The organism is Natronocalculus amylovorans (assembly GCF_023638035.1).
GTDB classification, from domain to species: Archaea; Halobacteriota; Halobacteria; order Halobacteriales; family Haloferacaceae; genus Natronocalculus; species Natronocalculus amylovorans.
The window spans coordinates 616783-701287 of sequence record NZ_JAKRVX010000002.1 but is presented as its reverse complement, the minus strand read 5'-3'; the positions used below and the strand labels follow the sequence as shown (position 1 = coordinate 701287).

Here is an 84505-nt window from a genome sequence, read left to right as displayed (position 1 = left end):
GAGTGGGAGACCCTCTGGGAGTCGTTCACCGCCGCCTCCATTCATACCACTTTCAGCCCTCGAAGAGAGATTTCTCTCTTTGGGGTTTTTTGCATTTCATTCGAAGAGAGACATCTGAGACCGCTAGCCTTAAGAACGTCACCGGAATAGTTCCAGATGCGCTAAGGTGGCAGAGTCCGGCCGAACGCGGCGGCCTGCAGAGCCGCATATCGCCGGTTCAAATCCGGCCCTTAGCTTTTATATATTTTTATTTACTGAGAATTATCTATTCCGTTTAAGTAACCGTTTTGTTACTAGCAGCATCTCACATAGTATGGGTGTATTCTCGAGATTTCATACCGGGCTTAAATTAACAAGTGAGAGTGTCAAACTGCTCCATCAACACCCTCGCTTACTTATCTTCCCATTCTGTGCTGCAAGTAGTTCGATCGCACTTTCTGTAACTGTATTTTTCTTAATGGCAACTGCGTCACTGTTTGGTGGGGTCCGCGGATGGGTCGCACTGTTTTTTGTCTATCTGAGTGTTGCAGCGAGCGTTTCATTCTTTACAGCAGCGCTGGTGCACGCAACTGCTGCTCGGCTTCGTGGAGAAGTACCACCGCTCCGTCAGAGCATTATGGCTGCGTGGAAAAAACGATCGCCGGTATTTTTGTGGGCAGCCATTGCAGCGAGTGTTGGCTTAGTGCTTCGGTGGTTCACGCAATCAGACTCCGCACTCACGCGTGTTGTGGGGTCAGCGTTTATGCTTGGCTGGATTGCGATGACGTTCTTTGTACTCCCAGTCATTGTCTTTGAAAAAAGGCCTACACGTCAACTTTTTGCACGAAGTCTCTCGCTATTTCGTAATACCTGGGGTGAAGTAACAAGCGTGGGGCTCGGTATTAGCTTAGTTCACGTACTCTTTGCTACTGGGCTCGTCTCCAGTATTGTTCTTTTGACCGCGGCACTGACAACAGTTGTAACCCTACCAAGCGGTGTCTATGTCTGGGGCATTGTTGGTGCAATCTTATTGAGCTATTTGTTTGGCAAAACGGTGACCGCAATTACAAAAACCGTGGTGTATCTTCATGTACATGCTGAACTCACACCAACACAGTTTCCTGCTGCTACTGCGCTAGTGACAGACACACATAAATCGACAGAAACGCGCCACTAATATATACCACTCTCCGGACGGGTTAGTAACCGTTATACCCCGGGTGGCCCATGCTAAAATCATGCAACGACGCGCTGTAGCAGTGTCCGTCGCGCTCTTTCTTTTGGTTAGCGTCGCATCATACTCGTTGATCGCGACGGCCGAAGCGCCGACGATCTCGTTTGAGAATCCAGAGCACGAACTATCAGAAGAGGATACGTTCGAACTCGATGGGGTAACGTATACAGTAACAGCCCTCTCTGCTGAGGAAGATGAAGATGGTGTTATAGAGTATTCGGGTACGATCGAGTGGACTGACCCAGAGTCCGAGCAGTCTGAAACGTGGGATAACGAAAGCACGATCGAGTACCTAGACGGTGAGTGGATTGTCCTTGTTGACAGTGAGGAAGAACCAACCAGCTTTACACTTGAGGAAGCTATCGATCGACAAGCAATCCTTGAGGATGATCCAGACGCACGAAATGAGACTGTCGAGAATGAAGATGGAACAGAATCTGTCGTCATAACCGACGAGGATGGAAGCGAAACGCTTGTTCCAGCAGATGAATATTTCCCGGCACCACAGACTGAACAGTATGCAGAGGGAGATTCATTTGAGTACGCAAACAACACCGTGACTGTAGAGACAGTTGAGACAACCAGCGTCACTGTTGTGTGGACTGGTGAAGAAACCTTCTCGGAAGACTTCGAACAGGAAGATGAGATTACACTTGGTGATCAAGAGTTCTTGACCTTCTTTACAAGCAGTGATACAGTCATTCTCACACAAGACTTTGAATCATACGAGGCACAACTTGGAGAAATGAATACGTACCAGGATCGTGTCTCTGGTTTCTGGTATATTATCATTACAAGTATGACAATCGCACTGCTTCTTGTGATGGTTGCGTTCTTGCCGTCACGATACTAACCCAACTAGTCGCAGTTCGATTGTCGCTACATTTTTTTAGAAATACAGCAGTGACGACAGCGGGGTGTGAATCCTGATCGTTCGAACCGATACATGAATACCAGAGAATCTCGTGTACTGTCGTATGAGCACTGACGCAATGGGGTCGATCAAACAGCTACTCCCACATTGGATAGCGATGTTTCTTCTGATGATGCTAATATTGCAGTTTGTTGAACTCACAATCGGAGACATTAGCTTTTGGCCGTCTCTGGGGCTTGTCTTTGCGGTTGCGCTTGTCTATCCAACGTTTGTTCGAGCACTTGGTGTTGCACCTGAAACGTGGAAGCGGTAGGTGGCATGACACTCAACTAGGTCTCGAGCCTCTATCGATCGATTCCGTAGCCGCTGTCTGAAAGCACGTTGGCAACCTCAGCACGAGAGATCACTGCGACATCACCATGTAACGTCCGCTTGAGGGCTGCAGCAGCGGAACCAACAGCGAGTGACTGCTCAAGCGGCGATCCTGTAAGCTCTTCGGCAAGGAACCCACCGACAAATGCGTCTCCGGTACCGATCGGATCAACTGTTTCGGTCTCAAATATCGGTTGTGTAACAGTCGAGTCGTCTCTCAATGCGAGTGCCCCATCTTCTCCCCGGGTTATGACAACTGTTTCAATGTTGTATGTTTCACTGAGTGTTGCAGCAATCTCGGATGCCGAACCACTCATTCCAAGCACGTGGTGTGCATCACGCTCTGGAATAAAGAGGAGATCAAGCAGTTCAAATAGTGATTCATACGTCTCCCGTGCGTCTGCTGGCTCCCAGAGCTTTGCCCGATAGTTGAGATCAAACGCGGTTCGTGTATCGGCTGCGGATGCAACCTCAAGCAGCTTGTGAGTTGTCTCGGTTGTTGTAGCAGATAGCGCTGGTGTGATCCCGGTTGTAAAAAACAACGATGCGGACTCAATTGTAGTCGTATCTAGCTCAGAAGGGGTTACGGTCGTAATTGCAGCATCACGTCGATCGTAAAGTACAGTTGTTGGGCGTGGCTCTGCCCCATGTTCTAAATAGTATACTCCTTGTCTCGTTTCTGTGGATGCATCCCATGCAACAGCAGGTGTGACACCGTGCTGCCGGATTGACGATTCGACGCGTTTACCAAGTGGTGACTTCGGAAGCTTTGACAGCCAGGTTGTGTTGGCTCCAAGCCGTGCTGCGGCAACTGCAACGTTGCTTTCTGCCCCACCGGCTTGGACAGTAAACTCTGAAGACGTCTCAAGGAGCTCCCCACGGGGTGGAGAGAACCTGAGCATTGTCTCACCAAACGTTACAAGATCGGAAGTAGTCACGGTATTTCACCTACCAGGTCAAACTCGTTATTCATATACTATACTCGCAGAGTAACCGTGATAATTGGTGCGTTGTCAATCTCACGTCTCCCTTACACATCCTTATATACCCTTATCTGACTATGTGTAACCCTTTTATTCAAAGTCAACAACGATATCAATATGCGTCTTTCTCACACACAAACATTCGTTCCAAAGGCATGCGCCTACATTACACGTGGAGAGAACGAACTGTTAGTTTTTGAGGGCCCTGAGTATGATGGCTACCAGATCCCAAAAGGAACTGTTGAAGGTGATGAATCCCCCCGTGAGGCAGTATTCCGTGAGATTGCTGAAGAGAGCGGGCTTGGAGCAATTGCGACACCGAGACATCTTGTAAGCGATATTTGGAAGCGCCGTGAGAAGCGATGGTATACACGCCACTTTTTTCATACAACGGTGCATGAACCGCGTGACGAGTGGACCCACACGGTCACTGGAACTGGAGATGAAGTCGGTATCGAGTACGATTTTTCGTGGATAACACTCCCAACAAGAACTAAATTTGCGCTTGATCTCGATTCATACCTAAACCTTCTCACACAGTCTAAAGATGCGCCAATCAAGTGCTCGGTCACACAGTAGCGCATAACTGTACAATCGATCGAAAATGTAGCGAGTGAGATACAAAGCTACAACAGTCGATCGTGTTATGAATTCTTGGTACAGATCTTTTCTTTATTATAGACTGCGTCGGGATACACACAGAATACAACGAGGACCGAATAGCGTTTTTTGACTATGGTGCTTCGCCAGTTTCGACCGAGAAGTCCGCAATTGGGTACGCAACACAAGTGAGGGTGTATCCATCGTCCAACTCGCCGTCATCAAGCATCTGCTGATTGTCGTGGACAACGTAGTCTTCGGAGTTCCCACCGTTTGTAATGTGACCTGCACAGGAGACACACTGTCCCTGTCGGCACGCGTATGGAAGGTCCATCCCGGATTCCTCACCGCCATCGAGGACAGTCATGTTGTTCGCAACCTCAATTGTTTCGCCCTGCTTGACGTATTCGATCTCGAAGTATTCGACCTCGTCCTCTGGGATGTCCGCTGGACTCATCGAATCTTCATCTTCGCCTTCAAGTTCGCCTGCTTCCTCTCCGTCTGCGCCACCAACTGCAGCGACGGCACCGCCGCCACCACCGATCGATCGGTTCATTGGCTCAGGAAAGTCAGTTTCTACGACTGTTGCTGCTCGGCGCTCAAGCACTTCCTGTGAAATATCTTGGGAGGATTCCCATCCAGTCCCCCGTGCGTAGTGCAGGGCGACGATTGAGAGTACAATGGATGCACCCAACCCAAACGCCACTAGGTCAACCATACTGGAGGCTACGGAATCGGGGTTTAACAGCGTTTTGTTTATCGCCGTCAACAAAATATCCTGACAGCGAGTCCCAGCTCTCGATTATTTGTCGGTTCGAGCGACTTCGTGACGGCCAAATCCATACCGGAGTCGGTTTGCAAGTCGCCGGGAGAATCGCCCCTCATTCCGGCTATCAAAGCGTTCTGCAAGCGCTTGGTAGATGAGCGGAACCGGAACTTCCTGTTCAAGAGCCTCTTCGACGGTCCACGTTCCAGTTGAGCCGCCTGCAATGTGGTCTGCAACATCACCGAGATCGTTTCCTTCATTTTCAAACGCCTCTTGACAGAGCTCAAGCAGCCACGATCGGATCACAGCACCATTGTTCCACGTCCGAGCTACTGCTTCCAGGTCAAGATCATATCGGCCATCTGCAAGCAGTTCGAACCCTTCACCATATGCCTGCATAAGTGCGTACTCAACACCGTTGTGGACCATCTTGACGTAGTGTCCTGATCCTTCTGGCCCCATCCGATCGTGTCCATCTGGCCCTGTTGCAACTGCATCGAACACCGGAACCAGTTCGTCATAGGCCCACTGTGGGCCACCAATCATCAGCGAAAACCCTTCTTTTGCGCTCGCTGGGCCGCCACTTGTTCCACAGTCAAGGTATGCGGCAGGGCAAGCTTCCGCACGTGCAAGTGACTTTTCAAAGTGTGAGTTTCCACCATCCACAACAACATCATCGCTCGTAAGGAGTGGGTCAAGCGTTTCGAGCGTTGAGTCAACCGGGTCTCCCGCGGGGACCATTAGCCAGATTCGCTTGTTCTCCCCAAGTTTGTCACAGAGATCCTCGATCGACGCTGCTGGTGTTGCCCCGTTTGCTTTCGCAGTTGCAACTGCGTCATCAGAGAGATCGAATGCAACAATATCGTGGCCTGCATCCAGACTTCGGTTGACAACGATCTGTCCCATACGCCCAAGACCGATCACACCAAGTTCCATGCTCGTCGTTCATATCGCAACTGGTGTAGCCGTTCCGGTTCGCTGCTCCTCGTCGGAGTTTTAGCTCCGCCACGTCATCACATCGTATGGACCAACGGGTTATCGAACATGCAGACGTACTGGTCGATTGGAGCGCACAGGTTGAACGCGGCGACAACGTCATTGTAAGCGTTGCAGAAGGTACACATGATCTTGCAGTTGCGGTTGCAGAGAAACTGGGCGACCGAGGCGCAAACATGATCACGCTCTACGACAGCGATGAACTCTCGAGCGCATATCTCTCCGCACATGACGGCACTTTCGATCATGCCGGCGCACATGAACAACGACTGCTCGAAAAAGCGGACGTCTATCTTCGATTGGGTGGTGGTCGAAACACTGCAGAAACGTCGGATATTCCACAATCAGTGCGGCAAGCATACAACAAATCACGCACAGACGCACGCGAAGCACGAATGAACACCGACTGGGTTTCAACACTGCATCCAACACGGAGTCTTGCACAGCAAGCAGGGATGTCTTACAGCGCATACAAAACGTTTGTCTACAATGCTATCCTCCGAGACTGGGAGTCACTTGCCGAAGAGATGGCAGAGATGAAAACGCTGCTTGATGCAGGCAGTGAGGTCCACATCACAACCGATCGCACTGATCTGACAATGTCGATCGCGGATCGAACTGCAGTTAACAGCTGTGCATCTGTTGCATATGATTCACACAACCTTCCATCCGGTGAGGTGTTCACTGCACCGTATGCGACTACTGGCACTGCATTCTTCGATGTCCCAATGACGATCGACGGAACACGTGTTCAAGATGTTGAACTTGTGTTTGCGGATGGAACGGTTGTCGACTACAGTGCTGTGCAAGGAGAAGAAACACTGTCGGGTGTGCTTGAAACCGACGATGGGGCACGACGACTCGGTGAACTTGGAATTGGGATGAACCGCGGCATCGATCGGTTCACTGATAACATCCTCTTTGATGAGAAGATGGGAGATACTGTCCACCTCGCAGTTGGGCGTGCGTATGATGCATGTCTTCCTACCGGTGAAACCGGGAACAAATCAGCGGTTCACGTTGATATGATTATGGATATGAGCAGTAACTCGACGCTATCGATCGATGGTGAGGTTATCCAGCGAGACGGGACCTTCCGTTGGGAGGACGGATTCGAAGCATAGCTGCGTCACTCACACGTCGTGTGTTTCACCGCAGTGTGGACACTCGACTTCTTCGGCTCGAAGCCGGGCGCTTTCTTCGCGGACCTCACGCATTACTGTCGAGATTCGATCTTCTGCATCGAGTTCTTCTGCAACCGCAAGATCGACACCTTCGACCTCAAGTAAGAACTTTGCAACTTCAGTTACCTCATACATCAACTCATCCAACTCTTCGGCGGTGAAGAATCCGCTCATCGCTCCGTAGAGGAATGTGGCACCAGCTTTGTTCACTTTCCCTTCAAATGACGATCGTGCCTGGTTGACCGCTTGTGGTGTGTAGGTGTCGGTCATAAACGGGACCAATTCCGGCAGGTTTTCGCCAATCTTCGTCATCTCAACACCAGTTTCGGTTCTGAAATCAGCACAGAGCCGTGCAATCGCCCACTCGCGCGCAGTAATATATGTCCGATCGCGAAGAAACCCATTGACCCGATCGTAGGTTGCGCCATCCATCTTTTTGAAGCGCTCATACTTTTGAACGTCTGTTGGAACTGTCGATTCAGTTTCGTCTACCACTTCTGTATCCGTTGGGTCTTGTTCTACAGGTGTCTCTGTATTTTTTTCTCTGCCTTTCGCTCTCTCCTCCTCCGAAGATCCGTGTGGTGTCTCTGTTGGGGACTGCTCATCGCTCATGCACGGGCATCTGTTTGCTCATTGGAAAAGCGTTGCCGTGCACGAGCACCAATCTCACGGACGGGACAGCTTTTTTGCACCCGGCGGTGACAGTTGCGGTATGAAAGTACTTCTTGGGATTGGTGGCGCAGATGATTCAATTAAAGCGCTCGAAAAGACGATCGACCGGGCAACGGCTACCAATGATGAACTCACCGTTGCGATTGTCGAGAACCCGAACGCAGATCGAACACCGAACGAAGTTGAGGATGCGGTGCAAAAGTACTTAGATGAAGCCAAACTTTCGGCAACGATTCGCCATGTCGAAGGCGATCCTGGGAGCCGACTTGTTGATATTGCTGAAACGGAAGGCTATGAAGAAATTGTTCTCGGTGGGGGACAGACAAGCCCGATGGGAAAGATACAGATCGGACAGATTGCAGAGTTTGTCCTGCTCAACTCACACAAAACGGTGACGCTAGTCCGATGAGCCGAGATCGACGCTACCCAGAAGAGGTCTCGGGGCCGTTTGAGTCACCACCACTTTCGTTTATTGATCGAACCGATCGTGAGATGAAACTCACACCGTACGATGGCTCCAAAGAGGACAAAGAGGCCTTAGTACAGATGTATCTTGATTTTGATCCATCTGATCGTGCTCAAGGTATCCCTCCTGGACAAGAATCCCGTATCCGAACGTGGCTGGATACAATTCTCTCTGATGAGTGTCTCAATGTAATTGCATGGGACGACCAAACTGTTGCTGGACATGCGACGCTCGTTCCGGATGGCGATGCATACGAACTTGCAATCTTTGTACTGCAGGCGTACCAAGAGGCAGGTATTGGAACGTATCTCATCAAATCACTGCTTGGATATGGGGCGGCAAATGATGTGAGAAAAGTCTGGTTGACTGTCGAACGATGGAACCGTCCTGCAGTTGGACTTTATAAAAAGGTCGGCTTCGAAACAAGCAACGCCGAAAGCTTCGAACTTGAGATGGCGATCAGGCTACACAAAGACCCTACGTGAACGACCCTAGACAGAGAGAACTGGCTGGCTTGCGTATAACAGGACATACTCTGCTGCTTTTTCAAGCACATCGCTTGGATCGTCCGCCATTGGCTCTCGCGGGACAACGATGAAATCAGAATCCAGCTCCTCCGCGGTATCCAGCACAACGCTTCCGGGATGAACTGTCTTCACTTTTTGTGAGAATCCGTATGCAATCGAACTTGTGAGTGGGACCTCTGTGTCTGCTGCGATCGTTGCGATTTCAGTCGTAAACGATCGTGTATCGTCTGCGATATCCGTTTCATCGACTGCGCCGGTCTCAATTCCGCGGACAATTTCTTCACCAAGGACATAGACCGCGTGTACTGACGCGTCGTATTTGTCTGCGATCGCAAGCGCGAATTCAACCGCTTCACGCGACTCATCGCTCCCATCAACGGGCACTAACACGAGATTGATATCAAGATCGGCCATACGGCGAGGTGGGGCCGCAAACATGAAAAACACTCCCCCTGTAGGTCGCCATTTATGTGGCTGTTGGTACCGTCTGTCACGATCGAGTGTTGAGGATTTATACGATATCGCGCTAAATCGGGTCTATGATCGAACGGATCGTCATTGCAACGGATGGTTCCGAAAGCGTCAAGCGAGCAGTACGTGTGGCCGTCGATATCGCTGACAAATTTGAGGCAGAAGTCCATGCGCTTTCAATCGTTGATGCTGGTGAAGTCGAATCCGCTCCGCAACAGGTTCGAGACGACCTTCGTGAAGCACTTACGACACAGGCTGAAGAAGCACTTGTTGAGATTGAATCGATGACACAGGGGTCCGTTGTCACTGCGGTTCGTGAGGGTCGACCTGCAGCAGAGATCGGTACCTATGCTCGTGAAAATGAGATTGATGTCGTCGCAACCGGAACTCGTGGTCGACACGGCGAAAATCGGTTTTTGATCGGTAGTGTTGCAGAGCGAGTTGTCAGAACCTGTCCCGTCCCCGTTCTTACGGTTCGACAGCTCTCCGAAGACGAATTATAACAACCGCCGATCCACGAGAGTTTTCACACCGCTTCCCAACCATCCTATATGGACGATGAGTTTCTTGATACTAGTCGACTACCGATCGATCGCCGATCGCGTATCCCCGGTGCTGGATTCTTTTACCCCGATACGGTTGATGAAGAGCTGAAAGAACAACAAGCAAAGGCGGCCATTGAGGGCTCTGAAGCCGTTGTTGTTACGGACTCCGATGCAGATGGACTTGGTTGTATTGCACTCATTCGAGAGGCATATGATGCAGCGATCGAGCCTGAGCCGTTTCTTACAACGCTTGAAGCACGGCTCTCCGAAGACGATGCGGACGAGGCTGAAGATGACAGACCGGAGTTCGAATCACGGGTTGCACTCCTTGCAGCTGGACCACATTCGCTCGGAGAAACCCTCGAGCGTGTCGCTGAATACGCTGATTCCGGTATTGACCTCTTTGTCTGTGACCTGTGTCCAGATTCGTATGAGACCGTTTCCGAGCCGCTCGAAACGCTCACCTCACGCTGCGATCGTGTCTCGTGGTATGACCATCACCAGTGGACCGACGAGGTGTTCACGGCAGTGTCGGACGCTGGCGTTGATCTCGTTGTTGGCGATTCCGAAGAGGAGTGTAGTACGGATGTTGCGCTTCGATCGCTCGAATACGACTTTGATGAACAGTTTGTCGAGCTTGCAGCGGTTACGCGTGACCATGACCTCTGGCTCAATGAGGATCCACGAAGCCAAGATCTTGCGGACTATGCGTTTTGGAGCGGCCCGGAGGAGTACGCTGCGATCGTTGGTGCATACGGTGTCTCGCTTCCAACTGTTGTGTCCGAGTATATTGCGCATCGCCGGGTTGAGAAAGAGAAACTGATTGACCTTGCGGTTGAACGTGCAGATTTCAAATCTGTCGGACCATGGACCGTGGGGATTACCTATGGCCGCTGCTCACAGAACGAAGTTGCAGACGCGCTCCGTGATCAGGGTGCTGACGCAGCTGTGATCGTCAAGCCAGCCGGGAGTGCAAGCCTTCGTGGAAGCGACGACTTCGAGAAATGTCACCTTGTTGCACGGCAGGTCAACGGTGGCGGGCATCCGAAAGCATCCGGCTGTAAGCCCGGTATCTACGATGACATGTTGGACTATGCACACCACTGGACAACTGAAGGGAGCGCTGCAAAACGCGTCATCCTCGCTGCATTTGAGCGCGTTGCTGATGAATCAGTAACAGAAGCGTAGTCGAAAACTGAAACGCTGAACTGCTAGCGACTTCCTGCAATCCATTTGTGACTGAAGTTTGCCCCGCATGAACAGTGAGCGTATGCGTGAATGACATCACCATCTGCATACATCCCACCGACCTCGGTGTTTTGTGCCTCCGCAAAGGAAAAGGCAAACTCAATCGTGTGCTCTTCATCCGGCTTTTCGTCCGCAAGCGGACACACACCACCTGAGAGATCTGGGTTAATCTCGCCTTCTTGTCCCATTGCAGCCCCCGCAAACTCCATTGGGTCGATTCCAGTTCCTTGTGAGAACGCAGATCGGCCCTCCTCACCATCGACAACAAGTACAACCCCACCTTCGACATCTTCGCCATAGTTTGCGATCATCATGTTGTCGTTCATGAATGCTTCGCTGATGAAGATCGCAACATCGTCGAGACGATCGCCAGTCAGATACGCTGTTAGTTTGCTCATGCGGGATGTGAGGTCGCCAGCGGTAAATGAGCTATCACTTCTTTCGATCGACTGGCCTCCCGTTTTCGTCCCTATTAGTTTCCATCAAGCTTCTCAGCGATCGACGCGAGCGAATCCCGCGGGCCCTGCCGAACGGTGTAGACAGCTCGCTTACCGGGCTCGCGAATGCCGTACAGCTGTCCGCTGACAACGCGATCGAATGCAACTCCGTCGCCCTCCTCACGTTTGAGTCCTGCAAGCCACGGTGCGAGGGCGTTGTCCCCACGCTGAGCCCTGGCTGCAGCCTTTGTCTCGTATAGCGCCCGAATAATCGGGCCATTTGCATCCGTCTCAACTCGGGCGTGTCGTTCGGTGCCATCGAGAACAACGCGAACAAAATCACCTGTGGAAAGCTCACCTGTGAGCTCTTCTGGGAGTCGGAGACATCGGAGCCTAGTACTTCCGAGCCGGATAATCTCTGCACGAAGCGTCTCAACCGCATCGCTGTCGCTTGGGAGTCGATCGCTCATGGCACTACTCGTCTCGGGAAGAAAATAAAACGCGTGTTCGCGTATGATTCAGTTACTCGTCGTCTGCAGCGTCTTCGTCTTCGTCATCGCTGAGTGCATCTGCAACAGAGCCGTCACCGTCAGCGACTGATGCGTTGATCTGTGCAACCTCGTTGCTGATCTCTCGACCACGAACGGTGATGCGTTTGCGCTCTCCGTCACGGCTTGGTGAGAAGCCGACACCGTCTGTGAGAAGGAGCTCTTTGAGGTTTGCGCCTGGAACGTCTGCGCGGAGTGGGCGACCGGTGTTGTCAGATGCGCCGGTGAGTTTGAGTGTAAATCCGTCAAGACCGACTGCTGCGCCGTCTACCTCATCGCCAAGGTCTCGGCCAAGGAATCGGTTTGCGTCCTGTCCATCGACTTCAAACTGAAACGCCTCGCCTGTCTCAGGATCGGCGACGACGACTTTGAATTCTGCCATTACAGAAACTCACTGGACGGGCAATAAAAAGCACGTCGAAAGCGTCTGCACTAATTTGGCTACAAAATCGCGTTATTCTCGGAACAGTCGGTACGATCCCTGGCCTGTTACGACCGTTTTTGTCCCACCATCCGGTGTTGGACTTTCGACACGCATCTCGCTCACCCCGATCGACTCACCGGCTCGGACCACGTTTGCGATCGCCCGAAGGTCGCCATCCGCTCGCCGGAGATAGTTCACATTCAGGTTCACGGTTGCAACACCGCCACGAGTTGGCTCATCAAACATCGTCCGGAGTGCGACACCGCCCGCGGTATCAATAAGCGTTGCTGCAACGCCACCGTGGACTGTTGGCGGTGTGGTTGTATTAGTTAGCTTCTCATCAAACGGAATCGAAAGCACAAGCCGACCTTTCTCAACTTCCTCAACTGTTGTGCCGAGCCATGAGAGATAGCCGTGCTCTTTTTCGATCGACTGTCGGAGCAACGCAGTGAGATCGGGATCAAACTCAGCCTCAGTCTCTGTTTCCGCGTCTGTCATGCACAATCGATCGCGGTGTGAACATATGGAGGCGGCGATTCACACCGAGCTCGTTTATCAACGTTGCCTCAGCTCACGCTTGATAGCCAGCGCTCTCCATTGCCGCTTCGAACTGTGGTGTGTCCATCGCACTTTCATAAACCAGTGCGGTGAGCATTCCACCAGGGTAGCTGTCGCCATTCATGACGTGATTGACTTTGTGACAGTGCATCAGGTACACACCTGGATCGGCATCTGCGGTAAATTCGATCGTCTTTCGCTCTGCTGGTGCGATGTGTGTCACATCTTCTTTAAATCGTGCTTCTGGTGGGATGATTCCGCCATCCTTTTCGACCACTTCAAATCGGTGATTATGTAGATGAATCGGATGGCTCTCATAGCCGTTGTTTGTCAGATGGATTCTGACGCGATCGCCCGCTTCAACGACCATTGGTGAACCCTCCTCAGGATGGAATGTATAGGGTGCGCTTCGTCCATTCATCGTAAAGACGTCAGGATTTCGGTTTCGATGGCTGAAATCGGTGTTTCCACCGGCAAACTGGTTTGATAACCGGGAGTCCCAATCTTTGATCGTCAAGAAAAACTCCTTATCAGGTGGCTCGTAGTCAACCGGGTCGACACGAACGATTCCATACATTCCGAGGTCTAAATGATTCTGCGTTTGATAGTGACAGTGATACAGATGTGTACCCGGAACGTTTGCATCAATTTCATAGGTGTGTGACTCTCCAGCCCCAACCTGCATTCCGGTGCTTGCCGGCGCACCATCATCCATCCAATCTTTTCGAAGCGCGTGGACATGGAAGGTATGCGGTCGGACGTCCTCTGTATTTTCAAGAGTAATACTCATCTCAGTCCCTTCCTCTGCACGAAGAATCGGCCCTGGGACGCTTGGTGGATGATCATCTGCCTGCCATGCCCATACCTCCGGTAGCTCGAGCGGCCCGCCGGCAGCGTCTTCACTAACCAACGTATGTCGTGATGGAACCGTTCGAATTGTTGTTTCTCCACCCTGTTCATTCAAGTCAACAATCACCGGCGGTCCAGTATATGGATAATCTGTTTCTGCTGGATTCGCGGGTCCATGTGAATCTTCCTCGGTTTCACTCTCGGAATTGCCCGTTGATTCGTGCTCTTCTTGTTCTTGTCCCACTGAGCCTTGAATCGGCTCGCTCACTGGCGCGGCACAGCCAGCCAGTGCCAAAACACCCGTCACGCCTGCGCCCTGCAAAAACTTCCGTCTCGATGCACGCGATCGCCAGTGATCTCGACTTGACGTCATACCTCACAGTTAGGATGTCTCTGATATATGTCCCAACGAGCGTTCTCAGACCCTTAGAATCGGTTGTGCGGTCTGTTCACATAACCACTACGTTCGTCCACCGAGCCGAATCGGATCCTCGCTTGGCTCGATCGTCACACGAACATCTGTCCCAACATCGAACGTCTGGCCGATCGTCACCAGTTTTGCACCCCATGAGCCGGTCTGGTCTGCAAATAATGAGAGCCCTGTAATGCGCTCCCCATTTGCCAAGATGTCGATCGGGTTCCATACAAGGTCACGATCGGAGACGGTTGCAATGTCGGTTCCGAACAGGGACACAGCGGAGTGATCCGTCTCTGATAGAATGCCGCCACCGCCATAGTGTGAGAGCCCGCCATCAAGCGCCACACCTTCGTCGCTCGCAATTGCTGCAAATGATCCCGGCTGTGGATGTGTTGGTCCTGAGAGGAGCGCGTGGGTTGGTCCGGTTTCGACAACCGTTCCAGTCCCATCCCAGTCGATCGGTGCGACATCAACTGCGGCGGTCAGTGGAACCGAGCCGCTTGCTCTGTAGGGGTTCTGCGCTGCGGTTCGGAAATCAAGATGAATGTGATTTGCAACCCACTGCCCGAAAAAGCCTGATCGAACGAGCGTTCCAAGTCGATCGCCAATTGCAACATCATCACCCTTGCTCACTGCAGGATCGACGTGTAGTATTCGTGCAACAACCTCGTCCGTTCCCGTTGGTGTGACGCCGTCATCCACCGAAATTACAATGAGATGATCGTGCGACACTGCATATGGCTGGTCTGGACACCGGACCGACAAGGTGTCAATAACGGTCCCCGACACCGGTGATCGTGCAACATCCGTCCCGGGATAGAGGTCGATCGCACAGCCGTAATCGTGAGCCGGATACGGCGAGTTATACAGTGAAAACCGCTCATATCGACTAAGAACAGACCCCCCAATCTCCACAGATGCGCCCATGGCAGTCCTTAGAATTCGACACAAATAGCTACGCGGGTGCCCCTCGTGGGCTATATGATGACTGAAACCCAAGGCCCGCTATGGAGACGCTGGTTGTTCGCGGCCGAAAAGAGACACCGAACGCCGATCGTGCCGCAACCAAAACCCTCCTCACACATACGACGGAAACCGGGCAACCAACGGTTCGGGTATGGACGCCACACCGTCAGATTGCATTTGGTCGACGAGATACCCGCGCGGACGGGTTCGATCGAGCGGTATCGATCGCAACCGAGTATGGCTTTCCAGCGATCGAACGGAGTGTTGGTGGGCGGGCGGTTGCATACACCGGCAGTGTGCTTGCTTTTGCGAGTACGATTCCGATCGACGATATCCGACAAGGGATGGATGAACGGTACGAGACAGCAACAATGCAACTGCTGACGGCGCTCTCCGATGTGGGTGCCACCGTCGAACGTGGTGAACCTGCCGATTCCTACTGTCCCGGCGAGCACTCGATCCAAGGCAGCGACACTGGAAAGATCGTTGGCATTGCCCAACGGATCACTGGCGGTGCGGCGCTTGTTTCGGGCTGTGTGACGGTTACCGATCGGGATGCAACGGAGCTCGCATCGGTGTTAGCGCCGGTGTATGCTGCAATCGACGTTCCATTTGATCGCGCATCGGTCGGCTCGGTTGAAGCCGCTGGTGGCGCTGCTGCTGTTGAGGCTGTACAGCGTACGATCGAGCAAACCCTCATCTCCGGCCCAACTGCGGTTGTCGACTGTAATTCGATCGAACTCGATCTGTAACCCGTCGCTTTTAGGACTGTCAAACTCCCACTGAAAGATATGCTCATTCAGGACGCCACGCTTGCTGACGGGCGCGTTGTCGATGTTCGAACGAAAGATGGGACAATCAAGACCGTACAGTCAGGGCTTGACCCACAGGATGGCGAGCGGATAATCGATGCCGACGAGAAACTGTTGCTTCCGGGTGCGATCGATGCACACGTCCATTTCCGACAGCCCGGGTTTGAACATAAAGAGACGTTTGAAACCGGTTCGCGGAGTGCAGCAGCAGGCGGTGTGACAACGATTGTTGATCAGCCAAACACCGAGCCACCAACCACAGATGGTGGTGCATTCGATCAAAAAGCACGGTTCGCATCCGATTCATACGTTGATTTCGGCATCAATGGCGGTGTGACCGAGTCGTGGGATCCCGAGTCGCTTCTCGACCGCCCGCTTTTTGCGCTTGGTGAGGTGTTTCTCGCAGACTCAACAGGAGAGATGGGGATCGATCTTGAGCTGTTTGGTGAGGCAGTTGCGGCTGCAACTGACCGTGGTGTTCCGGTGACCGTCCATGCAGAGGATGCAACGATGTTTGATGAGAGTCAGCAATCGGGTGATGCTGGCGGTATTGGTATTGAGGCAAACACTGATCTGTGGAGTGCATATCGGACCGCTGCAGCCGAAGAAGCGGCGATCGAACGCGCAGTCTCGGTTGGGCAAGCCCACAATGCACAGATCCACATTGCACACACCTCAACGCCGGAAGGGATCGACGCAGCAGTCTCCGGTGGTGCAACCTGTGAAGTCTGTCCACACCACCTCTTCCTCTCACGTGACGATCTCGGATCGCTTGGAACGTTTGGCCGGATGAATCCACCGCTCCGGAGCGAAGCACGCAGGCAAGCCGTTTTTGAAAAGGTTGCCGACGGCACAGTGGACATCATTGCAACCGACCATGCACCGCACACGGAAACAGAGAAACAACAGGGTGTCTGGGATGCACCAAGCGGCGTCCCAGGCGTTGAGACGATGGTTCCACTGCTGTTGGCCGCTGCGGCTGAGGGTCATTGGAGTCTCGAACGCGTGCGCGATCTGACCGCGGCAAATCCAGCGTCGATCTTTGGCATTGAGACGAAGGGTACAATTGAGCCAGGGTATGATGCGGATTTTGCACTGTATGACCTCTCCCGTACGGAGCAAATACGGGGTGAAACGCTCCACACAAAATGCACGTGGACGCCATTCGAAGGGATGGATGGAATCTTCCCTGAGCTCACTGTTGTTCGTGGGTCGATCGTCTATGAACGAAATCCGATAGCACCGCCTATTGACATTGATATTGATGACGTTGACGCACCAAGCGAGCGATTTGGTGATCCGGTTGGTCAAAACGTTAGACAGTAATCCGCCCCGGTGTCTTTGGTGATCCGAAGCTTTAGCCATGTGCAGACACCACACAGGGATATGACAACCTCATTTGAGTCCACTTCGCCTGTGTGGGACAAACTGACTGAGGAGAGAGATGCAACTGCAGCCGAACTGGAGTCGGATGGTTGGGAAGTGATGACGCTCACTACCGGTGATGTAACACCACGACCGGCTCGAGAGAGCGATGTCGGCAAGACGTTTATCGGGCTCAATGTCCTTATTCCGGGTAACGAGTTTCGCGAGCTTGAGCCGTTTGTTGAAGAGGCTGCATTCGATAGCTACGAAGTGTATAAATCGAACGCTGGCGATACGATGTTGCTTCTTATTGTGATGAAAGCAGCGGATGAAAAGCGCGCTGTTTGCTTCCCTGCGTACTACGACATCTCACAGGCTTCCTACATGATTTCGGAAGCAGAAGCAGCGGAGGAGATGGAGACGATTGTTCGACCGCTTTCCGACGACCGCCGCGTTGTATTTTCTCACCATGATGTGAGCCTGTTGCTCCCCGAACGCGTCGACGACTAGTCCACGGAGACCCGATACCGTTTTCCGCCGTCCCGAAGAACGACAAATAAATGCTGAGCAGACAGTTCGTTCGTGAGAATCCCGACGTTGTCCGAGAAGCGCTCAAAAACAAGGGCGTGGATGTGGACTTCGATCGGATTCTCGAGATTGACGATGAGTGGCGATCGCTGAAAAGCACTGGTGACGATCTTCGACACGAGCGCAATGAGGTGAGCCGATCGATCGGCCAACTCAAACAGGAGGGCAAAGAGGATGAAGCCCAAGACGCAATCGAGCGCTCTGGAGCGCTCAAAACGGAGCTTCAAGAGATTGAATCGCGTGCAGACGAACTGGAGGCAGAGCTTGAAGCCGCACTTTTGACGCTGCCGCAGATTCCACACGAATCAGTACCGGTTGGTGCTGACGAGGACGAGAACGTTGAACGTCGTCGTGAAGGATTTGAAGACCTCCGATCGCTTCCTGAGACAGTTGTCCCACACTATGATCTTGGCGAACAGCTCGATATTCTTGACTTTTCGCGTGGTGCAAAAGTTGCAGGTGGTGGATTCTACTTTGCGAAAGGTGACGGCGCAAAACTAGAGCATGCACTGATCCAGTTTATGCTTGACGTCCACCGCGAGCAGGGCTATATTGACGTGTTCCCGCCAATCCCCGTCAACAGCGCCTCAATGCGTGGCACCGGCCAGTTCCCAAAGTTCACCGAAGATGCATACCGGCTTGAGGGGAGCAATGAGGACGAATATACCGATGATGATCTCTGGTTGCTCCCGACCGCAGAGGTCCCTGTCACCAACATGCACCGCGATGAGATTCTGTTGGATGACGATCTCCCGCTGAAATATCAAGCCTACTCGCCGAACTTCCGACAGGAGGCTGGCGAACACGGTACCGAAACTCGTGGAATCGTCCGCGTCCATCAGTTCAACAAGGTTGAGATGGTCAACTTCGTGCGGCCTGAGGAGAGCTACGATCGGTTTGCGGGGCTTGTGGATGAAGCCGAAGCGGTCCTTCGACGACTTGAGCTTCCATACCGAATTCTTGAGATGTGTACCGGCGACCTTGGATTTACGCAGTCGAAAAAGTACGATATCGAGGTCTGGGCACCAGGTGATGATATGGAGGACGGCCCAGCCGAAGGTGGCCGCTGGCTCGAAGTCTCATCGGTATCGAACTTCGAGGACTTTCAGGCTCGCAGAGCAGGGATTCAGTACCGACCGGAGCGACATGGCTCTGCAGAGTATCTCCACACGTTGAATGGTTCAGGGCTTGCGGTTCCACGAATTGTTGTCGCTATTCTTGAGTACTACCAGAACGAGGATGGGACGGTCGACGTCCCTGCGGCATTACAGCCATATATGGGCGGTCAAGAGCTGATAGAAGGGAGCGAGCCGGTTGGTGAGAGCGCAGTTGGTGCTGGGACAAAAGACTAATCTATATCGGTCAGACGTGTGTTCGTAGCTTGGCGATCGTCCCTTCCCTTGACATTTCGAATACATCAATAAACGACAATACTTCTTCCTCATTTGAATCGAGGAGTCTACCGTATACCGCAATGCTCTCTGGTGCTTGTTTGACTGTTTCAATCCTGTGTCGGGTGTTTGTGAGTGGCCGATCATCCCGCATAAATGAAATAAATGCCGCTCTATCCTCAAATGTTCGATCGGGTCGGTACTGCATAAAATCAGCTGCCAGCACTGATTTCAGTGTCTCATACTCGTGCTCATCGAGACACCGGTAGTATTCGGTGACGATCGCGGGGGTGTCCATACGGAGGACATGACGCCGTCACCAAAGGGTTTGTCTCCCAAGCGCGGCGTTTTTATCGCCCGCTCGCCCAGTTCCAGCAACCGTGGAACTGCATATTCGATACGAGGGTGACGATGATCCGAAAAAGTGCACCGCCAAAAAGCTCGCACGGTTTGATCTCGCACGCCTGCACCGAAGCCATCGTGAGACACCGTATGGTGTTGTGTTGAATCCGCACGCAGAGCAAGCGCTTTCACCGGCCGATCGTGCGTCAGCAGGTGGGATCGAAGATGGAGGCGGAGATGGACGACCAACAGGTGGTGCACTCGTTGCGCTTGACTGTTCGTGGGAGTCTGCTGGTGAGGCGCGGTTTTCGCTCGCTGGCGAGCACCGCGCACTTCCATATCTCGTTGCAGCTAATCCAGTGAATTTTGGTCGACCGATGCGGTTGACAACGGTCGAGGCGCTTGCCGCAGCGCTCGTGATTTTAGGCGAGCGTGAACACGCCGAACAGATCCTCGCAAAATTCAATTGGGGAGAGACATTTCTCGAACTTAATGACGAACCATTACGCCGATATGCTGCGTGTGCGGACTCAACGGAGGTTGTATCCGTCCAATCTGCGTATCTCGATCGATAGAATAGCGTCGTATATAAATCGTCTTTGATTTTCTGGGTTAACGATACTTGTTTGATTCATAGGGGCGTATTTATACTCACCCACATTCACAGCCGTTGTGATCTCCACCGTGGTGGTGGGTCACATTATGGAACAACAGACAAACTCAGTAACGACATCAACCGCCCTGGAGCTTTTAAAAAATCCGTGCAGAAAAGCGCTCCTGCAACAGCTCATACTCGTTGAGCAGCAACCGGTTCACTTAGACCACCTCATTGGTTTACTGCCTGACGGTAATTCACCTGAAGCCCAAGCCCAACTTAAAACCGAACTCCATCATATTCATCTTCCGAAATTAGCAGATGCGGATGTAATTGCATATAACCAGACAGACGAGACAATCAGCTATCGATCGACCAGAAAAATTGAAAAGCTTATTGATTTTATCGACACATCCTTGTGAATCACGCGCTCCCACGCTGTCCGCTAGTGGTTATTAAAACGTGCGGTGACAATCTCGTGAATAATCGTATTTACTGCATTCATCTTTCCATCCGCGTATCCTGCGGCTGCTTGCATCTGGGACTGTTCGTCGATCGGCGCACTGATACAGGCAGTTGTATCATCCACAATCAGTAGCTGTCCGATCGGATTCTCAACCGCATCGGTAATGTGTTCAATGGTAATCTGTGATGAACGTAGCTGTTCGATAGTTGACTCCGTAATCTGTGGACCCACACCAATAGTCACAGACACACCACGATTGGTCGCATTCGTTAGGTGCGACATGACATGCTGTGACGGATGCTGATAGATTCCGTATATAATGGTTTCCGTGGCCGATTCAAGCATCTCTTGGATTCGGTTTTCAACGGCTTCAGTGTGGTGTAGTATCTCAAGCTGCTCGGCGCGTGTGCTCGCGTGTTGTGGTCGTATCTGTGTGAGCATCTCGACGAGCGTTTCAATCCGGCCCTGATACTCCTGTGTGAGTTTCGTACCCGCAGTTTGTGCTGAGATTGCCCAGAACTGTTTCGGAACCGACTGTTGAATCTCAACAAGCCCTCGTTCTTTGAGCTCGGTCACCGCATCATAGACGCGCGTCCGAGGTACATCCGACACCTCGCTCACTTCCTGTGCAGTCCCACACTGTAACGTTGTTAATGCAACAAATGTCCGAGCAGCATAGGCGCTAAGCCCGAGCGCTTCAAGCTGTTCGATCGCAACGGAGCGAGGCGTATTCGTAGGGGTGTCTGACATAGATGAGAGATATATCGATCCGATGTATGAGCACACAATCGCGGATGTTGGGTTCCTGATTTGTGTGCCAACTAACTCTTCTCTCTGATAGCGTATATTGCTGTTGTGATTATCCGAGTGAATATGTGGCCTTTGACAAACAGTTCAAAAACAACTATTAGCATCTCTTTGTCACTCAACTACTCACATATCTCACTATGTTAGCAGAAAAACATTTCAAAAATGGGTTTATAGGGCTAAAAACGGTTTTTACCACATAGTTCACCCTCTACTTGTGATTAAAAAGTGGAAATACCTTTCCGGTAGTGTACGAAACTACCATCTGATACTGCTATTTGTTCGGTGATAGCACGGGTTGGGATTCATGGACGAACGTACAACACAACAACAGGCGATTGAACTGCTCCAACAGCTCGGGCTCAAAGAGTACGAAGCGAAATCATTCGTGGCACTCTCGCGGATTCCGCATGGGAGTGCCAAAGATATCAGCGAAATTTCTGCAGTTCCACGAACCCGTGTCTATGATGCGATTCGGGTGCTTGAAACGAAAGGGCTGGTTGAAATCCAACATACAAGCCCACAACAGTTTCATGCCGTTTCGATCGAAGAAGCCACTGACACACTCCGGAGAGAGTATGAATCACGAACCGACAAACTTCGTGAAACGCTTTCCGGAATCGAACCAGCAACACCGACAGAAGACTCTCGCGTGACGCATGAAGTCTGGTCGTTGTCCGGGGCACCTGCGATCGCAAGCCGAACCCAGCAGCTGATTACTGAAGGGGCTACTGAACTGATACTGGTCGTCGGGCGCCGTGACAGTGTCACGGATGAGTTGGTTGTTCGTCTGTCTGATGCTGCCGATCGCGGTGTTTCCGTTGTTATTGGGACGACCTCCACAACTGTGTACGAACAGCTTCGCGAACAGGTCCCAAATGCAGCGGTGTTTCGATCAACGCTTGAGTGGCTCCACGGTGAGGATGAAGATACTGAAATCACTCGGCTTCTCCTTGTTGATAAAAAAACGATTCTTATTAGCTCATCTCACGTCGATGTTGCAACAGGCGAATCACGCGAGCAGGCTGTGTTCGGACGTGGGTTTAATAATGGGCTTGTTGTCATCATCCGACGGCTCATGGCGACCGGACTTCGTACGGGGTCGTAGCGTCGTCGCTTCAGGTTTTAGTTAAAAACGCCACCGATCGCTCCAGCAAGTGCGCTATCGATCGCAAAGATGACTGTCAGGACAATACCGCCAACGAGTACACCGCCAAACCCAAGCACGCCACCCAGTGGCCCACCAACTAATCCAAATAGCCCTGCAAGAAGCGCTAACAGCACTGAGAGCACGATTCCTGTAATCGACCCGGCAAGGAGTCCGTGCCACGCCCCACTGGCAAGCCCACCACCGGCAAGATATCCTGCAGCAAATCCACCGATAATTCCTGCCCCGATGTGGCCAACGATCGGTGCCCCTGTCGCGAGGACACCCGCGATAAACATTATTACAAAGCCAACCGCAACTGCACGCCAGTTTGTCATACCATCCGGTACGCTACTGAACCGAAAAAGCACCTCGGTTTACTAGTATATGAGACTCTTATTGTTTCAAATTTAATAAAATACGCTCTATTTTCGCAGCTGAGTTAATATCTACTCGATTCATAGGGGTCACTAATGAGTATGCAGTCGACTGACAACGAGACTGTTCAGTTTGTTGTTCCTGACATGGACTGCCCATCCTGTGCCGGGAAAGTTGAACGTGGGCTCGGCAATCTTGATGCGATCTTGGACGTGGAGACACGACCGACGAGTGGCACTGTGGTTGTGACCTACGACGCAACCAGCATAACCGCCGAAACAATCACGGAGGCACTCGGTTCGCTTGGCTACCCAGTTACAACCACACAGCAGGAGCGGTTCTCAGTTCCATCGATGGATTGCTCCGCTTGTGCTGGAAAGGTTGACGCTGCACTGAACGAGCTCTCGGGCGTTGTTTCGATCGACACGCGTCCAACGAGCGGGACGGTCGTTGTAACGTATGATCCTGCACAATCCTCTGTCGGCGAGCTTGCTGCGACGATCGAACAGACCGGCTATGCGGTCGTTGAATCCAAGCGTGACACACAGCCACAGCTCTGGAAAACACCACGGGCAGTCAAAACAGCGATCGGTGCAGTGTTGCTCCTCACTGGTGTTGTATTTGAATGGTTCATTCCTGCATTCAATACGACGTTCACAACAATCTGGCTCTGGACTGTTTCGATCGACTGGCTGCTCTATGTTCTCGCGGTTGTTGTTGCAGGAACTGCAATTCTCCGGAATGGGCTCATTTCGGTGCGAACCAGACAGCTCGATATTGACCTATTAATGAGTGCGGGAATCACCGGGGCGTTGGTCGTCGGGCTTCCGTTTGAGGCTGCAACGCTGGCGGTACTGTATAGCATTGCAGAACTGCTTGAGCGCTACTCGATCGATCGGGCCCGCAATTCGTTGACCGAACTGCTCGAACTCTCACCAGATACGGCAACGGTTCGGCGGAATGGAGAAGAGGTGGTTGTCCCAGTTGAGGAGATTTCGGTTGGCGAGACGGTTGTTGTCCGGCCTGGTGAGAACGTTCCACTCGATGGTGTTGTGATTGACGGGCACAGCGCGCTTGATGAGTCTCCTGTTACCGGCGAGAGCGTTCCGGTGGACAAAACTGTCGGTGATGAGGTGTATGCGGGCACTCGTAATACGGAGGGGTTCCTTGCGATCGAAGCCACTGCACCTGCTGGAGAATCCACCCTTGCACAGGTTATTGAGCTTGTTGCAGACGCAGAAGCCGAACAAACCGAGCGAGAACAGTTCGTCGATCGGTTTGCAGCGATCTATACGCCGATTATCGTCGTTGGTGCACTGCTCACAATGACGATCCCGCCACTGGTTTTCGGTGCACCGTTTACCGAATGGTTTGTTCGTGGACTCACGCTTATTGTTATCGCGTGCCCATGTGCGTTTGTCATCTCAACACCAGTTAGCGTTGTCTCCGGACTCACAAGCGCCGCACGAAATGGCGTCCTCATCAAAGGTGGAGCACATCTTGAATCGATGGCGACAGTTGACACCGTTGCGCTCGACAAGACAGGGACGCTTACAACTGGAGAGTTGCAGGTTACTGACGTCATTGCACTCAATGGAAATGACGAGACAGACGTACTTGCGTGTGCAGGCTCGATCGAACGCCGGAGCGAACACCCAATTGCAGCCGCGATTGTCGAGTATGCTGACACCGCTGCTGCTCCGATCCGATCGATCGCACAGTTCGAAGCACTCCCTGGAAAAGGCGTCCGTGCCGAACTTGATGGTGTAACACACTACGCTGGAAAACCAGGGCTGTTCGCAGAGCTTGGGTTTTCGCTTGAGCACACACATCTCAAAACAGACGGTGGCGTCACAATCTCGAAGACTGCCGAAGATGATATTCAATCCTGTGCACATGGTAGTTATCTTGACCTTCGAAACGAGACAATCCCACGCCTCCAGCAGGAAGGAAAGACAGTCATTCTTGTCGGAACGGAAGATGAGATTGAAGGTGTGATTGCAGTCGCTGATACGGTTCGACCAGAAGCGGCGTGGATGGTCGATCGACTCAACGAACTCGGAATTTCCCGCGTTGTCATGCTCACTGGCGATAACGAACGAACGGCTCACGCGATTGGCAATCAGGTCGGTGTCGATGAGATTCGGGCGGGGCTGCTTCCAGCCGAAAAGGTTGCAGCAATCAGAGAGCTTGACGCTGAAACTGCGGGTGGCGTTGCAATGGTTGGTGATGGTATCAACGACGCACCAGCACTCGCAACTGCAACGGTTGGCATTGCAATGGGTGCCGCTGGTACGGATGCCGCGATCGAAACCGCAGACATCGCCCTCATGGCTGACGATCTCACAAAGCTTCCGTACCTCTACTCGTTATCAGCGAAATCAGAGTCAGTGATCAAACAGAATATCGGCTCAAGCCTTGCGGTGAAGGCGGTGCTTGCAATCGGTGCACCGTTCGGCTATGTTTCTGTGCTTGTTGCGATCGTCGTTGGTGATATGGGAATGAGTTTGGGGGTAACGAGCAACGCGATGCGGCTTGCGGGTATCGAGCCAGAAACACCGCCGGAGGCGATTGAATCTGTCTAGAGGACGATTGCGACAACGGCGAACAGAATTAAGACACCAGTAATATCACACACGTTTGTTACAACAGGGATTGTTGTATCGTCCGGATTGTATCCTAATTTGAATGAACCATACACTGCAAGCAGACTCACAACGACAACGAACACCGATAAGAGCATCCCACTTATCAGCGATATCGTCATCACCTCCACGAGCGTGAGCGTTCCGCCGAGTGCTTGTCCGATCGCCCATGCAGCAACACCAACCAGTGTGAACACCGTGAATCCGAGACCCAACACTGCAAGCGAGTTTGATTGAACATCATGATTGTCGATCGATAGTTCGAATGTTCCTAAATGCAGCTGTGTTGAGAGCCGTGAACACATAATTGAGCCAAGGTTTCCTGCGGTACCGATCTGAACGGGGACTAAAATAAGCAGCGATGGTGTTTCTAACAGGACATCCTCAAACGACTCAAGCACGGAGCCTGACACCATCTGCAATACGGACAGTGCTACAAGCAGCGGAACCATTGTAACAACCATTCGACGGATACTCCACTCTTCGTCAAGTCGGTCTAGGAGCGTCTCCGGCTCCGGTTCTTCATCACCCTCGAGAAGATCGTCATAAATCTCGCTCAGTGAGTCACTCATTCCGGTTAGATTCTCTCCAGCGTCGATATCTGTCATACAACCAACCCCACAACGTAGATTGCAATGAGCAAGAAGATGACACCAAAGACATCTCCCAGTGTTGTGACGATCGGACCGACGAGGTTGTCCGGATCAATCCCTTTTCGGTAGCCGATGAATACGACGCTGACAAGCACTGTTAGCATTAATATCGCAGATAAAAACCCTGCAATCGCCATAATTCCGACAAGTTCAATCAGATTTCCGCCTCTTCCGAGCAACCCAACAACAACGAATGCAACAACTGCAATAAATATGGATACTACCATCCCGTTAATAAATGATGCAATCACTGCATTTGAGAGCCGTTTATCGAAGGTAAATCGGGGCTCGATAATTCCTTGATGAAGGCCACTTGAGATTCGTGCACCGAGCGATCCGTAGACACCACCACGTGTCGCCAAGAACGCAGGCAGTAGAACAAGGATTCCGGGTACACTTTCGATGCCATTACGCATTGTTTCGCTTCCCAATACGGTGCCTGCGAACAATCCTGCAATAAGACTGATAAAAATAACCGGCATTGCCTGTCGATAGATATCCCATGCTGAACTCCGTCCGGCCATACAGACATGTCATGGTTTGTGTTGATAAACCCCGCGTGCTTGATCGGACCACATACACATATATGATTTCTGTACAACAGATACTGTTGATGCCCTCCAATAACACCCCGTCTTCGGTCTCGTGGACGGTTCCAACATTTCCACGGTTTCGATTGTTTTGTGCTTCGATCTACGACGGTCTCAAACTGCTATTCATCGGATTTTTTGTGTTTATTGGCACGCTGACCATCCCGCTCGCACTCGGCGGAGTCGAACTGGCCGTCCTTGTTGTCATCATCTATGCACTGTTTTTGCACATCCTTGTGTATGGTATTGGATTGTACGGAACGAGTGCATCCGACCGATCGTCGCTGTTCCAAACAAAAGGAATTGTCTCGCTGCTGTACACCGTGTTGCCGATCGGCTCTGCTCGTGAGTTTCTCCGAAGTATGATTGCTGCGGGAGGGATTCTCATACTACTCATCGTCATGACCCGGTATACACAACTCCCCTTTATGACGATCTTCCTTCCTCTGTTACTGCTCACGATTCCGATCACTCGTGGTAGCGGCGGCACGGCTCACATTGACCTTGACCGCGCGGAGTTCAAACGTACATTCGACAGACAGGGGCGGTTTCACGATGGACCACAGACACTCACACTGCGTGGACTGAAACGGTATCAAGCCGTGTCGATCGGCTCTGTGACTGCAATTTGGATCTCCGGTGGGCAAGCAGGTTTGAGCGGCCCAGGAGTGATTCTACTCCCAACGAGGAAGCGTGAGGCGGTTGTATCTGCGCTTGAAACGCTCCAATCAAAACAACCGACGCGATCACAAACGGACACCCGAATCAAAATTGCGGGCGTACTCATCGCGTTCGTGTCAGTCGCAGTTCCGATCGGGATGTATCTGACCGGTGCAGACCGTGACCTCATTGGTATTGTGGGCTATCTCTCGGTGTTTGGTGTGTTTGTTGGGCTGCTTATTGCGGCACGGTGAGCGAAATACTGCCGTGTCACTCATATATGTGTGGCACGTAGTACCAATGTGGATATCAACAAACTCGACAAAGAGCTTGCACGGACGTTTGAGAGCACCGCCAAGGAGCGTCGCGTCCTCTGTCGACAGGCTCGTGACCTTGTTGACTCCGGACTGGATGAACGCGACCGTGGCCATGCACTGACCGTCGATGAACTCATTACGCATCTCTCAGATGCACCTGAAGAACACAGCCTCACAGAACGCTGGAACTGGTGGATGGGTGCATTGGACATTGCGTATGGCGGCTACCAGCAGTTTACGATTCACCACCTCTCTGATGAACCCGAACTCAACCGCTAGTTCTACTCATTTCGGCCCCTTCGATCGCCTCCTGTAACCGACGCATGAAAACAGTTTGAGTTACTACTCTCCGTATGAAACTGCAGTTTTTAGGCGCGGCAGGCGAGGTTGGCAGGAGCGCAATCCTCGTCAACGATCGGCTGCTTTTGGATTACGGCTCGCTCACAGCCAACCCACCGCAGTATCCTCTTGGAAACGTCTCTCCGGATGCTATTGTTGTCTCACACGGTCATCTTGATCATGTTGGTGCGCTCCCGTCGTTGCTTTCAGGGGCCGATCGCCCCGAGATTCACTGGACACCACCGACCGCCCGCCTTGCACAGGTGCTTGCGCGTGATACGCTCAAACTCCACGGCGGGACAATGGCCTGCCCGTTTACTGATGCCCACGCCGCGCGGATGACGGAAGTCGATCGGCGACACGGCTACAACGAGCCGTTTGACGCAGCGGGCCATGAGATCACATTTTATAACGCAGGTCATATTCCCGGCTCGGCACATGTGCTTGTTGATGACGGAGAGACAACGCTGTTATATTCCGGTGATTTTCACACGGATGATACTCGATTACTCTCCGGGACAACCGAGAGACCGGATGCGGATGTTGTCATCTGTGAATCAACATACGCTGATGTAACACATGAGGGTCGATCGGCCGTCGAACGTTCGTTTGCCGAGCAGGTCAAAACGACGGTTTGGGAGGGTGGTACCGTTGTCGTACCTGCGTTTGCGATCGGCCGGACTCAAGAGCTGCTCATGGTCTGTGAGGCACACGATATCGACTGTTACGTTGATGGAATGGGCCAAGAAGTGCTGTCGATCGTCCGAGACCATCCGACGTTTCTTCGTGACCCGGACGCGCTCGCCCGCGCGAAGCGACATGCCCGATTTGTCACCGGCCGTGATGGACAACGAAAACGAATTGCGAGAGATAACACGGTCATTGTAACTACCTCTGGCATGTTGACTGGTGGCCCTGCCATGACATATATTCCAGCAATACGGACCCATCCAAAGAACCGGATTGCATTGACTGGGTATCAGGTTGACGGAACCCCTGGCCGTGAACTGCTCGAAACTGGGCGCTGTCAACTCAACGGTGGGATCTATCCGGTCTCAGCACAAGTCGACCTCTTTGATTTCTCCGCACACGCTGATCATGATGGACTTCGATCGTTTCTTTCCTCATACGAGGAGGCGACAATCCTGCTCAATCATGGCGATTCAACCGATCGGTTCGCGGCCGAACTCCGTGAGGATGGATATACCGCCACAGCACCGACGTTGGGTGAGGTAATCACCGTTTGAAAATATCAGTTTCACTGAATTATATAGTATTTTATACACTCCCATCATCGTTCGGCTGAGAATCATGGTTAGTATCCAAAAAACTCCATTCGGCCCGTCAAATGATTGCACAATTGCGTTCAAGAGTGAGGCCAACCGATGAGCACTCGTACCGCTCTCACAAACCTTTCGATTAGGAGTCTCAAACTCCCTGTCTTTGCCCTCGCAGGCGTTGGGTTTTTAGCTCTCTCTGTCCCTGCATTCTCCGAGCCAATGCTGTTTTGGACCGGTATTATTCTTGGCGGCTATATCTATCCGACACACGAACTCCACCATTTTGTTCTCGGGAGCGTGTTTGGTCTGTTGCTTTTGGGTGTTGTTGCCCAAGCAGTCCAGCCCGCAAAACGCGTTGGTGCACTTCATAGCTCACTCATTATTTGGGGACTTTTTAGTATCGTATTCACCATTGGATCCGGCTTCTCTCCAGTGTTCATTATTCTCCTCGGACTGCTTACTGTCATGGCAATCGTTCACCCAGCAGGTCGTTCACAACTGCCGTCTGTTGAGACGCTTGATCGACGAATGGCTGCGATGGCAGCCGTCACGACAGTGGGTGCGATCGCCTTTGCAACGAATCAGCTGCTTTCTCAGCTCAGTCTCACTGATGCACACGCTGGTTTCGAACACTACCTCTTTATGGCTACTGCTGCGCTGGCAGTTGGCGCGCTCTCAATCCATGCGAGCTTCCGTGGCACCGGCTGGCGGTTCCCTGCATATGCAGCTGCATTCTTCATGCTCGTAATCGGTGTCGGATCGATCGTGTATCCGGGTGTAGAACAGGGATCCAGCCTTGGTGTTGTTCTTGGTTTTGTTGTTGTCTTGTGGGCTATTTTGTTCATTGCGATCGCAGAGCGTGGCGATGAACTGATGGCCGCAATCGGCCGATAATTACGGTCTGTGCTCCGGGACGACAGCAACAAACCGAAGCCGCCGATAATCTGCGGTCCATGTGTTGCTGTTTGTGTCGTATAGTTGCCCCCTGAGTCGTGCTTCAACTGCCGAACAGAGCGAATCCCGCTCTGCCGGCTCAACATATTTAAAAAACGAATCGGTGAACATTTCGAGCCAGTTTCGCAATCCTTTCGGACCGTCTTCGAGTTCAGTTGGCCGATCGAACAGCCGCATATATCGGATTTCAAACCCTGCCGCTTCGAGAAGCTGGCTGTAGGTCCCGATCGACGGGAAGTACCACGGATTCTCAAACTGGTGTCCGCGAGCCGTTAGTTCCGCTTTGAGTGCAGACTCGATCGCATGCACATTTCTGTAGCCACCAAACTCCCCAACAAATCGCCCACCTGCTCGAAGTCGTTCAAACACACTGTCTGCCACCAGCTGCTGATCCGTTTCCGGGATCCAATGGAGCGCTGCATTCGTGAACACGGCGTCGACCGTTTCTGGGAGTGTCTCGATCGCAGAGAGGCGCTGTGCAGTCGCGTGAATGAATGTCTGCTGTGGATAGGTGTTTCGAGCCTCGTGTATCATCTCTTGGTCTGCATCGATGCCAGTCACATCTACACCATTGTCTGCAATTGCGGCGGCTAAATGGCCGGTTCCACAGCCAAGATCAATAATTTGCTCACCAGTCTGTGGTGCAAGCAGTTCCAATACATCCTCGCCGTACTCATGGACAAATGCGTGCGCCCCGTCGTAGAGCTGTGGATCCCACGAATCAGTCATTACACAACGCACTCTCCGGAATCGTATAGTTCGATTGCACGCTTGTATCACATACTCTGGCGGCTACTCCTCTGTGGCTTCGTCAACACGTGTTGCATATTTTTCTAACTCGGCCGCAAGTGTCCGAGCTTCAGCTGCGGAGAGTCGTACACGATCGGCGTGTGCTGGGAGCTGCTCAAGTTGTGTATTGTCCAATTCGAACTCAAGTTTCACATGATCCGGATTTTTTCGAGGCGCAGTTACATTGAGGACAGCAAGTGCACTCTCGGAAAAGTCATGTCCAACGGCTTCTCCATCCAGCAGGTCAAATGTTGTGTAGGCGTTTACTCGAAGCAGTCGATCTGGCATACAGAGGATCGAACTCCAAGTCAAAAATGGGTGTCGCTCGCGTCAACAGTTTCAGTCGTCTGTGACAAACTCGGTGCGATCTGTGGTGGCTGTTTCCTCATATCCTGGTGGTCTACGGTAGTTGTCACGTAGCTCACGCACAGCCGATCGCTGTATGACAACGAACCCTGCAAGGATTATGAAGAATCCAATGACTGTCGTTGCTGAGAGTACCTCTCCGAGCACAAGCCAGCCACTCACGGTTGCCACCGCTGGGACAGTGTACGCGACAAGGTTGGCATGCACCGGTCCTGCTTGTGCAATCAGGAGGAAGTACGCACCGTATGCAACCGCTGTCCCTGGAATACCAACGTAGACCACCGCTGTGAGTGTCTCCGGTGTCCACGCAATGGACGTTGTCTCACCGATCGCAACACTTGTTATGTGCAACAATACTGCACCAAGCGCCATCGCCCACGCTGACAGTGGTAGCATTGCAAGCGTTGGCTTGAATCGCTTTGTGGCGACACTTCCCAATGCAATGCTGAGTGCGGCGATCGCAATCAACGACTGGCCGTAGGTACTGTCACCAAGCGAGCCTGGTGTTGGCGAGACAAGGATCAGTACACCAACAAGGCCTACCAAGATGCCACCAAAATCGATCGCAGAGACTCGATCGCTCAGCAGCAGGAACGCAAAGAGCGGTGAAATCACAGGCAACAGTCCGTAGGTGACTGCTGCAGCACCGCTGGTCGTGTACTGCTGGCCAACAAAGAGCAGCCCGTTGTTGATTGCAACAACGAAGACACCGCTTGCAACGATCGCAAACACGTCATTTCGCGACTGTGGTGTCCAGATTTCGTATCTGTATGCCACAAAGCCCAACAGGAGCACCGCTGCAAAGTCAAATCTGAACGCGGCAAACAACACCGGCGGCACCGCGGCCAATCCGGTTTCGATCCCGACGAACGAGGTTCCGAGGCCGATCGACGCGATCACGAACAACGAGAGGGTTGAACCGATTCTCATCGGTTGACCCCCGGTTTCTGCGCCATAGCCCGTGCTGTATTACGGCGCTCGAAACCGGGGATCTGATGAACGATTCGATGACATGCGTTTGGATAACGTAACCTCACGTTTAACTCCTCATACAATAGTCGGATATTTTTGTTTAAATGTTTGTCGGTAGGTTGCTTGTCGTGACAAACAGTGACGAATGGGTTCTGTATGTTTGTGTTTGTCATTACCACTGACAAATTTGAAATACGTACAAAATACGGGTTGTCACGTGTTCCTCACAGAACACGCACGCAATTTTGTGCCGATTAGTCGTCGCTTGCAATTGGCGTCCCGTCAGGATGTGCCGGTGCTGGGCTTGCATCCATGGAATCATCTTCGGCATATGGGTACCATGTGAGTTTGGTATTGTGCATGAATGGGTCCTCGTAGCTCGTTTCCTCCGGTTCGATGAATGCTTCAAGCTCCTCTTCGTCGTGGCGTGCGATGAACTCACGGAATGTTTCATTCCCATCCCGATGGTCCTCGAACGTAGCAAGCAGGTTCTTGACCGCGCCAGGAACTTCATCAACAGGGACGCGCTGACCGACCCATGAAGCGAACTGTGGGTTCTCTCCGAGTCCACCGCCAAGACCAATGTCGAGCGCCTCGACTGCTTCGCCGTTCTTTCGTGTTTTCATCCCTCGCAGTGAGATATCTGCGATCTGTGGCTGTGCACATGATGCCGTACAGCCTGAAAGGTGGATGTGGAACTCTTCAACGCCGTCCGGAAGCGCCACGTTCTCTTTGAGCCATCGTGCAAACCGCACCTGCCGGTTCTTTGTTTCGACGATCGACAGCGAACAGAACTCGGTCCCCGTACAGGCGACAGAGCCACGCATAAACGGATGCGGGTTCGGCGAGTAGTGTTCAAGTAGATCCTCCGCAAGCAGGGCATCTAGCTTTGATTCTGGGACATCGGCGATAATGACATTCTGTCGTTGTGTCACTCGGACACTCCCGGAGCCGTAGGTATCTGCAAGACGTGCAAGCTCGGCAGTGTCATCCGCACCCATCCGCCCAACAAGCACATTGAGTCCGAGGTAATACTTCCCATCGCGTTGCTCGTGGACGCCGATCAGATCGCCATGTTCTCCACCAGCATTGTAGGTGTACTCATCTCGGAGATCCGTTCCCGCTGATTTCAACTCGAAGTCAACAAACTCCTCCTGCAAGACGCGCCGTAGTTTCTCCGGCCCCCACTCATCAACAAGGAATTTGATGCGTGCGTTGTACCGGTTTTCTCTGTCACCATGCTCACGGAACAGTGCAGAGATACCTGCTGCAACGTCTGCTGCCTCCGATGGCTCAACGAACACATCAATATCACGCGCAAGCCGTGGTTCGTTTCGTGCGAGTCCACCTCCAACACGAATATTGAATCCACGAACCTCTTTCCGGTTAATCTGCTTGTATGCAGGCTCAAGCGCAAGGTCGTTGATATCTCCTTGTCCGGAGCCGTCTGCAGACCCAGTCACGGACACTTTCCATTTTCGTGGCAGGTTCGAGTGGTCATCATTGCCTTTGAACCGATCGTTCAGTTCATGAATCACAGGCAGCGCATCAACAAACTCCGGCGCTTTCCCGGCCATCGGATTGCCGACAATGTTTCGCCATGAGTCACCACAGGCCTGTTGCGTTGAGAGACCGTTCGCCTCTAACGTCTCAAAAATATCAGGAATGTCTTCAAGTTTGATCCAATGCAGCTGGATTGACTGTCGGGTTGTCCAATCGACGTATGCGTTTCCAAACTCCGGGTTTTCGACCGGCCCAGTTGCATACTTGTTTGCCACGTCTGCAATGACTTTTGTTTGTCCTGGCTCAAGGACGCCGTTTGGCGTCCCAATCCGCATCATAAAGTAGCTTTCTTGACCGTTCCGCTGGTGGTACAGTCCCCACCATTTAAATCGTTCAAACCACTCGTCCCGTTCATCATCAGGGATCGAACCCCACCCGGTTTCGGCAAACCGATAGAGGTGCTCACGGATCTCGTTTCCGTACACCTCTGATTTCCATCGCTCCACGTCAGTTGGCATATCTATCGTTCTACCTGCCATACGTAAACGGACAACTACCGCGTCAACCCTTCCCGGTGCTTCGAAAACAAGGATGATGTTGCCGGTTCTGTCTCAGTATATCACGCAACCGGCGTTAACACATCGCCCTCACGGTCGTACCCGTAGAATTCACCGTGTATAATTTCTCCGACAGGGACGTGTCCAACCGTTCCACTGCTCCCACACGCGATGCACTGTCCATAGGTTTCGACCGTCACCGTTCGACCGCTCGATCGGGCTGATAAAAACCCCTCTGCAAGAAAGTCCGTCTGCTCACACTGACAAAATTCGGGCGCATTAAGCCGCCAGAGCTCACTCACGCTCACCTGCCGTTCATCGTTAACCGAGAGCCACGCCCCATCATCGAGGATTCGAACTGCAACGCTCATACACTACGGTATGGGATGCTCGACCCTGTAGTCTCGCCATACTGCAACGGCTGACTCTGTTGGTGACGGGCATAGCTAACTGATCTCTCTGCTGTCCCCGGATTCTGCCGTTTAGCCGCCTCCAAGCTAGCTGCAACATCATCCGGTATCCAGAATCACAGGTATGTGTTACAACTTCGAACGGGGTTATCCCTTCAGCCATAAAATAGGGTTTTGATGACACTACCGTCCAAATCTGTTATTCAACATACCTCTGCAGACGTTGCACCTGAACTGTACGATCGATCCGAGGAGGTGGCTGATGAGTAAGCTAACCCACCATACAGACGGTGCTGGCGACGAGACAAACAAGGAATCATATGAAAACGACAAAAAAACCGAACTCGACGCTGAAGCTGATTCGACTGATGAAGACGCTGACGCTGACGCTGACGCCGAGACAGACGATACCGAACATCTTGCAGGCCTCTCCGACGGTGCTGGATGCACTGAAGTTTGGGAGCATCTTTCCGCGCAGCGTGAGGATTCACTGTGACACACACCGCGAAGACTGCCACAGTACACTGGGCTTTTGACCCATCACACGAATATTGGAACCATGACTGAGGAGCCTGCATCGAATCGTCGATCGCCAGTTGGCGCCCCTGTTGTTCGTGCCGACCCCGAAATCACGGGTGAGCGTGCCGCCGAAGCGATCGGGTTCGATCCTGACGACCCCGAAAGTGTGGCTGAAGCAGCCAAGGTTGTCCGACAGTTCTCTGAGAACACAGTTGGCGCAGACGATAATGTAATCATGCTTCGTGGCGCAGCAGCGTGCGCGGCGCTGGTTCGTGGTGTTGGCTCATATAAGGCTGCAGCCGAGCGTGCAGGAGGTGACGTCTCCGTCTCGTTCATCAGAAAATGGGCCCGTGTTCACGATCTCCCGCAGGCGATCCGCCGACACGTTGCTCGTGGGCATATCGCCCCTACTGCGGCAAAACATATTGCTCGTGTCCCCGGTGAAGCTCGCTATGCGATCGCATGGGCTGTATTAGATGGCGACCTGACGGTTCGCGATGTCCGATCGATTGCAAGCGATGTTAATGATGGGACGCCGGTCGAAGATGCGCTTCGAGCCTACAACGTCATTCCAGGTGCGCTTGAGATTCAACTTCCGCTTGAGACGTATATTGAACTCCGCCGAGCCGCCTCGATGCAGAATCAGTCGCCTGATGAGATCGTCTCAGCGGCACTTTCGACATTTTTTGCCGACAAAACGGCACAATAGTAACCAATTTAGTTGTTGGGCTACTCGCTGGGTGTATGTATGTGGTCATTGTTGGTGCTGGCGAGGTTGGAACAACGATCGCAGCCAGTCTTGCAGCGGACCACGATGTCGTCGTGGTTGATGTTGATGATGACCGCGTGGAGTCTCTCAAATATGACCTTGATGTGTTGGCATTTGTTGGCGATGGGACTACACTGTCAGCGCTTGAGGAGGCTCGGGTTGATAATGCTGATCTGTTCATTGCGAGCACGGATAACGATCAAACAAATCTTGTTGCATGTGGAACTGCAAAAACGATCGGCGACCCGTTCACGATTGCTCGGACAAAAAGTGTCGAGTATCTTCACACATGGAAGCGAACAGAGAACGCGTTCGGTGCCGACTTTATTGTCTGTACTGATCTGCTCACTGCAGAAAATGTCGTTCGTGTTGTTGGACTTCCATCTGCGATCGACGTGGACCCATTTGCCGGTGGGCTTGTCCAGATGGCAGAGTTTGAGATTGGACACGATAGTCCAGTTGCAGGTCAAACGGTTGCTGAGGCAGACCGGTTTGACTCGCTTACATTCGCAGCTTTATTTAGACATGGTGAAATGATTCTCCCGACCGGAGAGACAGTTATTGAATCCGCAGACCGTGCTGTTGTCATCGGTAGTCCAGAGAGTGTTCAATCGTTTGCGATGGATATTGCTCCGGATGCAACACCTGATTCCGCAGATGAGATTGTTATCATTGGTGGCAGTCCAGTTGGCTATCAGACCGCCCGCCTTCTCGAGGAACGGAACTTCAAGCCGAGACTTATTGAACAAGATCGCGATCGTGCTCGCTGGATTGCAGAAAAGCTTCCCCATACGATGGTAATGCAGCACGACGCTACAGATACTGAATTTCTTTCGCGTGAACATGTTGATGAAGCCGATATCGTTGTTTCAGCTCTCGAATCCGATGAAAAGAACCTGCTTGCCTCCGTGCTAGCAAAACGTGTTGGCGCTCAGCGTGTTATTTCAATCGTCGATAGCGGGGACTATGTGACACTCTTTGAAGAGATTGGGATTGATGTCGCAATCAACCCACGAAAAGTGACTGCCGAAGAGATCATCAAATTCAGTTATGAAACGGTTGCGGAGAATATTGCAGTGCTGGAGAACGACCAAGCAGAGGTTGTTGAACTTGAACTAACTGCGGATAGCGAACTCATAGATCGGCCAATCAGTGAACTCGTTTCTGAGCTCGGTTTCCAGCTTGTTATTGGTGCGATTACTCGGGACCGATCGTTTGTGACTCCCCGTGGTGATACAAGATTACGGGCCGGTGATCACGTAATTATATTTGTTGAGACGCGTTACGTAAGCGATTTAACTTCAATGGTTTGATATGAACTTCTTTTCTAACATCCGTGTTGGCTGGCGTGCAAGCGTTGGGTTGACTGGCGAGGTTCTCATCTACCTTGCAGGTCCGCTCGCATTTCCACTTGTGCTTGCGCTCTACTATGGTGAGTCAGCACTCCCATTTGTGGCTGCAATTGTTGTTTCCGTCTCGCTTGGTGGGTACTTTCGGTATCTCTCGGATCCCGACGAGAACCTCGGTCCGCGTGAGGCGTTCCTTGCAGTTGCGATGATTTGGCTCCTTGTCGCTGCTGTTGGTGCGATCCCATTCGTTGTTGCTGGCGTGGGAACGATTGCCCACCCGATAAATGCACTTTTTGAATCAATGAGTGGGCTCACGACAACAGGAGCAACTGTGCTCCAAGATTTCTCACTCCATAGCCAATCAATTCTGATGTGGCGACAGCTCATTCAGTGGCTCGGTGGGCTCGGTATCTTGATCCTTGCAACGGCAGTTCTTTCTGAGCTTGGTGTTGGTGGTGCACAGCTGATGGAGTCCGAAACGCAGACAAAAGACGTGAACAAACTCACGCCGAAAATTTCGGAAACAGCGCGGCTTATTTGGGGCTTGTATGTTGGTATCACTGTGACCGCGATCGCCGTTTTCTACAGTATTGGGGTCTCCGGTCTTGACCCGAATATGACGTTATTCAATGCAGTTGCACACGCATTCACATCTGTAGCGACCGCTGGCTTTTCTCCTGAGCCGGAGAGTATCGGTGCGTTTGCGCCGATCGTCCAGTGGGCTGTCATCCCGTTCATGATTGTTGGATCGACGAGCTTCATTCTGCTGTACTTTTTTATAGATGGCCAGCCCGAGCGACTCTTAAAAAATCAGGAGTTTCATTTTTATTTGGGAACGCTTGCTTTCTTTAGCAGTTTAGTTGCCTTGTTGCTCTTTTTTGATACTGAAATAGCGTACGGCACTGAGGAAACAATTAGGCATGCGCTGTTCAATGTCACGTCGCTTGTAACAACCACCGGATACGCAAGTATTGATTTTGATCTGTGGTCAAACGGCGCAAAATATCTCCTCTTTTTATGTATGTTCACGGGTGGAATGGTCGGGTCGACGACGTGCTCAATCAAATCACTTCGATGGCTGGTTGCGCTGAAATCGTTCCGTCGGATCCTGTTTACGAGCATCCACCCCGAAGCGATCAAGCCCGTTCGAATCTCTGGAAAACCGGTCGACGAAGACACCATTCGTGATATCTACTCCTATCTTCTCCTCAGTATCGTCATCTTTGGATTGCTTACCATTTTTATCGTAGTGAATGGTGAGCGCGCTGGATCCGAGATCCCTGCATTCGACGCCATGGGTGCTGCCGCCTCCACGTTCTTAAATATCGGTCCTGCATTCGGTGCTGCAGGACCATACGGAACGTACGATGTGTTTCCAATGAGCACGAAAGCAGTCATGATTGTGCTCATGTGGATTGGTCGAATTGAAATTATCCCTGTGCTAGTGCTCTTTACGAAGGCGTTCTGGAAGTCGTAATTCCGTTTCTTCGCTCCACAAACGCGCTTAAATATGGATACGTCTATATAAAAGTGAAGTCCGGTGTTCACATATTTTCACTTTCCTAAGAAAAATAAAATGTTTGCAGTTATTGCAATTAGCATGGGGCAGTGATTGGAAGTGGTATTTTATTCTCCCAGGATTGGCAATGGCCGAGGCTAGGCCAGCAGTTATTCTTGCGTTCTTTATGAGATGAACAGGCACAAACCTCGTGTTTTACCCCGGGGAATGTCCAATATAGTCCACCGTTCGATCGGATTGCAACCCGGCTCGAACAGCCAGTCCTCTTGGTTCATTCGAGAAAATCACGCCGAGCAACATTCCTTGAGCCGATTATCGAACGACTGCTCTTCCGGAACTAACTTCGCTCACACGCTTTCGGCTTGCAGATATGCAATGGCAGCCTGTTCGATCGCTGTTTGCGCCTGCTCAACATCCGTCCACTCGATCGTCTCATTTGGATAGTGTGCTTGGTCAATGTCACCCGGGCCGAACACAACGGTTGGAATTCCGGCCCCAATGTAATGGCGTGCATCGGTTCCGTATGTTGCCCCCTTCGGTTCAATATCCGTGTTGCCGATCGCGTTCATTCCAGTTTGTACTGCTGTGAGGATTGGCTCATCCGGGTCGATCACTGCCGGTTCAAACTGCACCGAAAACCGCTCAAGCGTCGGTGGGTGTTCCGAAAGCCACGCATCAGCCTCTGCGACCTCGTTAAGTAGCGATCGAAGCTCAGACTCAACGTCTGCAACGGTTTCTCCGGGTCCAACCCCGACCCGAATCTCTGCCGTGAGTTCAGCAGGAACGGTTGAGGCCCAACTCCCTGCAGAAACCGTTCCGACGACGATCGGCACTGCGCGCGGGAACTCCTGATATAGCGGGTGTTCAACTGCGTCGTTTCGACCCGTTTCAAACGCTTTGATCGCGGCACGGATGTTCTCAAATTTGTCGAGGACATCTACCCCGTGCCATGCGCTTGCGGCATGTGCGGATCGTCCCTGCAGTTCAAGTCGTACCATGAGACTTCCCTCGGTTGCAATAATCGGACGCAAGCTCGTCGGTTCGGCGATAATTGCTGCATCACGATCGAATGGATACGGATTGTCCAACGCTGCAGCCGCGGCCCCGATTCCGCCATCCTCTTCGCCTGCAACTGCTTCAACGACGATCCGGCCATCCAGTTTGACGGAACCGGATTCGACAGCATCGCGAACACCGATCGCAGCGGCGATACAGGTCGCGGTTCCGGTTTTCATATCCGCTGCTCCTCTGGCGGTGAGTGTCTCTCCATCGTCGCTCCAGACTGGCTCAAACGGATCGCTGTCCCAGTGTTCGGTGGCTGCAGGAACCACGTCGATGTGCCCGTTAAGGACGATCGTTGGTCCTGCATCGGGATCTCCAAATTCGAGAACTCCACCGACGCTTGGCCGACCAACAACCAGTATGTCGTCTGGATCATCAGGGAATGATGGATGTGATGAGAGTCGATCCGCATCTGCGTGCCACTCATACGTTTCAAATCCAAACGCAGAGAGCTGTTCGGAGAGCCACTGTTGTACCGGCTCTTCGTTCCCAGCCGTGGATTCAAATCGAAGAAAATCTGAGACGAACGATCGAAGGTCCATATATCGAGTCATTGCGATTGTTGCCTAAACCTTGCGACGTCGATCGGTTGCATATCGCACACTCATCGAGTATCTAAACGTTTATACCGATGTGACGGCAAAAACAGGTGAGGGCTGGTAGCTCAGTTAGGTAGAGCGTCTGGCTTTTAACCAGACGGTCGGGGGTTCAACTCCCTCCCAGCCCGCTTTTGCTCGGAACAACATAAGGAGTGAAATCCAGTCTCAATTTCACATCTGGGGACTGAACCGAGTATTCTAATTATGCACAGCCAAAGTTCAGATAATGAATAGCCGCCGATCGCTGCTCGTTGGATGTGGTGGTGCGCTCACCGGGCTTGCTGGCTGTCTTCAGTCTCCCTCTCCATCTGCTTCTTCGTCGCCTCCGCAGTCACAATCGGACGGTGGTCCAACTGTGGTCACATCGCTGTTTCCACTCTATGAGTTTACAAGCGCTATTGGTGGCGATCGGGTCTCCGTTGAAAACCCAGTTCCAGTTGGTGCATATGGTCATGAATGGGAGCCACCTGCGTCGCTTCTTCCAACACTTGTTGAGGCGGATGCGTTCGTCTATTTTGCTGTTGAACGGTTCCAGCCGTGGGCCGAAGCAGCAGCCGAACAGCTCCAATCGGCGTATGCAGACAGCGTGACACTTATCGATGCGCTTGAAGGCATTCCACTGCGACGGTATGCGACTGCAAAGAATCGCACGGTCGAAGCACTCACCGTCGAAACCGTTGCGCTCGTTGATCCAGGGACCGAGAACACTGTTGCGGACTTTCATTTTGATCACTGGCATGGCGAAATCCCCGATATCCCCGCGGGGGAGACGGTAACACTGCGAGTTGTTGTTACAGATCACTCTGGCGACGTGATCTCGTTTACACACAGTAATGTTGAGTTTGCGGTTGTGTTTCCGGACCCTAGCGCTGCAGCGTTTGTTTCGACATCGATCGATCGGGACCTCGTCAGGTTCACCGCGACAGAAGCCGGTGAAACCAGCGTTATTTTTTCACTTGAAACGGCGGATGATCGCTGGCAAACGCCGCCGATCGGTATTACAGCAGGTGACGGTGGTGCTGAAAACCGATCCGACAGCAGTGAATCGACTCACACTCATGGTGAGTTTGATGTAAAATTCTTTGCTGACCCAGTGTTAGCCCAACAAGGCGTCAAGACGATTCGTGATGCACTTATTGACCTTGATCCTGCATGGGAACACCAGTATCGAGAGAATGCAGATGCATACATCGACGAACTTGCGTCGGTTCATGAACTGTATGAAGAGACGCTTCAAACGCGCACTCGTGAGACAGTAATCGTCGCCGGACACGATTCGTTTGGCTATCTCGCCGATCGTTACGGATTTGAAATTCACACGCCTGTTGGGCTCTCTGCGGACCACGAACCAACTCCCGCAGAGATTGCTGAGACGATCGAACTTATTGAGGCCGAAGCGATCGACTGTGTGCTCTGGGACTATTTTGAGGGCGATCGAATTGCGTCAGTCATTGCAGCAGAAGCCGACACGGTCGAAGAGAGACGAATGATCTCGCCGCTTGAAAGCACAACCGAAGAGTGGAACACGGATGGACGTGGCTCGCTTCTTTCGCAAATGACCGAAATTAATCTCCCAGCGTTTGCAACCGCATTGGGTGCAGCAGATCCGACAGCTGAGCACTAAATAGAATCTGGGATTCTAAACTGTAATTTAAACACGCTTCCGCGTGGCTCATTGTCTGTGATTCGGACGGTCCCACCGTAGAGATCCATGAGCCGATCGACAAAGAAGAGGCTCAACCCCTGACCATGATGCACTGGCGTCCACTCTTCGCGCCCAAAGATTCGCTCACGCCGATCATCACTGACTCCAGGGCCGTTGTCTGCAATTGAGAGTGTTAGTCGGTCCGTGTCCGGGGCCGCATTTGTTCCTGGCTGAACCGACGTTGTGATTTCGACGCATGGGTGATCGGAATCGTTGTGTTTGATTGCATTCTCAATCACAGCCGTAATCGCAGGCGTGAGGGTTTGATCGGCAACAACCCACACTGGGTCTACATCAACGGTTATGTGTCCGCTACTGACATCTGCTTGTGCAACTGCGTCGGAAACAGTGGTATCTAACCGAATGGGACGGAGCGCACTTTGCACATTCTCTGCGAATATTCCGCTGAACGATCGGGTTGTCTCCGCTCGGCTGACCATCGCATTAACACGATCGATCGCAATCGTCAGCGATTCAATCTGTTCGTTATTCAGTTCATCAGAGAGAAGCTCTAAATGGCCCAAGACAACGTTTGCGTCATTTCGGATATTATGTCGAAGCACTCGGTTGAGAATACTCAGACTCTGCTCGTATAGTCGATCGCGTGTTTTGTCAGTAAAAACGGCGAGATAGCCAATGCTGTGTCCATTATAACGAAGTTCCCTTGCATGACCATAGCCGTAGATCCGGCGATTGTCCGCAGTTTGTAGCTCACAGTGTCCACTCCAGTGGCCGGATCGTTCAACCGTGTCAGTGATCTCTTCCAATAGCCGCTGATCTGTCAGCAGTTTTATTGGTAACTCTCCACGGAGCTCATCACGGCTGTAGCTGAACTGTTTGACGCACTGATCGTTGACATCAAGAATCCGGTACTGCTTGTCCGTGATTATTGCGGCGTTCTGTGTGCCGTGAAATGCCTGAATGTAATGTTCTGGTGCGATGGTGTCGTCGGTTTGGTCCGTGACGTCACTGTCCATCTATCCGTTCACCTTGGTAGCTCCCATCGTATGCCCCATCATGGTTTGCCGCTGCGAGGACAAGTTGGGCAATACGGGCACCGGGTTCAATTTCGATCGGATGATGGACCTCCAACAGTCCCTCTCCTTTTCCTTCGTACCCGGCATCCCACACCGCAGTATGGAGCATACAGGAGTTACGCATGAGTGTCGAACGTGGATAGACAAACCCGATATGCCCCTCTGGAATACGAACTGTTTCTGTATATCGCGCTACGTAGCCACCGGGTGCAAGCGAATACATCCCATCAGTAAGCGAGACTTCAGACCGCTCACCAACCTTTTTCCCATCTGTTTGTATTCTGCCCGGTGATTCCTGTGTATAAATCGACTCGACTGTCAGATCAACACCATTTGGTTGCTTCTGAGACGGTGCAACCGGTCCTAACTGTTCTGCCACGAACGACCCTGCCCTAAACATACTGTGGAAAAATTACTTAATTATCAAAACAGTGTCGGTGTGTATGTGTGTGAAAAACTCCCGCATTAATCATGGTACATTTTAACACATAAACATCTTAAGGACATATCAAGTGCGATTCTACCAAAATTGCCACTCAAGTAGTAATTGTACATGGTTTTCCGGTAGTAAACACGCGGGATTTATATCCGCCGAGAATCGACCTTCGGATGTTATGGGACAAACGGTAACTGAGAAAATCCTCTCCGATCATCTCGTAGAGGGCGAACTCACGCCTGGCGAAGAGATCGGAATCGAGATCGATCAGACGCTTATGCAGGACACCACCGGAACAATGGTGTGGCTGCAGTTTGAGGCACTTGATCTTGATGAGGTCCAAACGGAACTTGCTGCACAGTATTGTGACCACCAGACCTACCAGTTCGACTTTAAAAACACAGACGATCACCGTTTCCTCCGATCGGCTGCAGGTACGTACGGTGCTCACTTCTCCCGTCCGGGCAATGGTATCTGTCACAACGTTCACCGAGAGAACTTTGCTGCACCGGGCAAGACGCTCCTTGGATCGGACAGCCACACACCAACACCGGGTGGTCTCGGCCAGCTCGCGATCGGTGCCGGTGGACTCGATATCTCCGTCGCAATGGGTGGCGGCGCATACTACGTCGAAATGCCGGAGATCGTCAGCGTCCGACTTGAGGGCGAACTCGACGAGTGGACAACCGCAAAAGATGTCATTCTTGAGATGCTCCGCCGTCTCTCCGTAAAAGGTGGCGTTGGCAAGATCTTCGAATACACCGGTCCCGGTGTCGAAACGCTCACCGCTCCAGAGCGGATGACGATCACCAACATGGGAACCGAGCTTGGTGCAACCTCCTCGATCTTCCCAAGCGACGAGCAGACCAAAGATTACCTCGAACGAGTTGATCGTGGCGATGTGTACACTGAACTGAAAGCTGACGACGACGCCGAGTATGCAGACGAGATCGTTATTGATCTCTCCGAACTCGAACCGCTCATCGCATGTCCAAGCATGCCGGACAAGGTCGTTCCGGTCCGTGAGGTCGCAGGCGAGCGCGTCGAGCAGGTAATGGTCGGCTCTTGTACGAACGGTGGCTACGAGGACATCCTTCCTGCCGCAAAGATGGTTGAGGGCCGCGAGGTCGCAAAACACACCGAGATGATCGTTGCACCTGGTTCGAAACAGGCATCCGAAATGCTCGCTCGACAGGGTTGGGTCGCAGAGATGATGGCAGCCGGTGTCAACTTCTCGGAGGCAACCTGTGGTGCATGTATCGGAATCGGTCACGTTCCAGCATCGGACTCCGTCTCGCTGCGTACGTTCAACCGTAACTTCGAAGGTCGATCCGGTATCGAAGACGACAACGTCTACCTCTGTTCGCCGGAAGTCGCAGCAGCAGCCGCAATCGCCGGTAAAATCATTGACCCACGAGATCTCGCTGATGAGGTTGGCGATCTTGATGCACCAGGCATTGAGCTTCCAGAAAAATACGACGGCTCGAAAGCAGATCTCATCTCTCCAGAGAACGCGATCGATGACAGCCTTATCAAGGGGCCAAACATCGGTGACGTGCCACTGAAAGGCGCACTGGAATCGGAGCTCTCCGGTGAAGCATTCCTCAAAATGACGGATAACATCACCACGGATCACATCATTCCAGCAACCGCAGATATTCTCATGTACCGATCGAACATTGAGAAGCTCTCTGACTTTACGCTCAGCCGTGTTGACGACACGTTCGCACAGCGAGCCAAAGACTCCGATGGCGGGTTCCTCGTTGCAGGCGAGAACTACGGTCAGGGATCCTCCCGCGAGCACGCAGCGCTCTGTCCGATGTACCTCGGCATTCAGGGTGTCTTCGCACAGTCGTTCGCGCGAATCCACAAAGCAAACCTGTTCAACTTCGGTCTCATTCCACTGACGATCGACGAAGAAACCTACGAGAAATTCGAGCAGGGCGACGATATCGAAATCGTCGACGATGTTGGTGAAGCGGTCCGAAACGGTCAAGAAGCGTTCACCGTCCGCGTCAACGATGACTGGGAGTTCACCGCAGAACTCGACGCATCCGAGCGCGAGCGCGAGATTCTCGCCGCAGGTGGCAAACTCTCTTGGACCAAAAACCAAGCAGAAAGCGCAGGCGGCGCTGCACCTGCTGACGACTGATCGATCAGTCACCTCGTTTTTATTTTTTATTTATCAGCGCTCACTAGCTGCTGCTATCCGATCGATTTTTGCTCCTACCCTCCTAGCTATTTGTGTGGCTACACTGCCTGATAATCGTGAGGAGATTGACGTCTCGATCCGACGTGCTGAGCGTGCTGATCTGCTTGCGATTCATCGCATTGAAAAAACGGTCTTCGAGCAGCCGTGGCCCTACAGTGCATTCGAGCGCTTCCTTGACGAGAAAGGGTTTCTTGTCGCAACAATCAACGGTGCTGTCGTTGGGTATGTTGTCTCTGATCTCATGGCAAACTATGGCCGCGACATTGGGCATATCAAAGATATCGCGGTTCACCCGGATGCACAAGGGTTTGGCGTTGGGCGGAAACTCGTTCGCCGATCGCTTTTGAGCCTCTTTGTAGACGGGGCAGCGGTGACAAAACTCGAGGTACGAGAAGGCAATGAGAAAGCAAAAGCGCTCTACTACTCCGAAGGGTTCTCACGGATACGACGGATACCGCGGTACTACGATGATGGAGAGGCTGCACTTGTGCTGACGGTTGATATGAATCGGTGGGGTCGACACTAGCTGTCAACACGGCTGCCAGCAGTGTTTTTTGACCTGCGCACCAACTACTGCTAGAGCCCATGTCCATCCGAAAAACGGTTAATGCACATACACCACATGGTGACGTTAGTTATGAAGTGATAACGTGTGTAAACTGCGGCGAAGAAGTGGTTCCCGAAGATGCAGTCATGGTTGGGATCGGATTTGAGGCGGTCCGTTGTGACGGACTGCCGATCTGTCGGGCAACACATGAAGCGCCAACCGAAGTTCGTGCCCTCTGTGAGTACTGTGCGGAAGGTATTCTCTCCTACCAACACGGGACGACCGGTGATGTCAAACGTCGACTAGTTGCGTTTACAGAGGAGGCGTCACCAGTTGGTGTTGGTGTCTGGCTCGGAATCGCAATTGCAACCACGCTGTTGGTTGCGATCGTCTTTGGAACAGTGCTGCTTGGTCTGTCCGGTTTGGTATAAGGGCTGTATCCCGACTGGTTTTTGGAGTTCGCGATTAATTTATTCTCTATGGGATACGCCTGTCCGGTCTGTGAGGTTCCACAGCGGGACGAAACGCACCTTGCAAACCATCTTGCCTTCACTGCGATGTTGCACGGGGATGAACATGAGACGTGGCTCGATGAGCATGTCGATGGGTGGAACGACCGCAAGCCATCAGAACTCGCGGAGGTGGTTTCGGAGTTCGCAGCCGAAGCCGAATTTGATGAGGTGTTTGAGGATACAGTCCATGACCACGGCGATGGTCACGATCACGATGATCCAGCGAGCCAGCGCGGTGGGGCGCTTTTTGATGATGCATATGCTAACCAACAAGCCCCTGGTGTCAGTGGAAGAAGTAGTGGCGGTGCTGGATTCGGCGGTGAGTTGGATGCTGATGCGGAAGCGATCCTACTTGAAGCACAGGAACTCACTCGGCAGATGATTGACGACGCAGCTGGAAATCTCCCAGAGACAGAGACGGACGCAGAGACAGACACAGAAACCGGCGATCGCAAAGATAACAACGAGTAACTTACTCCATCGCTGAAACCTAACATACGTATGCAGACTGTAGGAATGATCCAGCCGGAGACACCTGAAGATGTCCGATCGATGTATGAAGACGTTGGCCCAACTGCGCAGGTTGTTGTCCGTGAAACCGCGAGCGCCATGCAGTTCGATCGAGAGGAGTATGCCGATCGGATCACAAGCGACGTTATCGAAACCGCCCGCGATGCACTCTTTGCGTCACTGCTAACTGTCCATCACGGTACGCGTGCCGAATTTGAGGCATGGTGTGACGATCATCCGACGTTCGATCGAGAGGTTATGGGTGGCGAAAACGTGGATTCGGTTGTTTGGCATTCGATCGATTTCGCAGAGACGGTGGTTGCAGCAACCTACCAGAACGAACCAACTGCAGCGGCTGGAACGCTTCGGCGGCAGGTGTTTGGCCGCCACTATCGCCACCAGCTGTAGTGCGCTGGTTTTCGCGGCTGATAATTGCGGACGAACGTTGATATACGGTGTTATCGAATCTTGGTGTATGTCGAACACCCGATCTGACGCGCCATCTTCGGGGACGGGCAATCGCGTCGATCATCCGGTGCTCATCTCCGAGCGAGCGGACTTTCTCCTGTTGACCGCTGTTGTGGGGCTGCTGTCGCTTGCAAGTGCAGCGATCGTGATTCCATAAGTAGTTCGGGCGGTGCAGTTTCGGATCACGAAAGCTATTACCCATGTTACACGATGTACTGGTATGGCTGGCTCTCCTACGGTTTCGATTGCTTCGCTCATTCCTCACGAGCGAGCGCTGTGGCTGTGTGCGATCGTCTTCTATGGGATTGGTGACACAGTAACCACGATGTGGGGGCTCTCGACCGGTGGGGTTGCAGAGATTGGGCCGATCGTCGGCCCGCTCGTTGACGGTTACGGTACGCTTGGACTGTTCACCGCGAAAATTGGCTCCTTTGTTGTCTTTTTCGGCGTGTGGAAACTGCTTTGGCTCCCGCTTCGGCTTGCGATCCCACTCGCGCTCAGTGTTGTTGGCGTCGGTGTGACGGTTTGGAATCTGTTTGCGATCGTACCTGCACTGTGATCGGTGAGAGAGAGTACATTTCGTCTGCTTTACTTCCGCAAAATCTCTCAATAGGTGTTTTAAAAGATTTTGAACGCTCTTTCAGCATACGGATAAAAGCACACGAAATATACTCTCTATCTACCCATATCGCACCACCACGGCTTGTTCGACACCACCCTTTGAATAGTCAAAGAACCATTTGTGCTTACCAAAACTGTTCATCTACTGGCGTTGTACTATACTGTATGTCCTCGAATGCTCCCTTCTCACCCGATCGCAGACGGCTACTACAATCCTCCAGTGGGTTGCTCGCAGCAGCACTGCTCGCTGGCTGTCTTCAGAACTCGACTGATCAAGATACCACACCAACACCGGACGGTGACACCAACGACGACGGCAATGGAAATGGTGACGGGAACGGTGACGATACCACCGACACATCAGACCGATCGAACATGACGCAACTCGTTCAAAATAATACCCAGTTCGGATTCGATCTTCATCGCGAGCTCGCTGAAGCCAACCCGTCGGACAATATCCTTACCTCTCCGTACAGCATCTCGATCGCACTTGCAATGACGTATGCAGGTGCAGCAGGTGAAACGGCCGAACAGATGCGAGAGGCACTTCGATTTGCACTCACAGAAGACGACCTCCATCCAACGTTTGGATCGTTACAGACCGCACTCAATCGTGCATCTGATTCTGTTGACGAGGGTGAAAACGAAAACGAAAATGAAGATGGAGATGACGCCGTCGAGTTCACGCTCGCACTCGCAAACTCGCTGTGGGGTCAAGCGGAGTATCCATGGTACGACGACTATCTCGACATCCTTGAATCTGACTACGATGCATCGCTTCGGACCGTTGATTATGCTGCTGATCACGAGGGCGCACGCGAAGCAATCAATTCGTGGGTCGCCGAGCAAACCAACGATCGGATTGACGACCTCCTTCCACAGGGTTCACTCGACCCGTTAGCCCGTCTTGTTCTAACCAACGCGGTCTACTTTGCTGCCAACTGGGAGACGCCGTTCAATGACCACCAAACTGAGATGCAGCCCTTTACCGCGATCGATGGTGAGACAACGGATGTTCCGCTAATGGCCGTTGATGACCGTTTCCCGTATGGCGAATACGAGGGAACACAGCTTGTCGAACTTCCGTACGAGGGCGATCGAGCGTCGATGCTCTTGTTCCTTCCACCCGAGGAGTCATTCACTGCGGTTGAGGAGTCGATCGACGCTGAGTGGCTTGCTGCGGCCCGCGAGACGCTTGACTCACGTGATGGCACTGTCTCAATCCCAAAATTTTCGTTTGAGTCCGGATTTGCACTCAAAGAGTTGCTTTCGACGTTGGGAATGCCGATCGCATTTGAGCATCCGGCGGCTGATTTCTCGAAGATGGCAGACCTCGATGCAGTTGGTGAGCAACTCTTCATTTGGGACGTGTATCACGACACGTTCATTTCGGTTGATGAAGATGGCACTGAAGCAGCAGCCGCAACCGGTGTTGTTGTCGGGACCGAATCCGCGCCGGTGGATCCGTTCGAGTTTGTTGCCGATCGACCGTTTTTATTCGCAATCTGTGATGATGAGACAGAGACCGTCCTCTTTCTCGGACGGGTGGTTGATGCTGCAACCGCGCAGGCCGAGTCCTGATATAAAAACACCGATGGTTGAGTGCGAAAAATCGCCACGACACGTGTCCACGAAGCGAGTGTAGAACAGCAACTTTATCACGCATTCAGGGCGAAACCTTCACACGATTACTCTTAGGAGGTCAATGGTGACACAAGAACACACACAACCGGAGGTGAACATCGGACTCGTCGGCCACGTCGATCACGGGAAAACGACACTTGTCCAAGCCCTGAGCGGCTCGTGGACCGACCAACACTCGGAAGAGATGAAACGCGGTATCTCGATCCGACTGGGCTATGCGGACGCAACATTCCGCTACTGTCCAGACATGGACGAGCCCGAATGTTACACCGTTGAGGAGGAATGTCCAAACGGCAACGAGAGCGAGGTGCTTCGAACTGTTTCGTTCGTTGATGCACCTGGTCACGAAACGCTGATGGCGACGATGCTCTCTGGCGCTGCGCTGATGGATGGGGCAGTGCTCGTTGTCTCTGCGACTGAAGATGTCCCACAGGCACAGACCGAAGAGCATCTGATGGCGCTGGATATCATTGGGATCGATAATATTGTTATTGCACAAAACAAGGTCGATCTCGTTAACCGCGATCGTGCGGTTGATCATTACAATCAGATCAAGGAGTTCGTCAGCGGAACTGTTGCAGAGGATGCACCGATCGTTCCAGTCAGTGCGGGGCAGAACGTCAATATGGACCTCCTTATTGGCGCAATCGAGGAGACAATCCCAACGCCGGATCGATCGAATGCTGATGACCCACGTATGTTTGTGGCACGGAGCTTCGATATTAACCGCCCAGGAACCACATGGGACTCGCTCTCCGGTGGTGTGATTGGCGGCAGTCTTGTTGACGGAAAACTCTCCGTCGACGATGAGATCCAACTTCGACCTGGGCGGCAGGTTGATGAGGGTGGGAAAACCGAATGGCGATCGCTCGAAACCACCGTTCGATCGCTTCAAGCAGGCAGTGCGAGTGTTGATGAGGTCACCCCCGGTGGACTCATCGGTGTCGGAACTGGCCTCGATCCAAGCCTGACAAAGGGTGATGCACTCGCGGGGCAGGTTGCTGGAAAGCCTGGAACCCTCCCACCAACACGTGAAGCGTTTGAGATGGAAGTCGATCTACTCGATCGTGTCGTTGGCGAAGACGGCTCGGTTGACGAAATCTCCACTGGTGAGCCTCTAATGTTAACCGTCGGAACTGCAACCACGGTTGGTGCAGTGACGAGCGCTCGAAGCGGTGAGTGCGAGGTCAAACTCAAACGCCCAGTCTGTGCTGCAGACGGTGCCAAAATCGCAATTAACCGCCGTGTTGGCGCTCGATGGCGACTTATTGGCGTTGGAACGCTTCGTGACTAAGCGACCAAAATATAAACATGGTAACTGTCCTGATGGATACAAACGCGCTCATGATGCCTGTTGAACTCGACATTCGGGTGTTTGATGAGTTGGATCGACTCTTGGGGTTGTCCCAGATCGACCTCATAACCCCACAGGCAGTCCATGATGAGCTAACCGCGCTTGCAGACGGCTCCGGAACGGATGCAGTTGCTGCATCCGTCGGCTCCGATCTTGCCGGGCGCTGTCGGACGGTTATCACCGATGCATCGTATGCAGACGATGCGATTGTTGAGCTCGCCGAAGCTGGCGATATCGACTACGTCGTTACGAACGACGCCCCTCTTCGAGATCGCGTCCTCTCACGGAACGTACGCGTAATCGGTTTAAGGGGAGAGAACACACTGAAAATAACAGAGCCATAATATACTATGTACAAACGGGTACGACTCAAGGATACGGTCGAGGTGCCGCCGAAACACTTGGCGGATGTAACGCCTGAGCGGGTGAAAGCCCTGCTGCAGGATAAACTCGAAGGACGAATGGATGAAGACGTTGGGAGCGTCGTGAGCGTTACAAAAGTTCACGACATCGGTGAGGGAGCGGTGCTTCCTGGCCGCCCAGGCGTCTACTATGAAGCAGATTTTGACGCAATCACGTTTGATCCCGATATGCAAGAGGTTGCAGACGGGACTGTCGTGGAAGTTGTGGAGTTCGGTGCGTTCGTTGGTATCGGACCGATCGACGGGCTGTTGCACGTGTCGCAGATCTCCGATCAGTACCTCGCGTTCGACGGCGAGAACCAACAGCTTGCATCAACGGAATCGGATGAGACGCTTGGTGTCTCCGATCCAGTGCGTGTTCGGATTGTTACAAAAAGCATTGATGAGCGCAACCCGCGCGACTCAAAGATCGGGCTCACGGCAAAACAGCCGGGTCTCGGCAAACTCTCGTGGCTCGATCGAGATCGCCGTCGCCGCGAACAGAATGCGACGGCGGGAGATGAGTAGATGGCCCGAACACGACTCGCCTGCCGGGAGTGTCACCATATCAACGGTCCAGACTCTCAAAGCTGTGATCACTGCGGCTCCTCAAGCCTCACCGAGGATTGGGCTGGCTATGTCGTGATCACACACCCAGAAGAGAGCGAGATCGCAGTCGAAATGAACGTGACAGAACCAGGCGGCTACGCACTGAAAGTCCGGTAGCTAACAGCAGCCGATGCTTACGCTCCCCGACTCGCTCCGATCAGCGTTCAAAGATCCGCTTGGCCCAGTGTTCACCAACACTGATGCCTTGTTAGCGGCTGCCTCTGAAACCGCAACAGCGTACGATCGCGGTCGGCTCTTGATTACTGTGGGTGATGTTGTCACCTATCACCTCCGAAACGCGGGAGTCGAACCTGCAGTTGCGGCAATCGACGGAAAGACGAAACGCGAGGCTGTACGCGATGAAATTTCTCGTGTCCTATCTGATTCGCCGAACCAGATTTCAGTGACAAACCCACCTGCAGAGATCAGCAAAGAAGCGCTTATTTCGCTTCGTGAGGCGATCGATGACCCCAAACCTGTCGTGCTGTACATTACTGGTGAGGAAGACCTCCTCACGCTTCCTGCAATCCTTGCGGCACCGCTTGGTGCGTCAATTGTCTACGGACAACCGGATGTTGGAATGGTCTGTGTTCCGGTTACCCCAGAGATGAAACAGCACGCTGATAAGCTGTTTACACAATTCGATGGCGACACTGAAACTGCGCGCTCGCTGATCGCGACACCAACGAACTAGCATCGTTACACGTCGTCTTTGTCGTGGTTTCGGTCGGCTGGTGGACGCTGTGTTTGTTCTGCAACCGCCTCCGTTAGTTCGAGTCGCATCTCTTGTGTGAATCCATGGGTTCGGACGACTTCGAACCCGAGCCGTGCGTAGACGTGTGTGGCGCGTCTGTTACCGCGCTCGACGTCGAGAACGATCGCGTCGTGGCCGGCTGCTGCCGCATGTGCAATAACATGTTTACAAAGCTCCGACCCGATTCCGTGATCGTGATACTCCGGGGTAACAAATACTGCAAGCTCTGGCTCCGGATCGGAGGTTGGTGTATAGACGGCGTGACCAACAACCGTTCCCGCTCGTTCTGCGATCAGATTGTAGCCGTCTTCGAGAAGGTGTGAGAGCCAATCTTCGATTCGTGTCTCTGTTGCGGGTGGAATTCCTTGTGCGACATGTGCGCGATCGAAATTCACGTACATCTCAATCAGCGGCGATCGATCGAACGATCGAAACGCTCGAACCCGAACCCGAGCACCCTCTTTATCAACAAACATTGGACAGCGTGGTGGACAGTGTGGTGTTCCAACGCATTCGCGAGGGTCCCAACATGAGAGCTGCGTTCGTGGTGACTCTGGGAGCGCCTGCATGTCAAGCGTCTCAAGCGCAGGGGGCGTTTTTTGGCCTTCAGGGAGCGCTTTTGGCTGTTCGTTTGGTTCGAGCGGCGTTGGTGTCGGTGGCGCAGTAAGCGCAAGTAACTGACTCATCGTCCCACGATTTGACGAACCAGCCCGATCCGGATCTGGGTGAGGGGACATAACATGTCTCACTACGATTGCTATCCAAAAAGTAACATTGGGTGCTCTCAGAAGGTGAGAATCTGTGAGGGACCCTTCGAAATCCTTTTACTCCTTTCGGCGGGAAGTTACGACAACTAAACTATGGACGTCGAAATCATTTCAAAAGACGAAAATCCAATGTTGCACCGAACCGATGTTCGCTTCCAGATCGTTCACGAGGAAGCAACTCCATCACGACTCTCCGTTCGCGACTCGCTCGCAGCAAAGCTCGACAAGTCCTCAGACGAGGTTGTCGTTCACGAGCTCAAAACAAAGTTCGGGATGCGAAAAACCGTCGGCTACGCAAAAGTGTACGAGACCTCCGACTTTGCACGCGACGTCGAGCAAGAGTACATGCTCGAACGCAACAAAATCAGCGCCGGCGACGACGTAGACGCTGAAGCCGAAGAAGCATAATTACCACGAATGCGTATCCTCGGCATCGAGGGAACGGCGTGGGCCGCAAGCGCCGCGCTCTGTGACACCGAGGCCGATCGTATTTTCATCGAATCCGATCCCTACGAACCCGAGAGCGGCGGTATTCATCCGCGCGAGGCCGCAGAACACATGGCAGATGCCATCCCTGCTGTTATTGACACCGTTCTGCAACATGCTATCGAGACGGCCCCATCAGCAACAACAGGCCCTGCGATCGACGCCGTTGCATTCTCGCGCGGGCCAGGGTTAGGGCCGTGTCTTCGGATCGTTGGAACCGCTGCTCGATCGGCTTCGAAATCTCTCAACGTTCCGTTAGTTGGTGTAAATCACATGGTCGCGCACCTCGAAGTTGGCCGCCACTTTGCCGGCTTTGACTCGCCGGTCTGTCTCAACGCAAGCGGTGCGAATGCACATCTGCTTGGCTATCACAACGGCCGATATCGGGTGCTTGGTGAGACAATGGATACCGGCGTCGGGAACGCGATCGACAAGTTCACTCGCCATGTCGGCTGGTCACATCCTGGCGGCCCAAAAGTTGAGCGCGCGGCAGCAAATGGTTCGTTCATTGACCTCCCGTATGTCGTCAAAGGAATGGACTTCTCCTTCTCAGGGATCATGAGTGCAGCCAAACAGGCCGCGGACGACGGTGAGGCGATCGAAGACATCTGCTTTTCACTACAAGAACATATCTTTGGAATGCTGACCGAGGTCACAGAACGCGCACTGTCGCTCACTGGCACAGATGAGTTGGTTCTCGGTGGTGGCGTGGGACAAAACGCTCGACTTCGAGAGATGCTCGCAACGATGTGTGAGGCGCGCGGTGCACAGTTTTACGCACCTGAACCACGATTTTTGCAGGACAATGCGGGAATGATTGCACTTCTCGGCGCAAAAATGCTTGCTGCGGGCGACACAATGGCGATCGAAGACTCTGCGATCGATCCAAACTTCCGACCCGATCAGGTCCCGGTAACGTGGCGTGACAGCGAGGAATCGGTTGCACGAACACCAGGTTCTGAGAACGCGCTTCGCGGGGCCGAGGCTGTTGTTACGTACCACGATACGGCGGCTGGGTCTGTTCCCGGTCCGATCGCCCGGAAACAGCGTGTGACAAAGCAGTACCGACACCCGGAGTTAGAAGCGTCACTGCGAACAACACGAACTGCCGCAGAAGCCCGACTAACGAGCGATGCGCGCCGTGTTGGCGTTCCAACACCGATCGTGTGGGATGTGGATACACACACTGCAACGATCGACTTCCAGTACGTCGGTGATACTGATCTTGCGGAAAATCTCACAAAACGCCACGTTAAGACGATCGGAACACACCTTGCAACCTTACATAATAACGGTATTGTCCATGGCGACCCAACGACGCGAAACGTTCGTACTGGCCCGGAGAAGACGTATCTGATCGACTTTGGGCTTGGCTTTCATACGGCACATATCGAAGATCATGCAATGGATCTCCACGTATTCAAACAGAGCATTGGTGGCACTGCAGAGGATCCAGAACCGTTATATGCTGCTGTTGAAGCGGGATATCGTTCAGTTGGAACAGCTGCAGTCCTTGATCGGCTTCGAACGATTGAGAGCCGCGGCCGATATCAACCACACTCTTAGGTGTGCTGTTCTTGACACACAATAATGGGCAGCGATCGGCGTCGTGAACTACCCGCCATATCGGTTTCCAGACGAAGACTCCTGCACGCTGCCGGCTCGGCTACGCTTGTGAGTGTTGCCGGTTGTCTCAGTGGCGATCGGTGCGACGTGTTGTATAACCGGGTTGATGCAGTCCCCGAAACTGGCAATCTAACCGAGCTGGTGGCGATGAGACAGAGCGACCGAATATATATCAAATCAATCACGCAGCGCGGCACATCTCCGAAAGTCACAGTTACCGCTCCTGACGAGACAGTGTTGCGTCAAACCGGGCCGGAGCCATACATAGAACTCGTGTACGAGGCTGTTTCAGACACCCCGGTTCAGATTACATTTGAGAACCGTGATTCACTTCAAACCGGTGTGTGGCAGACAACGATCATCCGGTACAAAGGATGGTGCCCAGAGGTGTACTGAATGCGGCACGTACCTACCATTTCTGTGACTGCGTCTGCCCTCGCTTTGGTTGTACTTGTTTCGCTGCTTTTCCGCTGGATGCCAACCGCTGGCGTTGGCGCTGGTATCGCGACCGTTCTGTTGTGCGCACGCTACCTTTCGCGTCGATATCGATCTGCTGTAAGTGCAATTGCACTCACTGCAGTGTGTGTGTTGTGTGTGACTATTCCAACGATCGCGATCGTCTCTGGCTCGATTCATATCTCACCACTGAATGCTGCGGTTGCAGGCTATCTGCTGGGGCTGATTGGGTTGTGGGGGTTGATTATTGGTGTTTCAACCCTTGGCTTTGCGCTGAATGCGATCGTTGCAGTCGTTCTTGTGCTCCTGTTCGCAACTGCAGCAGCTGGCTGGCTTATCGGCCATCCAACGACGTTAATTGGGTTCTTGTTTGCTGGGATGGCGAGCGCGGTATTGATTTATACTGGATCAATCGTGGGCCGGTCGTCGTTCAGTGATCGAGCGGCTGGCATTCACGATGATCCAATTGCAGTCACTGTTGAGTTCTTTGTCGTTGCACTTACTGCTGCAACGGTCCCCTTCGTCGCCCGTGCAATCTCTCTGTTCTCTGTCGGTGGTGTTGGGGGGTTTGTCGCCGGCCTGTTTAGTGTTCCACTCGCTGTATTGTTTACACGACAGGTTGTGGGCGGTGTCGATCTCTCTCGACTCGAGTACTATCACGAGCAGTTTGTTCAGACGGCGATCGAATTCGGCGCAGAGATTAACGGACTGTTCACAGACTCGGGTGGAAGCCATCGCACTCACACAGATCCGACCGAAGACGTGGAACGCGCAGGAAAGATTGTCGCTGCCGCCCCAGTGAACATCCCAACCGCACACCAGTTTCTTGATGATGCACAAAGTAGCCTTGTTGGTGGCCGACCGCTTACAGCAGCCGCTGCAGCATTTGTTGCCACATCCCTTGCCGACCGCGTTCCACCAACAGAACAGTATCTTACTGGTACCTCACGTTTCATGGAGGCGTTGAAACGCCACGCAGGGGAGCTACAGATCTCGACGATCGATCTTGGTGATGCCCGTGCTGCTGCGGAGGCCGGGAATGAAGAGGAAGCTCGATCGATGACTGAACACTCGCTTGCTATGGCGATTAGCGAATCGAGTGGTCTTTTTGACCTCGTTGTCCAACGCATTGAGTCCGCACAGCAGTCAACAGGCACAGAAGCGTTTGCGGAGACGCTTGCACGGCTTGAGGCTGCACTTGCACTTGCAACCGCACACGAGCTTTCCCAATACACTCCAGAACGAGCAACGGAAACAATTCAAGATCTCCTCTCCCGACTTACCAAAGATCACGAACTACCACCGATTACCACCTCCCGTGAGGGCGTCACTGCGGCCGCTGGGACCGGTTGGGATGCGGTTCGACGGGGCGACCGACTGCTTACGACTGATGACCTCCTTGGGGCGGCAGGGGCATATACGATCGCGATCGAATCCTATGTGCTTGCACTTCGTGCTGCAGCAGAAGGTGGCTTCGACACGGATGCAAAACGCATTCGAACCGCACTCTCGATTCTTCTTGATGAACAGGCGGCTGTGCTCTATACAATTGCGACGACCGCATACACGGTCCCAGAGCCGGTTGTCGAAGACGCGGGGAGTACCGATGAGCGACTGCACACAAAACGGGAGCGTCAAACCCTTGCACAAGGGCTGACTGCGATCCGTACGGTAACAAAACAGACCGGGATTCAGTCGGAAGGTGTTCGATCGGTGAGGCTATTTGTGCGATATAACGAGCTTCGGCAGCGGCTCAAACCGATCGAGCAAACGCTCGACAGTGCAGTCAAACACGCAAAACGTGGTGAGGAATCTGTTGCCTCGGAGCTTTTTTCCGACTGTCAAACAAAACTTGAAAACCTTTCTGACCGTGCTGTTGCAGCCGGGTTGAGCGAGGCTGCAGGGGTACTTTCGGCTGCAGCCGTTCGCTGTGCAAAACATCGTGCTGCGATCAATGATGGCCGGGCCGATGATCTCAAGCCGATCTCGATCGCTGTCGCTCAACCAGCGGAGCCACGTGAGTTTACGGTCACACCGATCGGTGACGAACTTCGACGAACACTCGCGGACGAACGGCTCGATCGGCTCTGTTCGCTTCTTCAGACGGCTTCCACACACGATGTTCGAGATTCCTATGATGGCCCAACTGCGGGCAAGGTTCAATCGATGTCAACAGTCATTTCGGGAATAGATCCGCTCTTTGGGACACCACCCCTCGATGGGCTCGAAGCGCTGACCCGAGACGTACTGAAACATGCACTTCTCAGTGCAATTACGTCGATCGAAGCTGAACTGGCTACGATTCATACGGGACCGGTTCCTGATGGATTTGTTTCACGGCCATCTATCCTTGCGGCAGACCCAATCGGTGATCTCACAGCAGCAGCCTCACTCCAAGAATTCGCTTCAGTATGGCGCGAGTCTGCTATGGCGCTCGCCAATGCGTCCACAGAGATTACTCCAGCGACGAATGCGGTGCAGGCATTTCTTACACAACAGGAGACGATCGAAACCAAACTGACCAACAACGGAACTGTGACTCTGACGGACATCAGCGCTGCCGATCCGATCGCTGTACTCAAACTGGCCGGAATGCGAATTGATGGAGCTGTGTACAATAGCGCTGCTGAGACACTGTCGTATCCTGCACAGAGCGATTCATAGCGCGCTCTATCAAAACACACGAATTGATGTTCTGTGCTAACACTGCGAATCAGATCTATGACTGTTTCACTGCACAACGACCTCTCCGGTCAAGTTGCGCTTGTAAGCGGTGCAACGAGAGGCATTGGCTATGAGATTGCACGCGGGCTGGCTGCAAGCGGCGCAACTGTCTTTGCTGGTGCGCGAACGCCATCTTATCTCTCCGACTCGGAGCTACTCCCAATCAAGCTTGATGTGACGGATACGGAGACGATCAAGGCGGCCATTACACGGATCACAGAGATGGACGGAGTGCTAGATATCCTTGTCAACAATGCGGGAATTGCGGGGCCACGCAAGCCACTCCATATGAATGCGATCGACACAATTGATGAGACGTTCGCCGTTAATCTCCGCGGACCGACGCTTTTGACACGCGCTGCGATTCCTCTGTTGAGCACTTGCGCGGGTAGCCGGATCACCAACGTTTCGTCAGGAATGGGGGCAGTGGGTGAGGGAATGAGCGGTCGCTATCCTGCATACAGAGTCTCAAAAACAGGGTTGAATGGAGTCACCGCCTATCTCCACGAAGAATATCGGATAGACGGTGTTCTCGCTAATTCGGCTTGTCCAGGATGGGTCCGAACCGATCTTGGCTCTCCCGATGCACCAAAAAGCCCAAAAGAGGGCGCAGATACTCCTGTTTGGCTTGCTCATTTCACTGCAGAGTCCCCGAGTGGCCTGTTTTGGCGGGATAGAGAGCAAATCGACTGGTAGTTCCGTGCCGTTGTGAGGTGTCACAGAAGACACCAATTTTCATTACGGGGTACGGCGTACAGTGTAGTATGGCAGACAAACCAGAATCTGGTGAAATCCTCGGTATCCCGTACAACTTTGAACGTCCAAGCCTTGGGCGTATGCTCTCTGCATACTGGCAACCAGGCAAAAAGATGCTCGTCAAGAAACCGTTCGGCATTGGCTACACAATCAACCTTGCTAACTGGCGATCGTGGGCGGTGCTTGCGGTCGTTGGTGCGCTTCTCTGGCAAGAACAAAGCAGCGCAAAATCCGCAGCAGAGGCAGAAGCAGAGGCCGAAGATGAACCCGTAGAAGTCATTGTCGAAGACTAACTTCTTGACCCCCTGCTAATCGACGACTCTTTTTTTATCCCGCCAAACAGACGTGTATGCTGCACTATGTGACGACAAACGACGGCAAACTCCGTGAGGCACGCGCATACCTCGGCGAAGACGCTGTCAGTGGATACAACTTTGATTACACTGAAATCCAGAGTCACGATCTTGAACCGATCGCTGCATACGGTGCACGGGAAGCGTACCGACAGGTCGGCGAGCCAGTGATCGTGGACGATGCGGGACTCTTTATTGATGAGTTTGATGGGTTCCCTGGGCCGTACTCTGCGTTTGTCGAGGATACAATCGGCATCGAACGTGTGTGGACCCTCTCTGAACCGCTGGCAGACCGATCGGCGTCATTCCGCTGTGTCCTTGCGTACTGTGACGGTGGGGCGTTCAAGGCATCTCCGGATCCGATCGATAGAGACGATCGAGTTACTGCAGCTGCTACCGGCGCAACTGCAGATGAAGAGGAATCACAACCACTGCCTGTCAAACTGTTTTCAGGTGCGGTTCCGGGAACGATTGTCGAGCCACGTGGCAGCGGTGGATTTGGGTACGATCCAATTTTCGAGCACGATGGAACAACCTTCGCGGAGATGACCGCTGAAGAAAAGAACGCACTCTCACATCGTGGACGTGCGCTTGCAAAGTTTGCAGAGTGGTTTGAAACCCGATAATCTGTATTTGACCCCTTCGCACTGCTACGGCATACAAGTCTGAAGCTCTGTGCTTGTTGAAGATGATGGGACGTTGCTACTATTGATCTGAAATAGCACTCAGGATTGGTTTTTCCGTGGGAGCCTGTCTGGGCCGTCATATTTGGTATCTGAAATCTCTTGATACAACGACGATGGTGAAAAGATCGCATTGAATGCGTCCGGTGTTCGGATGCTCACTGGAAACCGGCCCTGTAATGCGGTTGCTGTACGTGGGCCAGTTAGTGTTTTGTCATAGCTTAGAATGTGCATTGCACCTCCGCGGTATGCCGACCCAAGCGCCGGATGATCTTGATTTGGGTGCGTCACCGGTGTTCGCCACTCTTCGATCAGTGACCGCCACGCTGTTGCAAGCGACTCGTCGCTAACTGTCGAAAGTAGCGAGGTCGTCTCCGTAAGCAATTGATCGCTCCCAACCAGTTTGATCCAAGAGTGTTCCCATAGCTTGTCCATTACTGTTCGTGCAGGTGATGATGCGTTGAATACGTCTGCAACGAGCACATCTACATCAACGACAATCCGAACTGGGCTTGGATCACCCGGTTCATCAACAGCAGTCGCTGTTGAGCGCCGATCTCGATTCTCTCTCAGCTCTTCGAGTTGGCTAGATATTTCGGGAACCGATAGCTCAGTCTGTTTGGTTTCGGCAAACAACGTGGCCCAGTCCATACGTTCTATTTATTCAGTAGTACAAAGAGTCTATATGTCCGTCCGGTTGTATGTCATCTGTCTGACGTAGTATTAAGAGCACACAAGCGCTTATTGATTTTAGGCGCGTCACACGGCCTCAGTTCCCGTCCTCGTACTTCGCGCCTACTTTTCCACTCCGTCCCACCTTCTTTTACTCCGCTCCGAGAAGTATCGTTCTTACAGTATCTGCGGCCTCACGTTCGATGAGCAGTGCAACCCGATCGCCTGCCTCTAGAATTGTCCCCGGAAGCGGGATTGTAAGCGGCTCGCGTGAGCCACCATGTGCGTAGAGCCGTGCAGTCTCGGGTAGCGAGAGTTCGTTAACATGCTCTCCGACAACAGGCGACCCCTCCGGAATTGTCACAACCGTTAGCTGCAATGTCTCGGTAAGATCACCGATTGCATTGAGGCTCCCACCAAGGAGTGCGGTTTTTGCGCCTGCAGCACCCAACCGCTCCGGATAGATCATCTCATCAGCAACCTCAGTGTAGGTTTCATATTCTGCCTTGCTCACATCCTCGCTGATCCGTAACACCGTACGAAGGCCATGCTCTTTGCCGATCAAACAGATTTCGTAGTTTGTTTTTATATCGCCGGTAATGCCACCGATAGAGTCTGCCTCGTTGAGCCCTGCTTTTTTTAGGATCTCAGGGTCCGTTCCGTCCCCTTCAACAACCGTAAGGCCATTTTGCTCTGCACGCTCAACTTTCGAGTAGTTATTTTCGACAACAACCACCTGATGGCCTTCCTCATTAAGTACACGCGCTGTTCGGGCTCCAACGCGGCCGTATCCTACGACAATGATTCGCATGGTACTGTGTACAACTGAATGGCTGAAAAATATGCCCCTCAAATCCATGGCTACTGTCTGAATCTGGTATAGATCTGATGTTCAACCAGCCCTGCTCCAACAGTAGCCACTGCAACAAGCGGCCCACAGAACACATACAACAAAAATGCGAAATCTCCCGCACCGACTCGTCCATGTAAGTACGTTAGCTCAAAAAGCAGCCACAGCGAACCAATACAGAGCGGCATATACACGCCTAGCTTGCTCGCAAAGAGCGTTGAAATACCAATAATAGCTAGATACAGCCCAAACAGAAACCAGATTGCTATTATAAACCGGTATGGAGTAAGCTGCAAAAGCCACGGTGTCTGTCTTCCAACCAGTGGCCACAAGACACTCCAAGAGACATATCCCGTATAGAGTATCACTATCCCTGTTGTTTTTATTATCAGTGCCGATCGCTCCGCTATGAATGCGTGTCTGAAATAGTATTCACCAACTCCAACCGGTAACATAAAAATTGGTGCCGCAAGTATTGCAGCCGCAGTAATTTCCGCACTGGATATCAGTAGTGCGATGGTTCCAAGGAGTAGCCCACTTCCAAGCAGCGGTGTGTAGAGTCGGTAGCGCTCGAAACCGAATGTCGCAGCAGCACCGATCAACATGAGCGATCCAATCGGGAGGACAATCAGCAGCACAGTGACTGTCCCAAAAACATCTGCCCCAGCTTGGGTTATGATTCCGGTTGTAAATGGCTCGCCAGAGACGAGTAGCTCAATACATAACACACACACTGCGAATAACGTTCCCACAACCAGATATCTGAGAAGTGACTCATCTGCTGGTATTGTCCACTGTGTCTGTGTTGACTCACCGATACTCTGTCCAGCCATGTATCTAACACGGCCGAATGGGTTTTCGTTACGCTGCTGTTTGTTATCTTATACTGTACAAATGTATCCCTTCCACTCCCAACGGTAGCCATAGTGTGGATTCCACTCCGAAGTGACGCTGTCTATCGGTAATGAGTAGTTTCTGTCGTGTAGCTAGTAGCGGAAATAAGCCGTTACTGATTAGAACGAGTAGCCGTCGTTGAGATCGTCTCGTCGTGCTGGATCCTGTTGATCATCAGTCACTTGTGAAAAAAGCCCATCGTCGAGTCCATCTTCCGTCTCATTTGGGGTACTGTACGTTGACACACCCATTGTAAGCAGTTCTTCGATCGCTTGTTCTCTATTGAGGAACTCACCCTGATGAACGAGTCTATCAATCTCGCTGTCAATTCGATCGGAGATCGGAATCTCAAATGTTGCCATAACTCACGTTCGCACTTCAACAGTGTAAACACTGGGTTTCCGACAGCCGTTCCATACCGTACTTACTCTAAAAATCGTGACTGAATATCTCCTGATGGCATCATACACTGATCTTTTTTTCCAAAGATTCGATAGCGGTTTGCAGCGACCACATCATAGCCCCAATCTCGGAGCCGTTGTGGGAGAATCATGAGTGGTCGTGCAAGCGTATATACCCCACCAAGCATTGCACCAATCTCTAACACCGCCGACGATTTGATGTAGACATCATCGCCGTCGATGAGCACCACAGAATCGAGATTATGATTTTCCAGTCCATGTTTTTCAAGGAGCGCTTCACCAACTTCAGACTGCAACGATGCAAATTTGAATATCCCGTCAGGGTCCCGTGGAATTATATACTGAACGAACCCCGTACAGAGGTTGCAGACGCCGTCAAACAGTACTACTGCATCCTCGCCTGAACTCTCCTCTGTCATATCTACAGGTTCGGTTTCGATATAATTCAGCATTCCGGTGGGCCTGAGTGTCCCGATCAGTCAGGAAGCGCAATCCGCTCCGGTGGCTCATCAGTGCAGCTGTATTCAAACATAACCCAGCTTCGACTCTCCCTGTTTGCCGGGTCGCTGATCGTTTCTCGTGTGATCGATTCTGTGATTGTGTACATTGTGAGCTGGGTAAGCTCGGTATCGTGTTCTTCGGCCCACAGTTCACACGTATAGGCTGCTAATACGGCTGCAGAGTCGTCTCGATCCTGCATCCCCGATCGTCGGATGCTATTCATATAGAAGCGTTCACGATAGGTTCCGTACTGGTTCTGCAATTCGTCGTATGGCCGCTCGCTTGTTAGTTCGCGACCATCATTGTACACATCAATCAGCGCTCCATCCGCAGTCTCTGCCGCAAACACGTAGTATCGATCGGTGGTTCGTGGAGTTGGCGCAAAGACGCTCCACTCCGGTTGGTCGATACTGAGTGCACGAGCGTTCTCCTCGATCCGATCTTCCGGAGAGACCTGCTCACCAACGACGCCCATTGGAACAACTGTAAACACGGTATAGATGACGATCGATCCGATCACAATGCCCAATGCGGCGCTGTAGGTGTACTGTTTCAGAGCTGGAAGCGATGGATGCTGTGGCTGTCGTTTTGGCACCCGCTCTGCCAGTTGGATACACCGATCTCGAACGGTCTCAAACGGTTCGGTACGCATTCCAACGCGGCGACTGAGTGCAGCGGTGTCGCTCCAGAACTGTGGCTGCAAAAACAGTACTAACCCAGCAAACGCAACGTATGCAAACGCACCAATGCGTACGGTGAGCGCGAACATGGCGTGTCCACCGAAGAATAACAATATAAGCGGGTAGCGTGTGCGGCCAACAAGCAGGATCAAAAGCGGAGAGACCAACAGCATGTAGTACCACAGCAAGCCACCATATTCCAGCAGCGTCGGGAACTCACGAACGGTCCCTGCAAGCAGGAATGTCATGTCGTCGAGTCCCATAATAAGCGGTGTTGCTTCACCGCTGGTCCAAAGGGAGTCCTGCGATTTATGGAACCAGTTCACCAGATACATCCATACCATCTGCCCCATTGCAAAGAGCGCTGCAATCCCTGCAAATGAAGATCGAGGCGATCGATCGCGATGGACTGCATCGATCGACCACCGCTCACCAAGCGGCAAAAAGATCGCCCAAAAGAACAACAGCCGGAACAGAATATCCGCATAGCTCGTGACGAACGGATTGTGATGGTCAAGTGAGACAACAAAAAGAAACGAAATAATCGTCGCAATACGTGTTTTATACCCAAATATCAGCTGTATTGCAAACAGCACTTGGAGGACGAATAGCCCTGCAATAAGCGTTGGATCATCAACAAAAAAGTAGAACGAAAAGGCGTTTTCGCGGCCTGCATCAAGCGCAAGTGATTGTGGAACGACCCCCTCTCCAGAGTAGAAGTACCAGAAGTTCCGGGACCGAAGGAGTATATCCGCGACAACAAGCAGTCCTAACAGAATTCGAAAGATTGCAAGCGATCGCGTATCGATGCGGATTGTATCACGGACATTTTGTTGCATCCGGTTCCCGATCGTCTTTGCATGCTGTGTAAGCTGTGCTGTCGTGGTCGTCACTGACCATCATGGAATCGGGTAATTCCGATCGCTAACCGATCCTGTCTGGAGGGTGCAGGACGTGTACGCATGGATATCTTTTGATACATCACCATTGCTGTCGTATATGTTTTCCGTGTAGTGTCTCACTCGGCTACTGTTCGAGTTGTGGTGCTGTTGATTGTGACTGCTCCGCTTGTTCTGGATTGATCACTGTCCGATCGGGTAAGTCCGGAACTGGCTCTCTACCAACAGTAAAGAAGCGCTCCGTCCGAGTGAGCTCTTCACCGGCTGGACTTGGTTTTTTCATCTCTTCGTACTCGACTCCGATTCCGCCATCGGCTGTCGATTCAATCTTTACTGCTGCAAGCTGATACGACGGATGAAACACTGGCGGCAGAATGCCAATAATGCCATCCCGACGGTGGAGGCGCTTGAGCCACGTCCCGGTGTTGACTAGTAATCCACCGTTGACTGACTGTACCGATGGGCGGTGTGTATGTCCATAACAGAAGATGGCGGTTTCCGGATCATCTTTAAAAATCTGCTCTGCTGCACTCTTATACGGCGTTTCTGGATCGACGGTCAGCTCCGTCTCGAAGATTCCAAATCGTGTAATCGTTTTTCGGATATCTCTCCGGATGAAGTACAATGGCACCCCAACAAGCAATAACAGCCCAGTCACTGCAACATTAATTGCAAGGAAGAACCACGCGGCCGTTCCGGCACGTCCAAACTGTCCAAGAAACTCGGTTCCTTGTGTTACCGGTGCCGACCAGATCCCAAGCAGATCGAGTCCTGCAAGCACCGCCAAAATCGCACTGATATTGAACAACAACAAAAACGGGACGATTGAATACCGAAGCAGCGGATTCATCTCCCGGTAGAAGTATTTTGAGAGCAACCAGACAGGCATCCGTTCGGTTGGCGTGACCGCTTGGACATCTTTGAGCCAATTGTATCGGCCACGATCGGAAAGCTGGCCTGCTCGACTCGTTACGAGCGTATTATAAAAGTAGCCAAGCGGCGTTGCATGTGGACTCCCCCAATCGTCGATACGGTTATTTGCATCTTGTTGATGGCCGTGTTCGAAATGGATTGCATGCTCGCCGATCGGCCGTTTGATCGACTCATCCTGAACGAGGTCAACATTGTACTGTGCAAACCGATCGACATACTCCTGATATGCGGCAAGTTCGTGATCGTGATTTCCTGGAAGGAGCGTAATATCGATGTTTTCGCCGGTGTGTTTGAACTGCTCGAACAGCTCCGGATATGTATCCTCTAAGACATCGAACTTTTCAAGCCCGTCAACGGTTGTAAACTCCCAGAGCCCAAATGCATCGCCGTTAATTATGAGCTCTGCGTTCTCCTCCGTTTGTTCGAGCGTCTTGAGAAACTCAAGAAGTTCGTCTAAGAACTCGACATCTTCAAGCTGCTCATCGCCACCGATATGCAGATCGCTGATGACATAGTAGACGCGATCATCGGCTGTCATTGTGTCAAAACGTGGGAGTGGAGATACTAATGATTAGTCACTTTGCCCGATATTGAGCCACCATATATAAATACGTCACCTGAGACCCACCGGTATGGCAACCAGTACGAAATCAAATGGATTTGGGTTTTTTAGTCGGTTGAAAACCGGCTGGACGCTCACAAAAGACAGCCTCTCGGTGATTCGTGATCACCCTAAACTCCTCGTGTTTCCGCTGTTGGCGGGACTTTCGAGCATCTTCTTTTTGGTATTGTTCTTCCTCCCGATGGTGATTGCAGACGTGATCGGTGGTGGATTGGAGTACATTGTGCTGTTTGGGCTCTACTTCGTCACTACCTTCTTCAGCACGTATTTTTCGGCCGCACTTGTGCATGCCTCCAATGAGGTGTTTCACGGCCGGGAGCCACAGATCCGCGAGAGCATGACTGCGATTAACCCTCATATCGGCCCGATCGTCGTCTGGTCGCTCATCTCTGCAACGGTGAGTATTCTCTTCCGGATGCTTGAGAACTCAGATACCCCGGTTGCGTCAATCATGCGATCGATCTTTGCCATTGGCTGGTCGATTATGACGTTCTTCATCGTCCCTGTGTTGGTGTTTGAGGATGTAACGGCCACCTCGATGTTCAAACGCAGCGGTGAGACGTTCCGGGATACATGGGGTGAGACGCTCGGTGCTGGATTCGGAATCACCGCAATCGTGCTCGGAATCGGTGTTATTCTCGTTATTTCAGCCGTCGCCATCTCGATCCCACTGCTCGTCCTCTCTGCTGGGTTGGGTGTGTTGTTGACGATCGTGCTCGTTGCACTGGCAATGGTGTTTACCTACCTCATCAGCCAGACGATCTGGGGCATTGCAAAGACCGCCCTCTACGTGTACGCAACCGAAGGTGTTGCTCCCTCACAGTTCGAGAACTTTGACTTCGAGACGCTCGGTGGTCGTACCGATCGGTCTGCAACGCCTGGAACGAAATAAGAACTTCTTGAATACTTTTGTACGCTGTGTGACTGTATCCGATCGTTGTCGTCCAGCGTCTGCCCGGTGACGATCGCTGTCTGTGAAACCGAGTGCGTAAGAACCTTCGCGATCTTCATATCATATATATTGAATGCATAATTGTCTGATGATGCCGACCACGGTCCAAGTGAGAATTTGTTAAATGAATGATTAATTGTCTCCTTACTGTAATAATAATATGAGATTCAAACAAAGAATAGACCAAAGTGGGCGGGTGAGGATCCCGAAATCAATTTGTGAGCAATTAGCGATCGAACCTGGTGCGTCGGTTCTGATGACCATAGAAGATGATCGGATTGTTATCCAGCACGATCTGAATGGGGATACAGCCCAATCGCTGACATCACTGCGTGGGTGTATTACCGAGGAGACGAAGCGATCGGATGCAGAACCCATCGATCCGATCAAGTGGAAGATGGACTCACCAGTATAGCACGGTCACTGTTGTATTCAGTTATTGCTTGTTTAATCGATTGGTAGTACTGGAACCTCTAGAACCAACCATTAGGGTATGTTCATCACGAATGGTGGACATCTCGACTCGATTCTCCGCGCATTTTAGAGCTATTTTTAACCACTACTAGTCGAAATAATTAATCAATGGATGAACATGATATTGATGCATATATAAATCAAAGCTATCAAATCATCGAGTCGAATCCACAAATGGATGAGGAGAATACAAAAGTCAAACTCATTCAACCGTTTCTTGAATTGTTGGGGTGGGACCTGTACTCGTCTGAAGTCGTATTAGAGTACACCGTTCCAATGGCGTCTGGAAATACCCGTGTTGATTATGCGCTTATGCTCGGTGACTCACCAGTCGTGTTTGTCGAAGCAAAACCGATCCATGCAACGCTCACCGATACCGAACTGCGACAACTCCGGAGCTATATGCGACAAGAGCTTGCTGTCGATTGGGGAATTCTTACAAATGGCGAGTCATTTGAAGTTCTTACAAAAGATCGTCATCAAAACGGTGTCAAAGAGATGTCTGTGCTGACATTCAACTTGGATGATCTTCGTATCGACCCAAGCTTTCTTTCGTTGCTCTCGAAGGAGTCGATCCACTCTGGGAAATCTGACGAGGTTGCAGAGCAGATTGGGCGCACAAACCAAGCGATTCAGGATGTTAAAACGAATGAAGACCAACTCACGGAGTCGATCGTTGCTTCGATAGAATCAACAGTTGGAGACCTCCCAATCGATCTGACACAGCAATCTCGCGAGTTCGTCCAAAATCTTGTGACACTACTACATGATCAACGGCGGTTTGTGAGTCATACCACACCGTCATCCGAGTCACCGATCCTGGTTTCCCAATCTTACGACGAGGATAGTACTGATTCAGTGGGGAATCTTCCCGCATCTTACGATGGTGATTCTCACACGATCAACACCGGGTTCGAAGGATACGTCATCCGGTTTTCTGATGGAGCGGTGGTTCCTGATTCGGAATCTGAGCCACATACAAAACAGAATATGAATATGACTGCCGCAGTGGACTATTTAATAACCAAGTATGCGCTGACTGAGCAGATTGAAATTCCATACTTTCCGTCCAATGCTCGGAAGAACTGTTTGATCAATACAGAGCCGCTTCATCCAAATGGGGACGAAATGCGAGGGGCATATGAACTTGTGGATGGCCACTATCTGCACACTGCACTTAGTACGTCTGGAAAACAGAATAATCTACGCGACCTCGTGGATAATATCGACATGGAAATTGAGTTCCTTGGTGACTGGTAAGTTGGTTTGTGTCGTAAACCAGTATATTGTGGCATCACATAGAATATATCTGCTGGTCTGGAGTTCAAATAATACTTACACATCCGTAGTTCATGGACGTGTTGCTCTCAATTGAACCCACATTTGTTGAGGAGATCTCTTCAGGAGAAAAATAGTGTGTATTCCGCGGGTCTATGTCCTTGGATATTGATGGTATTGGCCTGGTTAGCCTTATTCTACAACGAATCATTGGGAGGTTCATAATCGCCGATCGGCACACCTGCAATACTCACAGCCCAACCGCTCTCCAAGCAAACAGATTCAAGTAACTGCACCGACCTACTCACACTAACGACTCACCGGATCACTTGGTCTTTCTAAAAGGACCCGTGATAGCACACGGATCCGGTGCGGTCAAAGGAAACCAACCGCATGTCTCTAGTTTCACCACCCACGCAAAAAGGTCTCGCCACGCAACCGCTGTTTTTCACGGAGGGTACACAATGAATCTGTCGCTGATCGAAGAGCTGGTCGATCGGATTGATGACCTCGAAGAGCGGATTAGTGCGCTTGAACAGGAAAATGACGCTCTCGAAGAGCGTGTCGAAATCCAAAAAGAGCAGCTCAAACAGCGAGAAGAGGAAAGTGACGCTCTCGAAGAGCGTGTCGAAATCCAAAAAGAGCAGCTCAAACAGCGAGAAGACGAACTCGAACAGTACGAACAGCTGGTTTCTGAAAACGAAGCAAAGATCGACGACCTTGAAGCCGATCTTGACGCCGCAACCGACCACCGAAAGCACCTCCAACAGCGGCTTCACACGCTGGAATCCGAGCAGACGCCCTCCAGTAGCGAAGAGGACCCAGACACGAACCGATCGCCGCTGCAGCAACTCGTTCGACTCCCGTCAAAAGCCGTCTCGAAACTCACCGCGAATCAACAGCGGGCACAGTTCATTGCCAAAGATATCGCTGAGTATGCACAGAAGGTCCCGGCTGGCTTTGCGATCGACTCACGGACGATCCGCACTGTCCTGAACGCAAAGGAAGGGCAGACGCCACACACCCAAACCGTCACCCGTGTCATGAATTTCTTAGACGAGTTCGGGAAAGAAGGCGTCCGAATCGTGAAACGCCGCGGAACTAAGCGACTCATCTTTTCGGCGGCTGCGGTCTCGAAGCTCGATGCAGAGTCCTCCAACTCTCCCTCACGGCCGATCACAGACGTTGTGATGAGCTGGTGTCGGTAGCGGTGTGATCACCGACAGAAACGCACGCTAAACACGCTCGCCGCGATCGATCGTCACCGTACTGATTTGGTGGCGGTGGCTTCCTGAGCAGCAGCACCCGGCAACACCCTTGCGTACAAGAGTGGTAGGAGTGTTTTGAAACGTCTTTGTGGGTTGTGTCCGATCGGGCCATATCACAACGGGTGTGATATCACTGCGTTTCTACATCAGTTTGCATACCTGCGTACCAGACTCGGCTCGAAGTTACGTATATGAGTGCTGCCAACGCGCTAAGGATGACTCCAGCAGTAATGCTGACAATCATGAACTCGCGTGGATGAACAGTAATGGCAGTCTCTTTGATGATCTGAAAATAGAGATACGAAAGTTCGGCCGTGAACAGATACGGCATAAGAAACGCTCCGAGACTAGTGACCGCAACAAATACGATCCCAAAGAGACGAGTAGCGGCTGGAACTTCGCGTCTTGCCGCGTCAAAATATATAACGGCAGAAAAAAGGAATGCAGTAAGAACCCCACACAACAGCAGCGTTGTAAGATACATTTATAAAATGATACACATATCTGGACTTAATTATCTGCCCCATGTTCGCTCTCAGTCGTACACGATCTCAAACATAATGTCGCCAGTATGCTGACTACACGATCTGTTTTCAGCACAATTTTCCAAACCGATCACTATCTGAGGGTCTCAGTTCCGTCGTGAGTTTTCTGGCTTCTGCAACGTACCCATCTTACCATCGTATACATACCAGAATACGTCCAGTACTGCCGATCAACGTTAGACAACACCCAAAAATAATGAAGCCTAGGCCGGGATTTGAACCCGGGCTCTCGTCCTTACCAAGGACGCGCTTTACCGCTAAGCTACCCAGGCAGGCAACTTTCCGTTTGGCGCTTGTGTCTTTATGGGTTTCGATTTCCCGACGCCATCGATCGATTTGCATGCCAGCTGCTCGCACGATCGATACCACAGAGCACCACCTCCGAATTAACTATCGGCAGGCGATCGAGCAACACCATTCGAGGACAGGAGTGCAAGCTCGTCACTTGTTTCGGTGTCGATCGTCTCTGCGGCAGGCGGGAGCGACACACCATCATAGCCGCGGGCTAACTCCGAAACGAACGAGAGTAACTCCTCGGGTGGCTCTCCCCCAACCGCTGTGGCGCCGGCATAGGCAGCCAGTCGGAACACATCAACTTCGAGATTCCCGTCAAGCGCGTTCACATCGGCATTTGGCTCCGATCGAAGCGTCTGATCGCGACCGAACGATCGGACCGTCTCAACAGCCATCGAAGCAGCTTCAGTGCGAGCCAACAGATAGAACCCACGAGAAACGAGCACGTCTGCGGCTAAGATCGCGAGGTCTGCGTCAAGATTCTCTTCATCAGTTCCATCAGGATTCCATGGCTCCTCATGGGCAAGCGTTCGTGTGAGGCGAAGCCCCTCGTAGATGAGTTGTACGCCGGCAGCACGTTCCGACAACCCCTCAACAGTGGTCGTCGGTGCCGCCGCACGAGCACTTGCAAGCGTCAACGCACCCGGTGTCATCGACGCATCAGTAAGGCGGTTTTCGAGCACTGACTGCAGCCGTGGAGGCTCAATGTCGGAGAGCGCCTCCTGTGCTGCGGCCCGTGTTCGAACAGCGTCGTCCATTACCTACAGATTTGATCGGCAACGCCAAAGACCTTTGCAAACGCCTGCTTCTCTCGTGTATGATTCGCTCACAACGGGCAGATGGCTATCGAATTGTGACGATCGATCGACCCGACCGCCGAAACGCGCTCACACCAGCCGGACTTACCCAACTGAAAGCCGCAATTGACGATGCACAGGAGCCAGTAATCTATCTCCGTGGTGCTGGCTCTGCGTTTTGTGCAGGTGCAGATCTTGACGTCGTCTCAAAACTAACAGATCCACACGCCTTCGCTGAGCATGGACAACGAGTCGCGAACACAATTGAGCAGGCGGAGTCCGTTGTTATCGCGGGTATTGACGGGCCTGCACGTGGTGGCGGTGTCGAGCTGGCACTTGCTTGTGATATTCGAATCGGGACACCAACCGCAACCTTTGCTGAGCCGGGTGTCAAATTCGGCCTGTTCGGTGCATGGGGTGGCACAGTCCGACTGCCACGGATTCTCGGTGAGGGTGATGCGCTTGATTTTGCGCTCTCTGGTCGGACGATCGACGCCGATGAAGCACTTCGTATTGGGCTTGTCTCACGTCTCACTGACACGCCAGAGACCGTCGCCGCATCGATCGCCGAAAACAAATCAGATGCGCTTTCGGTACTCAAAACGCGGCTTCGAGATCACGGGCCAACAGCAACACAAGCGAACGCAGAAGCAGCAGCATTCGAACAGCTTGTCAACAAATATGCACCGGAGATTGCAGCCGATCGATCGTAAGCCCCTCTGTCTCTCTATTTCCGTTACAAACTGAGCGGTTCGGGTGCTGGCGGCATCGATCGTTTGTGTTCGCTTGCGGCAACAAGCGACTCAACGCGTTCGACCTGCTCGGCAGTAACATTCAGTGCCTTAATTGTTGCATGCGTTGAGAGGGGTCCATCAATATGGAGCGCCAAAATCGCATCAAGCGTATCGTAATCCAGCCCCATCTCCTCCTCATCGGTCTGATCAACCCACATGCCTGCGGTCGGTGTCTGCATCACAAGGTCATGTGGGACCCCAATATGGGCTGCCAGCTGTCTCACTTGCTGTTTGTATAGTCCGCCGATCGGATTACAGTCCACAGCCTGATCGCCATACTTTGTGAAGTACCCTGTCATTGCCTCCGATCGGTTTCCGGTCCCAAGCACAATCCGATTTTCGTGATTTGCAACAAAATAGTTCAACACCGCACGGGTTCGGACATAGACGTTTCCAGCCGCCATCTGCGACGCTGCAGCGTCCGGGTATGCGTCAAAAAACTGCTCTGCGATCGGTTGAATCTCGATCACATCATACTCGATGCCGAGCGACTCTGCAACCCGTTCTGCATCGCTCATTACATCTGGGTTGTTTACTTCGCTTGGCATTACTAGACCGTGCAGGCCGTCTTTCCCAAGCGCCTCAACTGCGAGATGTGCGGTTGTTGTTGAATCAATACCGCCAGAAATGCCGAGCGTTGCGCCGTCTGCTTCGGCATCTGAAACGATCTGTTGAATAAACGTAACAAGATGTGTTCGAGTCTTTTCTAATTCGGATTCGGACAGTCGGAGATCAAACGGTGTGTCATCGCTCAGCAAAACGCTATCAGCACTCATACATTCTTGTTTGCCACCAGAGGACTAATACCCATTCCCTTGGCGATATTTGTGGACGATTATCCACAATCTCTCTCAATAACTTCCGTTCATTTATCCTGGCTGCCCTTATTAGCAAGTCGAATACTCCCAACACCAATTGCGACAATCACCCCGACAAAGAACGTGTAGAGGTACGCCTGTGTGAGCTCATCCACTGTTCTCTCTCCAGTCCAGTAGATCGCCCAATAGTACAGTGCGACCGCCGCGATCGCAAGTGAACTCAAAAGCAGCATCCGGCCAACCGTTCGGTACCGATCGCTCCGGTTTCGACTCATTGGTTATGAGACGGCGTTTGTGACGGTTTCAAACAGTTCCTCCTCGTCCAGTGGTTTCAGTACATACCCATCTGCACCAGCCGTCACTGCCTCACGCATCTTTTCGTCTTGGCCGACACTCGTACACATCACAATCACCGTCTCTGGGGACTGCTCTTTGATTTTTGCTGTTGCCTCAATCCCGTTAAGTTCCGGCATCATGATATCCATCGTAATAAGATCCGGCTTTGTTTGGAGATATTTTTTCACGGCCTCTTTGCCATTTTCGGCTTCGCCAACAATCTCAAACTCGTCTTTGAGAACCTCTTTGATAATGCTTCGTTGCAGTGCTGAATCGTCGACAATGAGTACCCGTTTGGTCATAGTAATGATAGAGATCGATCGTTATCGGTCAGTAGCCGAGCAACTAAATAAAAGTGACTTCACACAATCGCGCTCAGAGCCACGGTTCAACCGACCGATTCTCGACGATCGATCGCAACGTTTCGCTTGCGTCTGGATCAAACCACAGCCGTCGTCGCCACCATGGACCCTTTCCGGAATCATTTGACAGATCTGTCACGATCTTGTTTGCGGTCGCACCAGCATCCGGGCTACTGAGCGGGATTGCCCGATCGAACAGCGCTGACTGCTCGGTTCCGAGGACTAACACCTCTGGGTCGATCGGATCGCGTTTCAGGTGTGCATTGTTCAGATACGGATGCGACGTCGTCTCAAGCACCGGATCGTTGAGCGGATCCGAGAGGATCGATTCGATGTGAAAGGCACCGATAATGTATGTTCCCCACTCTTCGGTGACCCACGGCTGTGGTGTCCCGATCGACACTGACGCTGGTGGCTCGTGTCGTGTGAGCGTTGCATAAAAATATAACCAGTCGCCGGGCTCCAACTCCGAAATTGGCCCTGCTTTTACCCCATGTTCGTCGCCGTAGGTGTAGGTCTCACAGAACGGGTAGCCTGCAAACTCCGGATCAAGATGGACGTGTTGTTCACGAACCTCCGCAGATACGGCAAACGGAAGCGGATCAAGGTGATCGATAAGCTCCCCATATGTTGGGACAGACACTAACTCTGCGATCGGCTCTCGTTCAGGGATCGGCAGATAAACAAACGATCCATCCGGATAGATCGGGCCACGAAAGCCAGGGATGTTGGTATTTGCGGCGACGTTGATTGCGAGGCTTCGGGCCATACCCGGTGTTCGACCGCCCAGTCAAAAAGATGTACGACCTACTGTGTCTCGACGATCGGCGTCTCAAACGCGCCTTCATCATCCGTTGGGTCGTATGATTCGATCGCGGCACGGATAATCGTAAACACGCCCTGTTTGCTCCAACGAGCGGTGTTTAGATGCAGATCGTAGAACTCTCGATCGCCAATGTTGATATTGTAGTATTTTTCATAGCGACCCGCTTCGCTGACCTCACGAACACGCATCTCCGCTTCTGTCTCAATTCGGTCTTCAATTCGTCCGACTCGAACCTCCTCTGGGGCATCCAGCCAGATTCGAAGATCGGCACGATCGCCCGCTAACCAGCCAGCGAGCCGCGATTCGAGAATAAATGGTTTGCTCGACATTCCCCACTTTTCGGCTATCATCTGGAGCCGTTCATCCAGCGCCCGATCGATCTCGCCGGAGGTTTCTGCCTCCGCCGTGAGCTGATTGAGCGTGAGTCTGCGATCCTCTGCGAGCTCGCGGAAGATATCCCCACCGGAAACGTATGGGCAGCCAAGTGCATCTGCAAGCTGTGAGCAGACTGTGGTCGCACCACAGCCTGGTGGCCCGGAAACGGTAATAAAGAGGTTGCTGTCGATTTTCTCAGTTGCGTCTGTCTCTGGCATCTACAAGCGGTCTCGTACTGAAGTATTTTCAGCGTGTCGATCGACTCTCGACGTTTTGTATGTTACTTGGACGTTGGTGGCTGTAGGTCACGCTGGAACTCATCAAATACGTCAAGATCCTCCGGGATCTCATATTCGATCTCTCGCTCGTGCTGTCGGTTGGTGAGTTTGCCATCGCCGATCGGCTCTGCAACATCCTCCCATCCCGGCTTCACTTTCACACTCTGTGCAGGCATCCCCACCACAATGTGGTGCGCTGGAACGTCACCCTGAACGGCTGCTCGTGCGCCAACAATTGAGTTTTCACCAACCACACAGCCGGCCCGAATCATTGAATCGAACGTCACACGTGCATCATCTTCGATCGTTGTGCGGAAGTTCCGCACTGCAGTTTGATCAACAACATCGTGGTCGTGGCTGTAGATATGTGCGCCATCCGAAATTGAGACCCGATCGCCAATCGTCAGCGTCCCTCGATCGTCGAGATGCACCTCGTCATGGACAACCACATTGTCACCGATCGTAATGTTGTGTCCGTAGGTGAAGGTCACACCCTTGAAAAATCGGCAGTTCTCACCACAGGACGCAAACAGATGATTGGCAAGCATCTGTCGGAACCGGAGCGCAAACTCGACGTTGTCTGCCATGGGGGTGGCGTCAAACTGCCGCCAGAGCCACTGAAGGTGCTTCGATCGGGTGAATTTCTCTTCATCTTTTTCGGCGTAGTACTCCGATTCCAACGTTGCGTTACACGGATCGTAGCCTTGGAGCCGAACCTGCGTCGCTGGCGAAACGTCTTCTCCGGCCTCCCACCGTTCGTACGCGTCACGATCGCCAAATAAGTCAATCAAGACGTCTTTGACAACCTCACAAGTGTCTTCATCCGAGGAGAGCCGTTCGTCGACCGATTCAATAAAGCCCCGGACTCCCGACTCAGCGCTATCGGGGAGTGACACGTGTCGCTTGGTCATTGTCCTTCTTTCGACACCATGCCACAAATTGGTTCGGATGTGCACCCGATCCACCAAACCATCAAAATTGTTACTCAACTTCGAGTATAAAGGAGACAGCTAAGTTCGTCCGCTCGTGACTGTCTTTCATGACAGAGACTCCACCCGGGCAAACCGTAACACGCCCATCGGCATGGACACGGGCAGCTACAGACGGACTGTCACGGAGCGACAACACTGTGTCTCCGATTATTTATCCACCTGAAGAATCGATCGACCCTGATCTTCACCTCTGGGATACGTGGTTTCTCCGTACTCGAGACGGCTCGATCGCAGAGATCGACGGCTACCGGGTGATTCTCGCGCTCACATCGTCATCTGATCTCCTTCCGGGGAAACGTCATGACGTCGCCACCATCCGATATTTCTACTCTAGTGACGGGCGCAACTGGGAAACCGGTGGCGAGATATTTGCGGATGCAAGCGGTTCGATCGAGGGTGAACAGCCGTTTGGCTCACGACAGTGGGCTGGCTCAGCACTGTATGACAACGGCACCGTGTATGCGTACTACACCGCGTCCGGCGAGCGCGGAGAGGATGAGCTCACATACACCCAACGACTGGCCGTCGGCTATGGCGGAACGATCGACACAAGTGATGAGCGCTTGGAGATCACCGGTCCGTGGACACACACAATCATGCTTGAGCCGGACGGCGATCGTTATGAAACGCAAGCCCAATCCCGTGGGATGATCTACACCTTCCGCGATCCGTGGTTCTTCGAAGATGCGGGCGAGACGTACCTCCTTTTTGAAGCGAATACACCGGTTCCAGAAGGGTCACCACACTGTGATGATGACACAGAGGCACAGCAATTCAACGGCAGTGTCGGCATTGCACACTCACCAAGCGGTGACCCAACCGAGTTTGAACTCCATGACCCACTCCTTGATGCTGTGTGTGTGAACCAAGAACTGGAGCGGCCACACATCGTCGTTAAAGACGGTACGTACTACCTATTCATCTCCAGCCATATGCACACATTCGCACCTGGAATAGCGGGATACGACGCGCTCTATGGCTTTGCGTCCGACTCGCTTTTCGGCCCGTATGAGCCGCTCAATGAGAGTGGGCTTGTGCTAACCAATCCCGAGAATGCGCCGTTCCAGTCGTACTCGTGGTTGGTGTACGATCACGGCGATGAGCTGCTTGTGAACTCATTTTTCAACTACTTCGATTTTGATCGGCCGAGCCTCGATGACGTTGCGCTCCTCTCCGAATCCGAGCAGATGCGACGCTTCGGTGGCGCCCCAGCGCCAACCATTCGACTCGCCGTCGATGAATACGCCACCAAAATCACTGGCGTCTTAGCACACGGCCATCTGCCGCTGCCAACCGAACCGCTTCCGGAATCTCCGTTTAGTGGACGTGACCGCGATCGCCGTGACGGCTATCTGTCGTAACTGCTTGCAAGCGTCCACGCACTCGCTTCGATCGACATGGTACCCTCACGCACAGCAACCGAGACACCATCTGCATCCGATCGGGTTGGATACACACGAGTAGTGAGACACTGTCGATCGTTCGCAAAAACCGTCAGAATTGAGCCATCAATAAAGATGCGAAGCGAGAGTTCATCATTCTGGTCAACTGGTAGCCGAACCGCATCCGTCTCCGGCGCTGGATCGTGTGTTGCATTGGATCGATCGACAACCACGTCGTCATCACGCCACCGAATACGTGTCTGTTCTGAGAGGGCCGGTGACTCAAAACAGCCGAGTTCGAACACGCTCTCGGAGTCCGATCGAGAGAGCGTCAAGCCAATCTCATATGCGTTTCCTGTAAGCGGTAACTGCTGTCGATCGCCCGCTTCGAGCGTGTCTGTCCGCGCAACGAGCAACTCCTCTCGAAGGTCTGCGATCTCTCTGGCTGGACGTTGAATAAGGTCTCCATCCGAGCCGATCGACAGTTCTCGTGGAATGGATAGCGCGCCGGACCAGCCAGCATTCCACTGTGCTTCGACCGGCCGGTTCTCTTTGATCCAGCCCCACATCAACACCCGTTCATCAGGCGTGGTGGTTGATTGTGGTGCGTAGAACGATCCATAATCCAACAGCCCTTCATTTTCAACGGTGAACGCTGGTGCTGTGAGATCAATCTCACCAACAACGTAGCGAACATCGCGATAGTTCGAGATGTGGAGCAGGTCTTTCTCGCCGAGATCGAGGTACTCCGGACATTCCCAGACGGTGTGTGGGACCTCGTAATCACCGCTCAGCAGTGGACCGACATACTCCCATTCCGAAAGCGTCTCTCCACGATACAAGAGTACAACACCACCGCCATCTTGTAGCCCTGCGCCAATCAGGTGATACCACCAGCCATCCTCTCGCCAGACATTGTGATCGCGGAACTCTGCACTCCAATCCGCAGTCCCAAGGATCTCTGGCTCAGTTGGCACCGACGAAATAATCGGATTCTCGGGATCTTTCTCCCATGAATTAAGGGTCTCATCCGTCGCTGTTGCCAAACATGGCAGCTGTTCGCTTCCGCGCCCACCCGTGTAGATAATCGTCGGCGTCCCATCCGTGTCAATCACTGCACAGCCCGACCAGCAGCCATCCCGATCGGGTCCATCTGGGTCCGGGCTGAGTGCAACCGGCTCATCCGTCCATGTACAGAGATCCTCACTGCGTGCATGCCCCCAATGGATCGTGCCATGAAATGGGCCTGCCGGATTGTACTGGTAGAAGACGTGATACTCTCCATTATAATGGATAATTCCATTCGGGTCGTTGATCCAATTTGCAGGCGGGGTAAGGTGATACGATGGCCGTTGATGATCATTTTCAAGCGCCGATCGGAGTCGTGTTAACTCTGTCTCGGTTACCGGTCGATCGGTCAGTGCCGGTCGCCTCTCTCCACCAAGCGTTGTGAGGAGATTCCGAACAAACTGGTCGCGTTCAATACGATAGCCACCTGCGGTCACATCTGCAAACTCGATCCGTGCGCCAACACCGTAGACCGAGCCGTCGCCGATCGACCATGAAATAATCTCTTTGTGTCCCGGGAGGAGGTCGCTTGCGTGGATTGCAGAGCCAAGGATCTGTCCGTGTGCGGGGACGATCGACTCATACCGTGCAACTGGATGATGCTCCCGATCGGGGAGCGTATAAAACCAATCAATAAACCCTTCAAAAATCGGGTGCTCGCTGTGGACGGCCTTCGGGGCAAATCCTGTCGGATGATCGATCTGCTCGTATCCAGTCACGTCAGGCTCGATCGGATCAATCCCAACCGACGTAACTGCAGCCAGTGCTTGCAACGAAAGCAGCATACCGCCCCCATTTTCAATATAGGACCGAAGCGTGTCAGCACCTGCCGACGCAGCCGAAGCGACCGACGCTTCAACTGGCTCGTCTCGATGCCACCAGAGCAGATCGTACGCCGAGAGATCCTGATCGACGATTGTTTCCATCGAAAGCGGTGTTGCAGCCTGAGTGTGCGCGCGACACCACTCGTGTGCAGCGATCTGTTCGTCGGTACGATCGCCCGCATACAGACACCCTACCCGGACCGGAAGCGATTCCATTCTCAGAATCTCTATCGCTAATGAAATTAAACGTTATTAGTTGCTACAGCTGTAGTAAATATTTAGACACGGCCAGTATCTCCAAATAGTATGTTTCTGTAGGCTCTCGTATGCTTGTTCGTGAGGCGATGAGTACCGACGTTGTCACAGTCAACTCGGACGCCGATCTTCGGAGTGCTGCAAAGACGATGTTACAGCACGGTGTCGGGAGTGCGATCGTCACCCATCAGGGCAATCCAGTCGGAATCATTACCGAAACCGATGCGTTGAAAGCTGGAGCAGTCACGAATCGACCGTTTGCGAAGATTCCCGTTCGAAAAATCATGAGTCACCCGTTGCGTACAACGCGTCCAACTGCGACCGTTCGCGCAGCCGTCAGCAAAATGCAGGGTGAATCACTCAAAAAGCTCGCTGTTGTCGACGGAATGGATCTTGTTGGTATCATCACGATCACGGATATCATTCGAAATCACGAGACGCTCCTCAAACATGCGGTCAGCCTTGACCAACATCGCAGTCGTTGGGAATCCGATCGATAGTGCTCGCCGGTATTCCCGACCCATGAGAACGAACCACGCCCGCTAAGTGTCCTGATTACGTAGTTCCGTGCATGCAGTACCGGGAACTTGGCGACTCCGGCGTAATGGTGAGTGAAGTTGGATTCGGCGCATGGGTTGTCGGAACCGACTGGTGGGGCGATCGCTCCGAGAAAGACGCGATCGAGATGGTCCACCATGCGATTGACCAAGGTATCACCTACTTCGACACAGGTGATGTCTACGGTCACGGCAACTCCGAAACCGTCCTCGGCAAAGCGCTTGCAGAGCACCGAGAGGAAGTCACACTCGCAACAAAGATCGGCTACGATTTCTACAACAACCCACAGGCTGGTCATGGCGAGCTCCCAAAAGCACTCTCTCCTGAGTACGTCCGCGAAGCAACCGAAAAAAGCCTTGAACGACTTGATGCAGACTACGTTGACCTGCTCCAACTGCACAACGCAAACGTTGACGAAGTTGACAAAGACATTCTTGAGGTCTTTGACGAACTTGAAGAGGAGGGGTTAATTCGATCAAAGGGTTGGGCGCTCGGTCCATCGATCGGCTGGCTTGCAGAAGGTGATATGGCGATCACTGAGGAGTTTGATTCGCTACAGCTTGTCTGGAACCTTTTTGAGCAGGATGTTGGCAATCACTTCTTGGAGACGATCGACGAAACAGATTCATCAACAAGTCTCATTGCTCGTGTGCCACACTCATCTGGATTGCTCAACGAGCAGGTTCGTCCGGAGACAGAACTTGAATCCGGCGATCACCGCGGTTTCCGTCCGGATGCATGGTACGAAACCGGCTGGGAGAAACTCGAGACGATCCGCTTCCTCGAACGGAATGGCGAGCGGACGATGAGTCAGGCATCGATCGCCTATCTCTTGAGCTACGATCCAGTTGCGAGCGTCACCCCAACGTTCCGAACGAAAGACGACATCACTGAATGGGCAGCAGCGTCGGACGTCCCACCGCTTTCTGACGATGAAGTCGAGCGTGTCAACGAGCTGTATGCAGATAATTTCGGTATCGATCGCTTCGACGGCATGGACGAGCTCCGCTCATCTGTGGAGGGTGATGACCTCGTTTCTGCAGGCCTCAGTCACAAAGTAACGAGCGACTAACCGTGGTTGAACTTTCAACGTTCATTGGTGTCACACTGGCCGCACACCTGACGTTTGCGTCAGGGATTGTGCTTCATGCCCGATCAACAGGCCGTGATGCGGGTCGCTGGCCGCTGTTGACGCTGTTATTTGGGATTGTCGGCGTTATCGGCTACGTACTCGCTGGCGACAATCGGTAGGCCGAACAGCGCTGAGATGATATTTCTACTACGGAGGCAGTATCAAAACTGAAAATTGGTACATAGTTTTAAATCATTCGCAACAGTTAATATGACTATCATGTCAACCGATGACAATAGGTCGGATTACGGTAGCGAGACTGGTCGGCCACAACAATCGATTCAAGAGTCACTTTCTGAACTGCAGGCTGCAACCGAGTCAATCGCTAGCCGATCGACGGAGATTGCATCTGTCTCACAGACACAGGCTGAACAGATGCATCAAGTGCAGAACGAAGTTGCAAATCTCAGTGCCACAGTCGAAGAGGTCGCTTCATCCGCCGAGGAAGTTGCAAGCGAGAGCGGCTCGGTGAATGAGCTTGCAAGCGATGGCCGATCGGCGGCGCGTCGAGCCGATACCGCGATGGATGCGATCGAGGAGGCGTCTGGTGAAGTATCCGATACCGTTCGAGTAATAAATGAACAGGTGACAGATATCGATTCAATTGTCGAGGTGATAAACGATATTGCAGACCAGACGAATCTGCTTGCACTCAACGCTTCGATCGAGGCCGCCCGCGCTGGTGAGGCGGGTGCTGGATTCTCCGTCGTTGCCGAAGAGATCAAATCGCTCGCAGAACAGTCACAGAATCGGGCTGCAGAAATTGAATCCGTTGTTGACCAGATCCAAGCGGATGCTGCATCCGCTGTTGATACCCTCGAATACAACGAGACACAAGTCGAAACCGGCGTTTCAGAGGTTTCAGCCGCAGTTGAGAGCCTTGATTCGATCGACAACTCGATC

At 52.4% G+C, this 84505-nt stretch carries 97 protein-coding genes and 3 tRNA genes (1 of these 100 cut by a window edge); 58 read left to right on the top strand and 42 right to left on the bottom strand.

Annotated features, from left to right (window positions below; translation table 11 throughout):
• The first annotated feature begins 160 nt into the window (after window positions 1–160).
• The 4 genes from AArcSt2_RS08050 to AArcSt2_RS08035 all read left to right on the top strand — a co-directional run bounded on the left by AArcSt2_RS08050 (window position 161) and on the right by AArcSt2_RS08035 (window position 2400).
• Window positions 161–236, top strand: a tRNA-Cys gene (locus tag AArcSt2_RS08050).
• 77 nt (window positions 237–313) lie between these two features.
• A complete protein-coding gene (locus AArcSt2_RS08045; RefSeq protein WP_250583767.1) occupies window positions 314–1156 on the top strand; it encodes a DUF6159 family protein in 843 nt (280 codons plus the stop codon).
• A 61-nt stretch (window positions 1157–1217) separates the two neighbouring features.
• Entirely contained in the window at window positions 1218–2066 is an 849-nt protein-coding gene (locus AArcSt2_RS08040) for a hypothetical protein (RefSeq protein WP_174652344.1), read from the top strand.
• 124 nt (window positions 2067–2190) lie between these two features.
• Window positions 2191–2400, top strand: a complete 210-nt coding sequence (locus AArcSt2_RS08035; protein ID WP_250583765.1) for a hypothetical protein — start codon at window positions 2191–2193, stop codon at window positions 2398–2400.
• Between the two features lie 31 nt (window positions 2401–2431).
• Here AArcSt2_RS08035 and kdgK1 read toward each other — a convergent pair whose 3' ends face one another.
• A complete protein-coding gene (gene kdgK1, locus AArcSt2_RS08030; protein ID WP_302928580.1) occupies window positions 2432–3397 on the bottom strand; it encodes a bifunctional 2-dehydro-3-deoxygluconokinase/2-dehydro-3-deoxygalactonokinase in 966 nt (321 codons plus the stop codon).
• A gap of 162 nt (window positions 3398–3559) precedes the next feature.
• Here kdgK1 and AArcSt2_RS08025 point away from each other — a divergent pair, with 162 nt between their 5' ends.
• On the top strand, window positions 3560–4021 hold the full coding sequence (locus AArcSt2_RS08025; protein WP_174652343.1) for an NUDIX hydrolase: 462 nt from the start codon (window positions 3560–3562) through the stop codon (window positions 4019–4021).
• 154 nt (window positions 4022–4175) lie between these two features.
• Here the strand turns inward: AArcSt2_RS08025 and AArcSt2_RS08020 are convergent, their stop codons facing one another.
• Entirely contained in the window at window positions 4176–4760 is a 585-nt protein-coding gene (locus AArcSt2_RS08020; RefSeq protein WP_250583763.1) for a 2Fe-2S iron-sulfur cluster-binding protein, read from the bottom strand.
• Window positions 4761–4844: 84 nt separating this feature from the next.
• Window positions 4845–5744 carry a decarboxylating 6-phosphogluconate dehydrogenase gene (locus tag AArcSt2_RS08015; protein ID WP_250583761.1) on the bottom strand — a complete coding sequence of 300 codons (900 nt, stop codon included), beginning with the start codon at window positions 5742–5744 and terminating at the stop codon, window positions 4845–4847.
• A gap of 86 nt (window positions 5745–5830) precedes the next feature.
• Between AArcSt2_RS08015 and AArcSt2_RS08010 the strand changes: the two genes are divergently transcribed.
• The gene (locus AArcSt2_RS08010) at window positions 5831–6928 is read left to right on the top strand and encodes an aminopeptidase (protein WP_250583759.1); all 1098 of its coding nucleotides are present in this window, start codon (window positions 5831–5833) and stop codon (window positions 6926–6928) included.
• A gap of 9 nt (window positions 6929–6937) precedes the next feature.
• Here AArcSt2_RS08010 and AArcSt2_RS08005 read toward each other — a convergent pair whose 3' ends face one another.
• Window positions 6938–7600 carry a DUF5806 family protein gene (locus AArcSt2_RS08005; RefSeq protein ID WP_250583757.1) on the bottom strand — a complete coding sequence of 221 codons (663 nt, stop codon included), beginning with the start codon at window positions 7598–7600 and terminating at the stop codon, window positions 6938–6940.
• Window positions 7601–7700: 100 nt separating this feature from the next.
• Between AArcSt2_RS08005 and AArcSt2_RS08000 the strand changes: the two genes are divergently transcribed.
• Both AArcSt2_RS08000 and AArcSt2_RS07995 read left to right on the top strand, forming a co-directional pair.
• Window positions 7701–8069, top strand: coding sequence for a universal stress protein (locus AArcSt2_RS08000; RefSeq protein ID WP_250583755.1), 369 nt, complete (start codon window positions 7701–7703; stop codon window positions 8067–8069).
• Entirely contained in the window at window positions 8066–8611 is a 546-nt protein-coding gene (locus tag AArcSt2_RS07995) for a GNAT family N-acetyltransferase (protein ID WP_174652337.1), read from the top strand. Before AArcSt2_RS08000 ends, AArcSt2_RS07995 begins: the two co-directional genes overlap by 4 nt.
• A 6-nt stretch (window positions 8612–8617) precedes the next feature.
• On the opposite strand, the gene AArcSt2_RS07990 is transcribed toward AArcSt2_RS07995, so the two are convergent.
• Entirely contained in the window at window positions 8618–9067 is a 450-nt protein-coding gene (locus AArcSt2_RS07990) for a universal stress protein (RefSeq protein WP_250583753.1), read from the bottom strand.
• 125 nt (window positions 9068–9192) lie between these two features.
• On the opposite strand from AArcSt2_RS07990, the gene AArcSt2_RS07985 reads away from it, so the two are divergent.
• A complete protein-coding gene (locus AArcSt2_RS07985; RefSeq protein ID WP_174652335.1) occupies window positions 9193–9627 on the top strand; it encodes a universal stress protein in 435 nt (144 codons plus the stop codon).
• 48 nt (window positions 9628–9675) lie between these two features.
• On the top strand, window positions 9676–10857 hold the full coding sequence (locus AArcSt2_RS07980; RefSeq protein ID WP_250583751.1) for a DHH family phosphoesterase: 1182 nt from the start codon (window positions 9676–9678) through the stop codon (window positions 10855–10857).
• Window positions 10858–10880: 23 nt separating this feature from the next.
• On the opposite strand, the gene AArcSt2_RS07975 is transcribed toward AArcSt2_RS07980, so the two are convergent.
• From AArcSt2_RS07975 to AArcSt2_RS07950, 6 genes are all read right to left on the bottom strand, one after another.
• On the bottom strand, window positions 10881–11315 hold the full coding sequence (locus AArcSt2_RS07975; protein ID WP_250583749.1) for a DUF5807 family protein: 435 nt from the start codon (window positions 11313–11315) through the stop codon (window positions 10881–10883).
• A 74-nt stretch (window positions 11316–11389) separates the two neighbouring features.
• A complete protein-coding gene (locus AArcSt2_RS07970) occupies window positions 11390–11824 on the bottom strand; it encodes a DUF7112 family protein (protein WP_174652332.1) in 435 nt (144 codons plus the stop codon).
• A gap of 52 nt (window positions 11825–11876) precedes the next feature.
• A complete protein-coding gene (locus tag AArcSt2_RS07965) occupies window positions 11877–12284 on the bottom strand; it encodes a 30S ribosomal protein S6e (RefSeq protein WP_174652331.1) in 408 nt (135 codons plus the stop codon).
• A gap of 72 nt (window positions 12285–12356) precedes the next feature.
• Window positions 12357–12824, bottom strand: a complete 468-nt coding sequence (locus AArcSt2_RS07960; protein WP_174652330.1) for a PaaI family thioesterase — start codon at window positions 12822–12824, stop codon at window positions 12357–12359.
• A 73-nt stretch (window positions 12825–12897) separates the two neighbouring features.
• Complete coding sequence (locus AArcSt2_RS07955; protein ID WP_174652329.1) at window positions 12898–14106, bottom strand: multicopper oxidase domain-containing protein; 1209 nt, start codon at window positions 14104–14106, stop codon at window positions 12898–12900.
• A gap of 87 nt (window positions 14107–14193) precedes the next feature.
• Entirely contained in the window at window positions 14194–15078 is an 885-nt protein-coding gene (locus tag AArcSt2_RS07950; RefSeq protein WP_250583747.1) for a DUF8155 domain-containing protein, read from the bottom strand.
• Window positions 15079–15158: 80 nt separating this feature from the next.
• Here AArcSt2_RS07950 and AArcSt2_RS07945 point away from each other — a divergent pair, with 80 nt between their 5' ends.
• The 4 genes from AArcSt2_RS07945 to serS are packed head-to-tail and all read left to right on the top strand — an operon-like array spanning window position 15159 to window position 19234.
• Window positions 15159–15869 (top strand): lipoate--protein ligase family protein, encoded by a 711-nt coding sequence (locus AArcSt2_RS07945; protein ID WP_174652327.1) that lies wholly within the window; start codon window positions 15159–15161, stop codon window positions 15867–15869.
• 39 nt (window positions 15870–15908) lie between these two features.
• Entirely contained in the window at window positions 15909–17255 is a 1347-nt protein-coding gene (locus AArcSt2_RS07940) for a dihydroorotase (RefSeq protein WP_250583745.1), read from the top strand.
• Between the two features lie 60 nt (window positions 17256–17315).
• Window positions 17316–17804, top strand: coding sequence for a DUF7529 family protein (locus AArcSt2_RS07935; RefSeq protein WP_250583743.1), 489 nt, complete (start codon window positions 17316–17318; stop codon window positions 17802–17804).
• A 50-nt stretch (window positions 17805–17854) separates the two neighbouring features.
• On the top strand, window positions 17855–19234 hold the full coding sequence (serS, locus tag AArcSt2_RS07930; protein ID WP_174652324.1) for a serine--tRNA ligase: 1380 nt from the start codon (window positions 17855–17857) through the stop codon (window positions 19232–19234).
• A gap of 10 nt (window positions 19235–19244) precedes the next feature.
• Here serS and AArcSt2_RS07925 read toward each other — a convergent pair whose 3' ends face one another.
• A complete protein-coding gene (locus AArcSt2_RS07925; protein ID WP_174652323.1) occupies window positions 19245–19571 on the bottom strand; it encodes a nuclear transport factor 2 family protein in 327 nt (108 codons plus the stop codon).
• An 82-nt stretch (window positions 19572–19653) separates the two neighbouring features.
• On the opposite strand from AArcSt2_RS07925, the gene AArcSt2_RS07920 reads away from it, so the two are divergent.
• Together AArcSt2_RS07920 and AArcSt2_RS07915 are read left to right on the top strand one after the other, a co-directional pair.
• The gene (locus AArcSt2_RS07920; protein ID WP_174652322.1) at window positions 19654–20190 is read left to right on the top strand and encodes a DUF367 family protein; all 537 of its coding nucleotides are present in this window, start codon (window positions 19654–19656) and stop codon (window positions 20188–20190) included.
• A 127-nt stretch (window positions 20191–20317) separates the two neighbouring features.
• Window positions 20318–20632, top strand: a complete 315-nt coding sequence (locus tag AArcSt2_RS07915) for a DUF7344 domain-containing protein (RefSeq protein ID WP_174652321.1) — start codon at window positions 20318–20320, stop codon at window positions 20630–20632.
• A 23-nt stretch (window positions 20633–20655) separates the two neighbouring features.
• Here AArcSt2_RS07915 and AArcSt2_RS07910 read toward each other — a convergent pair whose 3' ends face one another.
• Complete coding sequence (locus AArcSt2_RS07910; protein ID WP_250583741.1) at window positions 20656–21426, bottom strand: TrmB family transcriptional regulator; 771 nt, start codon at window positions 21424–21426, stop codon at window positions 20656–20658.
• A 364-nt stretch (window positions 21427–21790) separates the two neighbouring features.
• On the opposite strand from AArcSt2_RS07910, the gene AArcSt2_RS07905 reads away from it, so the two are divergent.
• Window positions 21791–22591, top strand: coding sequence for a TrmB family transcriptional regulator (locus AArcSt2_RS07905; RefSeq protein WP_250583739.1), 801 nt, complete (start codon window positions 21791–21793; stop codon window positions 22589–22591).
• 17 nt (window positions 22592–22608) lie between these two features.
• On the opposite strand, the gene AArcSt2_RS07900 is transcribed toward AArcSt2_RS07905, so the two are convergent.
• Window positions 22609–22968 (bottom strand): DUF5518 domain-containing protein, encoded by a 360-nt coding sequence (locus tag AArcSt2_RS07900; protein ID WP_250583737.1) that lies wholly within the window; start codon window positions 22966–22968, stop codon window positions 22609–22611.
• Window positions 22969–23103: 135 nt separating this feature from the next.
• Between AArcSt2_RS07900 and AArcSt2_RS07895 the strand changes: the two genes are divergently transcribed.
• Window positions 23104–25593, top strand: coding sequence for a heavy metal translocating P-type ATPase (locus tag AArcSt2_RS07895; protein ID WP_250583735.1), 2490 nt, complete (start codon window positions 23104–23106; stop codon window positions 25591–25593).
• Here the strand turns inward: AArcSt2_RS07895 and AArcSt2_RS07890 are convergent.
• Both AArcSt2_RS07890 and AArcSt2_RS07885 read right to left on the bottom strand, forming a co-directional pair.
• Window positions 25590–26261, bottom strand: a complete 672-nt coding sequence (locus tag AArcSt2_RS07890) for a magnesium transporter (protein ID WP_425493651.1) — start codon at window positions 26259–26261, stop codon at window positions 25590–25592. The genes AArcSt2_RS07895 and AArcSt2_RS07890 overlap by 4 nt on opposite strands.
• Window positions 26258–26830, bottom strand: coding sequence for a magnesium transporter (locus AArcSt2_RS07885; protein ID WP_174652316.1), 573 nt, complete (start codon window positions 26828–26830; stop codon window positions 26258–26260). The genes AArcSt2_RS07890 and AArcSt2_RS07885 overlap by 4 nt, the downstream gene beginning before the upstream one ends.
• 89 nt (window positions 26831–26919) lie before the next feature.
• Here AArcSt2_RS07885 and AArcSt2_RS07880 point away from each other — a divergent pair, with 89 nt between their 5' ends.
• The 4 genes from AArcSt2_RS07880 to AArcSt2_RS07865 all read left to right on the top strand — a co-directional run bounded on the left by AArcSt2_RS07880 (window position 26920) and on the right by AArcSt2_RS07865 (window position 30386).
• A complete protein-coding gene (locus tag AArcSt2_RS07880; protein ID WP_250583733.1) occupies window positions 26920–27810 on the top strand; it encodes a hypothetical protein in 891 nt (296 codons plus the stop codon).
• A 48-nt stretch (window positions 27811–27858) separates the two neighbouring features.
• On the top strand, window positions 27859–28152 hold the full coding sequence (locus tag AArcSt2_RS07875) for a WNWW family protein (RefSeq protein ID WP_174652314.1): 294 nt from the start codon (window positions 27859–27861) through the stop codon (window positions 28150–28152).
• A gap of 74 nt (window positions 28153–28226) precedes the next feature.
• Complete coding sequence (locus tag AArcSt2_RS07870) at window positions 28227–29459, top strand: MBL fold metallo-hydrolase (RefSeq protein WP_250583731.1); 1233 nt, start codon at window positions 28227–28229, stop codon at window positions 29457–29459.
• A 138-nt stretch (window positions 29460–29597) separates the two neighbouring features.
• Window positions 29598–30386 carry a hypothetical protein gene (locus AArcSt2_RS07865; protein ID WP_250583729.1) on the top strand — a complete coding sequence of 263 codons (789 nt, stop codon included), beginning with the start codon at window positions 29598–29600 and terminating at the stop codon, window positions 30384–30386.
• Here AArcSt2_RS07865 and AArcSt2_RS07860 read toward each other — a convergent pair whose 3' ends face one another.
• The 5 genes from AArcSt2_RS07860 to AArcSt2_RS07840 all read right to left on the bottom strand — a co-directional run bounded on the left by AArcSt2_RS07860 (window position 30387) and on the right by AArcSt2_RS07840 (window position 35004).
• Window positions 30387–31175, bottom strand: a complete 789-nt coding sequence (locus tag AArcSt2_RS07860; protein WP_250583727.1) for a methyltransferase domain-containing protein — start codon at window positions 31173–31175, stop codon at window positions 30387–30389.
• 63 nt (window positions 31176–31238) lie between these two features.
• Entirely contained in the window at window positions 31239–31523 is a 285-nt protein-coding gene (locus tag AArcSt2_RS07855; protein WP_250583725.1) for a DUF6360 family protein, read from the bottom strand.
• A gap of 51 nt (window positions 31524–31574) precedes the next feature.
• Window positions 31575–32531, bottom strand: coding sequence for a DMT family transporter (locus AArcSt2_RS07850; protein WP_250583723.1), 957 nt, complete (start codon window positions 32529–32531; stop codon window positions 31575–31577).
• A 296-nt stretch (window positions 32532–32827) separates the two neighbouring features.
• Window positions 32828–34594 carry a nitrite/sulfite reductase gene (locus AArcSt2_RS07845; RefSeq protein ID WP_250583721.1) on the bottom strand — a complete coding sequence of 589 codons (1767 nt, stop codon included), beginning with the start codon at window positions 34592–34594 and terminating at the stop codon, window positions 32828–32830.
• A gap of 101 nt (window positions 34595–34695) precedes the next feature.
• Complete coding sequence (locus tag AArcSt2_RS07840) at window positions 34696–35004, bottom strand: DUF8134 family protein (RefSeq protein ID WP_250583720.1); 309 nt, start codon at window positions 35002–35004, stop codon at window positions 34696–34698.
• A 301-nt stretch (window positions 35005–35305) separates the two neighbouring features.
• Between AArcSt2_RS07840 and AArcSt2_RS07835 the strand changes: the two genes are divergently transcribed.
• The 4 genes from AArcSt2_RS07835 to AArcSt2_RS07820 all read left to right on the top strand — a co-directional run bounded on the left by AArcSt2_RS07835 (window position 35306) and on the right by AArcSt2_RS07820 (window position 39157).
• A complete protein-coding gene (locus tag AArcSt2_RS07835) occupies window positions 35306–35539 on the top strand; it encodes a hypothetical protein (protein ID WP_250583718.1) in 234 nt (77 codons plus the stop codon).
• A 63-nt stretch (window positions 35540–35602) separates the two neighbouring features.
• Window positions 35603–36271: a DUF7119 family protein gene (locus tag AArcSt2_RS07830; protein ID WP_250583716.1), complete on the top strand. Its 669-nt coding sequence runs from the start codon at window positions 35603–35605 to the stop codon at window positions 36269–36271.
• A 35-nt stretch (window positions 36272–36306) separates the two neighbouring features.
• Window positions 36307–37644: a Trk system potassium transporter TrkA gene (gene trkA / locus AArcSt2_RS07825; protein WP_174652304.1), complete on the top strand. Its 1338-nt coding sequence runs from the start codon at window positions 36307–36309 to the stop codon at window positions 37642–37644.
• Between the two features lies 1 nt (window position 37645).
• A complete protein-coding gene (locus AArcSt2_RS07820) occupies window positions 37646–39157 on the top strand; it encodes a TrkH family potassium uptake protein (RefSeq protein ID WP_174652303.1) in 1512 nt (503 codons plus the stop codon).
• A gap of 389 nt (window positions 39158–39546) precedes the next feature.
• On the opposite strand, the gene AArcSt2_RS07815 is transcribed toward AArcSt2_RS07820, so the two are convergent.
• The gene (locus AArcSt2_RS07815; protein ID WP_250583714.1) at window positions 39547–40803 is read right to left on the bottom strand and encodes an ArgE/DapE family deacylase; all 1257 of its coding nucleotides are present in this window, start codon (window positions 40801–40803) and stop codon (window positions 39547–39549) included.
• 111 nt (window positions 40804–40914) lie between these two features.
• Here AArcSt2_RS07815 and AArcSt2_RS07810 point away from each other — a divergent pair.
• Together AArcSt2_RS07810 and AArcSt2_RS07805 are read left to right on the top strand one after the other, a co-directional pair.
• Window positions 40915–40988 (top strand) — tRNA-Lys (locus AArcSt2_RS07810).
• Between the two features lie 98 nt (window positions 40989–41086).
• Window positions 41087–42484 (top strand): metal ABC transporter substrate-binding protein, encoded by a 1398-nt coding sequence (locus AArcSt2_RS07805; RefSeq protein WP_250583712.1) that lies wholly within the window; start codon window positions 41087–41089, stop codon window positions 42482–42484.
• Here AArcSt2_RS07805 and AArcSt2_RS07800 read toward each other — a convergent pair.
• Both AArcSt2_RS07800 and AArcSt2_RS07795 read right to left on the bottom strand, forming a co-directional pair.
• A complete protein-coding gene (locus AArcSt2_RS07800; protein ID WP_174652300.1) occupies window positions 42481–43542 on the bottom strand; it encodes an ATP-binding protein in 1062 nt (353 codons plus the stop codon). The genes AArcSt2_RS07805 and AArcSt2_RS07800 overlap by 4 nt on opposite strands.
• Window positions 43532–44002 (bottom strand): deoxyuridine 5'-triphosphate nucleotidohydrolase, encoded by a 471-nt coding sequence (locus AArcSt2_RS07795; RefSeq protein ID WP_174652299.1) that lies wholly within the window; start codon window positions 44000–44002, stop codon window positions 43532–43534. The genes AArcSt2_RS07800 and AArcSt2_RS07795 overlap by 11 nt, the downstream gene beginning before the upstream one ends.
• Before the next feature lie 214 nt (window positions 44003–44216).
• On the opposite strand from AArcSt2_RS07795, the gene AArcSt2_RS07790 reads away from it, so the two are divergent.
• From AArcSt2_RS07790 to AArcSt2_RS07730, 13 genes are all read left to right on the top strand, one after another.
• Window positions 44217–46190, top strand: a complete 1974-nt coding sequence (locus AArcSt2_RS07790) for an aconitate hydratase (protein ID WP_174652298.1) — start codon at window positions 44217–44219, stop codon at window positions 46188–46190.
• Between the two features lie 94 nt (window positions 46191–46284).
• Window positions 46285–46776 carry a ribosomal protein S18-alanine N-acetyltransferase gene (gene rimI / locus AArcSt2_RS07785; RefSeq protein ID WP_425493650.1) on the top strand — a complete coding sequence of 164 codons (492 nt, stop codon included), beginning with the start codon at window positions 46285–46287 and terminating at the stop codon, window positions 46774–46776.
• Between the two features lie 59 nt (window positions 46777–46835).
• Window positions 46836–47228, top strand: a complete 393-nt coding sequence (locus AArcSt2_RS07780; protein ID WP_250583710.1) for a hypothetical protein — start codon at window positions 46836–46838, stop codon at window positions 47226–47228.
• A gap of 48 nt (window positions 47229–47276) precedes the next feature.
• On the top strand, window positions 47277–47780 hold the full coding sequence (locus tag AArcSt2_RS07775; protein WP_174652296.1) for a DUF5810 domain-containing protein: 504 nt from the start codon (window positions 47277–47279) through the stop codon (window positions 47778–47780).
• Window positions 47781–47810: 30 nt separating this feature from the next.
• Window positions 47811–48227 carry a DUF5809 family protein gene (locus AArcSt2_RS07770; RefSeq protein ID WP_174652295.1) on the top strand — a complete coding sequence of 139 codons (417 nt, stop codon included), beginning with the start codon at window positions 47811–47813 and terminating at the stop codon, window positions 48225–48227.
• Window positions 48228–48294: 67 nt separating this feature from the next.
• Window positions 48295–48444, top strand: a complete 150-nt coding sequence (locus AArcSt2_RS07765; RefSeq protein ID WP_174652294.1) for a hypothetical protein — start codon at window positions 48295–48297, stop codon at window positions 48442–48444.
• A gap of 63 nt (window positions 48445–48507) precedes the next feature.
• Window positions 48508–48846: a DUF5658 family protein gene (locus AArcSt2_RS07760; protein ID WP_250583708.1), complete on the top strand. Its 339-nt coding sequence runs from the start codon at window positions 48508–48510 to the stop codon at window positions 48844–48846.
• 227 nt (window positions 48847–49073) lie between these two features.
• Window positions 49074–50489 carry a serpin family protein gene (locus AArcSt2_RS07755; RefSeq protein ID WP_250583706.1) on the top strand — a complete coding sequence of 472 codons (1416 nt, stop codon included), beginning with the start codon at window positions 49074–49076 and terminating at the stop codon, window positions 50487–50489.
• Window positions 50490–50613: 124 nt separating this feature from the next.
• Window positions 50614–51846: a translation initiation factor IF-2 subunit gamma gene (locus AArcSt2_RS07750; RefSeq protein ID WP_250583704.1), complete on the top strand. Its 1233-nt coding sequence runs from the start codon at window positions 50614–50616 to the stop codon at window positions 51844–51846.
• Between the two features lie 32 nt (window positions 51847–51878).
• Complete coding sequence (locus tag AArcSt2_RS07745; RefSeq protein ID WP_174652291.1) at window positions 51879–52250, top strand: PIN domain-containing protein; 372 nt, start codon at window positions 51879–51881, stop codon at window positions 52248–52250.
• Between the two features lie 6 nt (window positions 52251–52256).
• Window positions 52257–52835 (top strand): DNA-directed RNA polymerase, encoded by a 579-nt coding sequence (locus AArcSt2_RS07740; RefSeq protein WP_250583702.1) that lies wholly within the window; start codon window positions 52257–52259, stop codon window positions 52833–52835.
• Window positions 52836–53033 (top strand): transcription elongation factor subunit Spt4, encoded by a 198-nt coding sequence (spt4, locus tag AArcSt2_RS07735; protein WP_174652289.1) that lies wholly within the window; start codon window positions 52836–52838, stop codon window positions 53031–53033.
• Window positions 53034–53046: 13 nt separating this feature from the next.
• Window positions 53047–53610, top strand: coding sequence for a GTP-dependent dephospho-CoA kinase family protein (locus tag AArcSt2_RS07730; protein WP_250583700.1), 564 nt, complete (start codon window positions 53047–53049; stop codon window positions 53608–53610).
• A 5-nt stretch (window positions 53611–53615) separates the two neighbouring features.
• Here AArcSt2_RS07730 and AArcSt2_RS07725 read toward each other — a convergent pair whose 3' ends face one another.
• The gene (locus AArcSt2_RS07725) at window positions 53616–54407 is read right to left on the bottom strand and encodes a GNAT family N-acetyltransferase (protein ID WP_250583698.1); all 792 of its coding nucleotides are present in this window, start codon (window positions 54405–54407) and stop codon (window positions 53616–53618) included.
• A gap of 123 nt (window positions 54408–54530) precedes the next feature.
• Here AArcSt2_RS07725 and AArcSt2_RS07720 point away from each other — a divergent pair, with 123 nt between their 5' ends.
• The 7 genes from AArcSt2_RS07720 to AArcSt2_RS07690 all read left to right on the top strand — a co-directional run bounded on the left by AArcSt2_RS07720 (window position 54531) and on the right by AArcSt2_RS07690 (window position 61464).
• Window positions 54531–54845 (top strand): 30S ribosomal protein S24e, encoded by a 315-nt coding sequence (locus AArcSt2_RS07720; protein WP_174652287.1) that lies wholly within the window; start codon window positions 54531–54533, stop codon window positions 54843–54845.
• 9 nt (window positions 54846–54854) lie between these two features.
• Window positions 54855–56489, top strand: a complete 1635-nt coding sequence (locus AArcSt2_RS07715) for a bifunctional N(6)-L-threonylcarbamoyladenine synthase/serine/threonine protein kinase (RefSeq protein WP_250583696.1) — start codon at window positions 54855–54857, stop codon at window positions 56487–56489.
• Window positions 56490–56513: 24 nt separating this feature from the next.
• Window positions 56514–56945, top strand: a complete 432-nt coding sequence (locus AArcSt2_RS07710) for a hypothetical protein (protein ID WP_174652285.1) — start codon at window positions 56514–56516, stop codon at window positions 56943–56945.
• Window positions 56946–59669 carry a hypothetical protein gene (locus AArcSt2_RS07705; protein ID WP_250583694.1) on the top strand — a complete coding sequence of 908 codons (2724 nt, stop codon included), beginning with the start codon at window positions 56946–56948 and terminating at the stop codon, window positions 59667–59669.
• Window positions 59670–59726: 57 nt separating this feature from the next.
• Window positions 59727–60425, top strand: coding sequence for an SDR family NAD(P)-dependent oxidoreductase (locus tag AArcSt2_RS07700; RefSeq protein WP_250583692.1), 699 nt, complete (start codon window positions 59727–59729; stop codon window positions 60423–60425).
• 68 nt (window positions 60426–60493) lie between these two features.
• Window positions 60494–60778 (top strand): DUF5808 domain-containing protein, encoded by a 285-nt coding sequence (locus AArcSt2_RS07695; RefSeq protein ID WP_174652282.1) that lies wholly within the window; start codon window positions 60494–60496, stop codon window positions 60776–60778.
• Between the two features lie 56 nt (window positions 60779–60834).
• Window positions 60835–61464: a non-canonical purine NTP pyrophosphatase gene (locus tag AArcSt2_RS07690; protein WP_250583690.1), complete on the top strand. Its 630-nt coding sequence runs from the start codon at window positions 60835–60837 to the stop codon at window positions 61462–61464.
• A 99-nt stretch (window positions 61465–61563) separates the two neighbouring features.
• On the opposite strand, the gene AArcSt2_RS07685 is transcribed toward AArcSt2_RS07690, so the two are convergent.
• The 7 genes from AArcSt2_RS07685 to AArcSt2_RS07655 form a co-directional block, all read right to left on the bottom strand.
• On the bottom strand, window positions 61564–62172 hold the full coding sequence (locus AArcSt2_RS07685; protein ID WP_250583688.1) for a DUF7384 family protein: 609 nt from the start codon (window positions 62170–62172) through the stop codon (window positions 61564–61566).
• Between the two features lie 172 nt (window positions 62173–62344).
• Window positions 62345–63004 (bottom strand): potassium channel family protein, encoded by a 660-nt coding sequence (locus AArcSt2_RS07680; protein ID WP_174652280.1) that lies wholly within the window; start codon window positions 63002–63004, stop codon window positions 62345–62347.
• A 50-nt stretch (window positions 63005–63054) separates the two neighbouring features.
• Window positions 63055–63876, bottom strand: a complete 822-nt coding sequence (locus AArcSt2_RS07675) for a hypothetical protein (RefSeq protein WP_250583686.1) — start codon at window positions 63874–63876, stop codon at window positions 63055–63057.
• A 180-nt stretch (window positions 63877–64056) separates the two neighbouring features.
• Window positions 64057–64299, bottom strand: a complete 243-nt coding sequence (locus AArcSt2_RS07670) for a DUF7120 family protein (protein WP_174652278.1) — start codon at window positions 64297–64299, stop codon at window positions 64057–64059.
• 62 nt (window positions 64300–64361) lie between these two features.
• Complete coding sequence (locus tag AArcSt2_RS07665; protein ID WP_174652277.1) at window positions 64362–64778, bottom strand: thiol-disulfide oxidoreductase DCC family protein; 417 nt, start codon at window positions 64776–64778, stop codon at window positions 64362–64364.
• Window positions 64779–64834: 56 nt separating this feature from the next.
• A complete protein-coding gene (locus AArcSt2_RS07660) occupies window positions 64835–66433 on the bottom strand; it encodes an HTTM domain-containing protein (RefSeq protein WP_250583685.1) in 1599 nt (532 codons plus the stop codon).
• 133 nt (window positions 66434–66566) lie between these two features.
• Window positions 66567–67910, bottom strand: a complete 1344-nt coding sequence (locus tag AArcSt2_RS07655; RefSeq protein WP_250583683.1) for a metallophosphoesterase — start codon at window positions 67908–67910, stop codon at window positions 66567–66569.
• Between the two features lie 94 nt (window positions 67911–68004).
• On the opposite strand from AArcSt2_RS07655, the gene AArcSt2_RS07650 reads away from it, so the two are divergent.
• The 4 genes from AArcSt2_RS07650 (at window position 68005) to AArcSt2_RS07635 (ending at window position 71906) form a co-directional block, all read left to right on the top strand.
• On the top strand, window positions 68005–68886 hold the full coding sequence (locus AArcSt2_RS07650; protein WP_250583681.1) for a DUF6159 family protein: 882 nt from the start codon (window positions 68005–68007) through the stop codon (window positions 68884–68886).
• A gap of 220 nt (window positions 68887–69106) precedes the next feature.
• On the top strand, window positions 69107–69361 hold the full coding sequence (locus AArcSt2_RS16705; RefSeq protein WP_302928537.1) for an AbrB/MazE/SpoVT family DNA-binding domain-containing protein: 255 nt from the start codon (window positions 69107–69109) through the stop codon (window positions 69359–69361).
• A gap of 167 nt (window positions 69362–69528) precedes the next feature.
• Entirely contained in the window at window positions 69529–70680 is a 1152-nt protein-coding gene (locus AArcSt2_RS07640; RefSeq protein WP_250583677.1) for a type I restriction enzyme HsdR N-terminal domain-containing protein, read from the top strand.
• 482 nt (window positions 70681–71162) lie between these two features.
• Window positions 71163–71906 (top strand): hypothetical protein, encoded by a 744-nt coding sequence (locus AArcSt2_RS07635; protein ID WP_250583674.1) that lies wholly within the window; start codon window positions 71163–71165, stop codon window positions 71904–71906.
• 190 nt (window positions 71907–72096) lie between these two features.
• Here the strand turns inward: AArcSt2_RS07635 and AArcSt2_RS07630 are convergent, their stop codons facing one another.
• The 3 genes from AArcSt2_RS07630 to AArcSt2_RS07620 all read right to left on the bottom strand — a co-directional run bounded on the left by AArcSt2_RS07630 (window position 72097) and on the right by AArcSt2_RS07620 (window position 73563).
• Window positions 72097–72450 (bottom strand): hypothetical protein, encoded by a 354-nt coding sequence (locus AArcSt2_RS07630; RefSeq protein ID WP_250583672.1) that lies wholly within the window; start codon window positions 72448–72450, stop codon window positions 72097–72099.
• Between the two features lie 261 nt (window positions 72451–72711).
• Window positions 72712–72783, bottom strand: a tRNA-Thr gene (locus AArcSt2_RS07625).
• Between the two features lie 114 nt (window positions 72784–72897).
• Window positions 72898–73563, bottom strand: a complete 666-nt coding sequence (locus AArcSt2_RS07620) for a DUF7114 family protein (protein ID WP_250583670.1) — start codon at window positions 73561–73563, stop codon at window positions 72898–72900.
• Between the two features lie 59 nt (window positions 73564–73622).
• Between AArcSt2_RS07620 and AArcSt2_RS07615 the strand changes: the two genes are divergently transcribed.
• Window positions 73623–74315 carry an enoyl-CoA hydratase/isomerase family protein gene (locus tag AArcSt2_RS07615; RefSeq protein WP_250583668.1) on the top strand — a complete coding sequence of 231 codons (693 nt, stop codon included), beginning with the start codon at window positions 73623–73625 and terminating at the stop codon, window positions 74313–74315.
• Window positions 74316–74338: 23 nt separating this feature from the next.
• Here the strand turns inward: AArcSt2_RS07615 and AArcSt2_RS07610 are convergent, their stop codons facing one another.
• The 6 genes from AArcSt2_RS07610 to AArcSt2_RS07585 form a co-directional block, all read right to left on the bottom strand.
• The gene (locus AArcSt2_RS07610; RefSeq protein WP_250583666.1) at window positions 74339–75172 is read right to left on the bottom strand and encodes an NAD+ synthase; all 834 of its coding nucleotides are present in this window, start codon (window positions 75170–75172) and stop codon (window positions 74339–74341) included.
• An 89-nt stretch (window positions 75173–75261) separates the two neighbouring features.
• Window positions 75262–75489: a hypothetical protein gene (locus AArcSt2_RS07605; protein ID WP_250583664.1), complete on the bottom strand. Its 228-nt coding sequence runs from the start codon at window positions 75487–75489 to the stop codon at window positions 75262–75264.
• A gap of 3 nt (window positions 75490–75492) precedes the next feature.
• Window positions 75493–75852, bottom strand: a complete 360-nt coding sequence (locus AArcSt2_RS07600; RefSeq protein ID WP_174652265.1) for a response regulator — start codon at window positions 75850–75852, stop codon at window positions 75493–75495.
• Window positions 75853–75925: 73 nt separating this feature from the next.
• The gene (locus AArcSt2_RS07595) at window positions 75926–76681 is read right to left on the bottom strand and encodes an Nmad3 family putative nucleotide modification protein (RefSeq protein WP_174652264.1); all 756 of its coding nucleotides are present in this window, start codon (window positions 76679–76681) and stop codon (window positions 75926–75928) included.
• 38 nt (window positions 76682–76719) lie between these two features.
• Window positions 76720–77331 (bottom strand): (d)CMP kinase, encoded by a 612-nt coding sequence (gene cmk / locus AArcSt2_RS07590; RefSeq protein WP_250583662.1) that lies wholly within the window; start codon window positions 77329–77331, stop codon window positions 76720–76722.
• A 62-nt stretch (window positions 77332–77393) separates the two neighbouring features.
• The gene (locus AArcSt2_RS07585; protein WP_250583660.1) at window positions 77394–78302 is read right to left on the bottom strand and encodes an acyltransferase; all 909 of its coding nucleotides are present in this window, start codon (window positions 78300–78302) and stop codon (window positions 77394–77396) included.
• A gap of 128 nt (window positions 78303–78430) precedes the next feature.
• On the opposite strand from AArcSt2_RS07585, the gene AArcSt2_RS07580 reads away from it, so the two are divergent.
• On the top strand, window positions 78431–79744 hold the full coding sequence (locus tag AArcSt2_RS07580) for a glycoside hydrolase family 68 protein (RefSeq protein WP_250583658.1): 1314 nt from the start codon (window positions 78431–78433) through the stop codon (window positions 79742–79744).
• Here AArcSt2_RS07580 and AArcSt2_RS07575 read toward each other — a convergent pair.
• Window positions 79732–81873, bottom strand: coding sequence for a GH32 C-terminal domain-containing protein (locus AArcSt2_RS07575; protein ID WP_250583656.1), 2142 nt, complete (start codon window positions 81871–81873; stop codon window positions 79732–79734). The genes AArcSt2_RS07580 and AArcSt2_RS07575 overlap by 13 nt on opposite strands.
• Window positions 81874–81983: 110 nt before the next feature.
• On the opposite strand from AArcSt2_RS07575, the gene AArcSt2_RS07570 reads away from it, so the two are divergent.
• From AArcSt2_RS07570 to AArcSt2_RS07555, 4 genes are all read left to right on the top strand, one after another.
• On the top strand, window positions 81984–82412 hold the full coding sequence (locus tag AArcSt2_RS07570; RefSeq protein WP_250583654.1) for a CBS domain-containing protein: 429 nt from the start codon (window positions 81984–81986) through the stop codon (window positions 82410–82412).
• Between the two features lie 71 nt (window positions 82413–82483).
• On the top strand, window positions 82484–83542 hold the full coding sequence (locus AArcSt2_RS07565) for an aldo/keto reductase (RefSeq protein WP_174652258.1): 1059 nt from the start codon (window positions 82484–82486) through the stop codon (window positions 83540–83542).
• Window positions 83543–83544: 2 nt separating this feature from the next.
• Window positions 83545–83721 carry a hypothetical protein gene (locus AArcSt2_RS07560; protein WP_174652257.1) on the top strand — a complete coding sequence of 59 codons (177 nt, stop codon included), beginning with the start codon at window positions 83545–83547 and terminating at the stop codon, window positions 83719–83721.
• 100 nt (window positions 83722–83821) lie between these two features.
• On the top strand, window positions 83822–84505 hold the 5' portion of the coding sequence (locus tag AArcSt2_RS07555; protein WP_250583652.1) for a methyl-accepting chemotaxis protein. Its footprint extends 234 nt past the window's final position; only the first 684 of its 918 coding nucleotides appear in the window; the start codon lies at window positions 83822–83824; its stop codon lies beyond the right edge, outside the window.

What these genes read in the sequence shown, in the direction of transcription:
- AArcSt2_RS07720 (WP_174652287.1), top strand. Translation starts at nt 54,531, where the DNA reads ATGGACGTCGAAATCATTTCAAAAGACGAAAATCCAATGTTGCACCGA.
- AArcSt2_RS07690 (WP_250583690.1), top strand. Translation starts at nt 60,835, where the DNA reads ATGCTGCACTATGTGACGACAAACGACGGCAAACTCCGTGAGGCACGC.
- AArcSt2_RS07765 (WP_174652294.1), top strand. Translation starts at nt 48,295, where the DNA reads ATGTCGAACACCCGATCTGACGCGCCATCTTCGGGGACGGGCAATCGC.
- AArcSt2_RS07805 (WP_250583712.1), top strand. Translation starts at nt 41,087, where the DNA reads ATGAATAGCCGCCGATCGCTGCTCGTTGGATGTGGTGGTGCGCTCACC.
- AArcSt2_RS07900 (WP_250583737.1), bottom strand. Translation starts at nt 22,968, where the DNA reads ATGACAAACTGGCGTGCAGTTGCGGTTGGCTTTGTAATAATGTTTATC.
- AArcSt2_RS07940 (WP_250583745.1), top strand. Translation starts at nt 15,909, where the DNA reads ATGCTCATTCAGGACGCCACGCTTGCTGACGGGCGCGTTGTCGATGTT.
- AArcSt2_RS07575 (WP_250583656.1), bottom strand. Translation starts at nt 81,873, where the DNA reads ATGGAATCGCTTCCGGTCCGGGTAGGGTGTCTGTATGCGGGCGATCGT.
- AArcSt2_RS08045 (WP_250583767.1), top strand. Translation starts at nt 314, where the DNA reads ATGGGTGTATTCTCGAGATTTCATACCGGGCTTAAATTAACAAGTGAG.
- AArcSt2_RS07695 (WP_174652282.1), top strand. Translation starts at nt 60,494, where the DNA reads ATGGCAGACAAACCAGAATCTGGTGAAATCCTCGGTATCCCGTACAAC.
- AArcSt2_RS07895 (WP_250583735.1), top strand. Translation starts at nt 23,104, where the DNA reads ATGAGTATGCAGTCGACTGACAACGAGACTGTTCAGTTTGTTGTTCCT.
- AArcSt2_RS07965 (WP_174652331.1), bottom strand. Translation starts at nt 12,284, where the DNA reads ATGGCAGAATTCAAAGTCGTCGTCGCCGATCCTGAGACAGGCGAGGCG.
- AArcSt2_RS07710 (WP_174652285.1), top strand. Translation starts at nt 56,514, where the DNA reads ATGGGCAGCGATCGGCGTCGTGAACTACCCGCCATATCGGTTTCCAGA.
- AArcSt2_RS07820 (WP_174652303.1), top strand. Translation starts at nt 37,646, where the DNA reads ATGAACTTCTTTTCTAACATCCGTGTTGGCTGGCGTGCAAGCGTTGGG.
- AArcSt2_RS07990 (WP_250583753.1), bottom strand. Translation starts at nt 9,067, where the DNA reads ATGGCCGATCTTGATATCAATCTCGTGTTAGTGCCCGTTGATGGGAGC.
- AArcSt2_RS07670 (WP_174652278.1), bottom strand. Translation starts at nt 64,299, where the DNA reads ATGGCAACATTTGAGATTCCGATCTCCGATCGAATTGACAGCGAGATT.
- AArcSt2_RS07615 (WP_250583668.1), top strand. Translation starts at nt 73,623, where the DNA reads ATGATTCGCTCACAACGGGCAGATGGCTATCGAATTGTGACGATCGAT.
- trkA (WP_174652304.1), top strand. Translation starts at nt 36,307, where the DNA reads ATGTATGTGGTCATTGTTGGTGCTGGCGAGGTTGGAACAACGATCGCA.
- AArcSt2_RS07755 (WP_250583706.1), top strand. Translation starts at nt 49,074, where the DNA reads ATGTCCTCGAATGCTCCCTTCTCACCCGATCGCAGACGGCTACTACAA.
- AArcSt2_RS07630 (WP_250583672.1), bottom strand. Translation starts at nt 72,450, where the DNA reads ATGTATCTTACAACGCTGCTGTTGTGTGGGGTTCTTACTGCATTCCTT.
- AArcSt2_RS07760 (WP_250583708.1), top strand. Translation starts at nt 48,508, where the DNA reads ATGGCTGGCTCTCCTACGGTTTCGATTGCTTCGCTCATTCCTCACGAG.
- AArcSt2_RS07845 (WP_250583721.1), bottom strand. Translation starts at nt 34,594, where the DNA reads ATGCCAACTGACGTGGAGCGATGGAAATCAGAGGTGTACGGAAACGAG.
- AArcSt2_RS07950 (WP_250583747.1), bottom strand. Translation starts at nt 15,078, where the DNA reads ATGGGCGCATCTGTGGAGATTGGGGGGTCTGTTCTTAGTCGATATGAG.
- AArcSt2_RS07830 (WP_250583716.1), top strand. Translation starts at nt 35,603, where the DNA reads ATGACTGAGGAGCCTGCATCGAATCGTCGATCGCCAGTTGGCGCCCCT.
- AArcSt2_RS08010 (WP_250583759.1), top strand. Translation starts at nt 5,831, where the DNA reads ATGGACCAACGGGTTATCGAACATGCAGACGTACTGGTCGATTGGAGC.
- AArcSt2_RS07730 (WP_250583700.1), top strand. Translation starts at nt 53,047, where the DNA reads ATGCTTACGCTCCCCGACTCGCTCCGATCAGCGTTCAAAGATCCGCTT.
- AArcSt2_RS08000 (WP_250583755.1), top strand. Translation starts at nt 7,701, where the DNA reads ATGAAAGTACTTCTTGGGATTGGTGGCGCAGATGATTCAATTAAAGCG.
- AArcSt2_RS07890 (WP_425493651.1), bottom strand. Translation starts at nt 26,261, where the DNA reads ATGACAGATATCGACGCTGGAGAGAATCTAACCGGAATGAGTGACTCA.
- AArcSt2_RS08025 (WP_174652343.1), top strand. Translation starts at nt 3,560, where the DNA reads ATGCGTCTTTCTCACACACAAACATTCGTTCCAAAGGCATGCGCCTAC.
- AArcSt2_RS08040 (WP_174652344.1), top strand. Translation starts at nt 1,218, where the DNA reads ATGCAACGACGCGCTGTAGCAGTGTCCGTCGCGCTCTTTCTTTTGGTT.
- AArcSt2_RS07905 (WP_250583739.1), top strand. Translation starts at nt 21,791, where the DNA reads ATGGACGAACGTACAACACAACAACAGGCGATTGAACTGCTCCAACAG.
- AArcSt2_RS07955 (WP_174652329.1), bottom strand. Translation starts at nt 14,106, where the DNA reads ATGACGTCAAGTCGAGATCACTGGCGATCGCGTGCATCGAGACGGAAG.
- AArcSt2_RS07880 (WP_250583733.1), top strand. Translation starts at nt 26,920, where the DNA reads ATGCCCTCCAATAACACCCCGTCTTCGGTCTCGTGGACGGTTCCAACA.
- AArcSt2_RS07910 (WP_250583741.1), bottom strand. Translation starts at nt 21,426, where the DNA reads ATGTCAGACACCCCTACGAATACGCCTCGCTCCGTTGCGATCGAACAG.
- AArcSt2_RS07840 (WP_250583720.1), bottom strand. Translation starts at nt 35,004, where the DNA reads ATGAGCGTTGCAGTTCGAATCCTCGATGATGGGGCGTGGCTCTCGGTT.
- AArcSt2_RS07790 (WP_174652298.1), top strand. Translation starts at nt 44,217, where the DNA reads ATGGGACAAACGGTAACTGAGAAAATCCTCTCCGATCATCTCGTAGAG.
- AArcSt2_RS07725 (WP_250583698.1), bottom strand. Translation starts at nt 54,407, where the DNA reads ATGTCCCCTCACCCAGATCCGGATCGGGCTGGTTCGTCAAATCGTGGG.
- AArcSt2_RS07580 (WP_250583658.1), top strand. Translation starts at nt 78,431, where the DNA reads ATGACAGAGACTCCACCCGGGCAAACCGTAACACGCCCATCGGCATGG.
- AArcSt2_RS07800 (WP_174652300.1), bottom strand. Translation starts at nt 43,542, where the DNA reads ATGGACAGTGACGTCACGGACCAAACCGACGACACCATCGCACCAGAA.
- AArcSt2_RS08035 (WP_250583765.1), top strand. Translation starts at nt 2,191, where the DNA reads ATGAGCACTGACGCAATGGGGTCGATCAAACAGCTACTCCCACATTGG.
- AArcSt2_RS07995 (WP_174652337.1), top strand. Translation starts at nt 8,066, where the DNA reads ATGAGCCGAGATCGACGCTACCCAGAAGAGGTCTCGGGGCCGTTTGAG.
- AArcSt2_RS07665 (WP_174652277.1), bottom strand. Translation starts at nt 64,778, where the DNA reads ATGACAGAGGAGAGTTCAGGCGAGGATGCAGTAGTACTGTTTGACGGC.
- AArcSt2_RS07915 (WP_174652321.1), top strand. Translation starts at nt 20,318, where the DNA reads ATGGAACAACAGACAAACTCAGTAACGACATCAACCGCCCTGGAGCTT.
- AArcSt2_RS07705 (WP_250583694.1), top strand. Translation starts at nt 56,946, where the DNA reads ATGCGGCACGTACCTACCATTTCTGTGACTGCGTCTGCCCTCGCTTTG.
- AArcSt2_RS07980 (WP_250583751.1), top strand. Translation starts at nt 9,676, where the DNA reads ATGGACGATGAGTTTCTTGATACTAGTCGACTACCGATCGATCGCCGA.
- AArcSt2_RS07620 (WP_250583670.1), bottom strand. Translation starts at nt 73,563, where the DNA reads ATGGACGACGCTGTTCGAACACGGGCCGCAGCACAGGAGGCGCTCTCC.
- AArcSt2_RS07795 (WP_174652299.1), bottom strand. Translation starts at nt 44,002, where the DNA reads ATGTTTAGGGCAGGGTCGTTCGTGGCAGAACAGTTAGGACCGGTTGCA.
- AArcSt2_RS08015 (WP_250583761.1), bottom strand. Translation starts at nt 5,744, where the DNA reads ATGGAACTTGGTGTGATCGGTCTTGGGCGTATGGGACAGATCGTTGTC.
- AArcSt2_RS07945 (WP_174652327.1), top strand. Translation starts at nt 15,159, where the DNA reads ATGGAGACGCTGGTTGTTCGCGGCCGAAAAGAGACACCGAACGCCGAT.
- AArcSt2_RS07770 (WP_174652295.1), top strand. Translation starts at nt 47,811, where the DNA reads ATGCAGACTGTAGGAATGATCCAGCCGGAGACACCTGAAGATGTCCGA.
- AArcSt2_RS07585 (WP_250583660.1), bottom strand. Translation starts at nt 78,302, where the DNA reads ATGACCAAGCGACACGTGTCACTCCCCGATAGCGCTGAGTCGGGAGTC.
- AArcSt2_RS07970 (WP_174652332.1), bottom strand. Translation starts at nt 11,824, where the DNA reads ATGAGCGATCGACTCCCAAGCGACAGCGATGCGGTTGAGACGCTTCGT.
- AArcSt2_RS07650 (WP_250583681.1), top strand. Translation starts at nt 68,005, where the DNA reads ATGGCAACCAGTACGAAATCAAATGGATTTGGGTTTTTTAGTCGGTTG.
- AArcSt2_RS07655 (WP_250583683.1), bottom strand. Translation starts at nt 67,910, where the DNA reads ATGACAGCCGATGATCGCGTCTACTATGTCATCAGCGATCTGCATATC.
- AArcSt2_RS07870 (WP_250583731.1), top strand. Translation starts at nt 28,227, where the DNA reads ATGAAACTGCAGTTTTTAGGCGCGGCAGGCGAGGTTGGCAGGAGCGCA.
- AArcSt2_RS07855 (WP_250583725.1), bottom strand. Translation starts at nt 31,523, where the DNA reads ATGCCAGATCGACTGCTTCGAGTAAACGCCTACACAACATTTGACCTG.
- AArcSt2_RS07565 (WP_174652258.1), top strand. Translation starts at nt 82,484, where the DNA reads ATGCAGTACCGGGAACTTGGCGACTCCGGCGTAATGGTGAGTGAAGTT.
- AArcSt2_RS07700 (WP_250583692.1), top strand. Translation starts at nt 59,727, where the DNA reads ATGACTGTTTCACTGCACAACGACCTCTCCGGTCAAGTTGCGCTTGTA.
- AArcSt2_RS07750 (WP_250583704.1), top strand. Translation starts at nt 50,614, where the DNA reads ATGGTGACACAAGAACACACACAACCGGAGGTGAACATCGGACTCGTC.
- AArcSt2_RS07925 (WP_174652323.1), bottom strand. Translation starts at nt 19,571, where the DNA reads ATGGACACCCCCGCGATCGTCACCGAATACTACCGGTGTCTCGATGAG.
- AArcSt2_RS07775 (WP_174652296.1), top strand. Translation starts at nt 47,277, where the DNA reads ATGGGATACGCCTGTCCGGTCTGTGAGGTTCCACAGCGGGACGAAACG.
- AArcSt2_RS07595 (WP_174652264.1), bottom strand. Translation starts at nt 76,681, where the DNA reads ATGGCCCGAAGCCTCGCAATCAACGTCGCCGCAAATACCAACATCCCT.
- AArcSt2_RS07780 (WP_250583710.1), top strand. Translation starts at nt 46,836, where the DNA reads ATGTCCATCCGAAAAACGGTTAATGCACATACACCACATGGTGACGTT.
- AArcSt2_RS08005 (WP_250583757.1), bottom strand. Translation starts at nt 7,600, where the DNA reads ATGAGCGATGAGCAGTCCCCAACAGAGACACCACACGGATCTTCGGAG.
- AArcSt2_RS07605 (WP_250583664.1), bottom strand. Translation starts at nt 75,489, where the DNA reads ATGAGTCGAAACCGGAGCGATCGGTACCGAACGGTTGGCCGGATGCTG.
- AArcSt2_RS07860 (WP_250583727.1), bottom strand. Translation starts at nt 31,175, where the DNA reads ATGACTGATTCGTGGGATCCACAGCTCTACGACGGGGCGCACGCATTT.
- AArcSt2_RS07685 (WP_250583688.1), bottom strand. Translation starts at nt 62,172, where the DNA reads ATGGACTGGGCCACGTTGTTTGCCGAAACCAAACAGACTGAGCTATCG.
- spt4 (WP_174652289.1), top strand. Translation starts at nt 52,836, where the DNA reads ATGGCCCGAACACGACTCGCCTGCCGGGAGTGTCACCATATCAACGGT.
- AArcSt2_RS07635 (WP_250583674.1), top strand. Translation starts at nt 71,163, where the DNA reads ATGAATCTGTCGCTGATCGAAGAGCTGGTCGATCGGATTGATGACCTC.
- AArcSt2_RS07640 (WP_250583677.1), top strand. Translation starts at nt 69,529, where the DNA reads ATGGATGAACATGATATTGATGCATATATAAATCAAAGCTATCAAATC.
- AArcSt2_RS07745 (WP_174652291.1), top strand. Translation starts at nt 51,879, where the DNA reads ATGGATACAAACGCGCTCATGATGCCTGTTGAACTCGACATTCGGGTG.
- AArcSt2_RS07600 (WP_174652265.1), bottom strand. Translation starts at nt 75,852, where the DNA reads ATGACCAAACGGGTACTCATTGTCGACGATTCAGCACTGCAACGAAGC.
- AArcSt2_RS07680 (WP_174652280.1), bottom strand. Translation starts at nt 63,004, where the DNA reads ATGCGAATCATTGTCGTAGGATACGGCCGCGTTGGAGCCCGAACAGCG.
- AArcSt2_RS07935 (WP_250583743.1), top strand. Translation starts at nt 17,316, where the DNA reads ATGACAACCTCATTTGAGTCCACTTCGCCTGTGTGGGACAAACTGACT.
- AArcSt2_RS07570 (WP_250583654.1), top strand. Translation starts at nt 81,984, where the DNA reads ATGCTTGTTCGTGAGGCGATGAGTACCGACGTTGTCACAGTCAACTCG.
- serS (WP_174652324.1), top strand. Translation starts at nt 17,855, where the DNA reads ATGCTGAGCAGACAGTTCGTTCGTGAGAATCCCGACGTTGTCCGAGAA.
- AArcSt2_RS07715 (WP_250583696.1), top strand. Translation starts at nt 54,855, where the DNA reads ATGCGTATCCTCGGCATCGAGGGAACGGCGTGGGCCGCAAGCGCCGCG.
- AArcSt2_RS07610 (WP_250583666.1), bottom strand. Translation starts at nt 75,172, where the DNA reads ATGAGTGCTGATAGCGTTTTGCTGAGCGATGACACACCGTTTGATCTC.
- AArcSt2_RS07975 (WP_250583749.1), bottom strand. Translation starts at nt 11,315, where the DNA reads ATGAGCAAACTAACAGCGTATCTGACTGGCGATCGTCTCGACGATGTT.
- AArcSt2_RS07850 (WP_250583723.1), bottom strand. Translation starts at nt 32,531, where the DNA reads ATGAGAATCGGTTCAACCCTCTCGTTGTTCGTGATCGCGTCGATCGGC.
- cmk (WP_250583662.1), bottom strand. Translation starts at nt 77,331, where the DNA reads ATGCCAGAGACAGACGCAACTGAGAAAATCGACAGCAACCTCTTTATT.
- AArcSt2_RS07835 (WP_250583718.1), top strand. Translation starts at nt 35,306, where the DNA reads ATGAGTAAGCTAACCCACCATACAGACGGTGCTGGCGACGAGACAAAC.
- AArcSt2_RS08020 (WP_250583763.1), bottom strand. Translation starts at nt 4,760, where the DNA reads ATGGTTGACCTAGTGGCGTTTGGGTTGGGTGCATCCATTGTACTCTCA.
- AArcSt2_RS07985 (WP_174652335.1), top strand. Translation starts at nt 9,193, where the DNA reads ATGATCGAACGGATCGTCATTGCAACGGATGGTTCCGAAAGCGTCAAG.
- AArcSt2_RS07740 (WP_250583702.1), top strand. Translation starts at nt 52,257, where the DNA reads ATGTACAAACGGGTACGACTCAAGGATACGGTCGAGGTGCCGCCGAAA.
- AArcSt2_RS07960 (WP_174652330.1), bottom strand. Translation starts at nt 12,824, where the DNA reads ATGACAGACGCGGAAACAGAGACTGAGGCTGAGTTTGATCCCGATCTC.
- AArcSt2_RS07815 (WP_250583714.1), bottom strand. Translation starts at nt 40,803, where the DNA reads ATGGACCTTCGATCGTTCGTCTCAGATTTTCTTCGATTTGAATCCACG.
- AArcSt2_RS07675 (WP_250583686.1), bottom strand. Translation starts at nt 63,876, where the DNA reads ATGGCTGGACAGAGTATCGGTGAGTCAACACAGACACAGTGGACAATA.
- AArcSt2_RS07865 (WP_250583729.1), top strand. Translation starts at nt 29,598, where the DNA reads ATGAGCACTCGTACCGCTCTCACAAACCTTTCGATTAGGAGTCTCAAA.
- AArcSt2_RS16705 (WP_302928537.1), top strand. Translation starts at nt 69,107, where the DNA reads ATGAGATTCAAACAAAGAATAGACCAAAGTGGGCGGGTGAGGATCCCG.
- AArcSt2_RS07885 (WP_174652316.1), bottom strand. Translation starts at nt 26,830, where the DNA reads ATGGCCGGACGGAGTTCAGCATGGGATATCTATCGACAGGCAATGCCG.